Raw genomic sequence first — 81,209 nt, forward strand, 5'->3', positions numbered from 1 at the left:
ACCACGTGCCGCGCCGGCCCGTGGACCCCGCCGCGGACACGGCGCCCGCCCTGCCGGAGGGCGTACGGGTGCGGTCCTGTGCCACCGAGGCCGACCGGCCGCGGGTGCGCGGGCTGTACCGGTCCGCCACGGAACCCAGGGCGCGGCCGGCGACCGACGGGAACCGGTCCGCGGCCGACGGCGGACGGGAACCGGTCCGCGGCCGACGACCGACAGGAACCAGTCCGCGGCCGGCGACCGACGGCGGCCGGTTCGTGGTCGCCGACCGGGGAACCGGTCCGCGGCCGCCGTCGGGCGGGAGGCGGCTAGCCGATCTCGGCCAGGAGGTCGCCGCCCTCCACCTGCTGGATCCGGTTGATGGCCAGTCGGTTCACCCGGCCGCCCTTCGGGGCGGTGATGGTGGCCTCCATCTTCATCGCCTCGATGGTGGCGACGGTGGCACCGGCCTCCACCTCGTCGCCCTCGGCGACCGCCAGCGTCACCACGCCCGCGAACGGCGCGGCGACGTGGCGCGGGTCGGACCGGTCGGCCTTCTCGGTCACCGGGACGTCGGTGGCGGCCGCCCTGTCGCGGACCTGGATGGGCCGCAGCTGGCCGTTCAGGGTGGACATCACGGTGCGCATGCCGCGTTCGTCGGCCTCGCCGATCGCCTGGAGCTCGATCAGCAGCCGCACGCCCGGCTCGAGGTCGACGGCGTACTCCTTGCCCGGGCGCAGCCCGTAGAAGAAGTCCTTGCTGTCCAGGACGCTGGTGTCGCCGAAGGCCTGGCGGTGGGTCTCGAACTCGCGGGTCGGCGCGGGGAAGAGCAGCCGGTTGAGGGTGGTGCGGCGGGTCTTCTCCAGGCCTTCGCGGTCCTCGGCGGTCAGCTCCGTCACGGGCTTGGGCTCGGCGCGGCCCTGGAGGGCCTTGGTGCGGAACGGCTCGGGCCAGCCGCCGGGCGGGGTGCCGAGTTCGCCGCGCAGGAAGCCGATGACCGAGTCGGGGATGTCGTACCGGTCCGGGGCCCCTTCGAAGTCCTCGGGGCGCACCCCGGCGCCGACCAGGTGCAGGGCGAGGTCTCCGACCACCTTGGAGGACGGGGTGACCTTGACCAGCCGGCCGAGGATGCGGTCGGCGGCGGCGTACATCGCCTCGATCTCCTCGAAGCGGTCGCCGAGGCCGAGCGCGACGGCCTGGGTGCGCAGGTTGGACAGCTGGCCGCCGGGGATCTCGTGGTGGTAGACGCGGCCGGTGGGCGAGGCGAGGCCCGCCTCGAACGGGGCGTAGATCCGGCGGACGCCCTCCCAGTACGGTTCGAGGTCGCCGACGGCCTGGAGGTCGAGGCCGGTGGGGCGGGCGGAGTGGTCGGTGGCGGCGACGAGCGCCGACAGCGACGGCTGCGAGGTGGTCCCGGCCATGGAGGCCACGGCTCCGTCGACGGCGTCCGCGCCGGCCTGGATCGCGGCGAGGTAGGTGGCCAGCTGGCCGCCCGCCGTGTCGTGGGTGTGCAGGTGCACCGGCAGGTCGAACTCGCGGCGCAGCGCGGAGACGAGGGTGGCGGCGGCCGGGGCGCGCAGCAGTCCCGCCATGTCCTTGACGGCCAGGACGTGCGCGCCGGCCTCGACGATCCGCTCGGCGAGCCGCAGGTAGTAGTCGAGGGTGTAGAGGCGCTCGTTCGGGTCGGACAGGTCGGAGGTGTAGCAGAGGGCGACCTCGGCGACCGCCGTGCCCGTCCCGCGCACGGCGTCGATGGCGGGGCGCATCTGGTCGACGTCGTTGAGCGCGTCGAAGATGCGGAAGATGTCGATGCCGGTGGCGGCGGCCTCCTGCACGAAGGCGTCGGTCACCTCGGTGGGGTACGGGGTGTAGCCGACGGTGTTGCGGCCGCGCAGCAGCATCTGGAGGCAGATGTTGGGGACGACCTCGCGCAGGGCGGCCAGCCGCTCCCACGGGTCCTCGGCGAGGAAGCGCAGGGCGACGTCGTAGGTGGCGCCGCCCCAGCACTCCAGGGAGAGCAGTTCGGGCAGGGTGCGGGCCACCAGCGGGGCCGAGGCGAGGAGGTCCTTGGTGCGGACCCGGGTGGCGAGCAGCGACTGGTGGGCGTCGCGGAAGGTGGTGTCGGTGACGCCGATGGTGGGCGACTCGCGCAGCCGGCGGGCGAAGCCCTCGGGCCCGAGGTGGATCAGGCGCTGCCGGGAACCGGCGGGCGGCTCGCCGTCCGGCGTCGGGGGCAGCTTGGTGACCGGGTCGACCAGGTCGGGCCGCTCGCCGTGCGGCTTGTTGACCGTGACGTCGGCGAGGTAGGTGAGCAGCTTGGTGCCGCGGTCGGCGGAGTGACGGGCGGTCAGCAGGTGCGGCCGCTGCTCGATGAACGAGGTCGTGACCCGTCCGGCCTGGAAGTCCGGGTCGTCGAGGACGGCCTGGAGGAACGGGATGTTGGTGGCCACGCCGCGGATGCGGAACTCGGCCACGGCGCGCCGGGCGCGGCCGATCGCGGCCTGGAAGTCGCGGCCCCGGCAGGTGAGCTTGACCAGCATGGAGTCGAAGTGGGCGCTGATCTCCGTACCGGCGTGGGTGGTGCCGCCGTCGAGGCGGATGCCGGAGCCGCCCGGCGAGCGGTAGGCGCTGATGCGGCCGGTGTCGGGGCGGAACCCGTTGGCGGGGTCCTCGGTGGTGATGCGGCACTGCAGGGCCGCGCCGCGCAGGGTGACGGTGTCCTGGGACAGGCCGAGGTCGGCCAGCGTCTCGCCGGAGGCGATGCGCAGCTGGGCCTGGACCAGGTCGACGTCGGTGACCTCCTCGGTGACCGTGTGCTCGACCTGGATGCGCGGGTTCATCTCGATGAAGACGTGGTTGCCGTCGCGGTCGAGGAGGAACTCGACGGTGCCCGCGTTGCGGTAGCCGATCTCGCGGGCGAAGCGCACCGCGTCGCCGCAGATCCGCTCCCGCAGTCCGGGGTCGAGGTCGGGCGCGGGCGCCAGTTCGATGACCTTCTGGTGGCGGCGCTGGAGCGAGCAGTCGCGCTCGAAGAGGTGGATGACACCGCCCTCGCCGTCGGCGAGGATCTGCACCTCGATGTGGCGCGGGTCCACGACGGCCTTCTCCAGGAAGACGGTCGGGTCGCCGAACGCGGACGCGGCCTCGCGGGAGGCCGCCTCGATGGACTCGCGCAACTGGGCGGGGTCCTCCACCCGGCGCATGCCGCGCCCGCCGCCGCCGGCGACCGCCTTGACGAAGACCGGGAAGCCGATCTCCTCGGCGGCCCGCACCAGTTCGTCCACGTCGTTGGAGGGCGCGGAGGAGCCGAGCACGGGTACGCCGGCGGCGCGCGCCGCGGCGACCGCGCGGGCCTTGTTGCCGGTCAGCTCGAGGGTGCGGGCGTCCGGCCCGACGAAGGTGATGCCCGCCTCCTCGCAGGCGCGGGCCAGTTCGGGGTTCTCGGAGAGGAATCCGTACCCCGGGTACACCGCGTCCGCGCCCGCCCGGCGCGCCGCGGCCACGATCTCCTCGACGGAGAGGTAGGCGCGCACCGGGTGGCCCGGTTCACCGATCTCGTAGGCCTCGTCGGCCTTCAGCCGGTGCAGCGAGTTGCGGTCCTCGTGGGGGAAGACGGCGACGGTGCGCGCACCCAGCTCGTAGCCGGCGCGGAACGCCCGGATCGCGATCTCACCACGGTTGGCGACCAGCACCTTGCGGAACATCCTGGATCCCTTCAGCCTGCCCGGTGACGGGACCATGGTGTCCGTGCCGGGCACGGAGTGCCATGTGAGTCAGGCCACTCACCGCTCCTCCGCCGCCCGTGCGAGGGCGGGGAGCCCCGGAAGCCGCCCGGACCACGGCGAGGGGAGGCGCACGGGCCGGCTGCCCGGCTCCTGGCTGCCGGTGGTCGCGGACGGTTCCGTCCGGGACCGGGCGCCCGCGCTGCTCGCCGAGGCGGAGCGGACGCCGAGCGCCCCCCTGCGGACAGGGCCGTCCACCCCGGCGACGAGGACGGCCGCACCGGGTGGGCGGAGGCCGGCACCGGGCCGGGTGGGTGGAGGCCGGCACCAGGGGTCGGGTGACCCGGGTGATGCCGGCCGACGGTCAGGGCCTCCCTTCCGGGTCGCGCCGGGTCGCGGGGTCCGGTCCGGGGGAACGGCCTCGCGACCGGCCGCCGTCGACGGCCGGAGTCCGCACCGTGGACGGTGTGCCGGGGACGGCTGTCGTCAGTCGCGAGCGGCGTCCATCAGTTCCTGGAGCCGGACCATGCATGAGGCGCAGTGGCGGTCGGTGTCGTGCGCGGACGACGCTCGGACGACCGAGAGTTCGGTTCCGCACAGACTGCTGTCGTGGTGGTGCCGGGACACCACGTGCCACACCAGCTCACCGCCGCCCGACGCCAGGCCCACCTTCATCTCGTACACGGCTCTTCCCTTCTGCCGGGCATGCCTCCAGCAGACCGCGTGCGGCGCCGCGCGTCCCGTCGGGCTGGGCCGTTCGAAGGATCCCGCTCCCGGACGGCGCAGCCCGGGTGGCCCCGGCGCGTCGGCCGTGGGAGGGTCGTTCAGCTTCGCGCGTCGCGGTGCACGGTGAGGGAGGACACCTCGAAGGACATCTCCGTGACGTCCGGAGCGGGCGCCGGATGGTAGCGGCCGGCGCATACGGACAGGTTGACGATGAGGTAGGCGTGCCAGCCCCGCCCCACGCCCCGGTGGTCGGCGAAGACGGTACGGCCGTTCAGGGCCCACACGACGTCGTCGGCGCCGAACCGCACGCTCAGGTCGATCCAGCCGCCGGGGCGGACGGCCTCGTCGCGGTGGTACCGGTGGGCGCGCCGTACGTGGTTGGAGAGTTCCAGCAGGTCGGGGTTGTCGGGGTGGTACTCGAACACGTCGATCTCCTGGTCGCCGTCCCGCCAGGTCCAGATCGCCGGCCAGGCCCCCGTCTCGACGGGCAGCCGGACCCGGGCGTCGAGCCGGTCGCCCGCCCGGACGGTGAAGCCCTCCTCGCTGCCCTCGGTGGTCAGCAGTCCGCTGTCCCACAGTCCGTCGGCGCGGCGGGTGGCCCGGAAGGTGCCGCTTCGGGAGTAGGCGGGATCGGACACCAGGTGGTCGAGTTTGTTGTCGCCGGGATTCACCGGCCCGCCGTCGGGATAGGCCCACGAGCGGCCGGCGATCCACTGCCGGGGCGAAGCGAAGTCGGCTCTGAAGCAGGGGTCGGTCACGGGCGTCCTCCTCGTCCTGGGACGCGGTGCGTCGCGCGAGGCATCCCCGTTCCGGCCGGCGTCATGCGAGGACCGCGGGCACGGGGGGCGGCAAACCGCCCGGCCGGGGGACGGGAGGGCACGGGTGTGCGGGGCGCGTCGTCACGGGACGCCGGCCGCGGAGGACCCCCGGCCCCACCGGTGTGCTGTACGAGGACGGCGTCGGGGTCGCCCGCAACACGTCCGTCACCATCACCCCGGGCGCCATCGGCTCCGGCACCACCACCGCCGACCACCTCGGCAGGTCCGTCCACTCCGGCGACAAGCTGTTCAAGGGCCGGATGCGCGACTTCCGCGTCCACGACCGGGCCCTGGCGGCCGCCGAGGTGGAGCAGCTCGCGCTCCCCGTCGCCACCCGGGGCGTCGCCGACGACGGGGCCGCGCTCGGCCTCGGCGACACGAGCGCCGTGACCGCCGACCTGGACCTGCCGAGGACCGGCACGGCGGGCGGCTCCGCGATCACCTGGGCCAGCGACACCCCGTCCGTGGTGACGGACAGCGGCAAGGTGACCCGCCCCGCGGCCGGCGCGCCCGACGGCCGCGCCACGCTCACGGCGACCCTGACGAAGGGCACCGTGACGGCCACCAAGTCCTTCGACGTCACGGTCCTCGCGGCCTTCGCCGACGCCACCGCCGCCCGGCGGGCCGCCGACGCGCTGACCGTGCACGGCCTCGACGACGTGCGCGGCAACCTCACCCTCCCGTCGGCCGGCGCCCGCGGCACCGCCGTCACCCGGGCCTCCGCGCGGCCGGACGCGGTCGCCGCGGACGGAGTGGTCCACCGGCCCGCGCACGGCGCCGGCGCCACCACGGTCGAACTGACCGCGACCGTCACCAAGGGCGACGCGACGGCGACCCGCGTGTTCACCGCGAAGGTCCCCGAACTCCCCGCGCCCGCCGCCCTGAAGGGCTGCCTGTTCAGCTGCTTCACCGGCGAGGGGACCGCCGACGGCGAGCAGCTCCACTTCGCGCTCAGCAAGGGCGACGACCCGCTGAAGTGGCGCGAGCTGAACGACGGCAGGCCCGTCCTGACCTCGTCGCTCGGCGAGAAGGGCCTGCGCGACCCGTTCGTCATCCGCTCCCCGGAGGGCGACAAGTCCTACCAGACAGCCACCGACCTGAGGATCTACGGCAACGGCGACTGGGACGCCGCCCAGCGCACCGGCGGCAGGTCCTTCGACGGGACCGGCGGCAGCGTCGCCCGTGACTCCGGCGGCCACGGCCACCACGGCACGTACGTCCGCACGCCCGGCTTCGGCACCGGCGTGCACGGGGGCTCGTTCAGCATGTCGGGCGACTCCGCCGCCTCCCCGTACGTGCAGATCCCCAACGGGCTGCTGGAGAACGCCGGCAGCGTGACCGTGCCGACCGGCCACGTCACCCTCGCCTTCGGCCCGGCCCGCCTGAAGTTCCGCTCGACGGCCGCCGACCGGCTGGTCGTCACGGGCTCCGAAGGCGTCCTCCAGGGCTCCGGCACGGTCGACGGCGTGAACGGCTACGCCTTCCGCGTCACCGCCACGGACGCCCCGGACGCCTTCCGGATCCGGATCTGGAAGAAGTCCACGGGGGGCGTCGTGTACGACAACGGCATCGGGGCGAAGGTGGCCGGGGTGGTCTCCGTGGGCCGCTGAGAGACGGCCGGACGCGGCCGTCGGCACGCCACGGCCCGGTGGGCGCGCCCACCGGGCCGTCGTGTGCTCAGCGGGTGACTCGGCGGCGCCCGTACACCAGGGCCAGGCCGACCGCCGCGACGCCGACGGCGGCGGCGAGGGCACGGCCGCGGGAGCGTCCCCGCGGGAGCGGGCGGGCCGACCCGACGGATCCCACGCTCAGCGAGGACCCGACGGAGGCGACGGACCCGGCGGAGCCGACCGAGACCACCGACAGCACGCTGCCGACCGACCCGACGGACAGCGCGCTGCCCACGGACCCGACGGACAGGAAACTGCCGACCGACCCGACGGACAGGAAACTGCCCACGGACCCGACGGACAGGAAGCTGCCGACGGAGCCGGCGGACAGGGAGGAACCGGCCGACCTCACGGACAGGGCCGCCCGGCCCGGCCGGGGCGCGCCCCGGGAGCCGTCGGTACGGGGAGGGAACGTCATGCGCCGATCCTTCCAGAAGTCCGCCGTCAGGTGTCGAACTCCCCGCGCCAGGAGCCCAGGACGAGGTGCTTCGGCAGGTGCGGCGAGGCGGTGTCGACGGGGAAGCCCCTCTCGTGGGCGAGGCAGGCCATCGCGAGGGGGCCCAGCGCGACGTGGCGGCGCGGGTCGGAGGATCCGTCGTAGTAGCGGGCGTGGTGGGCGAGCGCCTCGGCGAGCACCCCGGGGAAGAGGTCCTGCTGTCCGGTGAGGACGCGGTGGAAGACGGCGACGGGCTGGTAGTCGACGAGGTTCAGGAAGTCGGCCGGGGTGCGGGTGGCCACCTGGGGGTGGGAGGTCTCCATGGTGGCGACGAGCCGGGGCACCACGTCGTCGACGGGGACGTCCCCGAAGTAGCCCTGGAGGGTGTCGATCCAGTGGAAGAGGTAGTCGTCCTCGTCCGGACCGGCCCGGCGCAGGTCCGCCGTCGGAACCATGGCGAGGGTCCTCAGCCGGGCGGCCTCGCGGCAGACGAGGGCGAGGCAGAAGGCGTCGAGCCAGGCGCGGGCGGTCGCGTGCGGGGCCGGGCCGGTGGCGGGCAGCGCGAGGACCCGGTCGCCGATCCGGCAGTCCACCGTCCCCTCGCGGACCAGGGTGGTGGCGAACAGGGCGCTGCCGATCTGCATCGCCGTGACCCAGGCCTCCCAGGTCCCGAGCTCCGCCGCGTCGGCGTCGTCGGCACAGCGGGCCAGCGCGTGGGCCAGGGCGGTCTCGAGAGCGAACGGGAAGGCGGACGGGTCCTCGGTGAGCCGCTCGGTCGCCTCGGCGACGGTCCGGGCGAGCCCGTCGACGTCGGGCACGTCGGGCGCGGTGCGTACGCCGGGCTCGGCGGACGCCGGCCGGCCGGCGCCGTGCAGGGTCCTCATCAGCTCCAGCAGCTCCGGCGGCGGCACCACGGACAGGACGCGGCTGTCGCGGTCGAAGGCCGTGACGCACACCAGCCGGCCCCCGTGCCACCAGTACAGCCGCGGGGTGAGCGCGCCGGGGCCGTCCTGGTAGGCGCCGAAGGCGTAGGCCTGGAGGTCGTTGACGGCGTCCACGACCGTGCCGTCGACGATCGGGTGGAAGGCCAGCAGATGCCGGGTCGGCACGGCGACGAGGGCGCCCGCCTCCGGCAGGTCCCGTCCGGTGACCTCCCGGACCAGCTCCGGCAGGACCAGCGCCTTGCTCGAGACGAAGGGGGAGTCGCCGTGCACGGAGTGCAGCAGCGCTCCCGACGGGGCGGGGACCCGGGTGTGCTCGACCGGCTCGGCGAGCAGGTTCGCGCGCCCGGCGGCCCACAGCGCGTCGAGGCCGGCCCGGGCCACGTCGCTGTCGCCGAGGACGCGCACGGTCTCGGGCGCGTCCAGCGCGAGGGCGACGACGAGGTCCTCGGCCACCGGGCGGACGTACCGGAACCGGTCCGCGGCGTCGGCCGGGAAGGCGTCGTGCGGCAGCAGACGCAGCCGGGTGCCGCGCAGCAGTCGCTCCGCGTCCTCGTCGCCGCGGGAGGCGGACTCCAGGCGGGTGAAGTGCTGCCCGACGAGGTCCGGCCAGGTCTCCTCCGGCGCGTCCCGGCACCAGCGGGCGAGGTTGGCGAGCGGGTACCGGTGGCCGTCGTGCTCGACGGCGTCCGCCGTGACCGCCGGGCGTATGCCGTGCCGGGCCGCGAAGTGGTCGGCCGTCAGGGTCCGCAGGCGGTCCGCCTGGGCGACGGTGAGGGAGGGCAAGGAGGTGTCGGGTGCGTCGTGTCGCGTCACGTGATCACTGTACGGAGGGGGGGGGGGGGGGGGGGGGGGGGGGGGGGGGGGGGGGGCCGGGCCCCCCCCCCGACCGCCGTACCGACGACGCTAGTTGATCGCCTTGATCAGTTCGCCGTTCGCCGTGTCGCCGCTCAGCTCCCAGAAGAACGTGCCGCCCAGGCCCTGCGCGTTCTTGTAGCCCATCTTCCCGGCGATGGTCGACGGGGTGTCGTAACTCCACCAGTCGCTACCGCACTTGGCGTACGCGGTGCCGCCCACGGTGCCGGTGGCCGGGCACTTGGTCTTGAGCACCTTGTAGTCGTCGATGCCCTGCTCGTACGTACCCGCCGCCGGCCCGGTGGCCGAGCCGCCGGGCGCCGCCTGGGTGACTCCGGTCCAGCCACGGCCGTAGAAGCCGATGCCGAGCAGCAGCTTCGAGGCCGGTATGCCCATGCCCTTGAGCTTGGCGATGGTCGCGGAGGTGTGGAACTCCGCCTTCGGGATCCCCGAGTAGGAGTTCAGCGCGGAGTGCGGAGCCGTGGGGCCGGTCGCGTCCCAGGCGCCGAAGAAGTCGTACGTCATCGGGTTGTACCAGTCGACGTACTGGGCCGCGCCCGCGTAGTCCGCCGCGTCGAGCTTGCCGCCGGCGGTGGCATCGGCCGGGATCGCCGAGGTGACCAGCGCCGAGCCGCCGAACTTGGCGCGGACGGCCGACATCAGGTTCTTGTACGCGGCCCGCCCGCTGGTGTCACAGCTGAGGCCGCAGCTGTTGGGGTACTCCCAGTCGATGTCGATGCCGTCGAAGACATCGGCCCATTTCGAGTTCTCGACCAGGTCGTAGCAGGACTGGGCGAAGGCCGCCGGGTTCTTGGCCGCCTCCGTGAAGCCGCCGGACCAGGTCCAGCCGCCGAAGGACCACAGGACCTTGAGGTTCGGGTGCTTCTTCTTCAGCTCGCGCAGCTGGTTGAAGTTCCCTCGCAGGGGCTGGTCCCAGGTGTCCGCGACCCCGTCGACCGACTCGGCCGCGGTGTGGGTCCGCTCGGTGGCCGCGTAGGAGTCGCCCATCGCGCACTTGCCGCCGGTGACGTTGCCGAAGGCGTAGTTGATGTGCGTCAGTTTGGCCGCGGAGCCGGACGTCTCCACATTCTTGACCAGGTACTTCCGGTCGTAGGTGCCCCATTCGGTGAAGTAGCCGACGACCTTGGAGCCGGCCGCCGCGGCCGAGACCGCTGTGGGGGTGGCGGCCTTCCCGGTCGTAGCGGCCGTAGCGGTTGTGGGCGTGGTGGCCGTCGTACCGGCCGCGCTGGCCGCGCCCGCGCCGGCGAGCAGCCCCGCGCCGAGGGCGGCGCAACACGCGGCGGACAGGAGCGCCCGGAAGCGGACGCGAGGGCGGAGTGAGCTGAGCATCGGACTCCTCGTGGGGGAGAGGGGAACATGCGCCGATCGGCATGAACGCGGTGAAGCGTTGGCGAAACAGTAGGAGGACTAGACCAGTTGGTCAATGGTTCGGACCAATTCCCCGCGGGAATTCCTACAGGAATTCTCCACTCTCCTGAGTAAGCGGTCGTTAACTGGTGACTCCATGCCTCCGATCGGGCATACTCACAGCGCACAGCCGCTGATCAGCCGCTTCCGCGACCCGGAGACGCGAGCATCGTCGGTGCTCAGTGAGACCCGGCGGCGCAGCCCCACCCAGGTGTGCGCCCGCCGATGTGCCCGACAGGGAGGATCGTCGCCATGCCCGACCGCGCCCCGCAGCCGGTGGACCGTCAACTGCCCACCGACGAGGCCCGGGATCTGATCTCGCTCGTCCGCGACATCGCGCAGCGCGAGATCGCCCCGAAGGCGGCCGAGGAGGAGGACGCCGGCCGCTTCCCCCGGGAGATCTTCACCCTGCTCTCGGAATCGGGACTGCTCGGCCTTCCGTACGACTCCGAGTACGGCGGCGGTGACCAGCCGTACGAGGTCTACCTCCAGGTTCTGGAAGAGCTGGCCGCCGCCCGCCTCACCGTGGGCCTCGGCGTCAGCGTGCACTCGCTCGCCTGTCACGCCCTCGCCAACTACGGCACCAAGGAGCAGCAGGTCGAGCACCTCCCGGACATGCTCGGCGGCGGCCTCCTGGGCGCCTACTGCCTCTCCGAGCCGGCATCGGGCTCGGACGCGGCGTCCCTGCGTACGAAGGCCGTGCGGGACGGTGGCGACTGGGTGCTCACCGGGACCAAGGCCTGGATCACGCACGGCGGGGTCGCCGACTTCTGCACCGTGCTCGCGCGGACCGGCGCCGAGGGGCCGCGGGGCATCACGGCGTTCCTGGTGCCCGGTGACGCCGAGGGCCTGAGCGCCGCGGTGCCCGAGAAGAAGATGGGCATGAAGGGCTCACCCACCGCCCAGGTGCACTTCGACGGGGTGCGGGTCCCGGACAGCGGGCGTATCGGCGAGGAGGGGCAGGGCTTCGCGATCGCCCTGTCCGCACTGGACTCCGGGCGGCTCGGCATCGCGGCATGTGCCGTGGGAGTCGCCCAGGCCGCGCTGGACGAGGCGGTCGCCTACGCGACGGGGCGCGAGCAGTTCGGCCGGCCGATCGCGGACTTCCAGGGCCTGCGCTTCATGCTGGCGGACATGGCGACGCGCATCGAGGCGGGCCGTTCGCTGTACCTCACCGCGGCCCGGCTGCGGGACGCGGGACGGCCCTTCGCCCGGCAGGCGGCCATGGCGAAGCTGTTCTGCACCGACACCGCGATGCAGGTCACCATCGACGCCGTCCAGGTACTCGGCGGATACGGCTACACCGCGGACTTCCCCGTCGAGCGGTACATGCGCGAGGCCAAGGTGCTGCAGATCGTCGAGGGCACCAATCAGATCCAGCGGATGGTCATCGCCCGTCACCTCGCGGGTCCCGAGTCGCGCTGAACCGTCCGTACGCGTACATCGCCGCGGGGGCCACCAGCCGGGCCCACTCCGGATCATGGCGACCGGGCAGGGTCCGGCCGCGGTCGGACCAGGCGCGCATCATGGCACGATAGATGGGCGGGTCCGCGGACTGATGGGGGCCTTGCGATCCCTGTGGTCCCTGATACCCCTGTGGCTCCTGGGGTGCCTGCAGTACTCGCGTCCACTGTGTCTCCTGGGACGCCAGGTGCTCCTGGGGCTGCTGTGTCCCCAGGCTTCCCACAGCCCCGTGAGCCCCGTGAGTCCCGTGAGTACCAGGGTTCCCTTGAGTCCTGTGCGTTACCTGCGTTCCCTGCGTCCCTTGAGTCCCCTGGGAAACCGATTCCGCCGGGGGGAGAAACCCGCGACGACGGCCCGTCTCTGCGTATGTCTCTGCGTACGAAGGGGTCATACCGGGCCAACGTGCTTCGGGGCGGGCAGGTCACCGACTGGCGAATTCGCCTGTGCGTTCGCGGGGGTTCCGGGGTCGCGCGGGGCTGCCGGACTCTGGCCCCGCACGCTCATCTGACGTACCGTCAACTCTCCCGCGCCGCGCGCCCCGGGAGGCAGCCGATGCCCGACGACCGTCCCGTAGCCCTCGACGAGTACCCCGTGCACCAGGTTCCCCTCTCGATGAAGCACGTGGCGACGGGGGACCGGAACGCCTACGACCGGTGCATCTTCCATGTCCTCGACCATCGGGGCAGGGCGCTGCTCGTCCTGGGGCTCGGGGTGTATCCGAACGTGGGCGTCATCGACGCGTACGCGACCCTGCGCGTCGGGGACACCCTGCACGCCGTGCGCGCCTCGGACGCCCTCGACGACGACGAGCGGATGCGCCTGTCCGTCGGGCCGCTCCGGATCCACGTCGAGCGCCCCCTGAAGGACTTCGTCCTGAGCTGCGCGGCCGACCCCGCCGACCCGGACGGACTGTCGTACGAGATCAACTGGTCCGCGGACTTCCCCGCCCTGTGGGAACCGCATCACCTGCAACGCCGCGGTGCCCGGCTCACGTTGGAGGGCAGGCGCTTCGTCCAGGCGGGCCGGTGCGACGGCTGGATCCGGATCGCGGGGGAGGAGACACGGCTGTCCGGCGACGGCTGGACCGGCACCCGCGACCGCAGCTGGGGCACACGTCCGCTGCCCGGCGAGGAGGGCGGCCGGCTGGCCGAGGAACACCGGACCGAAGGCTTCCACTGGCTCTGGTGCCCCGTCCGCTTCGAGGACCGTTTCCTGATGGTCGTCACCCAGGAGGACGCCGACGGCTACCGGACCCTGAACGACGCGACACTCGTACGGGCCGGACGGCGCGACCGCCAACTCGGCTGGCCCCGGACGGAGATCGCCTACCGGAGCGGCACCCGCCACCCGCAGAGCGCGACCGTCCACCTCGGCGACCCCCGCAAGTCGCTCGAACTGGGCGTCGAGATCCTGGCCTCCTCCCCGCTCGCCGTCGGCGCGGGCTATCCGCCCGCCGAGGACTGGCAGCACGGCACCTGGCAGGGCAGGGGCTGGACCGACCGCCGCGCGTACGACCTCTCGGATCCTGCGGCTGTCGGGCTCGCCGCGTACGGGGTGACCGACCACGCGGCCCGCTTCACCCTCGACGGGCGCACCGGGTACGGGATCTTCGAGCACGGCTCGTTCGGGCGGCACGACCCGAGCGGGTTCACCGGGTTCGACTCGGTCGCCCCGTGAGAAGCGTGCAGGTCGCGAAGGAGTGGCGGCATGGCTGAGGCACCTCGTCCCCGTCCTCGTACGACCACCCGTGACCCGGAGGAGATCGCTCGGCGGCTGACCGCGTGGCTCGCCGTCCGGCTGCCCGGCGCCGAGGCGGTCGACGTCAGCGTCCCCACGTCCAACGGACTGTCGAGCGAGACCCTGCTCTTCGACATCGAGCACCCCGAACCCCCGGTCCGTGCCTGCGCGTTGCGCCTCGCGGCGGACCCGGCGGCGTACACCGTCTTCCCCGTCTACGACCTGCCGCGGCAGTACCGCACCATGCGGCTGGTCGCGGACCGCACGGACGTCCCTGTGCCGCGCGTGCTGTGGCTGGAGGAGGACCCGGGGCCGCTCGGGGCGCCCTTCTTCGTCATGGAGCGTGTCGAGGGGCGCGTACCGCCCGACGTCATGCCCTATACCTACGAGGGCAATTGGCTGCACGCCGCGAGCGCGGCCGAACGAGAACGGCTGGAGACGGCGTCGGTGGGCCTCCTCGCGCGGCTGCACGACCAGGTCCCGGTGCAGGAGGCCGGTTTCCTCGCGACGCCCGGAGCGGGGAGCCCCCTGCGGTGTCATGTCGAAGCCCAACGCGCTTATCACGCATGGGTGGTTGACGGACTGTCACGCTCGCCGCTCATCGAGGACGCCTTCGACCGGCTCGACGCGCTCTGGCCGCGCGACGAGGGCGAGACGGTGCTCAGCTGGGGCGACGCACGCATCGGGAACGTCGTCTACGACGGCTTCGAGCCCGCCGCCGTCCTCGACTGGGAGATGGCGGCACTGGGTCCGCGCGAGGTCGACCTGGGCTGGATGATCTACCTGCACCGCTTCTTCCAGGACCTCACGGAGGGCTTCGGGCAGCACGGACTGCCCGGCTTCCTGCGCAGGGGCCGGGTCGAGGCGCGCTATGCCGAACTCACCGGCCACACACCACGGGACATGGACTTCCACATCCTGTACGCCGCTCTGCGGCACGCCGTCGTCATGCTGCGTGTCGCCTACCGGCGGGTGCACTTCGGTGAGATGGACGTCCCGGCGGATCCGGACACGCTGATCCTGCACCACGACAGCCTGCGAGCCATGGTGCAGGGCGATTACAGGGATTAGGGATCGAGGCCCCTGCGGCGCTTCGGCGGGGTCCGGTCCGTGCTCGGCCTGCCGGGTCCTAGGGCCTGTCTGGCAATTCCCGCCTGCCTCGCGACGCCATGCACGCACTCTCGCCGCACCGGACACAGAGCCAAGTACGTCCAGTACGAGGCCCTGCGCCCGGCACGCCGAGAGCACGCGCCTGACGCCGCGAGGCCGCCCTCCGGGCGACGACGGGAATTGCCAGACAGGCCCTAGGCCGCCTCGCGCCGCATCACCGGCACCTGCCTGGGCCGCGAGCCGGGGCCTCCGACGTGCGAGAAGGGCTGGGTCCGCCAGTCGAGTCCCTGTGGGAGCGTCAACAGCAGGGCGGTCTCCTGCTCCTGGATCTCCTTCGTCTCGTCGGCGGGCCGGGCGTCGGCCGCCGCACGGCCCGTACCGGCGCAGACCGTGAGCCCGAAGGGGTTCCACGGCGACGCGCAGAGCGCGTGCTCCGGCAGGCTCTCCTCGTCCGCCAGCAGCGCGATGGGCTGCACGCAGTCCGGGCAGATCACCCGGTACATCTCGAAGGTGTCGTACGCGTCGAGCTCCTCGCCGTCCAGGGCGTCCGGTTCGACGCCCTCCGGCTCGGGTTCGAAGACCGACTGCTGCCGCTTGGGCGCGGTACGTCCAAGACGCTTGAGACTCTGCATGGGTTACTCCCCCTCGGATGGGCCGACAAGGTGCTGCGACCTCGGCCACAGCAAGCACTTCCCGCCCTGTCTCCGCGGTAATCACGAGAACATCACGGAAGCGGGCTGTGTCATGTGGTGTTCGTCACATGCTGACCGCAGGTGCCCGACCCGGCTGGTTTGTGCCCCACGCGTACCGCCGGGCCGGCCCGACCGCGCCGCGGGGCGGGGATGACCTGCGCCGCCGAGTATCCGGGGGGATCAAGCGCACTGTAGGTTCTCCGCCATGGAGGAGCTGGACCGCCACATCGTGCAGCTGCTCGTCGAAGACGGGCGGATGAGCTACACCGACCTGGGCAAGGCCACGGGCCTGTCCACGTCTGCCGTGCACCAGCGGGTGCGCAGGCTGGAGCAGCGTGGCGTCATCCGCGGCTATGCCGCGGTCGTCGACCCCGAGTCGGTGGGGCTGCCGCTGACGGCGTTCATCTCGGTGAAACCGTTCGACCCCAGTGCGCCGGACGACATCGCCGAACGGCTGGCGGGGGTACCGGAGATCGAGGCCTGCCACAGTGTCGCCGGTGACGAGAACTACATCCTGAAGGTCCGCGTCGCGACTCCGCACGAGCTGGAGGAGCTCCTTGCGCGGGTGCGTTCGCTGGCGGGGGTGTCCACGCGGACGACGGTGGTCCTCTCGACGCCGTACGAGGCGCGACCGCCGAAGATCTGAAGATCTGACGGCGGGGCCTACGCCGGGCGCGTGGGCCTGCCGGCCGGGCGCGTGCGGTTCGCCCGCGGGCCGGTGGGCGCCGTTCGCGCCGTTCCCCGCGCCCCTGGAGAGGGCGCTGCCGGGACCCGCGCGGCGGGGCGTCCCTTCGAGGGGTGAGACTGTTCCCATGAGTGACAGCACCACCGACCCCGGGCCGGATCGCACCCCCGCGGGGACTCCTCGTACGACACCGTCCGGTCGGGACGACCGATCCAGCGCGGCGCGGACCGTGCTGCTGCGTGGCGGTGAGGTCCACAGCCCCGCCGACCCGTTCGCCACCGCGATGGTCGTGGAGCGCGGACAGGTCGCCTGGGTCGGTTCGGAGGGCGCCGCCGACGCCTTCTCGGACGGCGTGGACGAGGTGGTCGACCTCGAAGGGGCGCTCGTCACCCCGGCGTTCACCGACGCGCACGTGCACACCACGGCCACCGGCCTCGCCCTCACCGGCCTCGACCTCTCCGACACCCGCACCCTCGACGACGCCCTGGCCCGCGTACGGGACTTCGCGGCCTCCCGCCCCGACGACCGGGTGCTCCTCGGCCACGGCTGGGACGCCTCCCGCTGGCCCGGACGCCGGCCCCCGCGGCGCGACGAACTCGACGAGGCCACCGGCGGCCGTCCGCTCTACCTCAGCCGGATCGACGTCCACTCCGCCGTGGCCACCACGGCCCTGCTGGACATGGCGCCGGGCGTACGCGGGGCGGCCGGTTTCCAGGACGGCGAGCCCCTCACCCGCGACGCCCACCACGCCGTACGCGCCGCCGCGTTCGCGGCCGTGACCCCGCGGCAGCGTACGGAGGCCCAGCGGGTCGCCCTGCGGCACGCCGCCTCGCTCGGCATCGGCTCCGTGCACGAGTGCGCCGGCCCCGAGATCTCCTCCGAGGACGACTTCACCGGACTGCTGCGGCTCGCCGCCGAGGAGGCGGGCCCCCGCGTCGTCGGCTACTGGGCCGAGCAGGACGTCGCCAAGGCCCGCGCCCTCGGAGCAGCCGGCGCAGCGGGCGACCTCTTCGTGGACGGCGCCCTCGGTTCGCACACGGCCTGTCTGCACCGGCCGTACACCGACGCGGACCACACGGGCACCGCCTACCTGGACACCGACGCCGTCGCCGCCCATGTGGTGGCGTGCACCGAGGCGGGGCTCCAGGCGGGCTTCCACGCCATCGGGGACGCCGCCGTGGCCTCCGTGGTCGACGGCATGCGCGCAGCCGCCGAGAAGGTCGGTGCGGCCCGCGTACGCGCCGCCCGGCACCGCGTCGAGCACGCCGAGATGCTCACGCCCGAGTCGATCGCCGGTTTCGCCGACCTCGGCCTCACCGCCTCCGTCCAGCCGGCCTTCGACGCGCTGTGGGGCGGCGAGGAGGGCATGTACGCCGAGCGCCTGGGTGCCGAGCGCGCCCGCACGCTCAATCCCTACGCCGCCCTGCTGCGCGCCGGCGTACCGCTCGCCTTCGGCTCCGACAGCCCCGTCACCCCGCTCGACCCCTGGGGCACGGTCCGGGCCGCCGCCTTCCATCGAACGCCCGAACACCGGGTGTCCGTCCGCGCCGCCTTCACGGCGCACACGCGGGGCGGCTGGCGGGCGGTCGGACGGGACGACGCGGGGTCCCTGGTGCCGGGCGCGCCCGCGGACTACGCGGTGTGGCGCACCGAGGAACTCGTGGTCCAGGCCCCGGACGACCGGGTGGCCCGCTGGTCGACCGACCCCCGCTCCGGCACCCCGGGACTGCCCGACCTGTCACCCGGTGCGGACCTGCCCGTCTGCCTGCGCACCGTGGTCGGCGGTCGAACCGTATTCGTACGGCCGGACGAGTGATGTCCCGGGGTGGCGCGGTGGGGATCATGGTCCGACGGGCGGTCGCGCGACCTGCGCATCCTCGGCGCTGACCAGGCATTTCTTGGAAAACCCGCAGGTGGAACGACTGTTGACAGTGAGCGGCAGGTGGCCGGTAGGTTCGGCCGGGTCCACCACCGGACGTCCGGCCGGTGAACTTCCGCGCAGTCGCCGCAGCGCAGTTGGGTCAGGGGTGGTGTGCCGCACCGGCGCACCACCACTGGGAGCCAGGCCCAGCGTCCGCGCCACGGGGCGAGGGAACGTTCCGGCCGGATGGTGTGACCCGGGTGGGGCCCGGCCGCTCAGTAGACAACGGCTTTCGGTCGACCCGCAGCCAGCGGGTCCCAGGTCGGCCCGAAGGGCGCCGGGCCCCGATCCGCAGTTCCCCTCCGTCGTGCGACCCTTTTTCCCTCGTACGACCCCGTTGTGCGACTTTTCAAGTCGGCGCCTTACCTGCGGGAAGAGCGGCGCTCGCTATGGTGGTGCCCCTCTCGCACGGAAGTTTTAAGGGGAAGCTGTGAACGACGGCGTTGAGCGACGGTTCGGTCCGCTCGGCACGACCTTGGTGATCATCCCGACCTTCAACGAGGCGGAGAACATCAAGAGGATCGTCGGCCGGGTGCGGGCGGCCGTACCCGCGGCGCACGTCCTGATCGCCGACGACAACAGCCCCGACGGCACCGGCAAGCTCGCCGACGAACTGACCGTCGAGGACGACCACGTCCACGTGCTGCACCGCAAGGGCAAGGAGGGCCTCGGCGCCGCCTACCTCGCCGGTTTCGGCTGGGGGCTCGAACACGGGTACGGCGTCCTGGTCGAGATGGACGCCGACGGCTCCCACCAGCCGGAGGAGCTGCCCCGGCTGCTGACCGCGCTCAAGGGGGCCGACCTGGTACTCGGGTCCCGCTGGGTGCCGGGCGGCCGGGTGGTGAACTGGCCCAAGTCCCGGGAGTTCCTCTCGCGCGGCGGAAGCCTGTACTCGCGTGTCCTGCTCGACGTGCCGATCCGTGACGTCACCGGCGGCTACCGGGCCTTCCGTCGGGAGACCCTGGAGCGGCTCGGCCTCGGGGAGGTCTCCTCGCAGGGTTACTGCTTCCAGGTCGACCTGGCCCGTCGGGCCGTCCGGGCCGGCTGTCACGTCGTCGAGGTGCCGATCACCTTCGTCGAGCGGGAACTGGGCGACTCCAAGATGAGCCGCGACATCCTGGTGGAGGCGCTGTGGCGGGTCACCACGTGGGGCGTGGGGGAGCGGGCGGGGCGCGTGCTGGGGCGGAAGAAGCCCTGAGCCGCCTTCCGGTCGCACAGGCTGGGCTGATCGCCTCTTTACGCTTTATGCCGTACTGAGCCCTGGCCAGGCACACTGGAGGCATGACGACTGGCGCACCGATCCCGCCCTCCTCCGCCTCCGGCTCCCCCTCTGGCCGGCCCCGGCGCTCACGGCTGCTGAGGTTCCTGCCCCTGGGCGTGGCCGCGTGGCTGGTGCTGGAGGTCTGGCTGCTGACGGTGGTCGCGGGCGCGGCGAGCGGCTTCGCCGTGCTCCTGCTGCTGGTCGGCGGGTTCGTCCTCGGGGCCGTGGTCATCAAGCGGGCCGGCCGCCGGGCCTTTCGCGCGCTGAGTGAGACGCTGCAACAGCAGCAGAGCGGGGCGCTGCCGGAGGGCAGGGCCAATTCCGAGGGCAACGGCCTGATGATGCTCGGCGGGCTGCTGCTGATGCTGCCCGGGCTGATCTCCGACGCGCTCGGGCTGCTTCTGCTGGTGCCGCCTGTGCAGAAGGCGCTCGGGCGGTATGCGGAGCGGACGTTCGAGCGGAAGGTGCGGGAGGCTTCGGGGTCGTTCGGGAGCGCGTTCCAGCAGGCTCGTATCCACCGGCCCGACGGGAAGGTGGTGCAGGGTGAGGTGATCCGCGAGGACGCTCCGCGTGACCGTGAGGGCAACCAGGGTTCGCGGCCCCCGCTGACCGGCTGAGGCGTCGGCGGGGCCTTTTCCGCCCCCGCCGCCCCTACCCGTTCCCGTCACGTACTCAGGGGCTCCGCCCCCGAACCCCCGCTCCTCAAACGCCGGAGGGGCTGAGACACCCCCCGTTCCCGTTGGGGGCGCGGGGAACTGCGCGACCTCCGCCACAGCGGGTCCGCACGTCGTCCCCGGAACCCGAGCCCCACGCAAACGCACAGAACCGCAGGAACCGTACCCAGAAGTACGGTGCCCGCGGTCGCGTGCGTGCGCTGTATGCCGCTCAACCCCCGGAGGGGTTACGCGGACTTGCGGCTGTCCCGAGGGTGGACCGCAATGTTCATGGCTCCGGATCGAAGCACGGCCAGGCGCTCTTCGAGGACCTCTTCGAGCTCCTCTCGCGTACGCCGTTCCATCAGCATGTCCCAATGCGTACGCGCGGGCTTGGCCTTCTTCTCTTCAGGGCCGTCGCCGTCCACCAGGAGTGCCTGGGCCCCGCAGACCTTGCACTCCCACTCCGGCGGGATCTCCGCCTCCACCGAGAAGGGCATCTCGAATCGATGGCCCTTCTCGCATGCGTACTCCACGGCCTGGCGGGGGGCCAGGTCGATGCCGCGGTCCGTCTCGTAGCTAGTCACCACGAGGCGCGTGCCGCGAAGAGCTCGCTCACTCATGAATCGTGCCTCCCGGGCTTGTCGCCCACAGGACAGGTGTCGCTGTCGTCGTCATCCGGTCAACGTCCGGTCGGCGGTAAAGATTCCCGCTCCGGGACATGCGTCGCCGTCGTAGCCGCCCGTTGTTGTACCCACCTGCGCCCGGTATGTCACATCTGACAGCAGATGTCACCCGGTGTTGCGGCATCTTTGACGCGCAGTAACGGTACGCCTGGCAGGCCAAACGCGTACACTACCGCCCTTTGGCGCTGAGCGCTAAATCCTCGCCGGAACGGGGTTGCCCGCGTCGCGCACCGCCCGGCGCACCGGAACCCTCGCGAGCAGCACGAATCCCAGGACGAAGAAGGCCACGAGCGAGATGATCGCGTCCCGGTAGCTGCCCGTCAGCTGGTAGGTCACGCCGAACAGGAGCGGCCCCAGCCAGCTCATGCCGCGGTCGCTCATCTCGTACGCCGAGAAGTACTCGGCCTCCTTGCCGGGCGGCACCAGATGCGAGAACAGGGACCGGGAGAGCGCCTGGCTGCCGCCGAGGACCAGGCCGATGCCCGCGGCGAGGACGAAGAACCAGCCGGGCGCTTTCGCGGGCAGGAAATATCCGGCGGCCAGCGTGAGGGTCCAGGCGACCAGGGACCCGAGAATGATCCGTTTGGCGCCGTACGTCCGGGCCAGTCGGCCCATCCCGAGGGCCCCGGCCACCGCGAGCAGCTGGACCAGCAGCACGGCGACGATCAGCGTCGACTGGTCGAGGCGCAGCTCCTCGGACCCGTACACGGAGGCCTGTGAGATGACCGTCTGGATGCCGTCGTTGTAGACGAGATACGCGAGGAGGAAGGCGAGTGTGAGCGGCTGACGGCGCATGTCGCGCACGGTCGCCGCCAGCTGGCGCCAGCCGTGTGCGGGCCTGCCCGGCGCATCCTCGGCCGGGTGCGGTGTGCGGCGGTCGCGCAGGCGCTTGAGCGGTACGAGGGTGAAGGCGCCCCACCAGATGCCCGCCGAGGCCAGGCAGATACGGACCGCCATCGCCTCCGAGACCCCGAAGGTGTCATGGGCGGTGTAGAGCACCAGGTTCGCCACCAGGACCAGCGAGCCCGCCGCGTAGCCGAACGCCCAGCCCCTCGACGAGACGGCGTCGCGCTCCTCGGGCGGGGCGATCTGCGGCAGATACGAGTTGTAGAGCACCATCGAGACGGCCAGCGAGGCGTTGGCCACGATGAGCAGGAGACCGCCCAGCAGATAGCGGTCGCCGTCCAGGAAGAACATGCCGGCCGTGGCCGCGGCGCCCAGGTACGCCGAGAGCGCGAGGAGCGGCTTCTTGCGGCCCGTCCGGTCGGCCGCCGCGCCCGCCAGCGGCATCACGAAGATCGACAGGATCACGGACGCGGACACGCTGTAGGCGAAGAACGAGCCCGCGCGCAGGGGTATCCCCAGCGGGTGCACGAATCCGTCGGCGTCCGAGGCCGCCTTGGCGACCGACGTCAGATAGGGGCCGAGGAACACGGTGAGCACGCTCGTCGAATAGACGGAGCAGGCCCAGTCGTAGAAGTACCAGCCGCGTTGCTCGCGGCGCCGTTCGGCGGCCCCGTCGGCCGCCCGTTCCCGCACGGTGTCGGTGCCCACCCGTGCCCTCGCTTCCCCGTCGTGTCCCTGTGCGCGGACGCCGTTCCGGGTCCCCGTACGCGGACGCCACGCGGTGCGCCCGGTCGTCAGACCCAGGTGCCGCGGTCCCGCAGGACCCCGCGCAGCGTCTCGATGTGATCGGTCATGATGCCATCGACTCCCAGGTCCAGAAGCCGGTGCATCCGCTCGGGCTCGTTGACCGTCCACACATGGACCTGCAGCCCGCGCGCGTGGGCGGCGCCCACGAGACGGCGGTCCACCACCGGGATGCCCGACTGCGCCTCGGGGACCTGGACGCAGACCGCCGAGCGCCGCAGCGCGGCGGGCAGACCCCATGACTTCAGGCGCAGCCCCAGGACGCCCCGGGTGCCGTACGAGGTGGCCAGACGCGGGCCGGCCACGCGCTGGGCCCGGGCGACCCGCACCTCGGAGAAGGAACCGACGCAGACGCGGTCCCAGGAGCCGGTGGAGCGGATCAGGTCGAGGAGGGGGAGCAGCGCGGGCTCCGCCTTCACGTCGACGTTCCAGCGGACGTCGGGGAAGTCCTCCAGCAGCTCCTCGAACAGGGGGACCGGTTCGGCGCCCGCCACGCGCGCGTGGCGTACGTCGTCCCAGGGGAGGTCGGCTATCCGGCCCGCGCCGTCGGTCACCCGGTCCAGCGTCGCGTCGTGGAAGGCGACGAGTTTCCCGTCCGCCGTGGCGTGTACATCGGTCTCGATGTACCGGTAGCCGGCCTCGACCGCTCGGCGGAACTGGGCCGTGGTGTTCTCCAGGCCGTCGGCGGCCCCGCCCCGGTGGGCGAAGGCTATGGGCCCGGGATGGTCGAGGTAGGGGTGGCGTACGGGCGAGATCACCCGCGCAGTATGGCCCGCTCCGATGGCCCGCCGGCAACGACCGTGCTGCCGTCCGGTGATGCCGCGGGGACGGCGAACACCCGCAGGAACAGCTGGGCCAGCGGCCCGATGGCGAGTGCGTAGAGGACCGTGCCGACCCCGACCGTGCCGCCGAGGACGAAGCCCGTCGCGACCACGGCCACTTCGAGGGTGGTGCGCACCAGGCGGATCGAGCGGCCGGTGCGCCGGTGGAAACCCGTCATCAGGCCGTCGCGCGGGCCCGGACCGAAACGGGCGGCTATGTAGAGGCCGGTCGCCACGCCGTTCAGCAGGATGCCCGCCACCATCAGCGGGACACGGACCGAGAGGGCGTGCACGTCCGGAAGCAGGGCGAGCGTGCCGTCCATCGCGATGCCGACCACGAAGACGTTGGACACCGTCCCGAGGCCCGGGCGCTGGCGCAGCGGGATCCACAGGAGAAGGACGACGGCCCCCACGATGATCGACACGACGCCGATCGTCAGCCCCGTCAGCTCGGCGAGGCCCTGATGCAGCACACCCCAGGGCTCAAGCCCCAGGCCCGCCGCCACGAGGACGCCCGAACTCGCTCCGTACAGGGCCAGCCCCACGTACAGCTGAAGAAGTCGGCGGGTGAGGCGCCTCGGCGGCGGGCTCGACACTATGGGCTCCCTGGTGGCGGTGCGGTGGTGCCAGTGGACTGACTCATGACACTCTGTGGCGTGAGGAGAAACCTCTTCCATGGCCAATTCGGGGAAGGTGGACTGGAAATCATGGCGCAGTGGACTTCGGCGGTGGGGGCCGCCCAGCTTGCCCGGTTGCTCAGCTCCCAGCAGGAGCGCCCCGCGGGCCCCGGCACGCGCCGCCCGCCCGCCTACCGTGCCCTCGCCGACGGTATCCGGCTGCTCGTCCTCGAAGGCAGGGTCCCCGTGGCCGCTCGGCTGCCCGCCGAGCGCGAACTGGCCCTCTCCCTGTCCGTCAGCCGGACCACCGTGGCGGCCGCCTACGAGGCACTGCGCGCCGAAGGCTTCCTGGAGTCCCGCAGGGGGGCCGGCAGCTGGACCGCCGTACCGGCGGGGAACCCACTGCCCGCGCGCGGCCTCGAACCCCTGCCGCCCGAAAACCTCGGTTCCATGATCGACCTGGGCTGCGCGGCCCTGCCCGCCCCCGAACCCTGGCTCACCCGCGCCGTCCAGGGCGCCCTGGAGGAGCTGCCGCCGTACGCCCACACGCACGGCGACTACCCGGCGGGACTGCCCGCGCTGCGCCAGACCCTCGCCGACCGGTACACGGCGCGCGGCATTCCCACCATGCCCGAGCAGATCATGGTGACCACCGGGGCCATGGGGGCCATCGACGCCATCTGCCACCTCTTCGCCGGCCGCGGGGAACGCATCGCCGTCGAGTCGCCCTCGTACGCCAACATCCTGCAGCTGATGCGCGAGGCCGGGGCCCGGCTGGTGCCCGTCGCCATGGCCGAGGGGCTCGCGGGCTGGGACATGGACCGGTGGCGGCAGGTGCTGCGCGACGCGGCGCCCCGCCTCGCCTACGTCGTCGCCGACTTCCACAACCCGACCGGCGCGCTCGCCGACGAGGACCAGCGACGGCAGCTCGTCGACGCCGCGCGGTCGGCCGGCACCGTGCTGGTCGTCGACGAGACCATGAGCGAGCTGCATCTGGACGAGGGGCTCGAACTGCCGCGGCCCGTCTGCGGTTTCGACCCCGCCGGTTCGACGGTCGTCACCGTCGGTTCGGCCAGCAAGGCCTTCTGGGCCGGCATGCGGATCGGCTGGGTCCGTGCCGCGCCCGACGTGATCCGCAGCCTGGTCGCGGCGCGCGCGTACGCCGACCTCGGGACCCCCGTCCTGGAGCAGCTGGCCGTGAACTGGCTGCTCAGCACGGGCGGCTGGGAGCAGGCCGTGGACGTGCGGCGCGACCAGGCCCGCGAGAACCGGGACGCGCTGGTGGGGGCGCTGCGCCGGGAACTCCCGGACTGGGAGTTCGACGTGCCGCGCGGCGGGCTCACGCTGTGGGTGCGCACGGGGGGTCTGTCCGGCTCGCGGCTGGCGGAGGTGGGCGAGCGGGTGGGGGTACGCGTGCCGTCCGGGCCGCGGTTCGGGGTGGACGGGGCGTTCGAGGGGTATGTGCGGCTTCCGTTCACCGTCGGCGGCGCGGTGGCCGACGAGGCCGCTGCGCGGTTGGCGGCGGCGGCGCGGCTGGTCGAGTCCGGAGCGAGCGGAGGGGTGGAGGCGCCCCGCACGTTCGTGGCGTGACGCCTCCCCGGAGGCGGGGGTGACTGCCGGCGGGATGCTGGGTGCGGGCCCGCTGTGGCCGGTCGCGCAGTTCCCCGCGCCCCTGAAGACAAAAGACTGCGCAGTTCCCCGCGCCCCTTTTTAGGGGCGCGGGGAACTGCGCGACCCGCCACGACGCCCCCGCACCCGGGGCTCAGCCCTCCGCGGCTGCGGCCACCGGGCCCGGTGCCGTGACGCGTACCGGGTCCGCTGCCGGGGCGGGCGCGGGCGCGGGCGCCGCGTCCGCCGGGGGCGTGTGGCCCGGGAGCAGGGCCAGCACCGCCTGGCGGTGGCTCTCGCTCGTCGCCTCGTCGTACGGATCAGGGGTCGCAGGCACCTGAAGGCGGTGGACCGGTCCGGCTCCCAGCCGGGCGTACCCCCGCCCGGCCGGCACCTCGGGTGTGGGAGTCGTGTGCGGCCGCACCCCGAGCACCGCTTCGAGTTGGCCCGTCGACGCCGGCCCGAGCACGACACGCGCGCGCGTGTGCCCCAGTACCGCCTCGCCGAGCGACTCCACGGTGTCGAACTGCTCGGCCACCACGACCGTGACACCGGCAGCGCGGCCGTGACGCAACGGCACCTGCAGGAGGGTCTGCGGATCACTGCGGCTGTCGGCCGCCGCGAGGTGGCCGAGCGCGGTCGGCCGGTCCAGGAGGAGCCACAGGGGACGCCGCGTGTCCTCCGGCGGAGTCAGACCTGCCTGCCGGGACCGGTTCGCCGCGATGAGACGACGCTCCGTCTCGTGCGCCGCCCATTCGAGAGCGGCCAGCGCGCCGGACAGTCCGCATTCGATGCCGAGAACGCCGTCGCGCCCCGTCAGGCACGCGTACTCGCCCGTCCCGCCGCCCTCGACGATCAGTACGTCACCGTGCCGCAGGGCCTGCAGCGCGATCGAGCGCAGGAGCGTGGTCGTACCGCTGCCGGGGCCGCCGACCGCGAGCAGATGCGGCTCGGTGGAACGCACGCCGGTGCGCCAGACCACCGGGGGGACGTCCCGCTGCTCCTTGCCGAAGTCGAGGGGGAGCGTGCGCTGGACGCCGGCCGGGTCGGTGAAGCCGAGGACGGTCTCGCCCGGGGCCGTGACGAACCGCTGGGCGGCGATGTCGGTGGGCAGCGGTGGCAGGACGGTGACCGTGAGCTGGTTGCTCTCCTCGTCCCACGCGAAGCGGTACTCCCGGCCGCGGCCGGACTTGGCGTGCAGCAGTTGCTCGATACGGGCCCGGGAGTCGGCCTCCCCGTCCGTGAAATAGGCCGGGTAGCGCACGGACAGCTGCGAGACCCGGCCGGTGTCGTCGAACTCGTACGCGTCGAAGGCCTTGCCCCACTCGCCGCCGTGGGCGTAGAGCGGGGCGGGGTCCTCGGGGACGGAGAAGTACGGAACGAGCGCCTCGTAGAGGGACTCCAGGCGCTTGCTCTGCGAGTCGTCGGGGCCTGTCGGCGTGGCCGGGGTGCGGTCCCTGCCCTGCCAGGCGGCCGCCGCCATCAACGTGATGACGGCCAGCAGCGGCCCGTACGGGATGAGGGCCACGATCAGGACGACCGAGGCCACCAGGAACAGCAGTGGACCGCGCCGGTCCTTGGGGGTGTCCGCCCATTTGCGCCGGCCGGCGGCCGCCAGCCGGCGCAGTCCACGGCTGATGGTGATCAGCGGGTGGAGGACGTCGGTGGCGCTGTCGGCGGCCGTCCGGGCCAGGTCCCTGCTGCGGGCGATCTGCGCGCTGCCGGTACTCAGAATGCGGGGGAGGGGGCGCCGGGCCACTGCTGTCTCCTGGAGGTGCGTGCGAACGGGGTGGGGGTCAGAACTTGATCCCGCCGAGCAGACCGGCCAGGCTCGCGCCGCCCGCCGTGATGCTCGGGGCGATGGCCGTGCCCGCGAGGTAGAACCCGAAGAGGGCGCTGACCATCGCGTGCGAGGCCTTGAGGCCGTCCTTGCGGAAGAAGAGGAAGACGATGATGCCGAGCAGGACCACGCCTGACATGGACAGGATCATGATTGTTTCTCCTGGATCGATGGGGACAGTCACCATGAGTACTTCCAGGCTCACAGGATGTATCCATACGATAAAAGGTGCAACTGGGTGAAAGTCTTCTTATTTCACCCCGATGGGCCCGCTCGGTAGGGGTCCTCGGTGGCCCTCTCGATGATTTGTCGGTTTCGTGGTGATCTTTGCCTCGGGTGGGCCAGGTCATGTGCCCGCGAAGCCAGTACTCTGGCGATTCACCCGTACGGTCGCACCGCTACGGCCGCACGATCCCGCAGTCCCGTTCGCCGTCGCACCGTCCCCGCGGTGCGAGTCCCCCAGTGAGAGGCGGTCCCGTCGATGAGTGAAGCGCCCGATCCCGAGGTCGTGGAGCTGGCGACCAAGATCTTCGATCTGGCCCGGCAGGGGCAGACCGAAGCGCTTGTGGCGTACGTCGACGCGGGTGTTCCGGCCAACCTCACCAACGACCGCGGCGACTCGCTCGTGATGCTCGCCGCCTATCACGGCCACGCCGACGCCGTGAGCGCCCTCCTGGCACGCGGGGCGGAGGCGGACCGTATCAACGACCGGGGCCAGACTCCGCTCGCCGGGGCCGTCTTCAAGGGGGAGGACGCCGTCATCCGCGTCCTTCTGGACGCGGGCGCGGACCCCTCGGCGGGGACGCCCTCCGCCGTCGACACGGCCCGTATGTTCGCCAAGGCCGAACTGCTCGACCTGTTCGGAGCACACTGAACCATCCGCCTTGACCAGGCGAAACAGCTTTTTCGGGGGAGGCGGAACGGGGCCGCCGGAAATGCGGTCGCGGCAGCGAGAACCGCTGGGTCATCATGACGTCGTGATTCACGGACGCGATGGCTGGGCAGGTGTTGCCGCACCGCGCGGACCGTGATGCGGCCCGCACGGGCCACCGACGAGAGGCAGAGGAAGATGGTCTACAGCAAGCAGGAAACGGCGGGCGCCCCGACGTGTTGTCACGCGGCCAGGTAGAGCAGGATCCCGGTTGCGTCGACGCTTGATGTGAGGCTGTTTCCCATGTTCGATCCGGTCATAGCGCCCAGCGGTACGCTGCTCGGCCTGCTCCAGAGGGGCCGCGGCGACGGCACGCTGCACGCGCTCACCGCACCGCGGGCCGAAGCGCTCGCGGCACTCAACCACTGTGTGCTGAGCGACCCCCGCCACGACTGGCAGGTGGAGAACCGCTCGCTCTACTACGCCCGTCTCCACCTCGACCTGGGTGGCGGCCTCGACGAGATCGAGGCCCACCTCTTCGACGCGGCGGACGTGCTCGACACCGACGAGTCACGCACGGGCCTCGCGCTCGCCGTCCTCGGCCACCTCGCCTCGTACGGCCGGCGGGACGCCCTGCTGTTGCTGCGGCGGTACGCCGCCCGCGGCGCCAACTGGGCCTGGGCCCTCGACGAGCTGGCGCTGCGCGACGACGACGCCGGCCTGCGCGCTCTCGCGGTCCCTGTCCTCGCCCGCTTCCCCACCGATCCCGAGGGCGAGGCCGAGCTGGCCGCCGTCGTGAGGGACTCCTTCGAGCCGCGGCCCTGGCGGCTGTGGGCCGACGATCCCCGCGAATCCGTCGCCGCGCGCGTGCGCGCCGCCTCGGAAAGCGGTTCCTTCGACCGATGGCAGCGACAGATGCGACCGTCCGGGCCCCGCCCCGGATGGAGTGTGCGGGCCGTCTTCGAGTGGGCCCAGCAGGGCATCGAGCGCGGAGCCGCACTCCATGTGCCCGCCGCGCGCTGCCTCACGGCCGTCGCCGGACCCGATGACCGCCCCGAGATCGTCGAGGCCGCCCGCACCGGGGACGACGGCGCACGCTGCACCGCCCTGCGCTATCTCGCCGACAGCCACGATCCCGACACACTGGATCTGGTGGAGACCGCACAGGCCTCCGGCTCACCCCTCGTGGTGGAAGCCGCCATGGACGCCTTCGAACGGATGCGGAGCGTCGCCGCCGTGCAACGGGCCCGCGGCTGGGCCCACCGGCCCGACGCCCTGGGAGAGGCCGCCGGACGCGTCCTCGCCTGCCGGGGCGGCGCACAGGACAGCGAACTGGTCCTGGACGCCCTGCGCGAAGCCGTACGGGGTGAGGGACCCGACGCGCAGACCCTGTGGACCCTCGTCGACGGCGCCGGACGGCTCGGTATCGCGGGGGCGGCGCCCGTCCTGCGGCACGTCTACCGCGAGACGGCCTCCTCCCATCTGCGCGGGCGGGCGGCACGCGCGCTGGCCGCCACCGATCCCTCCTTCGCCGCGGGATTCGCCGTCGAATGCCTCTGGGACTGCGAGGAGACCACCCGCGAGGTGGCCGCCCGGCACGCCGAGACCGGGGACGCCCGCGTGGTCGACCAGCTCCGCAGGCTCGCCGCCGACCCGGCCGAGGAGGCCGATGTGCAGACCGCGGTCCGCAGCCGCATCGGACCGGACGCGTCCGCCGTGTGACACCGGCCCGCGGCTCGGACCGCGTGGAAGCAGCCGGGGAGCGCGCCGCGTGAGACGGCGCACGGTGGCCCCGGAGCGCGCGGAGTGAGACCGCGCGCGGTGATCGAGGCGAGCGCCGCGCGCGCCGGTGTGCGCGACCGGCGTGTGAGCGTTCCGTCGTCGGCCCGTATCCCGTTGGTACGGGCCCGGACGCCGCAGCGTGACCGGTCCGTGATGAGAGGGCGTGCGGAGCCCAACGCTCATGGGACGTTCCTCGTCCGGAAAGATCCACGTTGACGCGGCCACGTCCAGCACGACGACAACACCCGTATGCGTGTCGTCATCGTCACCGAGTCCTTTCCCCCCGATGTGAACGGCGTGGCCCACTGCGCGCTCCAGACCGCCCGGCATCTCGTCGAGCGCGGTCACACCCCCGTTGTCGTCGCTCCGGCAACCCCCAGGCTCTCGACCCCCTCCGAACAGTCGGGCGCCTCCTTCGGCAACGCGTCCGAGGCCTGCGCACCGTGCCCCGTCGTCCGCATCCCGTCCCTGCCTCTCCCCGGCTACCCCCAGGTCCGCGTCGCCCTCCCCAGCCGACGCGTCGCCGCCGCGATCACCGCACACCGCGCCGACATCGTGCACCTGGCCAGCCCCTTCGTCCTCGGCGTCCGCGGCATGGCCGCCGCCGGCCGGCTCGGCATCCCCGCCGTGGCCGTCTACCAGACCGACCTCGCCGGCTACGCCCGTACGTACCTCAGCACGGGCGAGGCCACCGCCTGGCGCCGTATCCGCTCCGTCCACGCCGCCGCCGACCGCACGCTCGCCCCGTCCACCGCCGCTCTGCACGACCTGGAGGCGCACGGTGTGCCCCGGGTGCGGCTGTGGCCGCGGGGCGTCGACACCGTCCGCTTCCGGCCGGAGCACCGGGACGAGAGCCTCCGCCGTGCACTCGCCCCGAACGGCGAGCTGATCGTCGGCTACGTGGGCCGGCTCGCCCCCGAGAAGCAGATCGAACTCCTCGCCGGCGCCTGCGCTCTGCCGGGCGTGCGCGTGGTCGTCGTCGGTGACGGCCCGAGCCGGCCGGGCCTGGACCAGGCGCTGCCGGGGGCCGTCTTCCTCGGGCGCCGCACCGGCGACGAACTCGCCCGGATCTTCGCCTCCCTGGACGTCTTCGTGCACACCGGCCCGTTCGAGACCTTCTGCCAGACCGTCCAGGAGGCGATGGCCAGCGGCGTACCGGTCGTCGCCCCCGCCGCGGGCGGTCCGCTGGACCTCGTGGCGCACGGGCGCACCGGACTCCTCGTCCCGCCGCGCGACGAGGCCGCCGTACGCGACGCCGTGTGGTCGCTCGCCGCCGACCCCGCCCTGCGGGCCGCCTACGGCGCCGAGGCACGGCGTACCGTCGAGGGCCGCACCTGGGCCGCCGTCGGGGACGCGCTCATCGAGCACTACACGGACGTCCTCGCCGGCCGGGCGGTGGTGGCGGCATGAACGACTCCCTGAGCATCGTGCGGCTCGCCAACTTCGTCGCCCCCTCCTCGGGCGGCCTGCGGACCGCGCTGCGCGAACTGGGCGCCGGTTACCTGGCGGCCGGGCACCGGCCCGTCCTGATCGTGCCCGGCGAACGCGCCTCGGACCGCGAGACCGAACAGGGGCGCGTCATCACTCTGCCGGGCCCGCTGCTGCCCGGCACCGGCGGCTACCGCGTCCTCACCGACAGGCGGCGCGTGGCGGCGCTCCTGGAGACGCTGGCCCCCGACCGTCTTGAGGTCTCCGACCGCACGACCCTGCGCTGGACCGGTGTCTGGGCGCGGCGCGCCCGGGTGCCCGCGGTGATGGTCTCCCACGAGACCGCCGACGGCGTGCTGCGCACCTGGGGCATGTCGCCGGGCCTGGCCCGGCGGACCTCCGACGCCATCAACCTCCGTACCGCGCACCACTACGCGCGGATCGTGTGCACCACGGAGTTCGCGGAGCGCGAGTTCGTCCGCATCGGCGCCCGCAATGTCGTACGCGCCCCTCTGGGCGTCGACCTGGAGGGGCGCCACCCCGCGCTGCGGGACCCGGCGGTCCGGGCCCGGTACGCGCGCGTGGACCAGACACTGCTGGTGATGTGCTCCAGGCTGTCCGTCGAGAAGCGGCCCGGTACGGCGCTGGACGCGCTGGAGGCGCTGCTGCGGGGCGGGCAGCGCGCGGTGCTCGTCGTGGCCGGCGACGGGCCGCTGCGGGCCCGGCTGGAACAGCGGGCGCGCGAACGGCGGCTGCCGGTCACCTTCCTCGGGCACGTCGCCGACCGAGCGCTCCTCAGCGGTCTGCAGGCCTGTGCCGACGTGTGCCTGGCGCCGGGGCCCGCCGAGACCTTCGGGCTCGCCGCCCTGGAGGCCATGGCCTGCGGCACGCCCGTCGTCGCCAGTGCCACTTCCGCCCTCCCGGAGGTCATCGGCTCCGCCGGAGCCACCGCCGCGGACACCGGCACGGCTTTCGGCGTCGCGATCAGGATGCTCCTGGACCGGCCCGAGAACGAGCGCCGGGAAGCGGCACGCGCGCGTGCGGCCTGTTTCGGGTGGCCGGCGGCCGTGGAGGCGTTCCTCACCGCGCACGACGCGGCCGTCCGGGTGAGGGCGCGAGACCCGCTCCCCGCCGCCGCTCTCCGTTCCGTGCCACGGCCCAGGGAGGGCGTCGTATGAGACCCCTGCTATTCGTGGCGCTGGGCGACTCCCTGACGGAAGGAGTGGGCGATCCCGTGGGCGGGGGGTGGCGCGGCTGGGCCGCGCTGCTCGCCGCGGGGCTGGCCCCGTCGGAGGCGTCGGTGGAGTTCCGCAATGTCGCGGTCAGCGGCGCTCAGACGCGTGATGTCCTGGAACGCCAACTGCCCGCGGCGCTCGCCGGGGGGCCGGACATCGCCTCGGTCGTCATCGGTGTGAACGACACCCTGCGGTGCACGTTCGACATCCACGCCGTGGCCGGGCGGCTCGACGAGGTGTACGCGGCCCTCACCGGACAGGGCGCCGTCCTCCTCACCGCCTGTCTGCCCGACCCCGGGACCATGCTCGGGCTGCCGGGGGCGCTCGCACGGCCGCTGGCCCGGCGTCAGCGGGCCGTGAACGCGGTCGTGCACGCGCTGTCCGAGCGGTACGGGGCCGTGCATCTGCATGCCGCCGAGGGGGACTGGGTCGTGGACCGGGGCATGTGGAGTGCGGACCGGTTGCATCCGGGGGAGCGGGGGCATCGGCAGCTCGCTCGCCACTTCCATGAGCTGTTGGCCGAGGCGGGGCTTGCCGCGGGGCCCGTGCCTCGGTCCGAGCCGGAGTTTCCCGAGCCGACGCGGTCGGCGAGCCTTCGGTGGCTGGCCACGGCCGGGACGGGGTGGGTGGCTCGGCGGTGCACCGACCTGCTGCCGCAGCTTCTCGGGCTGGCCGCTTCCGAGGTACGGCATCGGGTGCGGGGCACTGGCGTGCGGCTTGATCTTGCGGCGTCCCGCGCGGTGGCTTCGGCGTTGGCCGGTCTTGCGGTGGCGGACCGGGCCGACGCCGCGTGAGGCTCCGCCTGGGGTGCGGTTGGGTGGTGCGGGTTCGTTGTGGCCGGCCGCGCCGTTCCCCGCGCCCCTGGGGGCTGCGCCCCCTAAAGGCGAAAGATTGCGCCGTTCCCCGCGCCCCTGAGAAGCAAAGGGGTGCAGGTCGGTACGAAGCGCACTGGGGTGCCCGGGGTGGCCTGGGCTGTGGTGGGGAGGTCTTCGGGGTGGACCACTGCGATGACCGGGTAGCCGCCTGTGGTGGGGTGGTCGGCCAGGAAGACCACCGGGCCGCCGTCCGGGGGGACCTGGACGGCGCCCAGGACCATGCCCTCGCTGGGGAGTTCGCCGCCGATCGACCTCTCCAGGGCGGGCCCTTCCGTGCGCAGGCCGATGCGGTTGCTCGCCGAGGACACCCGGTAGGTGTGCGTGGTGAACGTGTGCCAGGCTGTCGCCGTGAACCAGTCGTCGCGTGGGCCCGGCGTCACCCGCAGGACCAGTTCGCCCGGCGGGGACGGCTGCGGAACGACGTCCACGCGCGCGGGGAGGCCGTACGGCTTCCCCAGCGGGAGCACCGTTCCGTCGGTGAGGGGCGGCGGGCCGAGGCCCGAGAGGAGGTCGGTCGAGCGGCTGCCCAGTACCTGTTCGACGGTCACCCCGCCCGAGACGGCCACGTAGGCGCGTACTCCGGAGGCGGCCGTTCCCACCGACAGCAACGCTCCGGCGGGCACGTGCACCGGGGCACCCCAGGCCGCCGGGCGGCCGTCCACGGAGACCGGGCACGGGGCTCCCCCCACCGCCACCGTGACCGCCGAACGCGGCCGCAGACCGCAGCCGTTGAGCGTCGTCTCCAGGAGGGCCGCCTCGGGCGGATTGCCGACGAGCCGGTTCATCAGGGCGGCGGCGGGCGCGTCCAGCGCGCCCGAGCGCGGTACGCCGAGGTGCGCGTGGCCCGGGCGCCCCCGGTCCTGCACCGTGGTCAGCGCCCCGGCCCGTACGACGACCAGTGCGCGGTCCGTCATCAGGAGTCCACCGGCACGAAGCGGACCGGTGTGCCGGGCGACAGCAGGGCGGCCGGCACACGCGCGTGGTCCCACAGGACGGCGTCCGTCGTCCCGATCAGCTGCCAGCCGCCCGGCGACGAGCGCGGGTACACGCCCGTGTACGGGCCCGCGAGGCCCACCGAGCCCGCCGGGACGGTCGTACGGGGTGTCGCGCGCCGGGGCACGCCGTAGTGGGCCGGGAGCCCGGTGAGATAGCCGAAGCCCGGTGCGAACCCGCAGAAGGCGACCCGGAAGCCGGCCGCCGCGTGGATCCTCGCCACCTCGTCCGGGGACACCCCCCAGTGGTCGGCGACGTCCGCCAGGTCGGGGCCGTCGTAGCGCACGGCGATCTCCACCACGTCCTTCTCGGGCGGCGGAACCGGCGGGAGGCGTGCGGCGGACAACTGCGCGGCCAGCCGGGACGGGTCGTCGAGGCCGTCGAGGAGCACCGTGCGGGCCGCGGGGACGATCTCGCGCACGGAGAGGGAGCCCTCGGCGCGACGGCGGAGCAGATCGGCGTGCAGGGCCTGTGCCTCCTCGTCCGTGGACACCTCCACGAGCAGCGCGCGGGCACCGACCGGCAGTGCCCTCATACGAACGCCTCCACGCGGACGCCCGCCTCCTCCAGCCGTGCCCGGACCCGGCGGGCCAGGTCCACCGCGCCGGTCGTGTCGCCGTGCAGGCACAGGGAGCGGGCCCGTACGGCGATGTCACGGCCCGAGTGGGACGTGACGACACCAGAACGGGCGAGGCTTACCGAGCGTTCCACGACCTCACCCGGACGGGTGATCACCGCGCCCTCCCGGCCACGTGGCACGAGCGTGCCCTCGTCGGTGTACGCACGGTCCGCGAACGCCTCCGTGACGACCGGCAGCCCGGCCTTCGCGGCCACGTCGAGGAACCGGGAGCCGGGCAGCCCGAGCACCGGCAGCGTGGCGTCGGCGAGCCGTACCCCGTCCACGACCGCCCTCGCCTGTGCCGCGTCGTGCACGACGCGGTTGTAGAGGGCGCCGTGCGGTTTGACGTACGCCACGCGCGTGCCCGCCGCGCGCGCGAAGACCTCCAGGGCACCGATCTGGTACGCCACCTCGGCCGCCAGTTCGTCGGGCGGCACGTCCATCGCGCGCCGCCCGAAGCCCGCCAGGTCCCGGTAGGAGACCTGGGCACCGATCCGTACCCCGCGCCCGGCGGCGAGGTCGCACACCCGCCGCATGGTGGGGGCGTCCCCGGCGTGGAAGCCGCAGGCCACGTTGGCGCTGGTGACGACGGACAGCAACTGTTCGTCGTCGGTCAGGTGCCAGCGGCCGAAACCCTCGCCGAGATCGGCGTTGAGATCGATCGAGGTACCGGCGGGGGCATCGGTGGGGATACCGGTGGAGGTCATGGAGTGTCCGTTCTCCGGTCGGGTGACTCAGGCGACGCGGTACTGCTCGTCGCGGGCGTCGGTGATGAACATCTGCCCCGGCGCGTGGGTGATCGCGAACGGCGGGCGCGAGGCCATCACCGCGGCCTGCGGCGTCACACCGCAGGCCCAGAACACCGGGATGTCGTCCGGCTCGAAGTCCACCGGATCGCCGAAGTCGGGGCGGCCCAGGTCCTGGATGCCGAGGGCGCCCGGATCACCGCAGTACACCGGGCTGCCGTGTACCGCGGGCAGCAGACTGGTCTCCCGGATCGCCACCGGCAGGTGCTCGGGCGGCACCGGACGCATGGACACCACCATGGGCCCGTGCAGCCGCCCGGCGGGACGGCACTGGCGGCCGGTCACGTACATGGAGACGTTGCGTCCCTGCTCGATGTGGCGCATCGGTACGCCCGCCTCGGTCAGCGCCCACTCGAAGGTGAAGCTGCAGCCGATGAGGAACGACACGAGGTCGTCCCGCCAGTGCGCCACCACGTCCGTGGGCTCCTCCACCAGCTCGCCGTCCTCCCACACCCGGTAGCGCGGCAGATCGGTGCGCAGATCGGCGCCGTCGGCCAGGACCGTCGTCCAGGAACCGGCGTCGGTGACGTCCAGCACCGGGCAGGGCTTCGGATTGCGCTGGCAGAACAGGAGCATGTCGTACGCCCAGTCGGCCGGCACCGAGATCAGGTTCGCCTGGGTGTGGCCCGCCGCGCAGCCGGCGGTGGGACCCGACACGCCCGCGCGGAACCGGGAACGTGCCTCTGCCGGGCTCCACGCGTGCGCGTGGTCGTCGAGAAGGCCGAGCGGGCGGTGCCGTGTGCTCTGGGGCCTGGTCACAGAAGCTCCTTCCCACGGGTCTCGGGCAGACCGATCAGGGCCAGTGCCGCGAGACCGTATCCGATCGCGCCGAAGACCAGCGCGCCCCCGACACCCCAACTGTCGGCCAGGAAGCCGACCAGGGTCGGGAAGACCGCGCCCACGGCACGGCCCGTGTTGTACGTGAAGCCCTGTCCCGTGCCGCGTACGGCCGTGGGATACAGCTCACTGAGGAACGAGCCGAAGCCGCTGAAGATCGCCGACATGCAGAACCCGAGCGGGAAACCGAGCACGAGGACGAGGGTGTTGGCGCCGCTCGGGATGTTCGCGTAGGCCAGGATGCAGACCGCCGAGAGGATCGCGAAGAGCAGGATGTTCCGCTTGCGGCCCAGCTTGTCGGTGAGATAACCGCCGGTCAGGTAGCCGATGAAGGCTCCGGAGATCAGGAACGCGAGATAGCCGCCGGTGCCGACGACGGACAGTCCGCGGTCCGTCTTCAGGTACGTCGGTACCCAGGTGGCCAGCGTGTAGTAGCCGCCCTGGACACCCGTGGAGAGCAGCACGGCGAAAATCGTCGTCTTCAGGAGTCCGGGTTCGGTGGCCGTGCCCGGCTTGAAGATCGCGGCGAAGGAACCCTTCTCGGGGCTCTCCTTGCGGCGCTCGGCCGCCTCCGGGGCGTCCTTGACCTGACGGCGGACCCAGACGACCAGCAGCGCCGGCAGGGCGCCGGTCCAGAACATCACGCGCCAGGCGATGTCGTCGTCGAGGAACTGGAAGACCAGCGTGTAGACGACCACGGCGAGTCCCCAGCCCACGGCCCAGGCGCTCTGGACCGCGCCGAGAGTACGGCCCCGGTGCTTGGGGCTCGCGTACTCGGCGACCAGGATCGCGCCGACCGCCCACTCACCGCCGAAACCGAGGCCCTGGAGCGCGCGGAAGATCAGCAGGGTCTCGTAGTTGGGCGCGAAACCGCAGGCCACGGTGAAGACCGCGTACGTGATGACGGTGATCATCAGTGCCTTGACGCGCCCGATCCGGTCCGCGATGACACCCGCCGCGGCGCCGCCGATCGCGGACACGACCAGCGTGACGGTCGTGAACAGCCCGGTCTGGCCGCTGCTGAGACCGAAGTACGCGGCCAGCGCCACCATGCTCAGCGGCAGCGTGAAGTAGTCGTACGAGTCCAGGCCGTAGCCGCCGAACGCGCCGCCGAAGGCGCGGCGGCCGCGCGGCCCGAGTGCTCGCAGCCAGGCGAACGCACCCTCGTCGGCGGTGGGTTCACCCGCTCCGGAGCGCGTCTCGGCGGGCGGGGCCTGCGGTGGAGGGGTCGTGCTCATGGGCACCTCGCAGATGAGGGACGGGAGGGTGCGTGGGGACTGAGCCGTGCCATGCCGTGCGGAAGCCGTCGGCGCCGGGACGAGCGGGCGGTGCCCGGAAAGACTGGCGCCTGATAAGTAAGGTAGAGGATCGTTGAACGATCCTTCAATACCCATGTTGTTTCGTTCTTGTATCTGCGGTTGAATTCGGGCGTGGCCGAACTGAACGGACTGGCGGACGACCGCGCGCTGCTGGGCCGCACCAGCACCGCCGAGCGGGTCTCGGACATCCTGCGGAGCCGGATCGCCGACGGGTACTTCCCGCCCGGCAAGCGCCTGTCCGAGGACAGCATCGGCGGCGCGCTCGGCGTCTCCCGCAACACCCTGCGCGAGGCCTTCCGGCTGCTCACACACGAACGGCTACTGGTCCACCAGCTCAACCGGGGTGTCTTCGTACGGGTGCTGACCGTCGAGGACGTCGAGGACATCTACCGCACCCGCAGCCTCGTCGAATGCGCGGTCGTCCGCGGACTCGGCGAGCCGCCGTACGCGGTGGACGGCCTCGCCGGGTCGGTCGCGGACGGGCGGCGGGCGGCCCACGAGGGCGACTGGAAGGGCGTGGGCACGGCCAACATCCACTTCCACCAGGAACTGGTGGCCCTCGCCGCCAGCGCCCGCACCGACGAGCTGATGCGCAGCGTCTTCGCCGAACTCCGCCTCGCCTTCCACCTGGTGGACGACCCCCGCCGGCTGCACGAGCCGTACCTCGCCCGCAACGGTCAGATCCTCCAGGCGCTCCAGGACGGCGACCGGGAGGAGGCCGAGAGTCTGCTGGCGGTCTATCTGGACGACTCCCGCAGACGGGTCACGGAGGTGTACGGCCGCAGAGTGGCGGAGCCCCTCTAGGGGTCCGGGGAACGGCGCCATCTCTTGCTTTCAAGGGGCGCGGGGAACGGCGCGACCAGCCCCCGCCGGCCCGCACCCGACGAACGACCGGAAGCACCCCACCCCACTCGCGGGAACGATTTGGGTGGATGTCAGACCCAGGACCTAGTCTGTGCACCGTGACTTCGCCTGCATCGACGGACAGCGTTCCGCCCCAGCTCAGCGCGGGGCCGCGCCCCGCGCCGGGCCCGGCCGCCGACGAGGGCCTGGCGCGCCGCCTGCGCGCGCTCGCCTGCACCGCGCCCCTGCACGACCTCGACGTGCGCAAGGCGAACCTCGCGGGTGAGTACTCGGTGTACGGCATGGCGGAGGTGGCCCTCGCCTCCATCGACCTCATCACGCTGAACATGGACTTCGACACGGGCGCCGACCACGACCAGATAGTGGCCAGGCTCATCCCGCGCATCGCCGCCCAGGCCCCGCGCCGGCCCGTCGCCGAGCACGAACGGGTGGCCCGCTGGGTCCTGGAGAACCTGATCAACGTCGGCAGCGTCGACCGCGGCTTCCGCGCCGTCTACGGCACGTTCGCGCCCGACGGTTCGTACGTGCGCCGAGACTACGACTTCAAGCTGATCGAGGAGGTCGCGGGCTACGGAGGGAGCGTGTACCTCCGTACGACGGACGAGGCGGTCAACGTCCTCGTGGGCGCCCTCGACACCGACGTCACCAGCGCGCAGATCGCCGCCGAGGTCAAGCTGGAGGTACTGATCAGCCGGGGCCGCCTCGCGGACGCCCAGCTCGCCGCCGAGCAGGCCCGCTACCGGACCGTGCAGTACTCGGAGACGCTCCGCAGGGCCCTGGACGCGACCCGGCGCAACGTCCGGGCGGTGGACTGGCTGCGCGCGGTGCCTGACATGATCGCCGAGGCCCTCGACCACGTGGCCGACCGCTACCGCCACGAGAACGCGATCCTCACCAACATCCGTAAGGCGCGGGACGAGTCGGAGGACCCCGAGCAGAAGCGCCGGGCCGCCGAGCTCGTCGACATCGTGAAGGACTGCATCCGGCGCCACACGCAGTTGCAGTCCAGGCTTCTGGAGGCCGGACCGCTGTTCCGGGCCGAGCAGGACCGGCAGGCCTTCGCGACACCGATGACCACCTCCGGCCTCGACCTCTACGGGCATCTCGTCGCGCCCGTGCTGCCGCTGCCCCTGGACCAGGCGCTGCGGGTGACCGACGCCTTCTTCGCGCGCGGGACGGGACTGCGCACCCCCGCGTCCGTCCGGGTCGGGGATCTGGTCGACCTGCTGCTGACGCCGCCGGTGGAGCGGGAGCACCTCGGTGCGGAGATGCCCGAGCCCGACCTGATCGCCACGCCGGACGACAGCCGGTTCAGCGAGGAGCAGCTCGCCGCCGCCATGCAGTTGCTCGACCTGCCGGCCGACGCGCCGCGCCGGCTGTCCGGGCTGCTCGCGGAGGCGCGGCGACAGGATCCCGAACTGCCGTATCTGGTCGCCCTGCTGGCGGTGCACGCGGCCAGTCCGCCGGTCGGTACCGCGTACCGGCAGGGGGAGGAGCGGCTGCTGTTCGCCGTGGACGACGGGGTCGAGCTGGACGATCCGGAGTTCGGCGGGGCGGATCTGATCGTGGGGATGGCTCTGCTGGATGTGGTCGGGATGACCGCGGGCCGGTCGGAGGTCGCGTGAGCGGTTGCTTGAGCAGGATGGGGTACTGCGGACGGGTTGTGACGTGCGGGCCGTCCGTGGCTGGTCGCGCCCACGCGGCGGAGCCGCACATGTCACAGCCCCGCGCCCATAAGGGGGCGCCTGACCTGGGCTCCGATAGGCACAGGGGCCGCGTTTTTCGTAGCAAGGAGTCTCAGTCGTGAGTGAGCAGGCCGAGTGGAGTGAGCCGGAGGCGGTCGCCGCGGCGGTGAGCGCCCCCGTCACCCCTGCCGACACCGCGGACGCGGCACGGCTCGTGGCCTTCGGGCTGCAGCCAAGGACGCAGCCCGCGCGGGACCAGGAGTACGCCGAACTGCTGCGCCGGTACCGCGAGGATCCCCCCTTCGCGCGGCTCGCCGACGCCGTGGCCACCGGGCTCGGGCTCGTCGTCCTTGAGGTGTCCCCGCGGGCCGGCATGGCGGTGACCGCCGCCGAGGACTCGGTGTTCGCCGTGCGCATGGGCGACTACGCGCGACGGGCGTCCGCCGACTCGGGCGACCGGTTCCTGCACGGCCTCGCCCACCTCGCCGTCGCGGCTCTGGCCTTCCCGAGGCCCGAGGACCTCGCGGACGACGGATACATCGGGCGCGTGTCGGTCAACGGCGTCGACGCGTTCGTACGGCAGGCCTGCCGGCGTCTGGAGGAGCGGGCCGAGGAGCAGGGGGAGAACACCGACCCGGCCACGGACGCGCCGGGGCTTGAGGCCGCCTGGCGGATCTGGGCGCGCCGCAGCTCCGCCGGGGCCACCAAGGACGCGCGCAGACTGGCCGGTTCCACCACCGGCATCGTCGGCAAGGCGGCCGCGTTCCTCACCGACTCCGGGTTCCTGCAGCGCACCGGGGACGACGCCGGCGGCACGTACCGTACGACCGCCCGCTATCAGCTCCAGGTGCGGGACATGGCGGGCAGCGCCGCCCTCGCCGAGCTGCTGGAGCTGGGTGTCGTGCCGGTGACCGACGGCACCGCGAGCCTGATGCCTGCCGAGGACACCGACGATCTGGAGCTGGCCGCCGGCGCCGGGCTGCCGTTCCACTCGTAACCGCCCGACCCCCTCCACTTCCGTCCCGTCACTTCCCCCACACCGCTTACGACTACGAGAGTCCGCCATGTACGAGCTGTCCCGGGTCCGCCTCTACTCCATCGGGCCGGCCGGTGCGCGTTACGCCGACACCGTGCTGGACCTGCGCGGAGTCGGCGGGCTTGTGCCCGACCCCGCGCCCATGCAGGCGGAGTTCTTCGAGGAGGAGCCCGTCGGGCCGCCGCGCCGCCCCGCGCCCGCCGGTGTGCTCTTCCTGGAGAACGGCGGCGGCAAGTCCGTACTGCTCAAGCTGATCTTCTCGGTGATGCTGCCCGGTCACCGGAACACCCTGGGCGGCGCCAGCTCCGGTGTGCTGCGCAAGTTCCTGCTCGCGGACGACTGCGGGCACGTGGCGCTGGAGTGGCAGCACACGCTCACCGGCGAGTGCGTCGTGGTCGGCAAGGTCAGTGAATGGCGCGGACGGCAGGTCTCCAACGACCCGCGGAAGTTCGCCGAGGCCTGGTACTCCTTCCGGCCCGGTCCCGGGCTGAGCCTGGACAACCTGCCGGTCGCCGAGGCCACCGCCGTCCGGCCGCCGGTGGAGGGAGCCTCGGGCGCGCAGGGCAGGCGCCGCACCATGAAGGGCTTCCGGGACGCGCTCACCGAGGCCGGCAAGGCGTACCCGCACCTCGAAGTGCACTGGGAGGAGATCCACGACCGCTGGATCGAACACCTCGGCGACCTGGGCCTCGACCCCGAACTCTTCCGCTACCAGCGCGAGATGAACGCCGACGAGGGCGAGGCCGCCGGCCTCTTCGCCGTCAAGAAGGACTCCGACTTCACCGACCTGCTGCTGCGCGCGGTCACCGACACCCGGGACACCGACGGCCTCGCCGACCTGGTGGGCGGATTCGGCAACAAGCTGGGACGACGGGCCGAGCTGATCGCCGAGCGCGAGTTCACCGCCGGATCCGTGGACCTGCTCGGACGGATCGTGGAGGCGGCCGGAGCGCGCTCCCACGCGCGCGACATCCACACGGCCGCCGAGCGGCGTACGCGCACCCTGGCCCGGCGGCTCTCCGCGCGCGCCGTGCTGGAGCGGGGCCGCACCGGCGACCTGGCCCAGCAGGTCACCACCGCCGCCCAGCGGGTCACCGAGGCGGAGGGTTCCCGGGAGCGCAGTGCGCTGATCGCGGCCGAACTGGCCTACCGGCACGCCTCGTTGGCGCTCGCCGCCGCCGAGAAGGGCGCTGCCGCGCAGAAGAAAAAACTCGCCGACGCGCGCACCCTGCACTCGGCGTGGCAGGCGGCGGAAGCCGTGCTGCGGCACCGCGCGGCGGCCGACCGCTCCACACGGGTGGCCGCCGCGATCCTGGAGGCCGAGCGGGACGCCGCACCCGCCCTCGCCGCCCGGGCCAGGGCCGCCGTCGACCTCGTACGCGCCCTGCACGCGGCTGCCGAAGGGGCCGAGTCGGCCGCCAACGAGCAGGAGGAGCGGTCCAGTTCGCTCCAGGAGGTCGGGGAGGCCGCCCACCGGGACGCGACGTCCGCCGCCACCGAGGCGCAGCGCGCCCGCAGCGAGGTCGGCCATCTGCGCCAGCGTCTCGGCGAGGTCGAGCAGGAGACCGCCGAGGCGGTGCGCGCGGGCTGGCTCGACGACACCGCCCCCGACGCCGACCCGGCCCGCGCCGCGCTCGCCGCCAGCGACGCCGAGAAGACGGCCGTCGCCGCCTGGGACACCGCGCGCGAGGCGTCCCGCCGCACCGCCGACCATGCCAGGGAAGCCGCGTCCACCGAGTCCCGGGCCGAGCTGACGGCGGCCCGCGCGGCCGACGCGGCGACGGCGGCCGAGCACGCGTACGACGCGGAACGGCGGATCGCCCAGGCACTTGCCGGGGAGGAGCGGCTCGCCGAACTGCTCGGCCTGCCGGGAGCCTCCGGCGGTTCGGGCGGCTCCGGGCGCCCCTCGCTGCCGGGGCCCCGGCAGGCGACCGCCCCGGACGCGAGCGCCGACAGCAGGGGGACGGCAGCCACGGCAGGCTCCGACGACAGCGAGGCCGACGGCCCCCTCGCCCCCCGGGAGCTGGACCACTACGCCGACGAGCTCCGGCAGCTCCTCGACGACACCGTCACCTCCGCCGAACGACAGCTCTTCGAGCTGCGGACCGCCGCGGCCGACGACTCCCGGATCCTCGGCGCGCTCGGTGACGGCGGGCTGCTGCCGCCCGGCCCCGACGTGCTGGCCACCGTGGAGTACCTGGGCGAGCACGGCATCCCCGCGCTTCCCGGCTGGCGCTACCTCGCGCAGGCCGTCGACCCCGTCGACCACGCGCGCGTACTGGCCGCCCGGCCCGAACTGGTCGACGGCGTGATCATCACGGACCCGGAGACCCACGCCCGGGCCCGCGACGCCCTCACCGACGCCGCGCTGCTCCCGCGCTCCACGGTGGCCGTCGGTACGGCCGCCGCACTGCTCGCCCCGACCCCGGCCCCCGGCGCGGGCGGGGACGACGTCTTCCTCGTACCGCCGAACCCGGCCATGCACGACGAGCACGCCGCCGACGAGGAGCGGCAGGCGCTGCGGAGGCGCGCGGCCGAACGGGACGACGAGATCCGCGAGTCGGCGGCCCGGCTCGCCAAGGACCGGGAGCTCGCCGCGCGGCTCGCCTCCTGGCGGACGGGCTGCCCGGCGGGACGGCTCACCGAACTGGCCACGGCGGCCGGTGACGCGCGCACGTTCGCCGAGGAGGCCGAGGCGGAGCTCGCCGAGGCACGTGCCGTGCGGATCGAGGCCGACGAGGCGGCGGCCGAGGCGGCCCTCGTGCGGGACGAGCGGCAGGAAGCCGCACAGCGGGCCCGGCGCGCCGCCGACGCGCTCGCCGGACTCGCCTTCCGGCTGCGCGAGCGCGCCGGCTGGCAGGTCAAGGTACGGGAACTCGCCGACGAGGCGGCCGAGTCGGAGGCCCGCGCCCAGGCCTGCCTGGAGCGGGCCCGCGCCGCGGACGAGGACCGGCGCGGCACCCAGCGCGCCGCCGACGACGCCCGGCGCACGGCCCGTGCGCTGCGCGCCGAGCGCGCGGAGATCGCGGGCGCCCCCGACGACCTGCCGGAAGAGGAGTCGGGAGCCGCGAAGTCGTCGCTGCCCGCCCTCCGCGAGGCCTACCGGGCCGCCTCCCAGCTGTACGAGAAGGTCGGGGTCGGCGCCGACCTGCGCGCCGAACAGGCCCGGGCCGAGAGCGACGAGAGCACCGCGCTCACAGAGCTGAACCGGCTCACCAACAAGGTGCGTACCCGGGCCGCCCAGCTCCTGGAGTCCACCGACGGCTCCGACGGACCGTCCCGGCAGGCGGCCGTGGCCCGCGCCGAGGAGCTGGTCCAGCTCCTCGAAGGCCGGGTGTCGACCGCGAGCGAACAGCTCGGCCGGCTGCGCGGCGAGGCCGAACGGCACGCGCCCGAGGACGCCGACGCCCACACCGGGCTGCCCGATGACCTCGTGCCGCGCGACGCCGAACACGCACAGGGTCTGCTGCGCACCGCCACCGGCGAACTCGCCTCCCGCACCGACGCGTTGAGCCAGGCGCGCGCCGCGCACACCGAGCTGCTCGACGCCCACCACGCCGCCGAGGACGCGGCCGGCGGCTTCGACGAGACGGCCGCCCTGCTCCGGGACCTCCTGCGGGAGCACACGGACGACGAGCAGGAGGAGACCGAGCCCTACCCCGGCACGCTCGAAGAGGCCAGGCGGTCCGCCGCCGAGGCCCGCCGCTCCCTGCGCGGTTGCGCGACCGACCTCTCCGCCGCCGAGGCGGCCGTGCGCGAGGCGAGCGACATCCTCGTACGGCACGCCAACTCCACGCGCTACGAGCAGGTGCGCACCCCCGCGCGTCAGCAGATCCGGGACCTGCCCGCGTCCGCGCTGCCCGAGCACGCGCAGAAGTGGGCGGACGCCTTCGCGCCCCGACTGCGCGTCCTCACCGACGAGTTGGCGCAGCTGGAGCGCAACCGCGACTCGATCGTGGACCGGCTGCGCGGGCTGGTCGAGTCCGCGCTCGCCACCCTGCGGTCGGCCCAGCGGCTGTCCCGGCTGCCCGAAGGGCTGGGGGAGTGGTCGGGGCAGGAGTTCCTGCGGATCCGCTTCGAGGAGCCCGATCAGGCCACGCTCGCCGAGCGGCTGGGCGAGGTCGTCGACGAGGCGACCAGGGCGGCGGTCAAGAAGAACTCCGACCTGCGCCGCGACGGAATGTCGCTGCTGCTCAGGGGCGTCGGCGCGGCCCTCCACCCCAAGGGTGTCGCCGTCGAGATCCTCAAGCCCGACGCCGTACTGCGCGCCGAGCGCGTCCCCGTCGGACAGATGGGCGACGTGTTCTCCGGCGGGCAGCTGCTCACCGCCGCCATCGCGCTGTACTGCACGATGGCCGCCCTGCGCTCGAACGACCGCGGCCGGGACAAGCACCGCCACGCCGGCACGCTGTTCCTGGACAACCCCATCGGGCGCGCCAACGCGACGTACCTGCTGGAGCTGCAGCGGGCCGTCTCCGACGCGCTCGGCGTCCAACTCCTCTACACCACGGGCCTGTTCGACACGACCGCGCTCGCCGAGTTCCCGCTGGTCATCCGCCTGCGCAACGACGCGGACCTGCGGGCGGGCCTCAAGTACATCAGCGTGGAGGAACACCTGCGGCCGGGCCTGCCGAGGGAGGTGCCCGCAGGCGAGGCAGCCCACACGGAGATCACCGCGACCCGCATGTACAAGAGGCCCACACCGAGTGCCCCTTGAGGGGCGCGGGGAACTGCGCGGCCGGCCACAACGGACCCGCAGCGACCTGTAACCGCGCGGCGGTGGGGAACTGGCGGCCCGGTGGGGGCTGGTCGCCAGTTCCCCGCGCCCCAAAGGGGCACGCCCTACGCGTCCTCCTTCAACAGGTCCGCGCACTTCTCGCCGATCATCATCGTCGTGATGCACGGGTTGACGCTGACGAGATCCGGCATCACCGACCCGTCCGCGACCCGCAGCCGCTCCACCCCCTTGACCCGCAACCGCGGGTCCAGCGGGGCGGACGCATCCCCCTCCGCACCCATCTTCACCGTGCACGACGGGTGGTAGACGGTGTTGTGGGTCCTGTGGATGTAGTCGAGCAGCTCGTCGTCCGTCCGGACGTCCGGCCCCGGGGCCAGTTCGGCCCCCGCCCACCCGCTCAGCGCGGGCTGCGCGGCGATCCGCCGGGCCAGCTTCAGCCCGTACGTCATCACGCGCGCGTCGTGCTCGTGCGTGAAGTACCGCGGATCGACCCTCGGCTTGTCCCGGTAGTCGCGGGTCCGCAGCCGCACCGTGCCGCGTGACTTCGCGCGGGTGACGTTCGGCGTGAGGCAGAACGCGTTCTCGGAGGTCGGATAGCCCCACCGCGCGGTGTTCATGTCGAACGGCACCGACCCGTAGTGGTACATCAGGTCGGGCCGCTCCAGACCCGGTTCGGTGTCGTAGAAGATGCCCGCCTCCCACCACTGGCTGGAAGTGGTCGTCATGGGCTGCTTGGCCTCCCACATGATGACGCCCTCGGGATGGTCCTGGAGATTCTCGCCCACGCCGGCCGCGTCCACCACGACGTCGACGCCGACCTCGCGCAGATGTCCGGCCGGCCCGATGCCCGACAGCATCAGCAGTTTCGCGCTGTCGATCGAGCCGCAGGACACGATCACCTCGCGCCTGGCCCGTACCGTCCGGGTGTGGATCAGGTCGGGGTCCAGGTACTCGGCGCCCACGCAGCGCCGCCCGTCGAGCACGAGTTTCTTGGCGCGCACCCCGGTCCGTACATCGAGGTTCGGGCGCTTGCCGAGGATCGGGTGCAGATACGCGACCGACGAGGACTGCCGGATGTTGTTCTCGTCGGAGTTGATCTGGAACCAGTTGGCGCCCCGGACGACGGTCCTACCCGAGTTGAAGGGTGTCGTCGGGATGCCCTCCTGGGCGCAGGCCTCCAGCAGGGCGGTGCCGCACGGGTCGTCGCTCTTGAGCGTACGCAGCTTCACCGGGCCGGTGCGGCCGTGGTGCTCGCCGGGGGCGTCGTTGTTCTCCAGCCGCCGGTAGAGCGGGAAGAGTTCGGCCGCACTCCAGCCCGTACAGCCCGCGGCGGCCCAGTCGTCCAGGTCCTCGGCCGGTGCCCAGAAGGCGATGCAGGAATTGTGCGAGGAGCAGCCGCCGAGCACTCTGGCGCGGGCGTGCCGCATGAAGCTGTTGCCGCTGGCCTGCGGCTCGACCGGGTAGTCCCAGTCGTAGCCGGACTCCAGCAGCCCCATCCAGCGCTCCAGTTTCATGACGGCGTCGTCGCCGACGTCACTGGGTCCGGCCTCCAGGACGCAGACCGTGACGGCCGGGTCCTCGGAGAGCCGGGCCGCGACCACATTGCCCGCGGTGCCCCCGCCCACCACGACATAGTCGAACTCGTCTTCGATCATGGTGAGTTGACCTCCTTCGAGTCTTGCGTCGTTCGGTCCTGGAGCCGGGCGCTCAGTCGGCCGTGGGTGTGGCCGCCGGTGACGCGGGCGGGAGGGGCGTGTCGGTCGAAGCCCGGTACTGGTGCTCCGCCAGCACCCCCGTGCGGTGCCGCTGCACGAACCAGTAGTAGGCGAAGCCGCCGCCCATCACGATGCCGACGAACAGGACGGCACCCCACCGCAGATACCAGTGGTACGGGGCGGCCGCGTTGTAGACCGCGGCGCGCGGCCAGATCAGGTTGATCATCATGGCCGTGCCCCACACGACGGCGACGATGTTGACGGGCAGTCCCCAGCGGCCGAGCGAGAACCTGCCCTCGCCCGCGGGCTGCCACTTGCCGCGCAGCCTGGCCACCAGCATGGGCCCGGTGACCAGCAGATACGCGAGATAGATCAGGATGATGCCGATACTGGTGACCACGGTGAAGATCTGCGGCTGGCGGATGTTGACCACCAGGATCCCCAGCGCCAGGATCCCGATGATCACCGCGGGCAGGATCGGGGTCTGGAAGCGCGGGTGGACCTTGGCCAGCTTGGAGGAGGCGGGCAGGTTGTTGTCCCGTGCCATCGCGAAGGCCAGCCGGATCGCCGCCGTGTGCACGGCCAGGGCGCACACGGTGACCGCGATGAACACGCACCACAGCATGGCCTTGCCCGCGTCCTCACCGAGCACGTTGAGGACGACGTACTGCAGACCGTCCGTGGACAGCCGGTCACCCTTCAGGCTGGACACGCTCATCAGCGCGAGCAGCAGCACGAGGCCACCGAGGACGAACGAGGCGACGATCGCGCGGATGATGGCGCGCGGCGCGTTGCGCGACGGGTCGAGGGACTCCTCACCGAGCGAGGCGGCCGTGTCGAAGCCGTACATCACGTACGCGGACGCCAGCGACGCGACCAGGAACGCGCCGAAGTAGCCGCCGGGCTGGCCCGCGCCCGTGCCGTTCGTCTCCAGCACGACCCCCGGACCACGGGTGATGTGGACCGCGAACAGCACGATGAGTACGACGGTCGCGATCAACTCTATGAACACACCCGCGGTGTTGATCCTCGCCATCAGTTTCACGCCGAGGGCGTTCACCAGCGTGGTGAAGACGATCAGGACGGAGGCCAGCAGCACGGCGTTGGTGGCGACGTCGTACTTCCCCGTGCCGTCGCCCACGAACTGGAAGGCGGAGGAGATCTGCGGAAGCGTCAGCTGGTACGCGAGGGCCACGGCCGCGATCGACACGACCGAGGCGATCAGCATCGTCCAGCCGGCCAGCCAGCCTATGTGCGGATTGCCTATCTTCTTGGACCAGTTGTAGACGGAACCGGCCACGGGATAGCGGGCGGCGAGTTCGGCGAAGCAGAGCGCGACCATGAACTGGCCGACGAACACCATGGGCCATGACCACCAGTAGGCGGGCCCGCCGCTGCCGTAGCCGAAGTAGAAGAGCTGGAAGGTACCGGTGAGGATGGAGATGTAGCTGATGCCGGCGGCGAAGGTGTGGAAGTTGCCGAGCGTGCGCTTCAGCTCGGGCTTGTAGCCGAACTCGTTGAGCTCGGAGTCGTCGTGGCCGTGCCTGTCGTCGGGACCGTGCTTACCGGCCGGCTGCTCCGATGGTTGCTCGGTGGTGGTCATGAGCGGCCTCCTGGGGAAGGGGGAGTTCTCCCGGGCGGGAGGGGGAGTGCGGCTCGTGCGGGGTCGTCGGTGAAGACTGGATCTTATGGCGCCGGAGGCCGGATCCCTACGGTGAAGTGCGGTGGATTCTGCGCTGGTTGTGCTGATCCCCGTACTGACGACTCACGAGAACCAGCCCTGCGGACTCGGATTCGTCGTGCGCCAGATGTGCTTGGTCTCGCGGTATTCGGCGAGGCCCGCAGGTCCGAGTTCCCGCCCGAACCCGGACTGCTTGTAGCCTCCCCACTCCGCCTGCGGGACGTACGGGTGGTAGTCGTTGATCCAGATCGTGCCGATGCGCAGCGCCGACGCGACGCGCTGCGCCTTCGCCTCGTCGGACGTGAAGACGCCGCCGGCCAGGCCGTAGATCGTGGCGTTGGCCAGGCGTACCGCCTCCGCCTCGTCGGCGAACCGCTCCACGGTCAGTACCGGTCCGAACGACTCGTCCTGGACGACGGACATCCCGCCGGAGCACTCGTCGAGCACGGTCGGCGGGTAGTAGAAGCCCTCCGGGTGCGGGGGCTCGGTCGGCCGCTGCCCTCCGCAGCGCAGGACCGCCCCCTCCTCCAGTCCCTTGGCCACGTACGCCTCGACCTTCGCCCGGTGCACGGCCGAGATCAGCGGACCGGTCTGCGCCCGCTCGTCGAACGGCCCGCCCAGCCTGATCAGTTGGGCCCGGCGGACGACCTCGTCGACGAATCGGTCGTGCAGGGAGTCCTCGACCAGCAGCCGCGCCCCGGCCGAGCAGACCTGCCCGGAATGCAGGAAGACGGCCGTCAGCGCCATGTCGACGGCCGTCTCGAAGTCGGCGTCGGCGAAGACGATGTTGGGGTTCTTGCCGCCCAGTTCGAGGGCGACCTTCTTCACCGTGCCGGCCGCCGCGGCCATGAGTCTGCGTCCGGTCCGCAGACCGCCGGTGAAGGAGACCAGGTCCACGTCCGGATGATCGCCCAGCGGAGCGCCCGCCTCCGGGCCGGCGCCGAGGACCAGGTTCGCCACCCCGGCGGGCACCCCGGCCTCCTCCAGGAGACGCATCAGGTGGATCGCGGTGTGCGGGGTCAGCTCGCTCGGCTTGAGGACGAAGGTGTTGCCCGCGGCCAGCGCGGGGGCGACCTTCCACGCGGTCTGGAGCAGCGGATAGTTCCAGGGGGTGATCAGCGCGCACACACCGACCGGTTCGTGTACGACCCTGCTGTCGACGCCCTCCGTGCCCGTCTCCACGACCCGGCCGGACTCACTGGCGACGAGCCGCCCGAAGTAGCGGAAGCAGTTCTCGATGTCGTCGATGTCGTACTCGCTCTCCACCAGGCGTTTGCCGGTGTCGAGAGACTCCGCGCGGGCGAGTGCGTCCTTGTCACGGGCGAGCAGATCGGCGACCCTCAGCAGCAGATCGCCGCGTTCGTTCGCGGGGGTCCGCGGCCAGGGGCCCTCGTCGAAGGCGCGGCGCGCGGCCGCGATCGCGTCGGCGGTGTCCTCGCCGCCCGCCTCGTCGACGACCGCCACGAGCGATCCGTCGGCCGGACAGCGGATCTCACGCGTACGTTTCTCCCGCGCGCCCGTCCAGGTCCCGCCGATGTAGAGATCCGCCATCCCTGCCTCCCAGCATGCCTATGAGCCACTCGTGGAACACCCCGATGTGGTGCTCGGTGGGCACCAGCACCCCGCCCCCGCGGTAGGCGCGGGACGCCATGGCGGGCTGCGTTCGCTCGCACGCCTCGAAGTCCTGGGCGTTGACCCGGTGGAAGAGCTCCACGGACCTCGACACGTCGGCGCCCGACTCGACGACCTCGGGGGCGTAGAGCCAGTCGCACTCCACGATCGTCCGGTCCTCGGCGAGGGGGAACATGCGGTGCAGGATGACATGGTCGGGGACGAGATTGATGAACACGGTGGGTTTGACCGTTATCGCATAGTAACGACGGTCCTGATCCTCCGCGACCGCAGGCAGCCGTCCGAATCCCTCGCTGCCGTCGACCGTGAATCCCTTGACCCCCTCGCCGAACTCGGCGCCGTGGCCCACGTAGTACTGGGCGGCATAGCCGTCCGCGAACTCCGGCAGCACATCGGTGAGTTCGGGGTGGATGGTCGCGCAGTGGTAGCACTCCATGAAGTTCTCGACGATCAGCTTCCAGTTCGCCCGCACGTCATAGGTGATGCGTTTGCCGAGGGCGAGGTTCTCCGTGCCGTAGTGCTCGATGGCCGCCACGTTCCCGAGCCGTTCGACGGCCGCGCCCGTCACCGTCTCCTCGAAGGACGGCGGTTCGGCGGCCAGACACACCCAGGCGTACCCGAGCCACTCCCGCAGCGCGACGGTGACCAGCCCGTACTCCGTGCGGTCGACGTCCGGCATCCTCACCAGGTTCGGCGCCGCGATCAGCTTCCCGTCCAGGCCGTACGTCCAGGCGTGGTACGGGCACTGGAGGGTGCGCCGGACCTCGCCGGCCTCCTCGGTGCAGAGCCGGGCCCCGCGGTGTCGGCAGATGTTGAGGAAGGCCCGCAGCTCACCGGTACGGGACCGGGTGATGAGGACGTTCTCGCGGCCCACCTGGACGGTACGGAACGCGCCCGGCCTGGCGAGGTCGGCGACGCGGACCGCGCAGAACCACATCGACTCGAAGAGGTGCTCCTGCTCCTGCCGGAAGATCTCCGGATCGGTGTAGTAGCGCCCCGGCAGTGTGCTGATCAGACTCGGCGACAGCTGAGCGGAAGCGGAAGCGGAAGCAGAGGTAGAAGCGAAAGCAGAAGCGTCGGCAGAAGCGGAGGCGGCGGGGACGGAGGATATGGGGGTCGTCGTCACGAGAGGGCTCCTCAGGCGGGCGCGGCGGCGAGACGGCGGGGGTCGAACAGGCCGATCGGGTGACGGGTGGTTCCCGTGAGGGCCAGATCGGCGAGGATCTCACCGACGACCGGCACGAACTTGAAGCCGTGGCCGGAGAAACCGCACGCCACGGTCACAGACTCGGGATGCGCGGGATGCCGGGCGATGACGAAGTGCTCGTCGGAGGTGTTGGAGTACATGCAGGTGGCGGCCTTGAGGAAGGTGCCGGGCAGGTCGGGGATACAGCGGGACATATGGTCCGCCATCGCCCGGATCTCGTCCTCGTGGACCGTGCGGTCGATGGTCTCCGGCGTGCAGATCTGCCCCTTGCGGAAGAAGGCGACCTTGGCGCCCAGCTCCGGCCCGTCGATGGACGGGAAGCCGTACACCTGGACGCCGTCCGCGTCCTCCCAGATGTAGATCGGGTGGTTCCCGTGCAGGAACGGCCGGACCCCGCCCCTGGGCTGGAACCAGTACATGACCTGCCGCTCGATGGTGAACGGCACGCCGAGGTCGGTGAGCAGCCGCGGCGCCCACGCGCCCGGGCAGATCACCAACTGGCCCGCCGTGTACGTGTTCTCGGCCGTGTGCACGCGTACGCCGTCCCGGTACGGTTCCCAGCGGGTCATCGGCTCGTCGAAGTGCAGGTCGGCGCCCTGCCGGGTGGCGAGCTGCAGATGGGCCGCGACCATGTTCTCGGGACGGACCAGGCCGGCCTTCTTCTCGAAGAGCCCGACCTCGTCGTCCTTGGGAGCGAGGGTGGGGAAGCGGCGGCGGATCCCGGCCGCGTCGAGCATGTCGTGGGGCAGGTCCCACTGGGTGGCCGAGCGCAGCGAACCGGCGACGGTCAGGGAGTCGGGCCGGCCGATCATCACGCCACCGCACAGGGTGGCGATGTCCCGCCCGGTGGCGCGCTCCACGTCCTCGTACAGCTCGTACGCGCGCAGCAGCAGGGGCACGTACGCCGGGTCCTCGAAGTAGGACTGCCGGGTGATCCGCGAACCCCCGTGACTGGAACCGCGGTTGTGCACCGGCCCGAACTTCTCCAGCCCGAGCACCCGCACACCGCGCGAGGACAGATGATGAGCGGCGGCACTGCCCATACCGCCAAGACCGATGACGATGACGTCGTAGGTGGGGGACACAGAAACCTCCGTCTTGTCGAGCGCCGCAACGAACGGCACAGCCTCCGGCTCCCAGGGGCACGGCGAACGGGCCAGTTCTCGGTTTTTTAGGGGCGCGGGGAACGGCGCAGTCTTTGTCTTTCGGGGGCGCGGGGAACGGCGCAGTCTTTGCCTTTCAGGGGCGCGGGGAACGGCGCAATCTTTGGTCTTCAGGGGCGCGGGGAACGGCGCGACCAGCCCCCACCGACCCGCACCCGCCCCACAACCCCCTCGCGAAGCGATCAACACCGAATACGGCCCATCTTCGGATCGAAGACCGGCTCCTCCACCACCGTGGCCCCCACCTTCTCCCCGAAGTACTCGACAGAGACCCCCGCCCCCACGGGCAACACCGGCAACCACGCATACGCCACACACCGCCCCACCGAATACCCGTACGCCGCACTGGTCACATACCCCGCGGGGACTCCGCCGACGTACACGGGCTCCTTACCGAGGACGACGGACGACGGCTCGTCGAGCAGCAACGGCGTGAGCCGGCGCACAGGCTCCCCCTTCGACCGCAGCGCCCCCGCCCCCATGAAGTCCCCCTTGTCCAGCCGGACGGCGAACCCGACCCCCGCCTCGTACGGATCATGCTCGTCGGTCATGTCCACACCCCACGCGCGGTACCCCTTCTCCAAGCGCAGGCTGTTGAACGCGGAGCGCCCGGCGGCGATCACGCCGTGCTCCCGGCCCGCCTCCCAGAGCGTGTCCCAGAGGTGAAGCCCCAGGTCGGCGCTGGTGTACAGCTCCCAGCCCAGCTCACCGACGTAGCTCAACCGCATGGCGGTGACCGGGACATGGCCGACGTACGTCTCCTTGGCGCGGAAGTAGCCGAAGCCCCCGTGCGAGAAGTCGTCGCGCGTGAGCGGCTGCACGAGCGCGCGGGCGAGCGGCCCCCAGACACCGACGCAGCACGTACCGGACGTGATGTCCCGGACGTGTACGCCGTCGGGGGCGTGCCTGGTCAACCAGTCCAGGTCCGCCGGGGAGTTGGCACCCACCTGGAAGCGGTCGGGGCCGAGCCGCGCGACGGTGAGGTCGGAGCGGATGCCCCCCGACTCGTCCAGGAGCAGCGTGTAGGTGACCGCGCCGGGCCTCTTGCGGAGGTTGTTGGTGGTCATGCCGTGCAGGAAGTCGAGGGCGCCGGGGCCGGTGACTTCGAGGCGGCGCAAGGGGGTCATGTCGTAGAGCGCGACCTTCTCGCGGGTCGCCCGTGCCTCGGCCGCCACGACGGGCGACCAGTACCGCGCCGACCAGGCGTCCCGCGCGGGCACGTCCAGCCCGGCGGTGAGCGGCGCGTTCGCCTCGTACCAGTGCGGACGCTCCCAACCGCCCCCCTCCAGGAAACACGCTCCGAGTTCCTGCTGGCGGGCGTGGAACGGGCTGACCCGCAGGGGGCGCGGCCGCTCCAGCGGCTGGAGCGGATGCAGGACGTCGTACACCTCGACGAACTGCCGCGAGCCGCGCTCCCTGATGTACGAGGGCGAGCGCTGGGCGTCCTCGAAGCGCGTGAGGTCGCACTCGTGGGCGTCGATCTCGGGGCGGCCGTCGATCATCCACTCCGCCACGGCCTTGGCGACACCGGCCGAGTGGGTCACCCACACGGCCTCCGCGAGCCAGAAGCCCCGCAGCGCACGCGATTCGCCGAGGACCGGCATGCCGTCCGGAGTAAAGGAGAAGACGCCGTTGAAGCCCTCCTCGATCTCGCTCCCGCGCAGCGCGGGCATCAGCCGGCGGCAGTCGTCCCAGCTCGGCGCCCAGTCCTCCTCGGTGAAGGGGAACGAGGACGGCATCTCCAGGTCGTTCGCACGCGCCTCGTCGTAGCCGAGGACCGTGAACGGGTCCACGGGGAGCGGCCGGTGGGCGTAACTGCCGATGCCGACGCGGTCACCGTGCTCACGGAAGTAGAGATCACGGTCCTGGAAACGGAGGATGGGCCGCGACGCCTCCGCGACTGCCGCCGCCGTGTCGGCACCGGCAGCCCGGGGGAGTGGCTTCGTCCGCGCGTACTGGTGGGCGAGCGGCTGCAGAGGTACGTCGACGCCGGCCATGCGGCCGATGACGGGCCCCCAGAATCCGGCCGCCGACACGACGTGGTCGGCGGGGAAGACGCCCCGGTCCGTGACGACGGCGGTGACCCTGCCGTCCTCCTGCTCGATCCCGGTGACGGTGTGCCGGTCCAGGAAACGGGCGCCGCGGCTTGCGGCCCGTTCGATCTGGGCGCGGGCCGCGAGCAACGCGCGGGCCAGACCGTCGTCGGGGGTGTGGAAGCCGCCGAGGACCATCGATTCGTCGATCAGGGGCCAGAGTTCCTTGCAGCGGGCCGCGCTCACGATCTCGCCGCGTACGCCCCAGGAGGCGGCGTAACCGGCCCTGCGGTGCAGCTCGGCGAGGCGCTCGGGCGTTGTCGCGAGCTCCAGGCCGCCCACCTGGTCGAAGCAGGAAACGCCCTCCACCTCAAGGGAGCCGAACTTCTCGACCGTGTACCGGGCGAAGGCCGTGAGGGTCCTGGACGGACTCGTCTGGAAGACCAGGCCCGGTGCGTGGGAGGTGGAGCCGCCGGGAGCGGGCAGCGGACCCTGTTCGAGGACGGTGACGTCGGTCCAGCCGCGGGCGGTCAGCTCGTCCGCGAGGGAGCAGCCGACGATGCCGGCGCCCACGACGACCACGCGGGGGCCGGCGGACTCGTGGACGTTGACGGACTCGTGGAGGTCGACGGACTCGTGGGCCCTCACAGGACCACCACCGAGCGCAGCACCTCACCGCGATGCATGTTCGACAGCGCCTCCTCGACCTGGTCGAGCGCGATGGTCTCCGAGACGAACGCGCCCAGGTCCAGCAGTCCGTAGAGGTACTGGTCGATGAGGAACGGGAAGTCGCGGCTGGGCAGACAGTCGCCGTACCAGGAGGACTTGATCGCGCCGCCGCGGGAGAACACGTCGATCAGCGGCAGTTCTATCCTCATCTCCGGGGTCGGAACGCCGACCTGCACCAGCAGACCCGCGTGATCGCGCATGTAGAAGGCCTGCTCGAAGGTCTCCGGGCGGCCCACGGCGTCGATGGCGATGTCGACCCCGAAGCCGTCGGTGAGCGCGCGTACGGCCTCGACCGGATCGGTGCCACGGGAGTTGACCGTGTGGGTGGCGCCGAACCTCTCCGCCCGGTCGAGCTTCCTGTCGTCGATGTCGACGGCGATGACCTTCATGGCGCCGTTGAGGCAGGCGCCCGCGATGGCCGCGTCCCCGACGCCGCCGCACCCGATGACGGCGACCGAGTCACCGCGCCCGACGTTGCCGGTGTTCACCGCCGCGCCGTAGCCGGCCATCACCCCGCAGCCGATCAGGCCGGCGGCCTCGGGGCGGGCCGCCGGGTCGATCTTCACGGCCTGGCCCGCCGCGACCAGGGTCTGCTCGGCGAAGGCGCCGATGCCGAGCGCGTTGCTGAGCGGGGTGCCGTCGAGGAGGGTCATCGGCTGGGTGGCGTTGCGCGAGTCGAAGCAGTACCAGGGGCGGCCACGGCGGCAGGAGCGACAGGAACCGCAGGGGGCCCGCCAGGCGAGGACCACGTAGTCGCCGGTTCTGAGGTCGGTGACGCCCTCACCGACCGCCTCGATCGTGCCGGCCGCCTCATGGCCCAGCAGGAACGGGAAGTCGTCGGTGATCGCGCCCTCGCGATAGTGCAGATCCGTGTGGCAGACCCCGCAGGCCTGCACGGTGACGATCACTTCGCCCGGACCGGGATCGGGAACCACGATCGTCAGCACCTCGACGGGTGCGCCCTTCTTCACAGCGACTACGGCACGGACCTCGTATGGCACGACCTAGCTCCTCTGCTGTTGCGCAGTGCACTATGGGTTGCGCTATGAGGAACATAGTGAGAACGCCTCCGCAGGGCCGTCAAGAGGTACGGGTTAACCCTTGGCAAAAGGAACCGGCGCCCCGAAATCTGTCCGACACACACGAGCGCGGGGCCAGGTGTGCCCGACCCCGCGCCGTGTCGCGCCCAGTGGTTCGCGCCGTGTCCGGGGTCCGTACGAAGCCCGGTGTCCGGCTCCGGCCGCGTCCGGACCGCCTCCGTCGGAGCCCGCTGTCCGGCTCGGCTCCGAAGCCGGTTCCGTGCCCGTACGGGTCCGGCGTCCGTACGGGTCCGGTGTCCGACTCCGTTCCGGGGCCGGTTCCGTGTCCGTCCGCGGGTGCGCCCGCGCTTCCGTCAGAAGCCGTACCCCATCCGGCGCGAGAGGTCCATCGCGGCCGCGACCGTGCGCTTGGCCAGCTCCGGCAGCCGGTCCGGGTCCAGCCGGTACACCGGCCCGGAGACGCTGATCGCGCCGATCACCTTGCCGTCGTGCGCGCGCACCGGCGAGGCCGTGGCGGCCAGCCCCAGCTCCAGCTCCTCCAGCGCGAAGGCGTAGCCCTGCTCGACCACGGCCTCCAACTCGGCGCGGAGCGCGGCCGTCCCGGTGATCGTGCGCTCGGTGAAGCGCGGCAGGGTCCTGGCCAGCAGCCCTTCGCGAAGTGTCGGCGGCAGATGGGCCAGCAGGACCTTGCCGCTGGAGGTGGCGTGCAGCGGGGTGCGCCTGCCCAGCCAGTTCTGCGCCGTGACCGACGCGGCGCCACGGGCCTGCATGATGTTGACCGCCGCGTTGTCGTCGAGGACCGCGATGTTGACGGTCTCGCCCAACTCGTCCGCGAGTTCGCGGCAGACGGGCACCCCCTCCTGCGAGATGTCCAGACGCACTGCCGCCGCCCCCGCGAGGCGTAGTACGCCGGCCCCCAGGAAGTACTTCCCGCGATCCTTCGCCTGGGCGACCAGGCCGCGGTTCTCCAGCACTCCCAGGAGCCGGAAGGCCGTGGACTTGTGCACCTCAAGTTCGTCGGCGATCTCGGTGACGCCCGCCTCGCCGAGCCGGGCGAGGATCTCCAGCACGCTCACCGCGCGGTCCACCGACTGGACGGCGCTCCCCGCGCCCCGGCTCTGCTTCTCCGGTGTCTCCCCTGTGTGGTCGGCCTGCTTCTGAGTGCGGGTCATATCTCAACTCTCACCACCTGGCGGCCCGCTTTGAGCCGCATCTGCCGGAAGCCCTTGACGCGATGGGCATCCCGCGCGGATTCTGTTGCGCATAGCGCTCCCTGGTGCGCCATGCGAAACATCATGTTATCGAAGAGTCCGTGACCTGGAAGGTCTCGGACCAGACCGGACCTGTGAGGTCCAGGACCGGGTCCTGGACCGAGAGGGGGGCCCGTGATTCCCGTCTGCCGCCTTGATGACCTCCCCGCGGGCGAATCCGTCCGTGTCGACACCATGCCGCCCATCGCCGTGTTCAACGCCGACGGCGAGCTGTACGCCATCGACGACACCTGCACCCATCAGGACGCGTCGCTCTCCGAGGGGTGGCTGGAGGACTGCCTGGTCGAATGCCCCTTGCACGCCGCCTCGTTCGATCTGCGCACGGGACTGCCGACGTGTCTGCCCGCGCGCCGCGCCGTCCGCACCCACCGCGTCACCGTCGACGACGGCGTCGTCCATGTCCACGTGGCAGCGAAGGAGGACACGGCGGCATGACGATCCTCCACGCGAGAGGCACGACAGCGCGCCCCTCCGGGCTCCACCTTTTCATGGGCTCCGCCCGGCATGCCCCCGAGAGCCCCACGCGCCTCCCGTCGCAGGGCACGGGGCGTCCAAGTACCCGCGCCGATCACGACACCGGTGCCACGCCGACCACCGCCGGGCCGGTGACCGTATCCGCCGGGCGCAGGGGCGCACATCGGTCGTGGATCTGGCCGAATGCGGCAGGGGGACATCTTTACGCCCTCGCCGCCCGTCTGCCTGTGCGGGCCGGTGGGGGCGGGCCGCGCAGTTCCCCGCGCCCCTGTCGGGGCGCAGCCCCGCCATACAAGGGCGCGGGGAACTGCGCGCTCAGCCCCCACGCACCTGCACGCGACGGCAGGCCGGTAGGAGGCGGTCGCACCACGCCGGTTCTCGAAAGCGCGCGATCCGCGCCCGTCCGGAAGGAATCAGCCGTATGAGGACCGTCATCGTCGTCGGGGCCTCGCTCTCCGGGCTGTACGCGGCCCGTGAACTGCGCGCCCAGGGGTTCGACGGGCGGTTGGTGGTCGTCGGAGACGAACCGCACCGCCCGTACGACCGCCCTCCCCTGTCCAAGGACTTCCTCACCGGCCGCTCCGGCGAGGACGGACTGGCCCTCAGCGACAGCGAGGAAATGGCCGGACTCGACGCGGAGTGGCTGCTCGGCACCCGCGCCCGCGGCCTCGACGCCCGCGGTCGCACCGTCCTCCTGGACGACGGCCGCACCGTCTCCGGCGACGGCGTCGTCATCGCCACGGGAGCCTCGGCGCGCCGGCTGCCGGGACCCGAACCTGCCGGAGTCCACACCCTGCGCACCCTCGACGACGCCCGCGCTCTGCGCGCCGAACTGACGGCGGGTGCCCGCCGTGTCGTCGTGATCGGCGGAGGTTTCATCGGCGCCGAGACCGCGTCCTCGTGCGCCGGACTCGGCCACGACGTCACCGTCGTGGAGGCGGCTCCGCTGCCGCTGGTGCCCCAACTCGGCCCGCAGATGGCGGCCTTGTGCGCCGCACTGCATCGCCGCGGTGACGTCGACCTGATCACGGGCACGGGTGTCGCCGCACTGCGGGGCACGGTCGCGGTCACCGGAGTGGAACTCTCCGACGGCCGTCTCCTTCCTGCCGATGTCGTGATCGTCGGCATCGGTGCCGTCCCCAACACCGGCTGGCTGGTGGGCTCGCCGCTCGCGCTGCACGACGGCGTGCTGTGCGACGACGGCTGCGTGACGGCTCTGCCCCAGGTGGTCGCCGTCGGAGACGTGGCCCACGTGGGCGGAACCCGAGCCGAACACTGGACCAGCGCCACCGAGCAGCCCCGGATCGCCGTGCGCAACCTGCTGGCCGGGTACACCGCGGAGACCGTGCGCCCGCTGCCCTACTTCTGGTCCGACCAGTACGGCACGCGGATCCAGTTCGCCGGACGGCGGCTCGACACCGACACCGTCCGCATCGCGGAGGGCACGGTCACCGACGGAGTACCGGGCGAAGGCGGCCTGCTCGCGCTGTACGAGCGCGAGGGCCGGACGACCGCGGTGCTGTCCGTGGACCGCGCCCGCCCCTTCATGCGGGCCCGGCGTGCACTGGGCCGCGGAGCGGGCGCGATGGAGACGGTGTCCTAGGACGCGACAAGTCGGTCTCCTAGGACGCGTGACGCGTCAGGAGTGCGACAACTGCCCCGCCCCGCCCCTCCGGCGTATCCGCTCCTTGGTCCGCTCCGCCGACCGCTCCAGACGCCGGGTCCTGCGCCGCTCGCGCCGCAGTGCCCGGGCCGTGCTGCTCGGCTCCGACACCACGCCGTGGCGCTGGTTCCACACCTGGCGCGTCACCCAGACGTCCAGCGCGCCCCACGTGGCCACCACCGTGCTCGCCACGGCGCTCAGGACCATGGGGAACGCGAGCCAGGAGCCGGCCAGCGTGCACAGGAAGGCGACCATCGCCTGGATCAGCGTGACGGCGATGATGATGACGGCGCGCACCGCGGACGTCCGCACGGGATCGGGCAGCCGACGCCTGTTCGCGGGCTCCTCGACCCACAAGGGCCGGTAGTACACCTGCTCCTCGGCCTCGGTGAGCAACTGCTCCGCGGCCTCCGGCGCCCGGTCGTCCCCGCTTCTGGCGAAGGGCTTCGCCCCGGCCTCCGTCACAGCCCCGGTCCTGCCCTCTCCCACGGCCCTGCTGCCCGCCTTCGTGGCGGACACGGCCCCTGCCTCTGCCGTCGGCCCGGGTCGGGCCTCCGCCGCGACCAGGGCTTCCCACCTGGCCTTCGCCACGCGGTCCGCTTCCGCCGCCGCGAGGTTCATCGCCGCGAGATCCGCCGCGATGTCGGCCTGAATACCCCGACCCGGGATGGGTGAACCCCGCTCCGCCTCCGCGACCGTCGTGACGCCCGTCCCGGGCGCCCCGTACCGCTCCGCCGTGCCCATCAACCTGTCACTCCCCACCGCCCGACAGCCGCTCGCTCCGGTGTCACGAGACTCCGGCTCCCCATCGGCTGCCCGGCTTGCGCTGTTATACGCCCCCTGGGCGCGGCATCCGGCACCTGCAGCCGATTCCGCCTCCAACTTCCATACAGACAGACGATCGACGTAAGCCGAAGATTCCCGGCAACCGAAAAATTTCGGCCAACCGGTCTGCCACACGGACTCGATCGCACAGCTTTCCCCGTGTCGGATTCAGGGAGGCAATCTCCCGCAATGAACGGACAACTGCGGATGTCTCGTTCCGGATACGCGCCGAGTCGGCTCGGACAGGCTCGGACAGGCCTTCGAGATACCAGTGCGTCGGTAGTAGGCTCACGCCGTTTGTTGCCGTACATGTGTGCCCCCGGCCTCGGGGGCCGAGCTGGGGGAGGCCATGCGCTTTCGCGGGAAGTCCATCCGCCGGAAGATCGTGGCGCTGCTTCTCGTGCCGCTGGTTTCCCTGACCGGGATCTGGGGCTTCGCCACCGTACTCACGGGCCGCGAGGTCAACCAGCTGTTCGACACGACCTTCATCGTGCAGGAGATCGGCTATCCCACCGAGGACGTCATCAGCGTCCTCCAGGCCGAGCGTCGGCAGACCCTCGTCTATCTCGCCGACCCCCGGGCCTCCGACGCCCTCACCGATCTGCGCCGAACCCGGACCGCCACCGACGAGGTCGTCTCGAAGATCCGCAGGAACGCCAGGAACACCGACGTACGAGACGAGCTGGGTTCCGACACCACCGAGCGTCTCACCGCGATCCTGGACGCCTTCGACGGCGTCGGGTCGCTGCGTCAGAGCGTCGAGGACAACACGGTCACCCGCGCCCAGGCCCTGGACCTCTACAACCGCCTGGTGGACCCCTGTTACATCCTCCTGAGCAACCTCCAGGTCCTCGACAACGTGGACGTGGACAAACAGGGCCGCGCGCTCGTCAACATGTCCCGCGCCCGTGAACTGCTCGCCCGCGAGGACGCCCTGCTCGGGTCCGCCCTCGTCGTCGGCAGGGTGACCCGCGACGAGGCACGCGACATCTCCGACCTCGTCGCCCAGCGCGCGATCCTGTACGAGATCAACCTCCCGCAACTGCCCTCCGCCGAACGCGTCCGCTACGAGCGCTACTGGAAGAACGCCGCCACCGCGCCCCTGCGCGTGGCCGAGCAGTCCGCCCTCGCCTCCGCGCCGGACACCCCACGTGGAGTCACCGCGAAGAGCTGGGACGGCCTCGCCGACGGGGTCCTCGACGGCCTCGACAAGTTCAACACCCAGGCGAGCGACCGCTTCCAGGACCGCGTCCGCCCCGTCGCGGTCGGCGTCATCGTCAAGGCGGCCATCGCCGGCGTGCTCGGCCTGGCCGCGGTGCTCATCTCGCTCTTCATGTCCGTACGCATCGGCCGCAGCCTCATCCGCGACCTGCGCCGGCTCCGCCAGGAGGCCCACGAGACCGCAGGCGTCCGGCTGCCCAGCGTGATGCGCCGCCTCTCGGCGGGCGAACAGGTCGACGTCGAGACCGAGGTCCCGCGCCTGGAGTACGAGAAGAACGAGATCGGCGAGGTCAGCCAGGCGCTCAACAGCCTTCAGCGGTCCGCCGTCGAGGCCGCGGTCAAGCAGTCCGAACTGCGCAGCGGGGTCGCCGACGTCTTCGTGAACCTCGCCCGCCGCAGCCAGGTCCTGCTGCACAAGCAGCTCACCCTCCTCGACACGATGGAACGCAGGACCGAGGACACCGACGAACTCGCCGACCTCTTCCGCCTCGACCACCTGACGACCCGTATGCGCCGCCACGCGGAAGGCCTGGTGATCCTCTCCGGAGCGGCCCCCTCCAGGCAGTGGCGCAAGCCCGTCCAGCTGATGGACGTCGTACGCGCCGCCGTCGCCGAGGTCGAGGACTACGAGCGCATCGAGGTCCGGCGGCTGCCGCGGATGGCGGTCACCGGATCCGCCGTCGCCGACCTCACCCACCTGGTGGCCGAACTCCTGGAGAACGCCACGGTGTTCTCGCCGCCGCACACGGCCGTACAGGTGCTCGGCGAGCGCGTCGCCAACGGTTTCACCCTGGAGATCCACGACCGCGGCCTGGGAATGGCCGCCGAGGCGCTCCTCGACGCCAACCTCCGTCTCGCCGAGACCCCCGAGTTCGAGCTGTCCGACACCGACCGGCTCGGTCTCTTCGTGGTCAGCCGGCTCGCCCAGCGGCAGAACGTACGCGTCTCCCTGCAGCCGTCCCCGTACGGCGGGACGACCGCGGTGGTCTTCGTGCCCGACGCGCTGCTCTCGGACGACGTGCCCGACACCAACGGCGTCGGCTTCCGGCTCGACCGGGCCATTTCCTCCAGGAACGCGAAGAACGAGGCCGACGAGGGCCGCCGGGCCGCCCTGTCGCAGGTGCCGGTCACGCTGCCCGGCCTGTCGGCGTCGATCCTCGACGGACCGGTCGAACTGGAGGCGCCCGTCGGCCTGGACGCCCTCGAAGGCTTCCCCGGTGCCCTCGACGACGAGGACGGCGAACACGGCGGCATCTTCCGCCCGCGCCGCTCCATCGCGGGGACGGCGGGGGACGAGACGCGTGAGGCTCCGCGTGAGCCGTCACCGTCTTCCGAGGACGACGAGCAGTCCGGTGTCACGCTGTCGCGCCGCCGCACGCCCAAACTGGTCAGCTCGCACGGCCGTCCCGTGACCCACGGCAGATCGCGGCGCGACGAGTTGACGGACCGCCCGGACAACGGTGAGGTCACGGAACTGCCCCAGTCGGCCCAGACCCAGGCCCAGATCCAGGCACAGGCACAGGATCGGGCCCGGTCCCAGGAGGCGTCCGAGCGATCCGGCGCGCTCGAAGAGCTGCCGAAGCGGTCGAGGGGCGCCAGGCGTGGCCCGGGACGCCGAGAGACCGGGGACCCGCTCGCCGGCCGCAGAGGCGAGGCCGACGACTGGCCCACGGGAACCGGCATCGCCCCGGCGGACCGCGAGCGCCGCCCCGCTCTCGACCGTGGCGTGGACCGCGGCGGCGAGCCGGGCGGAGTGGCGGGCGGGGCGGTCCCGCGCGGACCGGGAGCCGCGGACGGCGGCGCCGGTGAAGCCCCCGCCCTGCCGCAGCGGGGATCGCGTCGCGGGACCGAAGCGAACGGCACGCGTACCGGCACCCCGTCGCCCGGCAGCACAGGCGCCCGCCCCGCCGGACCGGCCGGAGGCCCCGCTTCCGGCCTGCCCCGCCGGGTACGGCAGGCCAATCTGGCCCCGCAACTGAAGGAAGGGCCCGACCGGCGCACCACGGGCGACCCGGCCCGTACGACGGACCCCTCGGAGCGTGACGCGGACGAAGTACGCAACCGGATGGCCTCGCTCCAGCGCGGCTGGCGGCGCGGGCGCGAGGAGAACGCCGAGGGCGACGACGCCCAGGACGGCACAGCACCAGGAACGACTAAGGGAGACGGCCGATGACCGCACCGAAGGCCGCCGGCCACATCACGACCACCACGGCGACGGGGGAGCTCAACTGGCTCCTCGACGACCTGGTGGCGCGTGTCGCCAGCATCCGCAAAGCACTCGTGCTCTCCGGGGACGGCCTCCCCACGGGGGTCTCGACCGATCTGACGAGGGAGGACAGCGAGCATCTCGCCGCCGTCGCCTCCGGGTTCCACAGCCTCGCCAAGGGCGTCGGCCGCCACTTCGACGCCGGCAGCGTCCGGCAGACGGTCGTCGAGCTGGACGAGGCGTTCCTGTTCGTCACGGCCGCCGGTGACGGCAGCTGCCTCGCCGTCCTCTCGGACGCCGATTCCGACGTCGGGCAGGTCGCGTACGAGATGACGCTGCTGGTGAAGCGCGTCGGCGTACATCTCGCCGCCGCTCCGCGCACCGAACTGTCCTCGGGCGGGTAGTGAGTTGGCATGAACGGAGACGGGCAGGAGCTGTCCCACTGGTTCGACGACGAGGCCGGACCGGTGGTCCGTCCGTATGCCATGACACGGGGCCGTACCACCAGCCCCGGCCAGCACCGCCTCGACCTGATCGCGGTGGTGGTGACGGAGGAGTACGCCTCCGACCCGGAGGCGGACAACTCCCTGTCCCCGGAACACGTGGACATCGTCGAACTCTGCCGTGACACCCCCCAGTCGGTCGCCGAACTGGCCACCGAACTCGACCTGCCCATCGGGGTCGTACGGGTTCTCATCGGCGACCTCGTCGAGGACGAACTGGTCCGTGTGACCCGTCCGGTACCCCCGGCGGAGCTGCCGGACGAAAGCATTCTGCGTGACGTGATCAGCGGCCTCCGGGCCCTGTGAACCGTGTGCCACCACAGCGGCAACGAGACACCACCTGAGCGAGAAGCGAGAGAAGAGATCGATGATCTTCGGGCGCACTGAACGCGGCAAGGCCCCGGTCGAGCCCGTCACTCTCAAGATCCTCGTGGCGGGCGGCTTCGGTGTCGGCAAGACCACCCTGGTCGGCGCCGTCAGCGAGATCAAGCCGCTGCGTACCGAGGAACTGCTGACCGAGGCGGGCCGTCCGGTCGACGACACCAGCGGGGTGGAGGGTAAGCACACCACCACGGTAGCCATGGACTTCGGCCGCATCACGCTGCGCGAGGACCTCGTGCTGTACCTCTTCGGCACCCCCGGCCAGGACCGCTTCTGGTTCCTGTGGGACGAACTCGCGACCGGCGCCCTGGGTGCGGTCGTGCTCGCCGACACCCGCCGCCTGGAGGACTGCTTCGCGGCGGTCGACTACTTCGAGCGGCGCTCCATCCCCTTCGTGGTGGGCGTCAACTGCTTCGAGGGCGCTTCCCGTTACCCCGCGGACGACGTCCGTCAGGCCCTCGACCTGGACTCCGCGGTCCCCGTGGTCCTGTGCGACGCACGCGGCCGGGAGTCGGTCAAGGAAGTCCTCATCGAGGTCGTCCAGCACGCCATGGCGTACGCGGCCGAACGCCGGCACACCGTCACCGGCTGAAGCACACGACGGCCCAGGCCGTGCTTCTGGTGCTCCCGGTGCATTTCGTGCTCCACGCACGCGTGGAGCACGCGAGACGAAACGGCACGAGAACGGGACTCAGCGCGCGTCGTCGTGCCAGCCGAAGCTCTTCTCCACCGCCTTGCGCCAGTTGCCGTACTCGCGGTCACGGACCGACGCCTCCATGGACGGTGTCCACTCCACGTCCTTCTGCCAGTGCGTCTTCAGCTCGTCGAGGTCGTTCCACACCCCGGTCGCCAGACCGGCCGCGTACGCCGCTCCCAGACACGTCGTCTCGGAGACCTTCGGGCGGATCACCGGCACGTCGAGCACATCCGCCTGGTGCTGCATGAGCAGGTTGTTCTTGGTCATGCCGCCGTCGACCTTCAGCGTCGTGATCCGCACCCCGGAGTCCTGGAACATCGCGTCCACGACCTCACGCGTCTGCCAGCTCGTCGCCTCCAGGACCGCCCGCGCCAGATGCCCCTTCGTGACGTACCGGGTCAGCCCCGTGACGACCCCGCGCGCGTCGGAGCGCCAGTACGGCGCGAACAGACCCGAGAACGCGGGCACGATGTACGCGCCTCCGTTGTCGTCGACACTCGTCGCCAGGGTCTCGATCTCGTCGGCGGTACGGATGATGCCGAGCTGGTCGCGGAACCACTGCACCAGCGCGCCCGTGATCGCGATGGCCCCCTCCAGGCAGTAGACCGGCGCCTCCGAGCCGATCTTGTACCCCATGGTGGTCAGCAGCCCGTTCTTCGAGGGCACCGGCCGGTTCCCGGTGTTGAGCAGCAGGAAGCTGCCTGTCCCGTAGGTGTTCTTGGCGGTGCCCACGTCGTAGCAGGCCTGCCCGAACACCGCCGCCTGCTGGTCGCCCAGCGCGGAGGCCACCGGGACCCCGGCGAGCTGGCCCACGGCGGTTCCGTACACCTCGGAGGAGGACTTGATCTCGGGGAGGACGGCTTCGGGGACGTTCATCGCGGAGAGGATGGACGGGTCCCACTGAAGGGTTTCGAGGTTCATCAGCATGGTGCGGCCGGCGTTGGTGACGTCGGTGACGTGCCGGCCGCCGTCGGTGCCGCCGGTGAGGTTCCAGATCAGCCAGGAGTCGATCGTGCCGAAGGCGATCTCGCCGCGCTCGGCGCGGGCCCGCAGCCCCGGTACGTTGTCCAGCAGCCAGGTCACCTTGGGCCCGGAGAAGTAGCTGGCCAGCGGCAGTCCCGTCTGCTCGCGGAAACGGTCCTGCCCGTCCGGGCCGCCGAGTTCGGCGCAGAGCGCGGAGGTACGGGTGTCCTGCCAGACGATCGCGTTGTGCACGGGTTTGCCGGTGGCGCGGTCCCACAGGACCGTCGTCTCCCGCTGGTTGGTGATCCCCAGCGCGCTGAGCTGGTCGGCGCGCAACCCGGCCTTCGCGAGCGCGCCCGCGACCACTGCCTGCACCTTCGACCAGATCTCGGTGGCGTCGTGCTCCACCCAGCCGGGCTTGGGGAAGATCTGGCGGTGCTCACGCTGGTCGACGGCGACGATCGCGCCGTCCTGGTTGAAGACGATGCAGCGGCTCGACGTGGTGCCCTGGTCGATCGCGGCGACGAACTTGTCCGGCATGACGTCCCCTTCGTCGGATTCTGCGTAAGGCGGCAGTGGATCCCAGCGCCGTGTTCCCGCTGCCCGTCATCCGTCCGGCAGCGGGAACGCGACGAGCAGGGCCTAGAAGGCCAGGTTGAAGATGACCCCGGACAGCGCTCCGCCGATCAGCGGCCCGACCACCGGGATCCACGAGTAACTCCAGTCCGACGTACCCTTGTTGGGGATCGGCAGGATGGCGTGGGCGATACGGGGGCCCAGGTCACGGGCCGGGTTGATGGCGTATCCCGTCGGCCCGCCGAGCGACAGACCGATGCCGACCACGAGGAACGCGACGATCAGGATCGCGGTACCGGACTGGCCGAGCCCCTCGGTGAGCCCGAAGGCCAGGATCGGCAGGACCAGTCCGATGGTCGCGATGATCTCGGTGATGAGGTTCGCCACGGGATTGCGGATCTCGGGCGCGGTGGAGAAGATCCCGAGCGTCGGCTGCGCGATCTCGTCCTCGGCATTGGCCTGGAACTGCGCGAAGTAGACCAGCCAGCACAGCACCGCGCCGAGGAACGCGCCGACCATCTGACCGGCGATGTAGAGATGGACCTGGTCCCAGTCGCCGGTGTCGATCGCGATGCCGAGCGTCACCGCCGGGTTGAGGTGTCCGCCGGACAGCGGCGCGGCGGTGTACGCGCCGGCCAGTACACCGAAGCCCCAGCCGAAGGCGATGACGGCCCAGCCGGCGTCCTTCGCCTTGGAGTGGTTGAGGACCACAGCGGCGACCACTCCGGCGCCGAAGAGGATGAGGATCGCTGTGCCGATGACCTCACCGACGAAAACATCTCCGTTGCTCATGGCGGCTCCTAGGCCCAAACCCGGGGCGATCCGCCCCGGTCCACCGTGCAGGGTGCGTTCCCATGGCTACTTCAGCCGAGGGCAGGGAGATCCCGCGCCCCGCCCGGCGTCCGTGACAAGCGTGCCGTAGCAGCCGAATCGCCGGTGGGAGATGCCCCGTTGGCGCGGACGAGGGCCCGCGCGGCGAAGTGCCCGAATACGCCGAATTGCGGCGACGCCGACTGACACCGGAAGTGTTCACCGGCACTGTGGGAGCGTCAAGGTCGCGGGCGAGAACGGTTCGCACCCACACCTCGCGCCGATCGCCCGCCGCCGCGAAGCCGTGCGCCGCCGAGGTCCGGCCCGCCGCCTCATCGCACGGCGATCACGGCCGACCCGTGCCCGAACAGGCCCTGGTTCGCGGTGACTCCGACCCGGGCGCCCGCCACCTGCCGGTCGCCCGCCGCTCCCCGCAACTGCCAGGTGAGCTCGCAGACCTGGGCGATGGCCTGTGCGGGAACGGCCTCTCCGAAGGACGAGAGTCCACCGCTCATGTTGACGGGTATGCGCCCGCCCGGTGCCGTCGCGCCCTCCCCGAGGAGCTTGGCCGCCCCGCCCTCACCGCACAGTCCCAGATCCTCGTACCACTGCAGCTCCAGGGCCGTGGACAGGTCGTAGACCTCGGCGAGCGAGAGGTCCCGCGGACCGATCCCCGCCTCCTCGTACGCCGCCCGCGCGATCGACGCGCGGAACGTCTCGGCCGCGGGCTCCACCGCGACCGCCGAGTCCGTCGCGATGTCGGGCAGGTCCAGCACGGCGTTGGGATAGCGGGGCGTCACCGTGGACACCGCGCGGATCCGCACCGGGTCCGCGGCCCCGTGCCGACGAGCGAACTCCATGCTGGACAGCACCAGCGCCGCCCCGCCGTCCGAGGTGGCGCAGATGTCGAGCAGCCGCAGCGGATCGGCGACCACGGCCGATGCGGCGACCTCCTCCGCGGTGACCCGCTTGCGGTAGCGCGCGTTCGGATTCAGCGCCCCCATGGCCGCGTTCTTCACCTTGACCCGCGCGAAGTCCTCCAGGGTGTCCCCGTGGACCGCCATCCGCCGACGCGCGTACAGCCCGAAGTACGTCGGATTCGTCGCCCCCAGGACACGGAACCGCAGCCAGTCCGGATCGTCGGACCTGTCCCCGCCCGCGGGCCGGAAGAACCCCTTCGGCGCCGCGTCCGCGCCCACCACGAGCACCACGTCCGCGAGTCCCGCAAGGATCTGGGCCCGCGCGGTGCTGACGGCCTGCGCCCCCGACGCGCACGCGGCGTACACACTCGCCACCCGGGCCCCCTGCCAGCCCAGCGCCCTGGCGAACGTCGCTCCGGCCACATATCCCGGATAGCCGCCACGCACCGTGTCCGCGCCGACGATCGAGCCGACCCGACGCCAGTCGAGGCCCGCGTCGGACAGCGCCTCGCGCGCCGCCACCGTCCCGTACCCGACGAAGGACCGCCCCCACTTGCCCCACGGGTGCATGCCCGCGCCGAGCACCGCCACGTCGTTCGTCATGCCATCACCCCCGTCGGCCGCCAGTGCCAGGTCGTCCAGGTCGTCTCCGCGTCCTCGTTCAGCACGCCCGGGACGACCTCCACCTCCATGCCTACCGTCAGATCGGCGACGGCGACGCCGGGAACCGTCTGCCCGAGCACCACGAGGCGCTCGGCCGCCAGCTCCACAGCGATCAACGCGTAGGGCTGCCATTCGAGTTCCCGATCGGACACGTAGGGTGACGGCGGCCGGTACCGACTGTCCGTGTAGGACCAGATACGGCCCCGCCTCGAAAGCGGTACCTCCATCAGTTCGCCGCCGGAGCAACCCGGATTGCGGCAGAAGGCGTCTTCCCGGGGGAAGAACACGGACGCGCAGGCCGAGCAGCGCGTGCCGAGGAGCCGGAAGTCGTCTCCCTCGCCGGCGAACCAGCCGGTGACGACGGGTGTACGAGTGCGCGACAAGGTTCCTCCACGACGCTGGATCTGACGCATCTGACGGATCCGATGGATCTGACGGAACGTCAGAAGTCTGTCACGGGCCGCGCCGATTGGGCAGTGTGCACGGAGCACGCCGCCCGGTGCGGAGAACCGCGGGTGACCGCGGAGAACCGCCGGAGGCCCCTGGGCGTCCGACCATCGGCAGGGACGACCGGGGCCTACGGGGGTGGTCCCGGCCGTCCCTCGCCCGGAGCCACCCGATCCGGTCACCCGGATCCCTGTCCTCCGGGGCCCGGTCCGGCCGGCCGATCGGGCGCGGACCGTATCCGATCGCTTCCCTCGGGGAGCCGGCGCCTGATAGACGCATGGGTCATGACCCGACTCACCACAGCGGTACGCGCTCTCGTCACCACGCTCGCCGCCCTGCTCGCCGTCAGCGCCGCCTCCGCCACCGCGACGGCGACACCCGAACCGAAGGCACCCGAGGACTTCGTGGCCCTCCGGTCCGTGGACCGCACGATCATCCAGGAGATGCGCTACTTCACCCCGCACAACTTCGTGGGCGAGCGCATCGACGGCTACCGCGAGCCGCTGTGCATCCTCACCAGGCCCGCCGCCGAAGCCCTCCACGAGGCCCAGCGGCAACTCCTGCCCCAGGGCTACTCCCTGAAGGTGTACGACTGCTACCGGCCCCAGCGAGCCGTCGACCACTTCGTCCGCTGGGCCGAGGACCTCGACGACCAGAGCATGAAGGACGAGTTCTACCCGAACGTCGACAAGACCCGGCTGTTCGAGGACGGTTACATCGCCGAGAAGTCCGGCCACAGCCGCGGCTCGACCATGGACCTCACGATCGTGAAGATCCCGGCGAAGCCGACCCGCCCGTACGTCCCCGGAGAACCCCTCGTGCCCTGCTTCGCGCCCCGGAGCGAGCGTTTCCCGGACAACTCGGTGGACATGGGCACGGGCTACGACTGCTTCGACACCCTGTCGCACACGCTCGACCCGCGCGTCCAGGGACAGCAGCGCGCCAACAGGCTCCTCCTGAAGGGCACCCTCGAAGGCCTCGGCTTCGTGAACCTCGCCGAGGAGTGGTGGCACTTCACCTTCAAACCCGAGGCCTACCCCGACACCTACTTCGACTTCCCGGTCTCGACCGCATCTCTGGTCACGCCCCGGTGAACAGGCACCGAAACGCCATCGAGGCACCGCTGAACCACCACCTGAGGCGGCCAGCCGAAACAACCTTCTGATCATCGGATACAGTCCCGGGCGTGTCTCCATCCCATATCTCGTCCGCCAACTCCGCGCCGGGCACCCACTGTTCGAGCTGCGGCGCACCCTACGGAGAAGGCGTCTCCGGCTGGCCCCGTACCTGCGCCTCCTGCGGCGGTGTGGCCTACCGCAACCCGTTGCCGGTCGCGGTGGCCCTGCAGCCCGTGTACGACACGAAGGGGGCGGCCCTGGTCGTCATCACCAGAACGATCTCCCCCGCGCGCGGGGGAGTCGCTCTGCCCGGAGGGTTCATCGACCACAGGGAGGACTGGCGGCAGGCCGTCGTCCGTGAGCTCAAGGAGGAGACGGGTATCGTCGCGGCGAGCCGCGACGTACGCCTCGTCGACGCGCTGAGCTCACCCGACGGGCACCTGCTGCTCTTCGGAGCCCTCCCGGAGCGTCCCGCCGACGACCTGCCGCCGTCCGTCGCGACGGACGAGACCGAGGGCTGGCACCTGCTGCGCAGGTCGACCGAACTCGCCTTTCCGCTGCACACCATGGCGGCCAGGGCATGGTTCGAGGGCCGGTACATCTGAGGAACCCCGGGGGGGCCTTCGGAGCCCGCCTATCGGGTCCCCAGTCCCCGCACCCGTACGGGAAGGGACGGCTCGACCGGGCCGTCCACCCCCTCCCGCTCCACGACCACGCGCGCCCCCTGCCGACGCGTCACATAACGCTCGATCGCCGGCTCCTCCCAGCCGTCCCCCGAGTCGGCGACCACCAGCCCGCCCCCGGCCCGTCCGTGGGCGGGCGCCCACACCTCCAGCTCCAGAGAGCCGTCGTCGCCGCGTACCGGCAGCACGGCACCCGCACGGACCAGTACCGGAATCCGTGACAGAGGGGCGTCGACCAGCACCTGGGCGGGCCCTTCGTACACCCGCTCGGTCTCCACGTCGTACCAGCGGCCCCGCGGCAACCGCACGGCACGCCGGTCCGTCCCCGGATCCAGCACCGGAGCCACCAGGAGACAGTCACCCAGCAGGAAGGCGTCCTCGCAGTCGCGCAACGCCCTGTCCTCCGGGACGCCCCACCACAGAGGCCGCGCATAGGGCGCACCCGTACGCCGTGCGAGATGGGCCAGCGTCATGAAGTACGGCAGCAGCCGCCGGCGCTCGACCAGCGCCACGCGCGCGTGCTCCAGAACCTCGTCACCGAACTCCCAGGGCTCCCCGTCCCCGGCCCGCGGACCCGCGACCGTACGGAAGAGCGGCAGATACGCGCCCAGCTGGAGCCACCGCAGATACAGCTCGGGGGAGGGGCTCCCGTCGACGCCGCCCACGTCGGGGCCCGAGTACGGCACTCCGCACAGCCCCAGCCCCAGCACCAGCGAGAGCGACGCCCGCAGACCGGGCCAGCCCGTGGCCGCCTCCCCGGACCAGGCCCCTCCGTAGCGCTGCGTTCCGGCCCACCCCGAACGCGAGAACAGGAACGGCCGCTCCCGGGGCGCCAGTTCCCTCAGCCCCTCGTAGGCGGCCCGGGCCATGGTGAGGGCGTACACGTTGTGCGCCTCACGATGGTCGCCGCCGCGGCCCTCCAGGTCGTGCCGCGCCGAACGGGGCAGCGTGGACTCACCGAACGCGGTGAGGGACACCGGCTCGTCCAGGTCGTGCCAGAAGCCGGCGAACCCCTGGGAGAGCCGCTCCCCGTAGAGCCCGCCCCACCACCGGCGCGTACGCGCGCGCGTGAAGTCCGGATGGACCGCCTCGCCCGACCGGACCACACCGCGCACCACCTCTCCGGCGGAGTCCCGCACGTAGACGTCCTCGGCGGTACCGGCGTCGTACACGGAGTTGCCCGGTTCGGGCCTGACGGCCGGTTCCACGATCGACACCAGCCGGATCCCGTCCCGGCGCAGTTCCTCCGCGAGCACCGGCAGCTTCGGGAAGCGGTCCCGGTCGACAGTGAACGTCCGGTGCGCGTCGAAGTGGTCGACGCCCAGGTGCACGGCGTCCAGCGGCAGTCCGTGCTCGTGGTGACCGCCCACGATCCGCCGCACCTCCTGCTCGCTCCCGAGGCCCCGCCGCACGTGATGGTGCCCCAGGGCCCAGGCCGGCGGCAGCGCGGCGGCACCCGTCAGGGACGCCCAGGTCTGCAGCACGCGCGCGGGAGTGCCCACCATCACCCAGCAGCGCAGCGGCCCGCCGTCCATGCGCAGATCGCTCGTACCGGCCCGGTCGTGCCCGGACCCGGCGCCCTCCTCGCCCTCGCGCAGGGTCACGGTGCCGTCACAGGAGCTGTCGTGGAACACCAGGTGGGTGGCCGCGTCGGCCAGCACCATCTGCACCGGCATGGTGAGGTGCAGCGGATCGTCACCGGGACCGAAGGCGTGCCCAGGAGCGGTGTTCCACAGTCCGTACGTCCCGTCGCGCAGCCGGAGCCCCGAAGCCCGCCCGCCGAGGCCGAAGAAACGCGCGTCCGCGGCGACTTCGGAGCGCTGCATCCAGCGGGCCCGCCCACCGCCGACGGGCTCCCACCACCGCGGCGGCAGATCGCGCCGCAGACTCACCCCGCCCGGCGTGCGCACGTCCACGGCGCCGAGCCGCGACACGACCACCGTCATCCGCTCCGCCACCACCCGCCAGGCGCCGTCCTTGTCCGGCTCCAGCACCGTCCGCGGATCCGGCTCGGGAGCACCGCCCGCGAGCGCGTACGACGGCTCGGGCCCCGCCCCGTCCCAGCCCCAGAAGACCGCTCCACCGGTCGTGACGGTGATCCGCAGCTCCGACCGGGTGAACCGGACGATGCCGCCGCCGGGCGCGGGTTCCGCGGACAGCACGGGCCCGGGTACGCGCGCGCGTTCAGCCCCCCGCACCGGCAGCCCGACGGCGTCGATACGCCTCCTGCGCCACGCGGCCCGCACGGTGAGCAAGCCCTGGCCCGCCCCCGCCGAACCGAACGCCTTCATCGAACGCACCAGGTCACGACCGTTCATGCCGCTCAGCCTGCCACCCGAATGGACCTACGAGTGTTCCGTTCAGCTTCCGTTCACCCATGGCGACACCACATGTTCACGGGGCGGACTATGTGGGGCCAACCCTGGTGTCAAAGTCGATCACATGGCATCGTCCGTCTCAGCCGCGTGACGCGCACACCCCAGTCCGTGCGCGGTACACGCACATGACGCGCGCAGTCCGGGAGCCGACCCATGACCTCATCGAACCCCTCACCGCTCTGGCAGCCCGACCGGGAGCACATCGCCCAGGCACGGATCACCCGATTCCAGGCCTGGGCGGCCGAGCATCACGGAGCCCCCGCGGAGGGCGGCTACGCCGACCTGCACCGCTGGTCCGTGGACGAACTGGACACCTTCTGGGAAGCCGTCACGGACTTCTTCGACGTACGGTTCTCCACCCCCTACACCCGCGTGCTGGGCGACCGCTCGATGCCGGGAGCCCAGTGGTTCCCCGGAGCCACCCTCAACTACGCCGAGCACGCACTGCGAGCGGCCGACACCCGGGCGGACGAACCGGCCCTCCTGTACGTCGACGAGACCCACGAGCCCCGCCCCGTGAGCTGGTCCGACCTACGCCGACAGGTCGGCTCCCTGGCCGCCGAACTGCGTGCCCTCGGAGTACGCCCCGGAGACCGCGTCAGCGGCTACCTCCCGAACATCCCCCAGGCCGTGGCCGCCCTCCTCGCCACCGCCGCCGTCGGTGCGGTGTGGACGTCCTGCGCCCCGGACTTCGGCGCCCGCAGCGTCCTGGACCGCTTCCAGCAGGTCGAACCCGTCGTCCTCTTCGCCGTCGACGGCTACCGCTACGGAGGCAAGGAGCACGACCGCAGGGACACCGTCGCCGAACTGCGCCGCGAACTGCCCACCCTGCGCGCCGTCGTCCACATCCCGCTGCTCGGCACCGAGCCCCCCGAAGGCGCCCTGGAATGGTCCGCCCTCACCTCGTCGGACGTCGCACCCGTCTACGAAGAGGTGCCTTTCGACCACCCGCTCTGGGTGCTCTACTCCTCCGGCACGACCGGCCTGCCCAAGGCCATCGTCCAGTCGCAGGGCGGCATCCTCGTGGAGCACCTCAAACAGCTCGGCCTGCACTGCGACCTGGGACCCGAGGACCGCTTCTTCTGGTACACGTCCACCGGCTGGATGATGTGGAACTTCCTCGTCTCCGGCCTCCTGACCGGCACCACGATCGTCCTGTACGACGGCAGCCCCGGCTATCCGGACACCGGCGCCCAGTGGCGCATCGCCGAACGCACCGGCGCCACCCTGTACGGCACCTCGGCGGCATACGTCATGGCCTGCCGCAAGGCGGACGTCCACCCCTCCCGCGACTTCGACCTCTCCCGGATCAAATGCGTCGCCACCACGGGCTCACCCCTGCCGCCCGACGGATTCCGCTGGCTCCACGACGAGGTGCGCGACGACCTGTGGATCGCCTCCGTCAGCGGCGGCACCGACGTGTGCTCCTGCTTCGCGGGAGCGGTCCCCACCCTCCCCGTCCACATCGGCGAGCTCCAGGCCCCGGGCCTCGGCACCGACCTCCAGTCCTGGGACCCGAGCGGCAAACCCCTCATCGACGAGGTCGGTGAACTCGTCGTCACCAACCCCATGCCGTCCATGCCGATCCACTTCTGGAACGACCCCGACGGCAGCCGCTACCACGACAGTTACTTCGACACGTACCCCGGAGCCTGGCGCCACGGCGACTGGATCACCCTCACCTCACGCGGTTCCGTCGTCATCCACGGCCGCTCGGACTCCACCCTCAACCGCCAGGGCGTACGCATGGGGTCGGCCGACATCTACGAAGCGGTCGAACGTCTTCCGGAGATCCGTGAATCCCTCGTCATCGGCGTCGAACAGCCCGACGGGGGCTACTGGATGCCGCTCTTCGTCCACCTGGCACCGGGAGCCGAACTCGACGAAGCCCTCCTCGGCCGAATCAAGCGGACCATCCGGGAACAGCTCTCACCCCGCCACATCCCCGACGAGGTGATCGAAGTCCCCGGCATCCCCCACACCCTGACGGGCAAACGCATCGAGGTCCCGGTCAAACGCCTCCTCCAGGGCACCCCCCTCGAAAAGGCCGTCAACCCCGGCTCCGTCGACAACCTCCACCTGCTCCGGTTCTACGAGCAACTGGCCCGCGACCGCGCCTGACCGGGCCCCGCCGCGACCGCCCCGCACCCACCGAGGCGGATTGTCAGTGCCGCCGGTTACGGTGAGTGAGCATTGATCACCGCGCACAGGGGGAAAGATGGCGCACACCCAGCACCAGACCATGCGACGCGTCCTGCGCCGCGAAGTCGCCGGAACGATCGGCCTGCTGACCGACGAGCAGGACTTCACCGCCATGCGACGCCGCTACCGCACCTTCGCCTTCGACGACCACACCAGCTACCTCCGGCAGGTGGAAGCCCTCCTCAGGACACTCGCGTCCGAGGGCGGCCACACCACGGTGGCACTCTTCGACCCCGAGGAGTACGCGGAGTTCTGCGCCGAGCACGCACTCGACCCCGACACCGCGTCCAGCCGCACCCGCTTCACGGCGGAGCTCGCCACGACAGGCGCGACCGTCCCCTACGAAGGCCAGACCCTCGACACCCTCGTCCCCGACCTCATCGACGAAGCGGTCCGCCGAGCCACCTGGGAGTACGCGACCACGCTCCTGGCCCGGATCGGCAGTTGCGCGTCCTGCGGCGAGGACATCGGCCGAGCGGCCTTCCAGCGGGCCTCGGATCTACTCGTCCGCATCCTCCAGGCCTCGGGCCCCGGCGAGCGGCACCTCGTGTGCAGTGTCTCCACGGAGCCCGAGGCACTGGTGGCCGTCCTGCGCACCGACGACGACCAGTACGGAACACCGCACCTGGACGAGGCCGAGGCACTCGAATTCACCACCGTCCTCGCGCTGGGCATCGCCACCCGGAGCGCCGGCGGCCTCGTCATGCGCACCGCCGCACCCCACGCGACCGACCAGGTCTACGGCTGGCGCCTGCGGGGCGAGGGCCTGGAACCCCTCACCGCGGGAGAAGTCTTCGACGCCTACTGCACGGACGTCGAATCGGGCGACCTCGTCTCACCGGAGTCGGGCGTCGACTACTGCGCGCCACCGGACCTGGGCGACGACGGCCACACGACCGCGCACACGCACTGAACACGCGCACCGAACATGCGAAGGGCGCCCCACCTTTCGGTGGAGCGCCCCTCGATCACGGATGACTACTCGCCCGACTACTCGCCGGACAGCACTGCCTGAGCCGCGGTACGCGCCTCTTCGGCGCTGTCGCAGGCACGCGCGGCCGCCGCGGCCCGCTCGCACTGCGCCAGCGTGTACTTGGCCAGCGTCGCCCGGACGTAGGGAATCGACGCCGCACCCATGGAGAGGGAGGTGACACCCAGACCGGTCAGCACACACGCGAGCAGCGGGTCCGAAGCGGCCTCGCCGCAGACGCCACAGCTCTTGCCCTCGGCCCGGGCCGCCTCGGCGGACATCGCGACCAGGTCGAGCAGCGCCGGCTGCCACGGATCCTGCAGCCGGGACACTGCGCCCACCTGACGGTCGGCGGCGAAGGTGTACTGCGCGAGGTCGTTGGTCCCGAGCGACAAGAACTCGACCTCCTGCAGGATCGAGCGCGCCCGCAGAGAGGCCGACGGAATCTCGACCATGGCGCCGAACTTCGCCTGCAGTCCCGCCGCACGGCACGCGTCGGCGAACGCCTTGGCGTCCGCACGGTCGGCGACCATGGGCGCCATGACCTCAAGGTGGACGGGCAGCCCCTCGGAAGCCTTCGACAACGCCGTCAGCTGCGTACGCAGGACATCGGGGTGATCGAGCAGCGACCGCAGACCGCGCACGCCCAGCGCCGGGTTCGGCTCGTCGGCGGGCGTCAGGAAGTCGAGCGGTTTGTCGGCGCCCGCGTCGAGCACGCGCACCACGACGCGCCCCTCGGGAAAGGCCTCAAGCACCTGGCGGTACGCCTCGACCTGCTTCTCCTCGGACGGCGCGTTCTTGCTGTCGTCGAGGAAGAGGAACTCGGTGCGGAACAGACCCACGCCCTCGGCACCGGCCTCGACCGCCGCCGGAACGTCCGCCGGGCCGCCGATGTTGACCAGCAGGGGAACCCTGTGTCCGTCGGAGGTGGCCCCGGGCCCGGTCGACCCGGCGAGCGCCGCCCTGCGCGCCGCCGCCGCGGCCTCCAGCTCGGCCTTCTTCTCCGCACTCGGGTTCACGAAGATCTCACCGGTGCTGCCGTCCACGGCGACCATCGTGCCCTCGGCCAGCTCACCGGCACCAGGCAGCGCCACCACGGCGGGCACACCGAGAGCCCGTGCCAGGATCGCGCTGTGGCTCGTCGGCCCGCCCTCCTCGGTGACGAAACCGAGAACGAGCGTCGGGTCCAGGAGCGCCGTGTCGGCCGGCGCGAGATCACGAGCGATGAGGACGTACGGCTCGTCACTGTCGGGAACACCCGGCATCGGAACACCGAGCAGCCGGGCGACGATACGGTTCCGCACATCGTCGAGGTCCGCCACCCGGCCCGCGAGGTACTCACCGGCGTTCGCCAGCAGGGCGCGGTACGAGGCGAACGCGTCGTACACCCCGCGCTCCGCCGTGCTTCCGACGGCAATACGCCGTTCGACGTCGGCCATGAGCTCCGGGTCCTGGGCCATCATGGCCTGGGCCTCAAGAACGGCCTGGGCCTCGCCGCCCGCCAGATTGCCCCGCGCCATCAGGTCGGCGGCCACGGCTTCCACGGCCTTGCGGGCGCGCCCCTGTTCGCGCTCCGCGTCCTGCACCGGTATCTGCTTGGCAGGCGGTTCGAGCACCGCCGTTCCCATGTGCCGAACTTCGCCGATCGCCACACCGTGGCTCACGCCGACGCCTCGCAGCGTTGTCTCCATGTCACCAGTTTCCGATAGAGCGGCGGGCCCTGCCGCCGTGATGTCGTGCCGTACCTGCCGTCGCCGACGGCTATGAGGTCAGTGCCAGCTGAAGAGAGCGTCGCCAGCCTTCACTTCGCCGTCAACGCTGACGTCGGAGAGGGACTCCGCTGTGGCTTCGAGTGCCACGACGGGACAGATGGGGGACTTGCCGGCCGCTTCGACGGCGGCGGGGTCCCAGCGCACCACGGCCTGCCCACGCCGCACGGTGTCACCCTTGTTGACGAGCAGCTCGAAACCCTCACCGTTGAGCTGAACGGTGTCGATGCCCAGATGCGTCAGCACTCCATGACCTTCGTCGTCGACCACGACGAAGGCGTGCGGGTGCAGGGAGACGACGACGCCGTCGATGGGTGAGACTGCCTCCGAGGCCTCCCGTACGGGGTCGATCGCGGTCCCGGGGCCCACCATGGCCCCGGAGAAGACCGGATCGGGTACAGCGGTGAGTCCGATGGTGCGTCCTGCAAGAGGGGACGTCACGATGGTCATGGGAAGCCTCCCGAGGGGCGGGGATTCATATGGGCCGTCACTGCCTGTCCCGGACGGCGCACTGTTGAGCAGCGTAAGTCATGAGAAGTGACGGTTCCGCGCCAGTGGAGCCGGTTGGCGGTCGTAGCGCCCAGCGGAAACGATTTGCGCCCGCTCCGGAGCCCCGTGTAGTGTCGTACTCCTGCTTGAGGCCGAGGGACGCGAAAGTGTGTCCGTGCCTGGCAGCACCCAAACTTGTCAGATCCTTTCTCGGGGTCTGGTTCTGCATGTTCGCAGAATCGGTGGTCAGGGAGACGGAAATTCACTGATAGAGTTTGGGAACACGAAGGGAAGCGCCCGGAGGAAAGCCCGAGAGGGTGAGTACAAAGGAAGCGTCCGTTCCTTGAGAACTCAACAGCGTGCCAAAAATCAACG

62 protein-coding genes and 1 pseudogene are annotated in these 81,209 nt (G+C 72.0%); 28 read left to right on the top strand and 35 right to left on the bottom strand.

Annotation, left to right across the window (positions count from 1 at the left end):
• Positions 1 to 305: 305 nt before the first annotated feature.
• The 3 genes from ACH4DZ_RS41770 to ACH4DZ_RS41780 all read right to left on the bottom strand — a co-directional run bounded on the left by ACH4DZ_RS41770 (position 306) and on the right by ACH4DZ_RS41780 (position 5,182).
• Positions 306 to 3,680: a pyruvate carboxylase gene (locus ACH4DZ_RS41770; protein ID WP_397957882.1), complete on the bottom strand. Its 3,375-nt coding sequence runs from the start codon at positions 3,678 to 3,680 to the stop codon at positions 306 to 308.
• A 504-nt stretch (positions 3,681 to 4,184) separates the two neighbouring features.
• Complete coding sequence (locus ACH4DZ_RS41775; protein WP_397957884.1) at positions 4,185 to 4,382, bottom strand: hypothetical protein; 198 nt, start codon at positions 4,380 to 4,382, stop codon at positions 4,185 to 4,187.
• A 140-nt stretch (positions 4,383 to 4,522) separates the two neighbouring features.
• Positions 4,523 to 5,182 carry a beta-glucanase gene (locus ACH4DZ_RS41780; RefSeq protein WP_397957886.1) on the bottom strand — a complete coding sequence of 220 codons (660 nt, stop codon included), beginning with the start codon at positions 5,180 to 5,182 and terminating at the stop codon, positions 4,523 to 4,525.
• 170 nt (positions 5,183 to 5,352) lie between these two features.
• Between ACH4DZ_RS41780 and ACH4DZ_RS41785 the strand changes: the two are divergent.
• Positions 5,353 to 6,396: pseudogene (locus ACH4DZ_RS41785) on the top strand (immunoglobulin-like domain-containing protein); the annotation flags it as partial.
• A gap of 523 nt (positions 6,397 to 6,919) precedes the next feature.
• Here ACH4DZ_RS41785 and ACH4DZ_RS41790 read toward each other — a convergent pair.
• The 3 genes from ACH4DZ_RS41790 to ACH4DZ_RS41800 form a co-directional block, all read right to left on the bottom strand.
• Positions 6,920 to 7,330: a hypothetical protein gene (locus tag ACH4DZ_RS41790; RefSeq protein WP_397957887.1), complete on the bottom strand. Its 411-nt coding sequence runs from the start codon at positions 7,328 to 7,330 to the stop codon at positions 6,920 to 6,922.
• A gap of 26 nt (positions 7,331 to 7,356) precedes the next feature.
• The gene (locus ACH4DZ_RS41795; RefSeq protein ID WP_397957888.1) at positions 7,357 to 9,105 is read right to left on the bottom strand and encodes an immunity 49 family protein; all 1,749 of its coding nucleotides are present in this window, start codon (positions 9,103 to 9,105) and stop codon (positions 7,357 to 7,359) included.
• 90 nt (positions 9,106 to 9,195) lie between these two features.
• Positions 9,196 to 10,494, bottom strand: coding sequence for a glycoside hydrolase family 18 protein (locus tag ACH4DZ_RS41800; RefSeq protein WP_398294593.1), 1,299 nt, complete (start codon positions 10,492 to 10,494; stop codon positions 9,196 to 9,198).
• A gap of 330 nt (positions 10,495 to 10,824) precedes the next feature.
• Here ACH4DZ_RS41800 and ACH4DZ_RS41805 point away from each other — a divergent pair, with 330 nt between their 5' ends.
• Entirely contained in the window at positions 10,825 to 11,997 is a 1,173-nt protein-coding gene (locus tag ACH4DZ_RS41805) for an acyl-CoA dehydrogenase family protein (RefSeq protein ID WP_398294595.1), read from the top strand.
• Here the strand turns inward: ACH4DZ_RS41805 and ACH4DZ_RS41810 are convergent.
• Entirely contained in the window at positions 11,960 to 12,190 is a 231-nt protein-coding gene (locus tag ACH4DZ_RS41810; RefSeq protein ID WP_398294693.1) for a hypothetical protein, read from the bottom strand. The genes ACH4DZ_RS41805 and ACH4DZ_RS41810 overlap by 38 nt on opposite strands.
• A 398-nt stretch (positions 12,191 to 12,588) precedes the next feature.
• On the opposite strand from ACH4DZ_RS41810, the gene ACH4DZ_RS41815 reads away from it, so the two are divergent.
• Together ACH4DZ_RS41815 and ACH4DZ_RS41820 are read left to right on the top strand one after the other, a co-directional pair.
• Positions 12,589 to 13,713 (top strand): hypothetical protein, encoded by a 1,125-nt coding sequence (locus tag ACH4DZ_RS41815; RefSeq protein ID WP_398294597.1) that lies wholly within the window; start codon positions 12,589 to 12,591, stop codon positions 13,711 to 13,713.
• A gap of 30 nt (positions 13,714 to 13,743) precedes the next feature.
• Positions 13,744 to 14,844: a phosphotransferase family protein gene (locus tag ACH4DZ_RS41820; RefSeq protein ID WP_398294599.1), complete on the top strand. Its 1,101-nt coding sequence runs from the start codon at positions 13,744 to 13,746 to the stop codon at positions 14,842 to 14,844.
• Between the two features lie 233 nt (positions 14,845 to 15,077).
• Here the strand turns inward: ACH4DZ_RS41820 and ACH4DZ_RS41825 are convergent, their stop codons facing one another.
• A complete protein-coding gene (locus ACH4DZ_RS41825; RefSeq protein WP_398294600.1) occupies positions 15,078 to 15,515 on the bottom strand; it encodes a hypothetical protein in 438 nt (145 codons plus the stop codon).
• Positions 15,516 to 15,780: 265 nt separating this feature from the next.
• Between ACH4DZ_RS41825 and ACH4DZ_RS41830 the strand changes: the two genes are divergently transcribed.
• From ACH4DZ_RS41830 to fxsA, 4 genes are all read left to right on the top strand, one after another.
• Positions 15,781 to 16,221, top strand: coding sequence for an Lrp/AsnC family transcriptional regulator (locus ACH4DZ_RS41830; protein WP_398294602.1), 441 nt, complete (start codon positions 15,781 to 15,783; stop codon positions 16,219 to 16,221).
• A gap of 166 nt (positions 16,222 to 16,387) precedes the next feature.
• Complete coding sequence (locus ACH4DZ_RS41835) at positions 16,388 to 18,076, top strand: amidohydrolase (RefSeq protein ID WP_398294604.1); 1,689 nt, start codon at positions 16,388 to 16,390, stop codon at positions 18,074 to 18,076.
• A gap of 535 nt (positions 18,077 to 18,611) precedes the next feature.
• A complete protein-coding gene (locus ACH4DZ_RS41840) occupies positions 18,612 to 19,379 on the top strand; it encodes a polyprenol monophosphomannose synthase (RefSeq protein ID WP_398294606.1) in 768 nt (255 codons plus the stop codon).
• A gap of 83 nt (positions 19,380 to 19,462) precedes the next feature.
• Positions 19,463 to 20,059: an FxsA family membrane protein gene (fxsA, locus tag ACH4DZ_RS41845; RefSeq protein ID WP_398294608.1), complete on the top strand. Its 597-nt coding sequence runs from the start codon at positions 19,463 to 19,465 to the stop codon at positions 20,057 to 20,059.
• 284 nt (positions 20,060 to 20,343) lie between these two features.
• On the opposite strand, the gene ACH4DZ_RS41850 is transcribed toward fxsA, so the two are convergent.
• The 4 genes from ACH4DZ_RS41850 to ACH4DZ_RS41865 all read right to left on the bottom strand — a co-directional run bounded on the left by ACH4DZ_RS41850 (position 20,344) and on the right by ACH4DZ_RS41865 (position 23,929).
• Positions 20,344 to 20,718, bottom strand: a complete 375-nt coding sequence (locus ACH4DZ_RS41850; RefSeq protein ID WP_003977404.1) for an RNA polymerase-binding protein RbpA — start codon at positions 20,716 to 20,718, stop codon at positions 20,344 to 20,346.
• Between the two features lie 255 nt (positions 20,719 to 20,973).
• The gene (locus ACH4DZ_RS41855; RefSeq protein ID WP_398294610.1) at positions 20,974 to 22,335 is read right to left on the bottom strand and encodes an MFS transporter; all 1,362 of its coding nucleotides are present in this window, start codon (positions 22,333 to 22,335) and stop codon (positions 20,974 to 20,976) included.
• An 86-nt stretch (positions 22,336 to 22,421) separates the two neighbouring features.
• Complete coding sequence (locus ACH4DZ_RS41860) at positions 22,422 to 23,189, bottom strand: glycerophosphodiester phosphodiesterase (protein ID WP_398294612.1); 768 nt, start codon at positions 23,187 to 23,189, stop codon at positions 22,422 to 22,424.
• On the bottom strand, positions 23,186 to 23,929 hold the full coding sequence (locus ACH4DZ_RS41865) for a YitT family protein (RefSeq protein WP_398294614.1): 744 nt from the start codon (positions 23,927 to 23,929) through the stop codon (positions 23,186 to 23,188). Before ACH4DZ_RS41865 ends, ACH4DZ_RS41860 begins: the two co-directional genes overlap by 4 nt.
• Before the next feature lie 30 nt (positions 23,930 to 23,959).
• On the opposite strand from ACH4DZ_RS41865, the gene ACH4DZ_RS41870 reads away from it, so the two are divergent.
• The gene (locus tag ACH4DZ_RS41870) at positions 23,960 to 25,459 is read left to right on the top strand and encodes a PLP-dependent aminotransferase family protein (RefSeq protein WP_398294616.1); all 1,500 of its coding nucleotides are present in this window, start codon (positions 23,960 to 23,962) and stop codon (positions 25,457 to 25,459) included.
• A 172-nt stretch (positions 25,460 to 25,631) separates the two neighbouring features.
• On the opposite strand, the gene ACH4DZ_RS41875 is transcribed toward ACH4DZ_RS41870, so the two are convergent.
• Positions 25,632 to 27,236, bottom strand: coding sequence for a hypothetical protein (locus ACH4DZ_RS41875; protein WP_398294618.1), 1,605 nt, complete (start codon positions 27,234 to 27,236; stop codon positions 25,632 to 25,634).
• A 37-nt stretch (positions 27,237 to 27,273) separates the two neighbouring features.
• Entirely contained in the window at positions 27,274 to 27,468 is a 195-nt protein-coding gene (locus ACH4DZ_RS41880) for a hypothetical protein (protein WP_041991757.1), read from the bottom strand.
• Positions 27,469 to 27,798: 330 nt separating this feature from the next.
• On the opposite strand from ACH4DZ_RS41880, the gene ACH4DZ_RS41885 reads away from it, so the two are divergent.
• From ACH4DZ_RS41885 to ACH4DZ_RS41905, 5 genes are all read left to right on the top strand, one after another.
• On the top strand, positions 27,799 to 28,191 hold the full coding sequence (locus ACH4DZ_RS41885; protein ID WP_189772896.1) for an ankyrin repeat domain-containing protein: 393 nt from the start codon (positions 27,799 to 27,801) through the stop codon (positions 28,189 to 28,191).
• 300 nt (positions 28,192 to 28,491) lie between these two features.
• Positions 28,492 to 29,910, top strand: a complete 1,419-nt coding sequence (locus tag ACH4DZ_RS41890; RefSeq protein WP_398294621.1) for a HEAT repeat domain-containing protein — start codon at positions 28,492 to 28,494, stop codon at positions 29,908 to 29,910.
• Between the two features lie 309 nt (positions 29,911 to 30,219).
• On the top strand, positions 30,220 to 31,380 hold the full coding sequence (locus tag ACH4DZ_RS41895; protein WP_398294623.1) for a glycosyltransferase family 4 protein: 1,161 nt from the start codon (positions 30,220 to 30,222) through the stop codon (positions 31,378 to 31,380).
• A complete protein-coding gene (locus ACH4DZ_RS41900) occupies positions 31,377 to 32,576 on the top strand; it encodes a glycosyltransferase (RefSeq protein WP_398294625.1) in 1,200 nt (399 codons plus the stop codon). Before ACH4DZ_RS41895 ends, ACH4DZ_RS41900 begins: the two co-directional genes overlap by 4 nt.
• Entirely contained in the window at positions 32,573 to 33,427 is an 855-nt protein-coding gene (locus ACH4DZ_RS41905; protein ID WP_398294627.1) for an SGNH/GDSL hydrolase family protein, read from the top strand. Before ACH4DZ_RS41900 ends, ACH4DZ_RS41905 begins: the two co-directional genes overlap by 4 nt.
• Positions 33,428 to 33,510: 83 nt before the next feature.
• Here ACH4DZ_RS41905 and ACH4DZ_RS41910 read toward each other — a convergent pair whose 3' ends face one another.
• From ACH4DZ_RS41910 to ACH4DZ_RS41930, 5 genes are read right to left on the bottom strand one after another with little or no spacing between them, the layout of a single operon-like run.
• Positions 33,511 to 34,422, bottom strand: a complete 912-nt coding sequence (locus tag ACH4DZ_RS41910; protein WP_398294629.1) for a biotin-dependent carboxyltransferase family protein — start codon at positions 34,420 to 34,422, stop codon at positions 33,511 to 33,513.
• Positions 34,422 to 35,036 (bottom strand): allophanate hydrolase subunit 1, encoded by a 615-nt coding sequence (locus tag ACH4DZ_RS41915; protein ID WP_398294631.1) that lies wholly within the window; start codon positions 35,034 to 35,036, stop codon positions 34,422 to 34,424. The genes ACH4DZ_RS41910 and ACH4DZ_RS41915 overlap by 1 nt, the downstream gene beginning before the upstream one ends.
• On the bottom strand, positions 35,033 to 35,827 hold the full coding sequence (locus ACH4DZ_RS41920; protein WP_398294633.1) for a LamB/YcsF family protein: 795 nt from the start codon (positions 35,825 to 35,827) through the stop codon (positions 35,033 to 35,035). Before ACH4DZ_RS41920 ends, ACH4DZ_RS41915 begins: the two co-directional genes overlap by 4 nt.
• A gap of 27 nt (positions 35,828 to 35,854) precedes the next feature.
• On the bottom strand, positions 35,855 to 36,685 hold the full coding sequence (locus ACH4DZ_RS41925) for a putative hydro-lyase (protein WP_398294635.1): 831 nt from the start codon (positions 36,683 to 36,685) through the stop codon (positions 35,855 to 35,857).
• Positions 36,682 to 38,001: an MFS transporter gene (locus tag ACH4DZ_RS41930; RefSeq protein ID WP_398294637.1), complete on the bottom strand. Its 1,320-nt coding sequence runs from the start codon at positions 37,999 to 38,001 to the stop codon at positions 36,682 to 36,684. Before ACH4DZ_RS41930 ends, ACH4DZ_RS41925 begins: the two co-directional genes overlap by 4 nt.
• A gap of 192 nt (positions 38,002 to 38,193) precedes the next feature.
• Here ACH4DZ_RS41930 and ACH4DZ_RS41935 point away from each other — a divergent pair, with 192 nt between their 5' ends.
• From ACH4DZ_RS41935 to ACH4DZ_RS41950, 4 genes are all read left to right on the top strand, one after another.
• Complete coding sequence (locus ACH4DZ_RS41935; protein WP_398294639.1) at positions 38,194 to 38,886, top strand: GntR family transcriptional regulator; 693 nt, start codon at positions 38,194 to 38,196, stop codon at positions 38,884 to 38,886.
• A 158-nt stretch (positions 38,887 to 39,044) separates the two neighbouring features.
• Complete coding sequence (locus tag ACH4DZ_RS41940) at positions 39,045 to 40,571, top strand: hypothetical protein (protein ID WP_398294641.1); 1,527 nt, start codon at positions 39,045 to 39,047, stop codon at positions 40,569 to 40,571.
• 178 nt (positions 40,572 to 40,749) lie between these two features.
• Positions 40,750 to 41,628, top strand: coding sequence for a hypothetical protein (locus ACH4DZ_RS41945; RefSeq protein WP_398294643.1), 879 nt, complete (start codon positions 40,750 to 40,752; stop codon positions 41,626 to 41,628).
• Positions 41,629 to 41,695: 67 nt separating this feature from the next.
• Positions 41,696 to 46,384 carry a hypothetical protein gene (locus ACH4DZ_RS41950; protein ID WP_398294644.1) on the top strand — a complete coding sequence of 1,563 codons (4,689 nt, stop codon included), beginning with the start codon at positions 41,696 to 41,698 and terminating at the stop codon, positions 46,382 to 46,384.
• Positions 46,385 to 46,509: 125 nt separating this feature from the next.
• Here the strand turns inward: ACH4DZ_RS41950 and ACH4DZ_RS41955 are convergent, their stop codons facing one another.
• The 8 genes from ACH4DZ_RS41955 to ACH4DZ_RS41990 form a co-directional block, all read right to left on the bottom strand.
• Positions 46,510 to 48,060, bottom strand: a complete 1,551-nt coding sequence (locus ACH4DZ_RS41955; RefSeq protein WP_398294646.1) for a GMC family oxidoreductase — start codon at positions 48,058 to 48,060, stop codon at positions 46,510 to 46,512.
• Positions 48,061 to 48,112: 52 nt separating this feature from the next.
• On the bottom strand, positions 48,113 to 49,723 hold the full coding sequence (locus ACH4DZ_RS41960; protein ID WP_398294648.1) for an APC family permease: 1,611 nt from the start codon (positions 49,721 to 49,723) through the stop codon (positions 48,113 to 48,115).
• 162 nt (positions 49,724 to 49,885) lie between these two features.
• Positions 49,886 to 51,352 carry an aldehyde dehydrogenase family protein gene (locus ACH4DZ_RS41965; RefSeq protein ID WP_398294650.1) on the bottom strand — a complete coding sequence of 489 codons (1,467 nt, stop codon included), beginning with the start codon at positions 51,350 to 51,352 and terminating at the stop codon, positions 49,886 to 49,888.
• Entirely contained in the window at positions 51,294 to 52,460 is a 1,167-nt protein-coding gene (locus ACH4DZ_RS41970) for an aromatic ring-hydroxylating dioxygenase subunit alpha (RefSeq protein ID WP_398294695.1), read from the bottom strand. Before ACH4DZ_RS41970 ends, ACH4DZ_RS41965 begins: the two co-directional genes overlap by 59 nt.
• Positions 52,461 to 52,570: 110 nt before the next feature.
• A complete protein-coding gene (solA, locus tag ACH4DZ_RS41975; RefSeq protein WP_398294652.1) occupies positions 52,571 to 53,725 on the bottom strand; it encodes an N-methyl-L-tryptophan oxidase in 1,155 nt (384 codons plus the stop codon).
• A gap of 260 nt (positions 53,726 to 53,985) precedes the next feature.
• Positions 53,986 to 56,484, bottom strand: coding sequence for an FAD-dependent oxidoreductase (locus ACH4DZ_RS41980; protein WP_398294654.1), 2,499 nt, complete (start codon positions 56,482 to 56,484; stop codon positions 53,986 to 53,988).
• The gene (locus tag ACH4DZ_RS41985; RefSeq protein ID WP_398294656.1) at positions 56,481 to 57,566 is read right to left on the bottom strand and encodes an S-(hydroxymethyl)mycothiol dehydrogenase; all 1,086 of its coding nucleotides are present in this window, start codon (positions 57,564 to 57,566) and stop codon (positions 56,481 to 56,483) included. The genes ACH4DZ_RS41980 and ACH4DZ_RS41985 overlap by 4 nt, the downstream gene beginning before the upstream one ends.
• A gap of 392 nt (positions 57,567 to 57,958) precedes the next feature.
• Positions 57,959 to 58,777 (bottom strand): IclR family transcriptional regulator, encoded by an 819-nt coding sequence (locus ACH4DZ_RS41990; protein WP_398294658.1) that lies wholly within the window; start codon positions 58,775 to 58,777, stop codon positions 57,959 to 57,961.
• Between the two features lie 213 nt (positions 58,778 to 58,990).
• Between ACH4DZ_RS41990 and ACH4DZ_RS41995 the strand changes: the two genes are divergently transcribed.
• Both ACH4DZ_RS41995 and ACH4DZ_RS42000 read left to right on the top strand, forming a co-directional pair.
• Entirely contained in the window at positions 58,991 to 59,311 is a 321-nt protein-coding gene (locus tag ACH4DZ_RS41995; protein WP_398294660.1) for a bifunctional 3-phenylpropionate/cinnamic acid dioxygenase ferredoxin subunit, read from the top strand.
• 460 nt (positions 59,312 to 59,771) lie between these two features.
• Positions 59,772 to 60,953 carry an NAD(P)/FAD-dependent oxidoreductase gene (locus tag ACH4DZ_RS42000; RefSeq protein ID WP_398294662.1) on the top strand — a complete coding sequence of 394 codons (1,182 nt, stop codon included), beginning with the start codon at positions 59,772 to 59,774 and terminating at the stop codon, positions 60,951 to 60,953.
• A gap of 36 nt (positions 60,954 to 60,989) precedes the next feature.
• Here ACH4DZ_RS42000 and ACH4DZ_RS42005 read toward each other — a convergent pair whose 3' ends face one another.
• On the bottom strand, positions 60,990 to 61,580 hold the full coding sequence (locus tag ACH4DZ_RS42005) for a hypothetical protein (RefSeq protein ID WP_398294697.1): 591 nt from the start codon (positions 61,578 to 61,580) through the stop codon (positions 60,990 to 60,992).
• Positions 61,581 to 62,187: 607 nt separating this feature from the next.
• On the opposite strand from ACH4DZ_RS42005, the gene ACH4DZ_RS42010 reads away from it, so the two are divergent.
• From ACH4DZ_RS42010 to ACH4DZ_RS42025, 4 genes are all read left to right on the top strand, one after another.
• Positions 62,188 to 65,232: a nitrate- and nitrite sensing domain-containing protein gene (locus ACH4DZ_RS42010; protein ID WP_398294664.1), complete on the top strand. Its 3,045-nt coding sequence runs from the start codon at positions 62,188 to 62,190 to the stop codon at positions 65,230 to 65,232.
• A complete protein-coding gene (locus tag ACH4DZ_RS42015) occupies positions 65,229 to 65,669 on the top strand; it encodes a roadblock/LC7 domain-containing protein (protein WP_398294666.1) in 441 nt (146 codons plus the stop codon). The genes ACH4DZ_RS42010 and ACH4DZ_RS42015 overlap by 4 nt, the downstream gene beginning before the upstream one ends.
• A gap of 9 nt (positions 65,670 to 65,678) precedes the next feature.
• On the top strand, positions 65,679 to 66,074 hold the full coding sequence (locus tag ACH4DZ_RS42020) for a DUF742 domain-containing protein (protein WP_398294668.1): 396 nt from the start codon (positions 65,679 to 65,681) through the stop codon (positions 66,072 to 66,074).
• Between the two features lie 61 nt (positions 66,075 to 66,135).
• On the top strand, positions 66,136 to 66,741 hold the full coding sequence (locus ACH4DZ_RS42025) for a GTP-binding protein (RefSeq protein WP_398294670.1): 606 nt from the start codon (positions 66,136 to 66,138) through the stop codon (positions 66,739 to 66,741).
• Positions 66,742 to 66,840: 99 nt separating this feature from the next.
• Here ACH4DZ_RS42025 and glpK read toward each other — a convergent pair whose 3' ends face one another.
• From glpK to ACH4DZ_RS42045, 4 genes are all read right to left on the bottom strand, one after another.
• The gene (gene glpK / locus ACH4DZ_RS42030; protein WP_398294672.1) at positions 66,841 to 68,349 is read right to left on the bottom strand and encodes a glycerol kinase GlpK; all 1,509 of its coding nucleotides are present in this window, start codon (positions 68,347 to 68,349) and stop codon (positions 66,841 to 66,843) included.
• Between the two features lie 102 nt (positions 68,350 to 68,451).
• The gene (locus tag ACH4DZ_RS42035; RefSeq protein ID WP_398294674.1) at positions 68,452 to 69,177 is read right to left on the bottom strand and encodes an MIP/aquaporin family protein; all 726 of its coding nucleotides are present in this window, start codon (positions 69,175 to 69,177) and stop codon (positions 68,452 to 68,454) included.
• Between the two features lie 350 nt (positions 69,178 to 69,527).
• Positions 69,528 to 70,718, bottom strand: a complete 1,191-nt coding sequence (locus ACH4DZ_RS42040; RefSeq protein WP_398294676.1) for a lipid-transfer protein — start codon at positions 70,716 to 70,718, stop codon at positions 69,528 to 69,530.
• On the bottom strand, positions 70,715 to 71,161 hold the full coding sequence (locus tag ACH4DZ_RS42045) for a Zn-ribbon domain-containing OB-fold protein (RefSeq protein WP_398294678.1): 447 nt from the start codon (positions 71,159 to 71,161) through the stop codon (positions 70,715 to 70,717). Before ACH4DZ_RS42045 ends, ACH4DZ_RS42040 begins: the two co-directional genes overlap by 4 nt.
• A 348-nt stretch (positions 71,162 to 71,509) precedes the next feature.
• On the opposite strand from ACH4DZ_RS42045, the gene ACH4DZ_RS42050 reads away from it, so the two are divergent.
• Together ACH4DZ_RS42050 and ACH4DZ_RS42055 are read left to right on the top strand one after the other, a co-directional pair.
• Entirely contained in the window at positions 71,510 to 72,319 is an 810-nt protein-coding gene (locus ACH4DZ_RS42050; protein ID WP_398294680.1) for a M15 family metallopeptidase, read from the top strand.
• A gap of 92 nt (positions 72,320 to 72,411) precedes the next feature.
• The gene (locus tag ACH4DZ_RS42055) at positions 72,412 to 72,948 is read left to right on the top strand and encodes an NUDIX domain-containing protein (protein ID WP_398294682.1); all 537 of its coding nucleotides are present in this window, start codon (positions 72,412 to 72,414) and stop codon (positions 72,946 to 72,948) included.
• A 29-nt stretch (positions 72,949 to 72,977) separates the two neighbouring features.
• Here ACH4DZ_RS42055 and ACH4DZ_RS42060 read toward each other — a convergent pair whose 3' ends face one another.
• The gene (locus tag ACH4DZ_RS42060; RefSeq protein WP_398294684.1) at positions 72,978 to 75,344 is read right to left on the bottom strand and encodes a glycoside hydrolase family 31 protein; all 2,367 of its coding nucleotides are present in this window, start codon (positions 75,342 to 75,344) and stop codon (positions 72,978 to 72,980) included.
• A 213-nt stretch (positions 75,345 to 75,557) separates the two neighbouring features.
• Between ACH4DZ_RS42060 and ACH4DZ_RS42065 the strand changes: the two genes are divergently transcribed.
• The gene (locus ACH4DZ_RS42065; RefSeq protein ID WP_398294686.1) at positions 75,558 to 77,525 is read left to right on the top strand and encodes an acetoacetate--CoA ligase; all 1,968 of its coding nucleotides are present in this window, start codon (positions 75,558 to 75,560) and stop codon (positions 77,523 to 77,525) included.
• Positions 77,526 to 77,622: 97 nt separating this feature from the next.
• Complete coding sequence (locus ACH4DZ_RS42070; protein WP_398294687.1) at positions 77,623 to 78,519, top strand: hypothetical protein; 897 nt, start codon at positions 77,623 to 77,625, stop codon at positions 78,517 to 78,519.
• A 77-nt stretch (positions 78,520 to 78,596) separates the two neighbouring features.
• Here ACH4DZ_RS42070 and ptsP read toward each other — a convergent pair whose 3' ends face one another.
• Positions 78,597 to 80,267 carry a phosphoenolpyruvate--protein phosphotransferase gene (gene ptsP, locus ACH4DZ_RS42075; RefSeq protein ID WP_398294689.1) on the bottom strand — a complete coding sequence of 557 codons (1,671 nt, stop codon included), beginning with the start codon at positions 80,265 to 80,267 and terminating at the stop codon, positions 78,597 to 78,599.
• A gap of 78 nt (positions 80,268 to 80,345) precedes the next feature.
• Entirely contained in the window at positions 80,346 to 80,795 is a 450-nt protein-coding gene (locus tag ACH4DZ_RS42080; RefSeq protein ID WP_398294691.1) for a PTS glucose transporter subunit IIA, read from the bottom strand.
• Positions 80,796 to 81,209 lie beyond the last annotated feature (414 nt).

Source organism: Streptomyces sp. NPDC017991 (assembly GCF_044328075.1).
Lineage (GTDB): Bacteria > Actinomycetota > Actinomycetes > Streptomycetales > Streptomycetaceae > Streptomyces.

What these genes read in the sequence shown, in the direction of transcription:
- ACH4DZ_RS41770 (WP_397957882.1), bottom strand. Translation starts at nt 3,680, where the DNA reads ATGTTCCGCAAGGTGCTGGTCGCCAACCGTGGTGAGATCGCGATCCGG.
- ACH4DZ_RS41790 (WP_397957887.1), bottom strand. Translation starts at nt 7,330, where the DNA reads ATGACGTTCCCTCCCCGTACCGACGGCTCCCGGGGCGCGCCCCGGCCG.
- ACH4DZ_RS41800 (WP_398294593.1), bottom strand. Translation starts at nt 10,494, where the DNA reads ATGCTCAGCTCACTCCGCCCTCGCGTCCGCTTCCGGGCGCTCCTGTCC.
- ACH4DZ_RS41805 (WP_398294595.1), top strand. Translation starts at nt 10,825, where the DNA reads ATGCCCGACCGCGCCCCGCAGCCGGTGGACCGTCAACTGCCCACCGAC.
- ACH4DZ_RS41815 (WP_398294597.1), top strand. Translation starts at nt 12,589, where the DNA reads ATGCCCGACGACCGTCCCGTAGCCCTCGACGAGTACCCCGTGCACCAG.
- ACH4DZ_RS41820 (WP_398294599.1), top strand. Translation starts at nt 13,744, where the DNA reads ATGGCTGAGGCACCTCGTCCCCGTCCTCGTACGACCACCCGTGACCCG.
- ACH4DZ_RS41825 (WP_398294600.1), bottom strand. Translation starts at nt 15,515, where the DNA reads ATGCAGAGTCTCAAGCGTCTTGGACGTACCGCGCCCAAGCGGCAGCAG.
- ACH4DZ_RS41830 (WP_398294602.1), top strand. Translation starts at nt 15,781, where the DNA reads ATGGAGGAGCTGGACCGCCACATCGTGCAGCTGCTCGTCGAAGACGGG.
- ACH4DZ_RS41835 (WP_398294604.1), top strand. Translation starts at nt 16,388, where the DNA reads ATGAGTGACAGCACCACCGACCCCGGGCCGGATCGCACCCCCGCGGGG.
- fxsA (WP_398294608.1), top strand. Translation starts at nt 19,463, where the DNA reads ATGACGACTGGCGCACCGATCCCGCCCTCCTCCGCCTCCGGCTCCCCC.
- ACH4DZ_RS41850 (WP_003977404.1), bottom strand. Translation starts at nt 20,718, where the DNA reads ATGAGTGAGCGAGCTCTTCGCGGCACGCGCCTCGTGGTGACTAGCTAC.
- ACH4DZ_RS41865 (WP_398294614.1), bottom strand. Translation starts at nt 23,929, where the DNA reads ATGGAAGAGGTTTCTCCTCACGCCACAGAGTGTCATGAGTCAGTCCAC.
- ACH4DZ_RS41870 (WP_398294616.1), top strand. Translation starts at nt 23,960, where the DNA reads ATGGCGCAGTGGACTTCGGCGGTGGGGGCCGCCCAGCTTGCCCGGTTG.
- ACH4DZ_RS41880 (WP_041991757.1), bottom strand. Translation starts at nt 27,468, where the DNA reads ATGATCCTGTCCATGTCAGGCGTGGTCCTGCTCGGCATCATCGTCTTC.
- ACH4DZ_RS41885 (WP_189772896.1), top strand. Translation starts at nt 27,799, where the DNA reads ATGAGTGAAGCGCCCGATCCCGAGGTCGTGGAGCTGGCGACCAAGATC.
- ACH4DZ_RS41890 (WP_398294621.1), top strand. Translation starts at nt 28,492, where the DNA reads ATGTTCGATCCGGTCATAGCGCCCAGCGGTACGCTGCTCGGCCTGCTC.
- ACH4DZ_RS41895 (WP_398294623.1), top strand. Translation starts at nt 30,220, where the DNA reads ATGCGTGTCGTCATCGTCACCGAGTCCTTTCCCCCCGATGTGAACGGC.
- ACH4DZ_RS41900 (WP_398294625.1), top strand. Translation starts at nt 31,377, where the DNA reads ATGAACGACTCCCTGAGCATCGTGCGGCTCGCCAACTTCGTCGCCCCC.
- ACH4DZ_RS41905 (WP_398294627.1), top strand. Translation starts at nt 32,573, where the DNA reads ATGAGACCCCTGCTATTCGTGGCGCTGGGCGACTCCCTGACGGAAGGA.
- ACH4DZ_RS41910 (WP_398294629.1), bottom strand. Translation starts at nt 34,422, where the DNA reads ATGACGGACCGCGCACTGGTCGTCGTACGGGCCGGGGCGCTGACCACG.
- ACH4DZ_RS41915 (WP_398294631.1), bottom strand. Translation starts at nt 35,036, where the DNA reads ATGAGGGCACTGCCGGTCGGTGCCCGCGCGCTGCTCGTGGAGGTGTCC.
- ACH4DZ_RS41920 (WP_398294633.1), bottom strand. Translation starts at nt 35,827, where the DNA reads ATGACCTCCACCGGTATCCCCACCGATGCCCCCGCCGGTACCTCGATC.
- ACH4DZ_RS41930 (WP_398294637.1), bottom strand. Translation starts at nt 38,001, where the DNA reads ATGAGCACGACCCCTCCACCGCAGGCCCCGCCCGCCGAGACGCGCTCC.
- ACH4DZ_RS41950 (WP_398294644.1), top strand. Translation starts at nt 41,696, where the DNA reads ATGTACGAGCTGTCCCGGGTCCGCCTCTACTCCATCGGGCCGGCCGGT.
- ACH4DZ_RS41955 (WP_398294646.1), bottom strand. Translation starts at nt 48,060, where the DNA reads ATGATCGAAGACGAGTTCGACTATGTCGTGGTGGGCGGGGGCACCGCG.
- ACH4DZ_RS41960 (WP_398294648.1), bottom strand. Translation starts at nt 49,723, where the DNA reads ATGACCACCACCGAGCAACCATCGGAGCAGCCGGCCGGTAAGCACGGT.
- ACH4DZ_RS41965 (WP_398294650.1), bottom strand. Translation starts at nt 51,352, where the DNA reads ATGGCGGATCTCTACATCGGCGGGACCTGGACGGGCGCGCGGGAGAAA.
- ACH4DZ_RS41990 (WP_398294658.1), bottom strand. Translation starts at nt 58,777, where the DNA reads ATGACCCGCACTCAGAAGCAGGCCGACCACACAGGGGAGACACCGGAG.
- ACH4DZ_RS42000 (WP_398294662.1), top strand. Translation starts at nt 59,772, where the DNA reads ATGAGGACCGTCATCGTCGTCGGGGCCTCGCTCTCCGGGCTGTACGCG.
- ACH4DZ_RS42010 (WP_398294664.1), top strand. Translation starts at nt 62,188, where the DNA reads ATGCGCTTTCGCGGGAAGTCCATCCGCCGGAAGATCGTGGCGCTGCTT.
- ACH4DZ_RS42015 (WP_398294666.1), top strand. Translation starts at nt 65,229, where the DNA reads ATGACCGCACCGAAGGCCGCCGGCCACATCACGACCACCACGGCGACG.
- ACH4DZ_RS42020 (WP_398294668.1), top strand. Translation starts at nt 65,679, where the DNA reads ATGAACGGAGACGGGCAGGAGCTGTCCCACTGGTTCGACGACGAGGCC.
- ACH4DZ_RS42025 (WP_398294670.1), top strand. Translation starts at nt 66,136, where the DNA reads ATGATCTTCGGGCGCACTGAACGCGGCAAGGCCCCGGTCGAGCCCGTC.
- glpK (WP_398294672.1), bottom strand. Translation starts at nt 68,349, where the DNA reads ATGCCGGACAAGTTCGTCGCCGCGATCGACCAGGGCACCACGTCGAGC.
- ACH4DZ_RS42035 (WP_398294674.1), bottom strand. Translation starts at nt 69,177, where the DNA reads ATGAGCAACGGAGATGTTTTCGTCGGTGAGGTCATCGGCACAGCGATC.
- ACH4DZ_RS42040 (WP_398294676.1), bottom strand. Translation starts at nt 70,718, where the DNA reads ATGACGAACGACGTGGCGGTGCTCGGCGCGGGCATGCACCCGTGGGGC.
- ACH4DZ_RS42050 (WP_398294680.1), top strand. Translation starts at nt 71,510, where the DNA reads ATGACCCGACTCACCACAGCGGTACGCGCTCTCGTCACCACGCTCGCC.
- ACH4DZ_RS42060 (WP_398294684.1), bottom strand. Translation starts at nt 75,344, where the DNA reads ATGAACGGTCGTGACCTGGTGCGTTCGATGAAGGCGTTCGGTTCGGCG.
- ACH4DZ_RS42065 (WP_398294686.1), top strand. Translation starts at nt 75,558, where the DNA reads ATGACCTCATCGAACCCCTCACCGCTCTGGCAGCCCGACCGGGAGCAC.
- ACH4DZ_RS42070 (WP_398294687.1), top strand. Translation starts at nt 77,623, where the DNA reads ATGGCGCACACCCAGCACCAGACCATGCGACGCGTCCTGCGCCGCGAA.
- ptsP (WP_398294689.1), bottom strand. Translation starts at nt 80,267, where the DNA reads ATGGAGACAACGCTGCGAGGCGTCGGCGTGAGCCACGGTGTGGCGATC.
- ACH4DZ_RS42080 (WP_398294691.1), bottom strand. Translation starts at nt 80,795, where the DNA reads ATGACCATCGTGACGTCCCCTCTTGCAGGACGCACCATCGGACTCACC.